The 115,343-nt window shown below is 57.8% G+C and carries 100 protein-coding genes and 2 riboswitches (2 of these 102 running past the window's edge); of the genes, 60 read left to right on the forward strand and 40 right to left on the reverse strand.

Annotation, left to right across the window (positions count from 1 at the left end; all coding sequences use genetic code 11):
* From GSVR_RS02060 to GSVR_RS02170, 23 genes are all read left to right on the forward strand, one after another.
* On the forward strand, positions 1–2,278 hold the 3' portion of the coding sequence (locus GSVR_RS02060) for a cytochrome c3 family protein (RefSeq protein ID WP_173201073.1). Its footprint begins 206 nt before the window's first position; 2,278 of the gene's 2,484 nt are visible here — the last part of the coding sequence; the start codon falls outside the window, past its left edge; the stop codon is at positions 2,276–2,278.
* A gap of 351 nt (positions 2,279–2,629) precedes the next feature.
* On the forward strand, positions 2,630–3,802 hold the full coding sequence (locus GSVR_RS02065) for a hypothetical protein (protein ID WP_173201075.1): 1,173 nt from the start codon (positions 2,630–2,632) through the stop codon (positions 3,800–3,802).
* Positions 3,803–4,639, forward strand: coding sequence for a cytochrome c biogenesis protein CcsA (gene ccsA / locus GSVR_RS02070; RefSeq protein ID WP_173201077.1), 837 nt, complete (start codon positions 3,803–3,805; stop codon positions 4,637–4,639).
* Positions 4,640–4,709: 70 nt separating this feature from the next.
* Positions 4,710–6,062 carry a cytochrome c biogenesis protein ResB gene (locus GSVR_RS02075; protein ID WP_173201079.1) on the forward strand — a complete coding sequence of 451 codons (1,353 nt, stop codon included), beginning with the start codon at positions 4,710–4,712 and terminating at the stop codon, positions 6,060–6,062.
* Positions 6,063–6,146: 84 nt separating this feature from the next.
* Positions 6,147–7,232 carry a WG repeat-containing protein gene (locus GSVR_RS02080; RefSeq protein ID WP_173201081.1) on the forward strand — a complete coding sequence of 362 codons (1,086 nt, stop codon included), beginning with the start codon at positions 6,147–6,149 and terminating at the stop codon, positions 7,230–7,232.
* Between the two features lie 50 nt (positions 7,233–7,282).
* Entirely contained in the window at positions 7,283–8,113 is an 831-nt protein-coding gene (ccsA, locus tag GSVR_RS02085) for a cytochrome c biogenesis protein CcsA (RefSeq protein ID WP_173201082.1), read from the forward strand.
* Between the two features lie 68 nt (positions 8,114–8,181).
* Complete coding sequence (locus GSVR_RS02090) at positions 8,182–8,637, forward strand: hypothetical protein (protein ID WP_173201083.1); 456 nt, start codon at positions 8,182–8,184, stop codon at positions 8,635–8,637.
* A gap of 74 nt (positions 8,638–8,711) precedes the next feature.
* Entirely contained in the window at positions 8,712–9,941 is a 1,230-nt protein-coding gene (locus GSVR_RS02095; protein WP_173201084.1) for an ABC transporter permease, read from the forward strand.
* Positions 9,942–10,009: 68 nt separating this feature from the next.
* On the forward strand, positions 10,010–11,176 hold the full coding sequence (locus GSVR_RS02100; RefSeq protein ID WP_173201085.1) for an ABC transporter permease: 1,167 nt from the start codon (positions 10,010–10,012) through the stop codon (positions 11,174–11,176).
* Between the two features lie 59 nt (positions 11,177–11,235).
* A complete protein-coding gene (locus tag GSVR_RS02105; RefSeq protein WP_254067373.1) occupies positions 11,236–11,907 on the forward strand; it encodes an ABC transporter ATP-binding protein in 672 nt (223 codons plus the stop codon).
* Between the two features lie 119 nt (positions 11,908–12,026).
* Positions 12,027–13,286 (forward strand): DUF2318 domain-containing protein, encoded by a 1,260-nt coding sequence (locus tag GSVR_RS02110; protein WP_239077430.1) that lies wholly within the window; start codon positions 12,027–12,029, stop codon positions 13,284–13,286.
* Entirely contained in the window at positions 13,283–14,515 is a 1,233-nt protein-coding gene (locus GSVR_RS02115; protein WP_173201088.1) for a hypothetical protein, read from the forward strand. The genes GSVR_RS02110 and GSVR_RS02115 overlap by 4 nt, the downstream gene beginning before the upstream one ends.
* Positions 14,516–14,769: 254 nt before the next feature.
* A complete protein-coding gene (locus tag GSVR_RS02120) occupies positions 14,770–15,702 on the forward strand; it encodes a radical SAM protein (RefSeq protein ID WP_239077528.1) in 933 nt (310 codons plus the stop codon).
* 50 nt (positions 15,703–15,752) lie between these two features.
* Positions 15,753–16,487 (forward strand): hypothetical protein, encoded by a 735-nt coding sequence (locus tag GSVR_RS02125; protein ID WP_173201090.1) that lies wholly within the window; start codon positions 15,753–15,755, stop codon positions 16,485–16,487.
* Positions 16,487–17,761 (forward strand): phospholipid carrier-dependent glycosyltransferase, encoded by a 1,275-nt coding sequence (locus tag GSVR_RS02130; RefSeq protein ID WP_173201092.1) that lies wholly within the window; start codon positions 16,487–16,489, stop codon positions 17,759–17,761. Before GSVR_RS02125 ends, GSVR_RS02130 begins: the two co-directional genes overlap by 1 nt.
* Entirely contained in the window at positions 17,751–19,073 is a 1,323-nt protein-coding gene (locus GSVR_RS02135) for an FAD-dependent oxidoreductase (RefSeq protein ID WP_173201094.1), read from the forward strand. The genes GSVR_RS02130 and GSVR_RS02135 overlap by 11 nt, the downstream gene beginning before the upstream one ends.
* Before the next feature lie 78 nt (positions 19,074–19,151).
* A complete protein-coding gene (locus tag GSVR_RS02140; RefSeq protein WP_173201096.1) occupies positions 19,152–20,246 on the forward strand; it encodes a DegT/DnrJ/EryC1/StrS aminotransferase family protein in 1,095 nt (364 codons plus the stop codon).
* The gene (locus GSVR_RS02145) at positions 20,240–21,421 is read left to right on the forward strand and encodes a glycosyltransferase family 4 protein (protein WP_173201098.1); all 1,182 of its coding nucleotides are present in this window, start codon (positions 20,240–20,242) and stop codon (positions 21,419–21,421) included. The genes GSVR_RS02140 and GSVR_RS02145 overlap by 7 nt, the downstream gene beginning before the upstream one ends.
* Complete coding sequence (locus tag GSVR_RS02150) at positions 21,421–22,137, forward strand: bifunctional 2-polyprenyl-6-hydroxyphenol methylase/3-demethylubiquinol 3-O-methyltransferase UbiG (protein WP_173201100.1); 717 nt, start codon at positions 21,421–21,423, stop codon at positions 22,135–22,137. The genes GSVR_RS02145 and GSVR_RS02150 overlap by 1 nt, the downstream gene beginning before the upstream one ends.
* The gene (locus GSVR_RS02155; RefSeq protein WP_255569713.1) at positions 22,121–23,104 is read left to right on the forward strand and encodes a lysylphosphatidylglycerol synthase transmembrane domain-containing protein; all 984 of its coding nucleotides are present in this window, start codon (positions 22,121–22,123) and stop codon (positions 23,102–23,104) included. The genes GSVR_RS02150 and GSVR_RS02155 overlap by 17 nt, the downstream gene beginning before the upstream one ends.
* Positions 23,105–23,247: 143 nt before the next feature.
* Positions 23,248–25,707, forward strand: coding sequence for a hypothetical protein (locus GSVR_RS02160; protein WP_173201104.1), 2,460 nt, complete (start codon positions 23,248–23,250; stop codon positions 25,705–25,707).
* 298 nt (positions 25,708–26,005) lie between these two features.
* Positions 26,006–27,541, forward strand: coding sequence for a glycosyltransferase family 39 protein (locus tag GSVR_RS02165; RefSeq protein ID WP_173201106.1), 1,536 nt, complete (start codon positions 26,006–26,008; stop codon positions 27,539–27,541).
* Between the two features lie 9 nt (positions 27,542–27,550).
* Entirely contained in the window at positions 27,551–29,080 is a 1,530-nt protein-coding gene (locus GSVR_RS02170; RefSeq protein WP_173201108.1) for a hypothetical protein, read from the forward strand.
* 18 nt (positions 29,081–29,098) lie between these two features.
* Here the strand turns inward: GSVR_RS02170 and GSVR_RS02175 are convergent, their stop codons facing one another.
* The 4 genes from GSVR_RS02175 to GSVR_RS02190 are packed head-to-tail and all read right to left on the reverse strand — an operon-like array spanning position 29,099 to position 34,315.
* Positions 29,099–30,055, reverse strand: a complete 957-nt coding sequence (locus GSVR_RS02175; RefSeq protein WP_173201110.1) for a glycosyltransferase family 2 protein — start codon at positions 30,053–30,055, stop codon at positions 29,099–29,101.
* Between the two features lie 22 nt (positions 30,056–30,077).
* On the reverse strand, positions 30,078–31,700 hold the full coding sequence (locus GSVR_RS02180; RefSeq protein WP_173201112.1) for a glycosyltransferase family 39 protein: 1,623 nt from the start codon (positions 31,698–31,700) through the stop codon (positions 30,078–30,080).
* A gap of 9 nt (positions 31,701–31,709) precedes the next feature.
* Positions 31,710–33,509, reverse strand: a complete 1,800-nt coding sequence (locus tag GSVR_RS02185; RefSeq protein WP_173201114.1) for a lipopolysaccharide assembly protein LapB — start codon at positions 33,507–33,509, stop codon at positions 31,710–31,712.
* Positions 33,506–34,315: a glycosyltransferase family 2 protein gene (locus GSVR_RS02190; protein ID WP_173201116.1), complete on the reverse strand. Its 810-nt coding sequence runs from the start codon at positions 34,313–34,315 to the stop codon at positions 33,506–33,508. The genes GSVR_RS02185 and GSVR_RS02190 overlap by 4 nt, the downstream gene beginning before the upstream one ends.
* Positions 34,316–34,672: 357 nt before the next feature.
* Here GSVR_RS02190 and GSVR_RS02195 point away from each other — a divergent pair, with 357 nt between their 5' ends.
* From GSVR_RS02195 to GSVR_RS02215, 5 genes are all read left to right on the forward strand, one after another.
* Positions 34,673–36,085 carry a B12-binding domain-containing radical SAM protein gene (locus GSVR_RS02195; protein ID WP_239077432.1) on the forward strand — a complete coding sequence of 471 codons (1,413 nt, stop codon included), beginning with the start codon at positions 34,673–34,675 and terminating at the stop codon, positions 36,083–36,085.
* A gap of 14 nt (positions 36,086–36,099) precedes the next feature.
* Positions 36,100–36,408, forward strand: coding sequence for a rhodanese-like domain-containing protein (locus GSVR_RS02200; protein WP_173201118.1), 309 nt, complete (start codon positions 36,100–36,102; stop codon positions 36,406–36,408).
* Between the two features lie 13 nt (positions 36,409–36,421).
* Positions 36,422–37,144, forward strand: coding sequence for a response regulator transcription factor (locus GSVR_RS02205; protein WP_173201120.1), 723 nt, complete (start codon positions 36,422–36,424; stop codon positions 37,142–37,144).
* Positions 37,141–38,223: a cell wall metabolism sensor histidine kinase WalK gene (locus GSVR_RS02210; protein WP_173201121.1), complete on the forward strand. Its 1,083-nt coding sequence runs from the start codon at positions 37,141–37,143 to the stop codon at positions 38,221–38,223. The genes GSVR_RS02205 and GSVR_RS02210 overlap by 4 nt, the downstream gene beginning before the upstream one ends.
* A gap of 201 nt (positions 38,224–38,424) precedes the next feature.
* A complete protein-coding gene (locus tag GSVR_RS02215) occupies positions 38,425–39,891 on the forward strand; it encodes a B12-binding domain-containing radical SAM protein (RefSeq protein ID WP_173201123.1) in 1,467 nt (488 codons plus the stop codon).
* Between the two features lie 179 nt (positions 39,892–40,070).
* Here the strand turns inward: GSVR_RS02215 and GSVR_RS02220 are convergent, their stop codons facing one another.
* The 3 genes from GSVR_RS02220 to GSVR_RS02230 form a co-directional block, all read right to left on the reverse strand.
* Complete coding sequence (locus tag GSVR_RS02220) at positions 40,071–42,161, reverse strand: hypothetical protein (RefSeq protein WP_173201125.1); 2,091 nt, start codon at positions 42,159–42,161, stop codon at positions 40,071–40,073.
* A 441-nt stretch (positions 42,162–42,602) separates the two neighbouring features.
* Positions 42,603–42,980 (reverse strand): HsmA family protein, encoded by a 378-nt coding sequence (locus tag GSVR_RS02225; RefSeq protein ID WP_173201127.1) that lies wholly within the window; start codon positions 42,978–42,980, stop codon positions 42,603–42,605.
* A 170-nt stretch (positions 42,981–43,150) separates the two neighbouring features.
* Entirely contained in the window at positions 43,151–44,341 is a 1,191-nt protein-coding gene (locus tag GSVR_RS02230) for a DUF3108 domain-containing protein (protein ID WP_173201129.1), read from the reverse strand.
* A 190-nt stretch (positions 44,342–44,531) separates the two neighbouring features.
* On the opposite strand from GSVR_RS02230, the gene GSVR_RS02235 reads away from it, so the two are divergent.
* The 3 genes from GSVR_RS02235 (at position 44,532) to galU (ending at position 46,658) form a co-directional block, all read left to right on the forward strand.
* Positions 44,532–44,765, forward strand: a complete 234-nt coding sequence (locus tag GSVR_RS02235) for an FmdB family zinc ribbon protein (protein ID WP_173201131.1) — start codon at positions 44,532–44,534, stop codon at positions 44,763–44,765.
* Positions 44,766–44,904: 139 nt separating this feature from the next.
* The gene (gene folD / locus GSVR_RS02240) at positions 44,905–45,756 is read left to right on the forward strand and encodes a bifunctional methylenetetrahydrofolate dehydrogenase/methenyltetrahydrofolate cyclohydrolase FolD (protein WP_173201133.1); all 852 of its coding nucleotides are present in this window, start codon (positions 44,905–44,907) and stop codon (positions 45,754–45,756) included.
* A 38-nt stretch (positions 45,757–45,794) separates the two neighbouring features.
* Positions 45,795–46,658 carry a UTP--glucose-1-phosphate uridylyltransferase GalU gene (galU, locus tag GSVR_RS02245; protein ID WP_173201135.1) on the forward strand — a complete coding sequence of 288 codons (864 nt, stop codon included), beginning with the start codon at positions 45,795–45,797 and terminating at the stop codon, positions 46,656–46,658.
* 112 nt (positions 46,659–46,770) lie between these two features.
* Here galU and GSVR_RS02250 read toward each other — a convergent pair whose 3' ends face one another.
* The 5 genes from GSVR_RS02250 to GSVR_RS02270 form a co-directional block, all read right to left on the reverse strand.
* On the reverse strand, positions 46,771–47,163 hold the full coding sequence (locus GSVR_RS02250) for an exosortase system-associated protein, TIGR04073 family (protein ID WP_173201137.1): 393 nt from the start codon (positions 47,161–47,163) through the stop codon (positions 46,771–46,773).
* A 92-nt stretch (positions 47,164–47,255) separates the two neighbouring features.
* Positions 47,256–49,493, reverse strand: coding sequence for a DNA polymerase domain-containing protein (locus GSVR_RS02255; RefSeq protein WP_239077433.1), 2,238 nt, complete (start codon positions 49,491–49,493; stop codon positions 47,256–47,258).
* A gap of 100 nt (positions 49,494–49,593) precedes the next feature.
* Complete coding sequence (locus tag GSVR_RS02260; RefSeq protein ID WP_173201139.1) at positions 49,594–50,193, reverse strand: peroxiredoxin; 600 nt, start codon at positions 50,191–50,193, stop codon at positions 49,594–49,596.
* Positions 50,194–50,404: 211 nt separating this feature from the next.
* Entirely contained in the window at positions 50,405–51,838 is a 1,434-nt protein-coding gene (gene cls / locus GSVR_RS02265) for a cardiolipin synthase (protein WP_239077434.1), read from the reverse strand.
* A 50-nt stretch (positions 51,839–51,888) separates the two neighbouring features.
* Positions 51,889–52,188 carry a Rieske (2Fe-2S) protein gene (locus GSVR_RS02270; RefSeq protein WP_173201141.1) on the reverse strand — a complete coding sequence of 100 codons (300 nt, stop codon included), beginning with the start codon at positions 52,186–52,188 and terminating at the stop codon, positions 51,889–51,891.
* A gap of 371 nt (positions 52,189–52,559) precedes the next feature.
* Between GSVR_RS02270 and GSVR_RS02275 the strand changes: the two genes are divergently transcribed.
* The 4 genes from GSVR_RS02275 to GSVR_RS02290 all read left to right on the forward strand — a co-directional run bounded on the left by GSVR_RS02275 (position 52,560) and on the right by GSVR_RS02290 (position 56,266).
* A complete protein-coding gene (locus GSVR_RS02275) occupies positions 52,560–53,381 on the forward strand; it encodes a hypothetical protein (protein WP_173201143.1) in 822 nt (273 codons plus the stop codon).
* 92 nt (positions 53,382–53,473) lie between these two features.
* Positions 53,474–53,812 (forward strand): P-II family nitrogen regulator, encoded by a 339-nt coding sequence (locus tag GSVR_RS02280; protein ID WP_173201145.1) that lies wholly within the window; start codon positions 53,474–53,476, stop codon positions 53,810–53,812.
* Between the two features lie 32 nt (positions 53,813–53,844).
* Positions 53,845–55,317, forward strand: coding sequence for an ammonium transporter (locus tag GSVR_RS02285; RefSeq protein ID WP_173201147.1), 1,473 nt, complete (start codon positions 53,845–53,847; stop codon positions 55,315–55,317).
* 118 nt (positions 55,318–55,435) lie between these two features.
* A complete protein-coding gene (locus tag GSVR_RS02290) occupies positions 55,436–56,266 on the forward strand; it encodes a sensor histidine kinase (protein WP_239077435.1) in 831 nt (276 codons plus the stop codon).
* 16 nt (positions 56,267–56,282) lie between these two features.
* Here GSVR_RS02290 and GSVR_RS02295 read toward each other — a convergent pair whose 3' ends face one another.
* The 5 genes from GSVR_RS02295 to GSVR_RS02315 form a co-directional block, all read right to left on the reverse strand.
* On the reverse strand, positions 56,283–56,786 hold the full coding sequence (locus tag GSVR_RS02295) for a septal ring lytic transglycosylase RlpA family protein (RefSeq protein WP_239077436.1): 504 nt from the start codon (positions 56,784–56,786) through the stop codon (positions 56,283–56,285).
* Between the two features lie 185 nt (positions 56,787–56,971).
* Positions 56,972–57,862, reverse strand: a complete 891-nt coding sequence (locus GSVR_RS02300) for a complex I NDUFA9 subunit family protein (protein ID WP_173201149.1) — start codon at positions 57,860–57,862, stop codon at positions 56,972–56,974.
* Positions 57,863–57,984: 122 nt separating this feature from the next.
* On the reverse strand, positions 57,985–58,569 hold the full coding sequence (locus tag GSVR_RS02305; RefSeq protein ID WP_173201151.1) for an ACP phosphodiesterase: 585 nt from the start codon (positions 58,567–58,569) through the stop codon (positions 57,985–57,987).
* Positions 58,570–58,641: 72 nt separating this feature from the next.
* A complete protein-coding gene (recD, locus tag GSVR_RS02310; RefSeq protein ID WP_173201153.1) occupies positions 58,642–60,438 on the reverse strand; it encodes an exodeoxyribonuclease V subunit alpha in 1,797 nt (598 codons plus the stop codon).
* Positions 60,439–60,586: 148 nt separating this feature from the next.
* A complete protein-coding gene (locus GSVR_RS02315) occupies positions 60,587–61,051 on the reverse strand; it encodes a YqaA family protein (protein WP_305040941.1) in 465 nt (154 codons plus the stop codon).
* Between the two features lie 109 nt (positions 61,052–61,160).
* Between GSVR_RS02315 and GSVR_RS02320 the strand changes: the two genes are divergently transcribed.
* The 4 genes from GSVR_RS02320 (at position 61,161) to GSVR_RS02335 (ending at position 64,653) form a co-directional block, all read left to right on the forward strand.
* Positions 61,161–62,201: a YafY family protein gene (locus GSVR_RS02320; protein WP_173201155.1), complete on the forward strand. Its 1,041-nt coding sequence runs from the start codon at positions 61,161–61,163 to the stop codon at positions 62,199–62,201.
* Between the two features lie 146 nt (positions 62,202–62,347).
* Positions 62,348–63,493 (forward strand): class I SAM-dependent methyltransferase, encoded by a 1,146-nt coding sequence (locus tag GSVR_RS02325; protein WP_173201157.1) that lies wholly within the window; start codon positions 62,348–62,350, stop codon positions 63,491–63,493.
* Between the two features lie 2 nt (positions 63,494–63,495).
* Entirely contained in the window at positions 63,496–64,146 is a 651-nt protein-coding gene (locus GSVR_RS02330; RefSeq protein WP_173201159.1) for an HAD family hydrolase, read from the forward strand.
* Positions 64,147–64,194: 48 nt separating this feature from the next.
* The gene (locus tag GSVR_RS02335; RefSeq protein ID WP_173201161.1) at positions 64,195–64,653 is read left to right on the forward strand and encodes a ferritin family protein; all 459 of its coding nucleotides are present in this window, start codon (positions 64,195–64,197) and stop codon (positions 64,651–64,653) included.
* 60 nt (positions 64,654–64,713) lie between these two features.
* Here the strand turns inward: GSVR_RS02335 and dtd are convergent, their stop codons facing one another.
* The 4 genes from dtd to GSVR_RS02355 form a co-directional block, all read right to left on the reverse strand.
* Positions 64,714–65,151 carry a D-aminoacyl-tRNA deacylase gene (gene dtd / locus GSVR_RS02340; protein ID WP_173201163.1) on the reverse strand — a complete coding sequence of 146 codons (438 nt, stop codon included), beginning with the start codon at positions 65,149–65,151 and terminating at the stop codon, positions 64,714–64,716.
* Positions 65,152–65,195: 44 nt separating this feature from the next.
* The gene (locus GSVR_RS02345) at positions 65,196–66,482 is read right to left on the reverse strand and encodes a DUF4403 family protein (RefSeq protein WP_173201165.1); all 1,287 of its coding nucleotides are present in this window, start codon (positions 66,480–66,482) and stop codon (positions 65,196–65,198) included.
* Between the two features lie 78 nt (positions 66,483–66,560).
* A complete protein-coding gene (locus GSVR_RS02350) occupies positions 66,561–67,118 on the reverse strand; it encodes a four helix bundle suffix domain-containing protein (protein WP_173201167.1) in 558 nt (185 codons plus the stop codon).
* Between the two features lie 104 nt (positions 67,119–67,222).
* Positions 67,223–68,326 (reverse strand): DUF362 domain-containing protein, encoded by a 1,104-nt coding sequence (locus GSVR_RS02355; protein ID WP_173201169.1) that lies wholly within the window; start codon positions 68,324–68,326, stop codon positions 67,223–67,225.
* A gap of 219 nt (positions 68,327–68,545) precedes the next feature.
* On the opposite strand from GSVR_RS02355, the gene hcp reads away from it, so the two are divergent.
* The 10 genes from hcp to GSVR_RS02405 all read left to right on the forward strand — a co-directional run bounded on the left by hcp (position 68,546) and on the right by GSVR_RS02405 (position 81,064).
* Entirely contained in the window at positions 68,546–70,141 is a 1,596-nt protein-coding gene (gene hcp, locus GSVR_RS02360; RefSeq protein ID WP_173201171.1) for a hydroxylamine reductase, read from the forward strand.
* A 345-nt stretch (positions 70,142–70,486) separates the two neighbouring features.
* Entirely contained in the window at positions 70,487–71,647 is a 1,161-nt protein-coding gene (locus GSVR_RS02365) for a hydrogenase small subunit (RefSeq protein WP_173201173.1), read from the forward strand.
* Between the two features lie 2 nt (positions 71,648–71,649).
* Positions 71,650–72,666 (forward strand): hydrogenase 2 operon protein HybA, encoded by a 1,017-nt coding sequence (gene hybA, locus GSVR_RS02370; protein ID WP_173201175.1) that lies wholly within the window; start codon positions 71,650–71,652, stop codon positions 72,664–72,666.
* The gene (nrfD, locus tag GSVR_RS02375; RefSeq protein ID WP_173201177.1) at positions 72,659–73,861 is read left to right on the forward strand and encodes an NrfD/PsrC family molybdoenzyme membrane anchor subunit; all 1,203 of its coding nucleotides are present in this window, start codon (positions 72,659–72,661) and stop codon (positions 73,859–73,861) included. Before hybA ends, nrfD begins: the two co-directional genes overlap by 8 nt.
* A 63-nt stretch (positions 73,862–73,924) precedes the next feature.
* On the forward strand, positions 73,925–75,625 hold the full coding sequence (locus GSVR_RS02380; protein WP_173201179.1) for a nickel-dependent hydrogenase large subunit: 1,701 nt from the start codon (positions 73,925–73,927) through the stop codon (positions 75,623–75,625).
* Positions 75,626–75,628: 3 nt separating this feature from the next.
* On the forward strand, positions 75,629–76,123 hold the full coding sequence (locus tag GSVR_RS02385; RefSeq protein ID WP_173201181.1) for a HyaD/HybD family hydrogenase maturation endopeptidase: 495 nt from the start codon (positions 75,629–75,631) through the stop codon (positions 76,121–76,123).
* A 186-nt stretch (positions 76,124–76,309) separates the two neighbouring features.
* Entirely contained in the window at positions 76,310–76,882 is a 573-nt protein-coding gene (locus GSVR_RS02390; RefSeq protein ID WP_173201183.1) for a DUF488 family protein, read from the forward strand.
* A gap of 173 nt (positions 76,883–77,055) precedes the next feature.
* Positions 77,056–78,780, forward strand: a complete 1,725-nt coding sequence (locus tag GSVR_RS02395) for a diguanylate cyclase domain-containing protein (protein ID WP_173201185.1) — start codon at positions 77,056–77,058, stop codon at positions 78,778–78,780.
* 109 nt (positions 78,781–78,889) lie between these two features.
* Positions 78,890–79,969: an aminofutalosine synthase MqnE gene (gene mqnE / locus GSVR_RS02400; RefSeq protein ID WP_173201187.1), complete on the forward strand. Its 1,080-nt coding sequence runs from the start codon at positions 78,890–78,892 to the stop codon at positions 79,967–79,969.
* Positions 79,970–80,017: 48 nt separating this feature from the next.
* On the forward strand, positions 80,018–81,064 hold the full coding sequence (locus GSVR_RS02405; protein ID WP_173201189.1) for a bifunctional 2-polyprenyl-6-hydroxyphenol methylase/3-demethylubiquinol 3-O-methyltransferase UbiG: 1,047 nt from the start codon (positions 80,018–80,020) through the stop codon (positions 81,062–81,064).
* Positions 81,065–81,107: 43 nt separating this feature from the next.
* Here GSVR_RS02405 and GSVR_RS02410 read toward each other — a convergent pair whose 3' ends face one another.
* From GSVR_RS02410 to GSVR_RS02435, 6 genes are all read right to left on the reverse strand, one after another.
* A complete protein-coding gene (locus tag GSVR_RS02410; RefSeq protein ID WP_173201191.1) occupies positions 81,108–81,461 on the reverse strand; it encodes a DUF190 domain-containing protein in 354 nt (117 codons plus the stop codon).
* A gap of 13 nt (positions 81,462–81,474) precedes the next feature.
* Entirely contained in the window at positions 81,475–81,852 is a 378-nt protein-coding gene (gene crcB, locus GSVR_RS02415; RefSeq protein WP_173201193.1) for a fluoride efflux transporter CrcB, read from the reverse strand.
* Positions 81,849–82,568 carry a phosphatase PAP2 family protein gene (locus tag GSVR_RS02420; protein WP_173201195.1) on the reverse strand — a complete coding sequence of 240 codons (720 nt, stop codon included), beginning with the start codon at positions 82,566–82,568 and terminating at the stop codon, positions 81,849–81,851. The genes crcB and GSVR_RS02420 overlap by 4 nt, the downstream gene beginning before the upstream one ends.
* Positions 82,569–82,616: 48 nt before the next feature.
* Positions 82,617–83,087 (reverse strand): HAD family hydrolase, encoded by a 471-nt coding sequence (locus tag GSVR_RS02425; RefSeq protein ID WP_173201197.1) that lies wholly within the window; start codon positions 83,085–83,087, stop codon positions 82,617–82,619.
* A 13-nt stretch (positions 83,088–83,100) separates the two neighbouring features.
* Positions 83,101–84,384, reverse strand: coding sequence for a phosphopyruvate hydratase (gene eno / locus GSVR_RS02430; RefSeq protein ID WP_173201199.1), 1,284 nt, complete (start codon positions 84,382–84,384; stop codon positions 83,101–83,103).
* A gap of 81 nt (positions 84,385–84,465) precedes the next feature.
* A riboswitch (Fluoride riboswitch) is annotated at positions 84,466–84,529 on the reverse strand.
* A 139-nt stretch (positions 84,530–84,668) separates the two neighbouring features.
* Positions 84,669–86,078: a glycosyltransferase gene (locus tag GSVR_RS02435; protein WP_203978772.1), complete on the reverse strand. Its 1,410-nt coding sequence runs from the start codon at positions 86,076–86,078 to the stop codon at positions 84,669–84,671.
* A gap of 458 nt (positions 86,079–86,536) precedes the next feature.
* Between GSVR_RS02435 and GSVR_RS02440 the strand changes: the two genes are divergently transcribed.
* Together GSVR_RS02440 and GSVR_RS02445 are read left to right on the forward strand one after the other, a co-directional pair.
* A complete protein-coding gene (locus tag GSVR_RS02440; RefSeq protein ID WP_173202482.1) occupies positions 86,537–86,836 on the forward strand; it encodes a transposase in 300 nt (99 codons plus the stop codon).
* A complete protein-coding gene (locus tag GSVR_RS02445) occupies positions 86,833–87,666 on the forward strand; it encodes an IS3 family transposase (RefSeq protein WP_203978863.1) in 834 nt (277 codons plus the stop codon). The genes GSVR_RS02440 and GSVR_RS02445 overlap by 4 nt, the downstream gene beginning before the upstream one ends.
* A 165-nt stretch (positions 87,667–87,831) precedes the next feature.
* On the opposite strand, the gene GSVR_RS02450 is transcribed toward GSVR_RS02445, so the two are convergent.
* The 3 genes from GSVR_RS02450 to GSVR_RS02460 form a co-directional block, all read right to left on the reverse strand.
* A complete protein-coding gene (locus tag GSVR_RS02450) occupies positions 87,832–88,815 on the reverse strand; it encodes a beta-ketoacyl-ACP synthase III (protein ID WP_173198497.1) in 984 nt (327 codons plus the stop codon).
* 124 nt (positions 88,816–88,939) lie between these two features.
* Positions 88,940–89,257, reverse strand: coding sequence for a hypothetical protein (locus GSVR_RS02455; protein ID WP_173198495.1), 318 nt, complete (start codon positions 89,255–89,257; stop codon positions 88,940–88,942).
* Positions 89,254–90,054 carry an inositol monophosphatase family protein gene (locus tag GSVR_RS02460; RefSeq protein ID WP_173198493.1) on the reverse strand — a complete coding sequence of 267 codons (801 nt, stop codon included), beginning with the start codon at positions 90,052–90,054 and terminating at the stop codon, positions 89,254–89,256. Before GSVR_RS02460 ends, GSVR_RS02455 begins: the two co-directional genes overlap by 4 nt.
* Before the next feature lie 166 nt (positions 90,055–90,220).
* Here GSVR_RS02460 and GSVR_RS02465 point away from each other — a divergent pair, with 166 nt between their 5' ends.
* The 4 genes from GSVR_RS02465 to GSVR_RS02480 are packed head-to-tail and all read left to right on the forward strand — an operon-like array spanning position 90,221 to position 91,865.
* The gene (locus tag GSVR_RS02465; RefSeq protein ID WP_173198491.1) at positions 90,221–90,547 is read left to right on the forward strand and encodes a YggT family protein; all 327 of its coding nucleotides are present in this window, start codon (positions 90,221–90,223) and stop codon (positions 90,545–90,547) included.
* 6 nt (positions 90,548–90,553) lie between these two features.
* Entirely contained in the window at positions 90,554–91,006 is a 453-nt protein-coding gene (locus GSVR_RS02470; RefSeq protein ID WP_173198489.1) for a DivIVA domain-containing protein, read from the forward strand.
* The gene (locus GSVR_RS02475) at positions 90,993–91,322 is read left to right on the forward strand and encodes a DUF167 domain-containing protein (RefSeq protein WP_173198487.1); all 330 of its coding nucleotides are present in this window, start codon (positions 90,993–90,995) and stop codon (positions 91,320–91,322) included. Before GSVR_RS02470 ends, GSVR_RS02475 begins: the two co-directional genes overlap by 14 nt.
* Positions 91,323–91,379: 57 nt before the next feature.
* Positions 91,380–91,865 carry a peptidylprolyl isomerase gene (locus GSVR_RS02480; protein ID WP_173198485.1) on the forward strand — a complete coding sequence of 162 codons (486 nt, stop codon included), beginning with the start codon at positions 91,380–91,382 and terminating at the stop codon, positions 91,863–91,865.
* A gap of 96 nt (positions 91,866–91,961) precedes the next feature.
* On the opposite strand, the gene GSVR_RS02485 is transcribed toward GSVR_RS02480, so the two are convergent.
* Both GSVR_RS02485 and GSVR_RS02490 read right to left on the reverse strand, forming a co-directional pair.
* Positions 91,962–93,398 carry a DUF3426 domain-containing protein gene (locus tag GSVR_RS02485; protein ID WP_173198483.1) on the reverse strand — a complete coding sequence of 479 codons (1,437 nt, stop codon included), beginning with the start codon at positions 93,396–93,398 and terminating at the stop codon, positions 91,962–91,964.
* Between the two features lie 150 nt (positions 93,399–93,548).
* Positions 93,549–94,400: a TIGR02757 family protein gene (locus GSVR_RS02490; RefSeq protein WP_173198524.1), complete on the reverse strand. Its 852-nt coding sequence runs from the start codon at positions 94,398–94,400 to the stop codon at positions 93,549–93,551.
* Positions 94,401–94,839: 439 nt separating this feature from the next.
* On the opposite strand from GSVR_RS02490, the gene GSVR_RS02495 reads away from it, so the two are divergent.
* The 3 genes from GSVR_RS02495 to GSVR_RS02505 are packed head-to-tail and all read left to right on the forward strand — an operon-like array spanning position 94,840 to position 98,979.
* Positions 94,840–96,516, forward strand: coding sequence for a FecR domain-containing protein (locus tag GSVR_RS02495; protein WP_173198481.1), 1,677 nt, complete (start codon positions 94,840–94,842; stop codon positions 96,514–96,516).
* A 25-nt stretch (positions 96,517–96,541) separates the two neighbouring features.
* Positions 96,542–98,563, forward strand: a complete 2,022-nt coding sequence (locus GSVR_RS02500; RefSeq protein WP_173198479.1) for a CHASE2 domain-containing protein — start codon at positions 96,542–96,544, stop codon at positions 98,561–98,563.
* Positions 98,560–98,979: a response regulator transcription factor gene (locus GSVR_RS02505; protein ID WP_173198477.1), complete on the forward strand. Its 420-nt coding sequence runs from the start codon at positions 98,560–98,562 to the stop codon at positions 98,977–98,979. Before GSVR_RS02500 ends, GSVR_RS02505 begins: the two co-directional genes overlap by 4 nt.
* Positions 98,980–99,030: 51 nt before the next feature.
* On the opposite strand, the gene GSVR_RS02510 is transcribed toward GSVR_RS02505, so the two are convergent.
* The 8 genes from GSVR_RS02510 to GSVR_RS02545 all read right to left on the reverse strand — a co-directional run bounded on the left by GSVR_RS02510 (position 99,031) and on the right by GSVR_RS02545 (position 111,175).
* A complete protein-coding gene (locus GSVR_RS02510; RefSeq protein ID WP_173198475.1) occupies positions 99,031–99,651 on the reverse strand; it encodes an SIMPL domain-containing protein in 621 nt (206 codons plus the stop codon).
* Positions 99,652–99,779: 128 nt separating this feature from the next.
* On the reverse strand, positions 99,780–100,805 hold the full coding sequence (gene galT / locus GSVR_RS02515; RefSeq protein ID WP_173198473.1) for a galactose-1-phosphate uridylyltransferase: 1,026 nt from the start codon (positions 100,803–100,805) through the stop codon (positions 99,780–99,782).
* An 88-nt stretch (positions 100,806–100,893) separates the two neighbouring features.
* Positions 100,894–103,086: a glycoside hydrolase family 57 protein gene (locus GSVR_RS02520; RefSeq protein WP_173198471.1), complete on the reverse strand. Its 2,193-nt coding sequence runs from the start codon at positions 103,084–103,086 to the stop codon at positions 100,894–100,896.
* Between the two features lie 124 nt (positions 103,087–103,210).
* Positions 103,211–105,718, reverse strand: a complete 2,508-nt coding sequence (locus tag GSVR_RS02525) for a mannose-1-phosphate guanyltransferase (protein ID WP_173198469.1) — start codon at positions 105,716–105,718, stop codon at positions 103,211–103,213.
* A gap of 71 nt (positions 105,719–105,789) precedes the next feature.
* Positions 105,790–106,170 carry a response regulator gene (locus tag GSVR_RS02530; protein WP_173198467.1) on the reverse strand — a complete coding sequence of 127 codons (381 nt, stop codon included), beginning with the start codon at positions 106,168–106,170 and terminating at the stop codon, positions 105,790–105,792.
* A complete protein-coding gene (locus GSVR_RS02535) occupies positions 106,167–107,789 on the reverse strand; it encodes an ATP-binding protein (RefSeq protein WP_173198465.1) in 1,623 nt (540 codons plus the stop codon). The genes GSVR_RS02530 and GSVR_RS02535 overlap by 4 nt, the downstream gene beginning before the upstream one ends.
* A gap of 291 nt (positions 107,790–108,080) precedes the next feature.
* A complete protein-coding gene (cysS, locus tag GSVR_RS02540) occupies positions 108,081–109,562 on the reverse strand; it encodes a cysteine--tRNA ligase (protein WP_173198463.1) in 1,482 nt (493 codons plus the stop codon).
* Between the two features lie 350 nt (positions 109,563–109,912).
* On the reverse strand, positions 109,913–111,175 hold the full coding sequence (locus GSVR_RS02545) for an MFS transporter (protein WP_173198461.1): 1,263 nt from the start codon (positions 111,173–111,175) through the stop codon (positions 109,913–109,915).
* A 219-nt stretch (positions 111,176–111,394) separates the two neighbouring features.
* Positions 111,395–111,471, forward strand: a riboswitch (cyclic di-GMP riboswitch).
* 91 nt (positions 111,472–111,562) lie between these two features.
* On the opposite strand from GSVR_RS02545, the gene GSVR_RS02550 reads away from it, so the two are divergent.
* Positions 111,563–113,146: a fibronectin type III domain-containing protein gene (locus tag GSVR_RS02550; protein ID WP_239077438.1), complete on the forward strand. Its 1,584-nt coding sequence runs from the start codon at positions 111,563–111,565 to the stop codon at positions 113,144–113,146.
* A gap of 314 nt (positions 113,147–113,460) precedes the next feature.
* Positions 113,461–115,343, forward strand: partial view of an ATP-binding protein gene (locus GSVR_RS02555; protein WP_173198459.1) — the 5' portion only. Its footprint extends 547 nt past the window's final position; 1,883 of the gene's 2,430 nt are visible here — the first part of the coding sequence; it begins with the start codon at positions 113,461–113,463; the stop codon falls past the right edge of the window.

Genomic DNA, 115,343 nt, shown 5'->3' on the forward strand with positions numbered 1-115,343 from the left:
CGGTTCCGGGAGCAACGGCCCCCTGCCGGTCGTGAAGAAGTCCTTCGCTGCCTCGGCCACATCAGGCCAGGTTGACGGCATTTATCCCGGCACGGTTGCGGTTGCCGTGTATGCCAAGGACGCCAGCGGCAACACCCTGCTCGAAGGCTTTGCCCTCAACGCCACCGTAGCCTCCGGCGCCACCACCGATGTGGGTGCAATCAAGATGTCTCCGGTCGTTACGAAAGCTCAGGACACCCCCTGTATCGGCTGCCACGAAACCACCCTGGACAAAACCGGGCAGAGTGTCGTTGCGCTCTACAAGCAGTCAGGCCACTACACGAACAGTAACCAGGTTCCCCTGACCAGCGGCGGGACGAAGCAGCCCGGCTGCGCCGGCTGCCACGATTCTTCGCATAACAACCCGACACCCGACGCCAGCGGTCGGTGCGGTGACTGCCACAGCTCCGTCAACGCGAACCATGAAGGTAATACTGTCTACGTTCAGGATGTGAATGGCGGCGTCAGGAATAACTGCGGCACTTGCCACCAGCCGCACAACCCCCTCGGCCCGATCGTGGGCGGCAGCTGCGTGAAGTGCCATGCCGTCGGTCAGAATAAGTTCAACGGCGGCGTCGCCGGTCTTGTCAACGACAACAACGGCGTGCGCGCCATTGTCCCTGAATTCGGCAAGAATTCTCACCACGTCAGTGGTCGTACTGTAACCGACGCTGACTGCGCGGTCTGTCACTTGGAAGGCAAGGTCGTCAATGGCGCCATTGCGGTGGATACGAACTTCCACATGAAAGACAGCAAGATCTATCTGCGCGATGGCGGCGGTGTTACCAGCTTCGCCAGCGAGATCGGCGGAGACAAGCGCAGCACCTACACCGGCAACCTCAAAGGCTTTGTCTGGGATCCGGCCAACCCGGACCACAACCTGATGGACCAGTTCTGCTTCTCGTGCCACAACAGCAACGGTGCACTGTCCGCCGTCGGCATCGCTTCCGGCAACAGCGCAACCAATCCGTTCAACAGTGGCCTGACCAATGCTTATGACCAGTTGAAGCGTCCGGCTGTCGTGGCTGTCTACGATCAGTTCAGCCCCAGCAATCCCTCGCATCACGCCGTCCGCGGCAAGAAGTATCAAACCAGCAAGAAACGTATCGAAATGACATCCGCTGAAAATGCGGCTTTCACCACCTACTCCGGCAACACCGCCGTAGACGGCGTTACCGCCGCCAACGGCCAGTGGAAGTACCCCGGCACCAAGCGCAAGACCATCTATGAAGCCGGTCGTTTCGCAGCCGGCTACAGCCCGCTCGGTACCACCACCTCGGTGCGTGACGACTCGACACTCCACTGCGGCGATTGCCACACTGTCGGACAGTGGAAAGCCGGCACCGTTCCGGTCGTCAAGGCCGACGGCACCGTCGACACCACCGCCAGCGCATCCGTTGCCATCGGCGCCCACGGCTCGGCCAACGAGTACATGCTGCGCAACCGCCTCGGCACCGACGCGCTGCACAACATCACCAGCAACACTGCCGGCACCTATGTCTGCTTCATCTGCCATAACCTGAGCACCTACTACGGTAGCACGCACTTCCAGGGCAACAACTCCTGCAACAGCGGCAACGCCAACTCGGCCGGCATGACCGGCTACGGCGGCGGCTTTGTTGCCAGCACCGGGCCCCGCGTGCCCAACATGGTCGGTTCTTCCGGCTACGGCAACGTGTTCGGCTACACCTGTGCCCACTGCCACAACGGTGGCACCGGACAGCAAGGCGGTTCCTTCGGCGCCATCCACGGCGTAGCCGCCACCACCACGTACGGCACCTACAGCACCAACAACAACACCGCTGCCAGTGCTGCTGGCGAATTCAACATTGTGGCCAAGAAGTCCTATCGCTTCATGGGCGGTCTCTCCAATAAGTACCAGGGCGGCGGCAGCGACAGCAGGTGGGAGGCAACTCTGACCGCCAACCGCTTCGAAGGGTGCTACAACCATGACACGGCCGAAACGACCACTCCCAAGACTCTCTGGGGCTACAAGGCCGGCACCGGCACCGCCGGCGTTACCAAAACCGGCCCGCAGACCAGCACCAACGGTGTTGTTGACGAGGCAGCCGAAAATCCTGCTACCTCCGGCTCAGCACCGTATGTTTCCGGCAGCGGTATGACCGGCTCTTGGGGCGCATGCAGCCACCACAAAGGCACCTCGACCTCCGGCGCGCCGACTGCGCCCGCACGGCAGTCAACCAGTTCCGGCGTGTTGCAGCGGCCGCTCAACTACTAACCTCCAGCCCGCCGGAAGGGATCAGTCCCTTCCGGCGGCATTTGCTATGTTGTGACGATTAACGCCGGCGCCTCGTGCGCCGGTTTTTTTTGGTGAGAGAGGCATACCGAAGGCTGAACTGCCACAAAGAACACAAAATACGCAAAAAGCTGAAGTTGCCTCATGCACGAAATATCCTCCGAAATATTTGCGGTCATCGAGTGTCGTCTTGAATGTTTTGCTTCGCCTTTAGTCTTCGGCCTTCAATCCTGTTTTTCGGTTCCAATTCCAAGGCCATTTTGCTATTATTTCACATTTGAATACAGACAACTACTCAGACACCAAGCCGTGGTTAATGGAGGGGTGGCCCGCATGCCGCATAATAGCAACGAATCGTCGCTGAAGAGACTTTTGACAGTATCCCCTTGGTTCCCGCTGGTCTTTTTCGTCCTTCCTGCCTTGGTTGTGCTGTTCAACTATTTTCCACGGCTGCGGGTAATCCCGTTCGGGCCGAATCTTCTCCTGCTCAATAACGTTGCCTTTCTGGCGCTGATGTTACTCAGGCTGGTCCGTGCCCTGGCGCTGCTGAAGACGCCCATGCCCCACGCCGGTGCCCCACGCCCGGAAGGGGAAGGAGACATGCGTCCCGGCCCCGCCGGCGCCGTAAGGAAAGAGCTGTCCGCCGCCGGATATTGTTTTGACGAGTCCGGTTCCTTCGGTGAAAAACGGAACGCCGCCACCATGGCAACTGCGATCCTCTACGCCGGGCTGACGCTCGCCTTTCTGGTAGGGTTTGTGGATTATTCCCGGCAGTATTCCAACGTAGTGCTCCTGGGAGTGGGCAACCCGATGAAGCTGAGTGAGGACGAGGAAGGTGTCATGATCGGCCAGGGATTTTTCTCCAGCACCCGCGGATTGCCGCAGCTACAGGTGATGAGGCAGATTCTGCCGAGCAGGGAGTGGCCCAAGGGAGCGACCGAAATCGTTCTGTGTGACAACAGTAACAAAGAGGTGGCCCGGAAGATCGTGGCCTGGGAGGGGCAACCGCTCGTCTACGGCGGATTCGAATTCCATATGGGGCGTTTTCTTCATGACATCAATCTGGTCATCACAACCGTCGATCGCGACAAGCTCGAGTTTGATAATTTCATAAAACTCCTGCCGATGCCCTCGCCGGAACCGCCGTATACCCACTGGCAACGTTTTACCGGTTATCGCGGTACGTGGCTCGTACGCTACGATCCGGTCGGCAAGGCCATTCGCTTGACCATGAAGAACAAAGAAGGCGCCACCCTGGCAGACGGCGTCACTATCTTTCAAAAGGACCAACAAAAGACCATAGGACCTTTTGTGGTCAAGATCGGTACCATGGGCGACTGGTCGGAACTGCATGTCGTGCGCCATCGGCATATGACGCTGGTGTTTGCCGGTGTGACCCTGGCCTTCATAGGGCTGGTGCTCAGGCTCCTCTTCCGGCCGCAGCTCGTCTGGCTGCAGGAGACGGTGGAGGGGACGAGGGTGTGGACAGCGGGGAAAGGATTATAAATGGCTTACTGGGAAACGATTTTCTTCTGGGTTACGCTGGTACTGTTCTCTTTGGCAACCGGTGGCTACATCTATTCCATCGTTTTCAAGAATCCGGCGTTCATGCCCAAGATGACCTGGCTGGTTGCACTGGGTCTCGTGGCACTGACGGTTGCTATCGGCGCCCGCTTCCAGGCCACTGGGCATCTGCCTTGGTCCGGAGATTACGAGAGCAGTCTCATGGGAGGATGGTTTATAATTGGCGGAGCTTTGTTGGTGGGGTGGCGAAACCCGAAGCTACAGGGATTTTCCATGGCGACAACGCCTCTGGTGATCTTTCTCATGGCCTATGGCTACATGCAGAGCCCGGAACTTACCCCCATGGCGGCCAGTCTGAAGACTATCTGGCTCTATATTCATGTTTACTTCGCCTGGCTCGCCTTTGGCGCCTATGCCCTGGCCATGGCGGCCGGTGTACTCTTTCTGCTGAAGAAACGCGATGCCGCACGGCCAATACAAAACCCGGCCTATGACCGTTTTCCTTCCCTGGCCAGTCTGGACGAACTGATTTTTCGCTATGTAGTGTTCGGCTTCATCACTGATACGATCATGATCGCTGCCGGCGCGGTTTGGGCCAAGGATCTCTGGGGCAGCTACTGGAGCTGGGATCCGGTCGAAACCTGGTCGCTGGTTTCCTGGCTGATCTACGGCATCGCCATCCATCTGCGCGTCACGTTCGGCTGGCGGGAGAACCGGCTGGCCTGGTTAGTCATCTCGGCACTATCGACCGTAATCATTACCTTCTTCGGTATCAATCTGGTGGTAAGCTCCAGTTTACACGCGTTCAAGGTGCGGTGAGAAAGGCATAAACAGACTGGAGACTAAGGGTGAAAATTTAACTCTTCAGTTTTCAGCTGATTCTAAAGACATGCTCAAAAAAGTGACGAAATTCCTCAGTTCTCTCAAGTTTACCATCTGGCTAATCAGTCTGCTGAGTTTCATGTTCCTGCTAGGTCTCTGGATACCGCAGAAACGGCTGGTCAGAGAGATGTATGTTCAATGGCACACCAATGCGCCCAACTTAGTAACGTTCCTCGATACCCTCCAGTTGACGGACATTTACGCATCTCCGATCATGCTGACCCTCTGGACGCTCTTTTTCATCAACCTGGCGCTGGTCATGTGGCAGCGTCTGCCATTGATCAAAAGCCGTATTGCCATTTCCGACAGTAAAATCGCCGACCCAGAGATGGCGCCCGGCTATCCTTTTCGGGCCTGCTATTCTTTGCCGGAGCAACTGCTCGATACTGCCATCACGGAGCGCCTCCGTAAGCGAAGGTATACAATTCTGGGTGACTCCTCAGGATTCTACGGGGTCAAGAACCGCTTGTCGCCAATAGCGTTCGGCTTGTTTCACTTGAGTTTTTTTCTGATACTTCTGGGGGGGCTTACCAGCATCTACACCGAGTTCATCGGCTATTTGGAACTGGCTGAGGGAGAGGAGTTTCACGGTGATATCGATCGCTACGTTCAGCGCCCGGTTCCCAAGATGCCGAAGCTCGGCACCCCACCGCAAGTGGCTTTTGCAATCAAAAGCATTGTGCCGACAGCGTCCGGGTTTACCGAGACGGGACTCAAGGTGCAGATAGCGGATGCAAAAGGTGAAACGCACAAACTCGATATAAACAAGCCCTACAATGTTGACAGCAGCAGTTTTGTGCTCAAGTACCTGGGAGTGGCGCCGCTGTTTGTCCTCAAGGACGCATCAGGCAAGGAACTCCAAGGCGCCTATCTGAAACTGGATGTGCTCAAGGGGAAAAAGGGCACCTTTTACATGGGAGGGTATGAGTTCCAGACCCTTTTTTACCCCGACTACGTGGTGAGCAACGGTGAACATACGACCAAGTCATCGGAGTTCAAAAATCCCACCTTTAGAATTGCTGCAGGGAAAGATGGAAAGCTGATTGCCGAGGGGGTGGTTTCGGTAGGAGGGGAACTGCAGTTTGACGGTCAGCGCCTTGAGCTGCGGGAACTTCCCTTCTGGGTTCGTTTTTTCGTCACCAAGGATCAAGGGATTCCGATCATTTATACCGGGCTTTTTATTGCTTCACTGGCGATAGTCTGGCGTTTTCTGTTCTTTAAGCGGGAGCTGGTTGGCGCCGTGAGAGTGCGGGACGGCCAACGGTTACTTCTGGTCGCGTGCCGGTCGGAATTTTACAAAAGTTTGGCGGAAGAAGAATTCGAGAAACTGTTTGGAGAACTGCTCAAGGCCGAAGGCTGAAGAAACGGGCTGAAGCCGGAAGACTGGCGATAAGGCTGGAACATCAGCCTCCAGGCGTCAAGGTAATACAAAGGAGCTAACTGCATGAAATATTCAATGATAATTGTACTGATGTTGTTGGCAATCTGTGCCGGCTGCCAGAGAAGTAACACCAGCGTGGTCAATTCGAAGGACACCTCCCGTTTGCTAGTCAAACAGAATGGAAAATTCGGTTATTGCGATCGCAACGGAAACATGGTGATTCAGGCCCAATTTGAAAGCGCCTCGATCTTTTCCGAAGGGCTGGCAGCAGTGAGCCAGAACGGCAAGACCGGCTTTATCGATACCAGCGGCAAGATGGTCATCGAACCTCGATTCGACGGAGCTTCATTCTTTCGAGAAGGAAAAGCGGCGGTGCAGTTTGGCGATCGTTGGGGGTATATAGATAAAACCGGAAAAAACGTCAGCGAGTATAATTTCATTGCTACATCGGCTTTTTTTGAAAAACTGGCGTCCGTGGTTGTAATATCCGATCCCAAGGTAGGTGAAGCCAAGGCAGGATTCATCAACGAACAGAACAAATTAACCATCACACCGCAATTTGACGACGCCACCTATTTTTCGGAAGGGCTGGCCGCTGTGAAGCTAGGCGGCAAATACGGCTATGTGGATGCAACTGGAAAGACAGCAATTCCTGTAGCTTTTGACGAGGCCGGTCCGTTTCGGGACAAGCGGGCAAGGGTGAAAATCAATGGGAAATATGGGATCGTCGGTTTCATCGATCGCGATGGGAAAATTGCCATCACACCTCAGTATGGTGAAGCCACAGACTTCCATGAGGGGATTGCCGCAGTGCGCAATCGAGGTGCCCGGGAAGACAAATGGCTGCTGATCGATACGACAGGTGCCAAGGCCGTAGACCAGGAGTTCGACGCACCGACCATATTCAGCGAGGGGTTGGCACCATTTGTCGAGAATAAAAAAGTCGGCTACTTGGATAAGACCGGAAAAGTCGTGATCAAGCCTCAGTTCGAGGCAGGCTCGATCTTCTTCGAGGGGGTGGCTCCAGTCAGGCAGGATGGCAAGCTCGGATTCATCGATAAAAGCGGTGCCATGGTCATCAAACCGGTTTTCGAGTGGGATCAGCGCACCATCGACATGTACCTGACCTATTATGCAATGATAAAATAGACAAAATTTAATCGAAAATAGATGCGAGATGAGGAGTGAATGAGGTAGCAATGGCACAAGGCGAGACCGTATGTTTTTGGATTACTTTGACATGTTACGCGATAGCAAGTGGTGGGTACATCCAGTCGTTTGTCTTAAATAGCCAACGTTTGCTGCCGAAGTTGACCGTTCTGGTGGCAGTCGGTCTGGTTATCCACAGCTGCGCCATCGGGTTCCGCTATTTGAACACCGGGCATCTCCCGTGGGCAGGAGACTATGAGAACGCGCTCATGGGTGGATGGTTCATTATTGTCGGCACCCTGTTCGCCACTTTGCGCAATCGATCCCTGCAAGGATTGGGGGCTAGCACCATGCCACTGGTTATCATTATGATGTTGTACGGATTCGTGCGCCATCCGGTGATGACGCCGATGGCGGAAAATCTTAAGAGCTACTGGCTGTACGTGCATGTCTACTTCGCGTGGCTGGCCTTCGGGTCATATGCTCTGGCAATGGCGACCGGCGTTATTTATCTGCTCAAAAAGAAAGATGGCGGCTGTAATCAGTTCTATGGGCGCTTCCCTTCACTCGAGCGTCTGGATGAGCTAATTTTCCGGTACATGGTATTCGGATTTGTCACAGATTCGATTATGATCACGTCCGGAGCGTTCTGGGCCAAGGATATCTGGGGCAGCTATTGGAGCTGGGATCCAGTGGAAACGTGGTCACTTATTGCCTGGTTGACCTACGGCAGTTGCATCCACATGCGAGTTATCTTTGGCTGGCGGAATGCGCGCCAGGCATGGATGGCGGTCGCCGCACTAAGTACCGTCATTATCGCCTTCTTTGGCGTCAGTCTTATGGCTGGGAGTCAACACGTATTCAATCAGCCGATGAGATGAGTAAATAGAAAGAGAAAGAGCGAGAGTCCTCGTTTTTTCCCGTCTGTATTTAGAAAGGTTCGAATGCAATGGATTCATTCAATCAGTATCTGACCCATCTACTGTTGCAGTCGCCAGGGTTGGGCGTAGCCGTAATGATGAACAACTATTTTCACGACGTGGCCACGGCACTAATGATCGGAAGCGCATGTGCCCTTCATGCGATTATCAGGATACAGACATCAATGAATACCCCGATAGGAACTCTGTTTTTTCTCAAAACATACAAACAGATGGTGAAGCTTTTCCGGTTCTCATTTTGGTGGATCATCATCGGTGGCGTGCCACGCACCATTTTCTATGCCAGTTTCGAATGGAATCACTTTGCCGACAAGCAGCAGGTTCCGGCACTGATGGTGAAGCACATCCTCATGGCTGCTGCTGTCATCTATGGCATCATTGCCTGGAGACGGCTGAAGGTGAAGGTGGCGGTGTTGCAGGAATCGCTACCGATGGAAATGCAGAAAAATTTTGTTGAGGGCTAAGCATTGAGGGTTGAGAAAACCTATCATCATGCAGTTCTTATCTCTCAACCTCTAACCCCCAACGGTTTTTAAAGATGTTACTCCGTATTCTCAAAAATTCCTTCCTCAAACGCCCTAAGGCGGTCTTTCTGGTACTCCTCTCCATAACGATGGGGGCAGCCGTTGCGACGGCCTTCCTCGGCATAGCCGGCGAGGTATCCCACAAAATGGCGCTGGAACTGCGCAGCTACGGTGCCAATATTCTGTTGGAGCCTGCAGCGGCTGATGGCGGCGGTTCTCTGCGTGAGGGTGATCTGCCCAAGATTAAGACCGTTTTCTGGAAATACAACATCACTGGTTTTACTCCCTACCTGTTCGGGGTGGTTGACCTTTCGTCCGACCAAAAGCACGAGCGGGGGGTGATCTCCGGTACCTGGTTCAGCAAACAGCTTGAGGTGGAGGGAGAGGATTCGAGCGTACAAGGGGTCAAGATCATTGCTCCTTGGTGGGAGGTACAGGGGACATGGCCATCCGCTCCCGATGAGGCGATCATAGGTGCCGGATTGGCGCGCCGGCTCGGTGCCGGCCTTGGTCAGGATGTTTCGGCATCCGCTCATGGGCGAACACAGCGATTTCATGTAGTGGGAATCGTTACAACCGGCGGCTTTGAAGAAGAGCAGCTTTTTGCGCCATTAATCACCGTCCAGGAACTCCTGCAGAAGCCCGGCCAGATCTCCCGGGTTCTGGTGAGCGCGCTTACGGTGCCCATGGACGACTTTGGCCGTAAAGACCCGGCCACCATGACCAAAGACGAGTTCGAGAAATGGTATTGCACCGCCTATGTGACCTCCGTAGCCAAGAATGTGGAGGAGGTCATGGCCGGCAGCCGGGCCAAGCCGATCTGGCAAATCGCCAGCGCCGAGGGGGAATTGCTGAAGAAGCTGAACGGCGTGATGATCTTCCTGACAATCTTGGCCCTTGGCGCAGCCGCCACTGCTGTTTCTACCAGCCTAATGGCATCCATGGCCGAGCGCGGCCCGGAAATCGCTCTGATGAAGGCAGTGGGGGCCGACCGATTCCAGATCAGCGCCATCTTTTTGGGAGAAATACTGGCAATATCCCTGGTTGGCGGTTTAGTTGGGTATCTTATTGGTGACCGGCTTGGGGCACTTATCAGCCACACGGTCTTCAATTCCACGATAGTGTCTCCACTCTGGCTCTTCCCTACTGCCATAGTCTCGGCCTTGGTTGTGGCTATTATCGGCAGCATAGCCCCTCTGCGGCATGCCCTGCTGATCGAGCCGGTGAAGGTGTTGAAAGGCTGAAGTTAGCTAGGCAGAATGTTTTAATTCTTCTTCTTTAGCTCTTAGTCAGTCTCCCGAAAAGGTTTTGCATGAACAAACGTCGCTGGCTCGTACATATCGTCGCACGTGCCCTGGCCCATCGCAAAGGGCGTACGATCCTGCTACTGGCCGTCCTTACCATGGCATCCAGCCTGGCCACGGCCCTGGGGATCGTCTCATCCTCCATGGGCAAGAGGGTGGCGGAAGAGGTGCGAAAATACGGTGCCAATCTGGTTATCGTCCCCGAAATGGCACGTCTGAACGTGGGAAGCGGCGGGCTCAATTTCGGAGAGATCAGCGAACCGGAATACCTGGAGCAACATAAGGTGGAGAATGCTCTGGCCAAAAGCGGCCTAAAAGCCGGCCGTTCATTCCACCTTCGTGGTGCATTGCATTTCAGGAAGGGTGACGTCATGGTGGAAGGGATCAATTTTGCCGATATCCGCCAGTTGTTCCCCTGGTGGCAGATCAGGGGGCAATGGCCGACTGTGGGCGAAGCTGTGGTGGGACATGACGTTGCTGACCGCTATGGCATGAAAACCGGAGAAACGGTGGAACTGACCGGACCGGAGCAGACTGTACGACTGCGTATCTCGGGTATCGTCTCAACGGGTGGCGAGGAAGACGACCTGCTTTTCCTGGCCTTGCCGGAGCTCCAACGGGTATTGGGGCTTGAGGATCGCTTGACCTCCGTGCGTCTGCTGGTCACCGCAGAGGGGGACAGCCACAGTCTTGGCTCGAGGGCGGCGGCGCTTCAGAGCCTCTATTCCGGAGCCAGGGTTACGGAGGTGCGCCAGATTGCCCGTACCAGTGAAGGACTGTTGGTCAAGGTTAAGCTGCTGATGTTGCTGGTTACCGCCGTGGTGTTGATATCGGCAGGCAGCAGTGTGACCGGGACCATGAGCACTACGGTACTGGAGAGGAGCAAGGAAATCGGACTGATGAAGGCCATGGGGGGCACTCGTTGGGGTGTGATGCTCATATTTTGCAGTGAAGCGGCCATGCTGGGCATCCTCGGAGGCATTGCCGGTTATTTTTTCGGCAGCGTCATAGCACAGTTCATCACCCGCACAGTTTTTTCGGCGCCTGCTGAATTCGCTCCGTGGTTCGCTGGCATTTCCCTGCTGGTTAGCCTGTTCCTGGCGCTGCTGGGGAGTCTGGGGCCGATGGTTTCGGTGTTCAGGTTGGATCCGGTAAGAAGTCTCAGGGGCGAATAAAACGGATTGCACCGCACGATTTTGCGGTTCAGATGGAAAGGGTTCCCGTGATATCCAACATGATAGAAACCAAGGGCTTGACGCGCAGCTACGGTGACATTTGCGCCCTTAAGCCACTTGACCTACAGGTGTCTGAAGGGGAATGGCTGTCGGTCATGGGGCATTCCGGTTCAGGCAAGAGTACCTTCATGAACCTGATCGGCGGGCTTGACCGGCCCAGCGGCGGCTCGCTGAGAGTTGGCGGGGAAGACATGCTGAGCCTCAACGAGGACGGCCTGGCCCGTTTCCGCCGCGAGTTTGTCGGCATCATCTTTCAGCAACATCACTTGATACCTTATCTGACTGCAGTCGAAAACGTCATGATGGCACAGTACTTCCACAGTGTCCCCGACGAATCTGAGGCCGTCACCGCCCTGGAGCGCGTTGGACTGGGACACCGGCTGAAGAACCGGCCAGGCGAGCTTTCCGGGGGGGAACAGCAGCGGGTCTGCATCGCACGGGCGATCATCAACAGTCCCAAGCTGCTCCTTGGGGACGAACCGACCGGAAACCTCGATCACAAGAGCACGATCATGGTTATGGAACTGCTCAGGGAATTGCGGGCCGAGGAGCGTTTCACTGTCATCATGGTCACTCACAATCAGGAGGTTGCCGGTTGGGGGGATCGCACCATCTATCTGGATGATGGGGTGCTGGTGCGTGAAGAAAAGTCGAAAGTTTCTGACTCCTGACTTTTGGATTCTGAATTCCTTTCCTCATAGGTCTTACAATGGCACTTATATACAAACTGATACCCAACCTGTTGGCATTCGGAGGAGTTATACTCCTGCTGATGAGGGGCTGCGCTGGGATGCGCAAGAGGGTGGCAATTGCCGGATGTGCCAGTTTTATTGCTGCCATGGCAGCGACATTTCCCTTTGTGCGGATGGCGGGTGAGACTGCCGTATTCAACCTGGTGAAAATGTCCTTGGGAGTGAGCTTTCTGTGGTTGTGGGGGGTGGCAGCTGTGACGCTCTATAGTGCTACCTCCCGCAGCCTTCAGAGGAGGCTGGGCGAGCGGATTGCCGCTACTGCCGCAGGGGCGATAACCGGAGCATTGATTGCCGGAACACTGGCCGGCATCATCAGCGGCCTTCGCCTGGTGGGAGCCGAAAAAGCGCCGACGGTGTTCGCACTGGCTACCAGCGCTGCCATTGCGATAACGCTCCTGCTTCTGGTATTTGAACAGATGATTCCGCGACCTCTTGTCGTGTCTCCGGCTTCTCTGGTGGCGTCTGTGTTGGGGCTATTGTTCTTCAACTCTTCAGCCATGCTCCGCCTTGATCTATTTGCGCCACTGACCATGAGGGTGATGAAGTTCGCTCATGATTTCGTGCACCAGTTTTTCGAATCCATGTTGATCCCAGATCATCTCTTTTTCAGCACTACGCTCTGGAATTACATTGGATTCTTGTTCGGCAACGAGGTTGGCTTCTGGGGGGCTTTGATTATCTGGCTGACTCCTCCTCTTCTGATCCTTGCTGCTCATGCCTTCGATCCCCTACCATCGGTTGCCCATATCCGTCAGGGCGCCCGTCGACGCAGGCTGATTGCAGATGCCATCGCCATGCGCCGGCTCCGCATGATTGTACCGGGCCTGGCGCTGGTCATGTTCGCCGGCGCGATCTATCAAAGCCGTTTTCCCACGGTCGAATACTGGGATCCGAAACCACTAGCGATTTCGGCAAGCCCTTCCGGCGAGATCATCATCCCCATCAAAGGGGATACGGATCTGGAGGATGGCAAGCTTCACAAATACATCTACTCGCAAGGGGGTAGGACGGCGCGTTTTTTTGTCCTGGTGAAGCCAAACGGGGAGTGGACGGTGGACCTCGATGCCTGCGCCATCTGCAAACCGGACGGCTATGGTCAGGCAGAAGGGACAGTGATCTGCTACTACTGCAAGACGCTGATACCTCTTGACACGGTCGGCAAGCCCGGGGGCTGCAATCCGGTTCCGATGCGGTTTACAGCCAAGGAGGACGGCATCCATATCGATGCGCTGGCGCTCATCAACAGTTGGGATAATACGGTGCAGGCGACAACGCGGGGCCAGGAGGGTGGCAAATGAAACGTTATTCCGACGCCATCTGGAGGCTTCTTTCGTCACGCCTGCTGACTCCGCTGGTGATCGGCCTGTTTCTGCTGTTGTATATCGCCATCGCATTCAGAACCGAGGATGCCTTGATGGCCCTGATCACGGTTACCCGCTCCACCCCCTTGCTGATTGCCCTGTTCGCCCTGATCCCGCTCAACAGGTTGTTGCGCCTGATACAAGAGATCCGTGACCATTTTGCCTTGCAGCGTCTTATACGGGGTATAAGCTCGGATTTCCGCCCCGAACTGTTTGACGAAGCAGTGGAGATGGAAGGCTCGGCAGTTCCGTTTGCTGATGTCGGTCGCCGCTTGACCGCGTCCGGATACACAATCTCCGAAAAAGGAACCATTCTATCCGCATGGAGAGGGATCGGCATTTTTCCTGCCCGCTTCATGTTTCTCGGCGCCACCGCGCTGCTCTTCTGCGGTATCCTCTTGAGCCTTGGCGGACGGATGTCATACCGGGCAACGCTTATCGAAGGCGAACCGCTGCCAGTAAAAGAAGGAGAGCCGGCGGGCGGGCTTGTGGGGATAATCCTTACAGAAGAAAATGGTCTGTTTCTGGGGAAAAAGTTGGCAATAGAAGTTTCTCCTCAAGGTGACAGACAAGCGAAACGTATTTTCGGTCTCTATCCTCCAGCCCGTTGGCGGGGATCGTTCGTCTATCCGCGCTATCTGGGGATCGGTCTGTATTATCGTCTCTCAGCACCGGATCTGCCGGATGCCTATGGAGCACACGATGTCCTCAGCATTCATCCGGCGGGCAAGGAGGACAGCAGGCAGGTGCCAGGAACTCTTTACCGTCTGGTCTTCAGCCTAGCCCAGCCGGATGACGGCAGTGATCCATACGTGACCGGGCGCATGACGGTCCGCTTCAAGCTGCTGAAAGGAGCGGAGCTTCTGTTTGAGGGTTCGGCGCCTAGGGGCGGAAGCTTTTCCCGCGATGGATACCACCTGGAGTTCCCTGATATACGGCGTTTGGTAATAACTGACTTCATTCATGACCACGGGGTGATGCTCATCTGGTCGGCGATGGCACTTTATACGGCTGCCCTTCTGTTCTGGCTTTTTGTGTGCCTGGCCTGTCCCCGGCGCGAGATCGTTTTTGTCCGCGACGGCGACAAAGTGTTGACCGCCTCACGTGCCGAGGGGCGCAGAAGAAAGCATGTGGGAGTATTCCATGAAGCGCTGGACATGCTGTAGTCGGGATTCAATCCCGGATATGACAGAGTGGTTTCCGGCGTGATACGCCGGTTCCGGAAGTCGATGTACTTACAATTCCGGTGGCAACGCGATGGTGCTGTTAATGGAGCTTTGTGGGGTTCCAACGATACATGGCATAGGCATAATTGTAGCATTGGGAGGTCCTAGCTGACGTGAAATACTCGCAACTTCTGAAAATCGGCGCCGCAACGGTCAGGTCAAACATTACGGGGGCTCGAATTCCGCTTAACGTGATGATCTCCGTTACCAATCGCTGCCCTGCCCGATGCAGCTACTGCAATATACCGAACAGGCCTCAGCGTGAGATGAGCACTGAGGAACTTATTTCTCTTTTTGATCAGTTAAAGCACCTTGGGACGCAACGGATTGCGCTCTGGGGGGGAGAGCCTCTTGTCAGGGACGACATCGGTTTCCTGATCGACTATGCCAGAAACCGATGCGGTTTTTTCGTAAGTATCGACAGTAACGGGTATCTACTGAAAAAGAAATGGGAAGCTGTCCGGAATCTCGACGTACTCGTCATGAGTTTTGACGGACCCCGGGAGGTCCAGGACCGTAACCGTGAACCGGGAAGTTTTGACAAGGTAATGGAATCATTGGAATGGGCTTCCCCCCTGATGCGTGTATTCACCATTACCGTTCTCACCAGGGAGAACCTGGGCCACATTGATTTCATCCTTGAACAGGCAAGACGCTGTGGTTTCTTCACGTCGTTCCAGTTGCTCCATCACACGAAATCACTCGCATCCGATGAAGAGGATACGCTGCTGCCTTCCAACACCGAATATCAGGAGGCAATTCGCCTGCTGATCGAGCGAAAGCGGCAGGGATACCCTATTGTCTCGACGATTCCGTATCTCAGATATCTCCTGAAATGGGACGACTACTCCCGGCCCACATCATCAGTAGGAAAGGGACTGATCTGCCGGGCTGCGCAACTCTACTGCAATGTCGATACGGACGGATCCGTCTATCCCTGTTCATGTCTGGTTGAGCAGGTGCCGGCTAAAAATTTTCTCGACGTGGGATTTGAAGAAGCCTTTCGCTTTTCATCCCGTGGCGGGTGCCAGGCCTGTATCGCCTCCTGCTTCAACGAATACAACCTTATGCATTCGTTGAATATGCAGGTTATCTGGAGTTGGTTTCAGCACACGAAAAAGACGTAGAAAGGCTCTATTGCAATGCGCCTCTCGGCTCTTGGGAGGTCAGGAGACATATGAAACAACCGTTTATCGCCGCAATAGTTCTTGCAGCTTGCGCACTTGCCGCGCTTGCCGTCCATGTCGCCAGTCGCCAGGCCCGCAATTACGGCCCTGTGTCCTCTTTTGTCGCCGGCAAGGGGAGCATCGCGATGGTTCAGACGACTACCGCCCTGTATCGCCTGTGGGAAACGAAAGCTGTTCGTGGCAGGACAGTTGTGCACCTGGGGAAATTTCTCCACTATATGGGTGATGACTCGTCAAGCGGTTATGCCGTTTCTCAGGCTGCTCCGCCTGCCCCGTATCCTCTGAAGGTGACGAAATCCACGCCCCTCGGAGGCGAAGAGATAACATACCGCAATTTTTTGCGGGCAACCATGGCGGGGGGGATAGCGCGAAAAATCATTAACGTGCTGCCTCCGGAGGAGTTCCGGAAACGGTTTGGGGCAAAAGCCGATCTTGCTCCGGAAGTGTTCGAGTACGAGTATGTGTCGCCGCGAATTGTTGCCATGCGCATCGCCCCCCAGCACGAGCCGGTACTCCTGAACATCGATGCATCGTTCTTTGCGGACGAGACTGTTCCCGCCGTGATCGAAATGTTGCGGAGATCGGGGGTGACTGCCGATGTGGTTACGGTCTGCCTGGCGGAAGATTCCCCCGATGTGACCGAAAGCAGCCGGGAAAAAGCGCGAGAATTCATGCAAACGATTAAGGCAGCCGGCTGGAGCGTTGCAGGAGAGGGAGCACATTGATGAATCGTGAATTCTCGGGATGGTATGAAATCGATAATGACCGGTTTCTGCTGGGGCTGGCGATTATTACCGCAGTTGCCGTGGTGTTGCGCAGTTATGGGATCGGAGCGGCTCCTATGACCTCGGATGATGTCGGGGCGGTTGCTTCCGCCTTCGATTTCGTGCGAGACGGACGTTACGGTCCGACCATGTGGCAGCACCCGAAGCTGCGCGACATTCTCAATTTTATCTTCCTGAACCTTTTAGGTGGAGGCGCAGGGGGGGTCAAGGGGGCGAGCATCGTCCTTGGGACGCTGTCGGTGCCTCTCATCGGGACGGTGACCAGCCGTCTCTCCGGCTCACACATCATGGGGTTGCTGGCAGCGTTGTTTCTCGCCGTTGATTCCGTCCACATTGATTTCTCCCGCCAAGCTATCCAGGAGGTTCACCTTCCGTTTTTTGTCCTGTCCGCGCTTTTGGTCATGCTTATCTATCGCAGTAACCGAAAGTCCCATCTGTTGGTTATATCGGGAATTCTCTTCGGCCTGGCTCTTGCCGTAAAGTGGTCTGCCCTCTTTCCTCTTGCTGCAACAGCAGCCTTTCTTCTTTTTGAGTGTGCGAAAGATGACCTGCCGTTTCATGATAAATGCAGTGACATAGCTTTCATTGTGGTGTCGTTGGTTGTTCTTCCAGCAGCGGTATACTTTCTCACCTATGTCCCATGGTTTGTGCGGGGTGGGCATGATCTGTGGGACTGGCTGGCAGCCCAACGTCTCATGGCCAGGGAAAATGTGATCCATCAAGGATTTCAGGCGTATACCAATGAACTGACGTCATATCCGGTACTCTGGTTTCTCAAACCGGTAAACTGGGCCGACTTCACCTTCTTTGCAGGGCATCCGGTAGTGTTCGTTGCCATTTCCAATCCGTTGGTCTGGATGCTGACCCTCCCTGCATTTGCCCTTCTTCTGTACAACGGCATCAAGGAGAAGGCGCCGAATCTCCTCTTTCTTTCATTGCTCTTCTGGGGTGCATATCTTCCTCTTGCTCTCGCACGCAGACACATCTGGCTCAACAGCTCCTTTGCCGTAACCCCCTTTGCATTCATGGGAGTCGCCTATTTCATCATTACTTGGCTCAAGCGGATACCATACCGGAATCTTCTCTGCTCCCTCTACCTGGCTGCAATGCTGCTTACTGCCGTGCCACTATATTTTCTCGCCATAGGTAAAGGATACGGCAACCCGATCCTGCATCCCGTCGTGGAACTCTTCAGGCCTGCCAATGAGCGGTAAGCACATCGTCATCGTCGGCGCCGGCATCACCGGTTTGTCGCTGGCCTATCATCTCAGCAGAGATGGTCATCAAGTTGTGCTGGTGGAAAAAGAGAACAGCGTGGGGGGACTGGCGAGAAGCTTCTCCTACGACGGTTTTGTTTTCGACATCGGGCCGCACCGTTTCCATACCGATATCCCGGAGATCAACAGCTTTATCGAAGAGGTGCTGGACGTACATTTACGCCGCGTTCTCAGGAAGAGCGGCGTTTACATGTTCGGAACCTATTTCGACTGGCCCTTGGCACTCCGGTCCATGATCGGGCTTCCCCTCGGGGTGCTGATTCGGGTTGCGGGAGACTTTTTCAGGAAGCGTAACCGGGAGAGCGGTAATTTCGAGGACTATATCGTTGGCAGGTACGGGCGGACCCTCTACGAGATCTTTTTTCGCCCCTACACTGAGAAGTTTCTCCTGATGGCGTGCCGCGATATCTCGCGCGACTGGGCCATCACCGGCATAGATCGGGCGGTGATCGACAAGAAGGCGCAGTTCAACGATCTGCTGTCGCTGGCGAAAAGTCTGCTCGGGAAAAAAACGCCCATGCGCTTCATCTATCCGACCGGGGGGGGGATTCAGGTTTTTTGCGACATTTTGCGCGAAAAATTTGTTTCATTCAGAGGTAGGGTAATAACAGGTGCCACCATCGGACAGATACACCGCTCCGGAAGCGCTGTTAGCGGCGTATCGATTGGGGGCGAGATCTTGCCGTGCGACGACTTGGTCTGGACTGGCGGCTTGAACGATCTTCTTTTTCTTCTGGATGAGCCGTCGTCGAATCTCCGGTATCTGGATATGGTAGTCTACAATTTTCGCTTGAAGAGTTCACCGTTGCTCGATTATCAGTGGTGTTATTACGGCGCCGACGATATTCCGTTCAACAGGATTTCCCTGCCGACTCTTTTCGATCCTTCCCTGGCTCCGCCCGGGCATGGAGGGTTGTGCGTCGAGGTAACCTGCCGGGAGGGGGATGACGTCTGGACCCAGCCGCAGAAGCGGGAGAGTGCCATCCGGGATTATTTGGTTCGCACGGGGGGTGTCGCTTGTGAAAGCGACTTCGTCGGGTGCGGTATCGAAAGGATCGAAAAGGCGTATCCGGTTTATTCCAGTGGTTACCGGGCAGAACTCGAACAGGTGCGGTCGAGAATCAATCGCTACGAAAACGTTAGGCTGCTGGGCCGAACCGGCGCTTTCTGGTACAACAACATGGATCATTCCATCGAGGCCGCCTTGGCCTGCCACCGGGAAATGGCGGACAAGTACGGGAAGAACTAGGGACAAATACGAACAGTACGTCATGAACCCTCATTTGTCATTGATGCAGTATTAATTTCAACATAATCGAGTACAAGTATGATTCCACTTTTCAAGGTGCATATGCCGCATTCCGTAACAGAGCCTCTCAATGAGACCATTCTGTGCGGTTTTATCGGTGAAGGTCCTAAAGTTAAAACGTTTGAGGAAGCGCTTGGCAGTTATTTCGAAAACACCTTCACACTAACGTTGAACAGCTGCACGTCGGCCATTCATCTAGCTTTGAGGCTCGCTGGCGTGGGATGGGGTGACGAGGTGATAACAACGGCCATGACCTGTACGGCAACAAATGAACCGATCCTGGCCAACGGGGCAAAAATTGTTTGGGCCGATATCGATCCGAAAACGGGTAATATGGATCCGGCTTCACTCAAGCGCAAAATTACAGAGAAAACCAAGGCTGTCATTGTTGTGCATTGGGGGGGGCTACCCGTTGATCTTGATGAAATAAACGCCATCGCGAAGGCAGCCGATATCAAGGTTATCGAAGATGCAGCCCATGCCTGCGGGGCCGAGTACAAAGAGCAGAGGCTCGGCCGACATTCGGATTTCGTTTGTTTTTCCTTTCAGGCCATCAAGCATATCACCACAGTCGATGGCGGCGCCCTACTCTGTAAGTCCGAAGAAGATTATCAGCGCGGAAAGCTGCTCCGCTGGTACGGCATCGACCGTGAACAGCCCCGTGCCGATTTTCGTTGCGAGGCGGACATCGTAGAATGGGGCTACAAATTTCATATGAACGATGTTGCGGCGACGATCGGCCTTGTCCAACTACCGCACCTCGATTCCATATTGAAACAAAGGCGCCAGTTAGCCGGGTTTTACGACACGAACCTGTGCGATGTGCCGGGGGTAAGACTTTGTCATTGGCCCCAGGACCGACTCTCGGCATTTTGGCTTTACACGCTGTTTGTGGAAAAACGTGAGTCATTCATGCAAGCGCTCAAGGAACGTGGAGTATCCACCTCTCAGGTTCATGCCAGAAATGACAGCCATACTATGTTCCGCGAGTTCCGTACCCCCTTGCCCGGTGTTGATGAGTTTACCCGAGATATGATCTGCATCCCGATGGGGTACTGGGTCGGTGAGGCGGAGCGGCAACAGATAGTAGAGGCGATTCGTCGCGGATGGTGACTGCAGACCTGATTGGGACGAAATCGAACCTCCCTGGGCGTTTGGCCATCATCACCCATGAATATTTTCCGGTCTTGAGCGGTGGTACGATCATGGCGGAAAAGCTTGCGATGGAACTCACCCGTATGGGATGGGAAGTGGATATTCTCACCACACGGATTGGAGAAGAGTATCCACGACACCAGCAGTGCGGCGGCTTCCAGGTGTATCGTTTTCCAACAGCGCGACAATCGAGAGGTGACGCAACCTTTTTCGAGCATGCAAGCTATTTCGGTATGGGGTTGCCGCAGATGCTGGCCCATGCCCGGAAGCGGCGTTACACGCTATTGTTTCCCATTTTTGCCATTCCATCCGGGCTGATCGGCATCATTATGTCGAGACTGCTCCGCATTCCATCTGTCGTATTTGTTGACGCAGCGGACACACCGGGTCTCGAATCGGCAATGAAGACCTATGTGCAATATCTGGCCCCGGTCTTCCGCACGGTGGTCAATCGTTCACACGCAGTCGTCGTCTGCGAGGGGCTGGAGGACCTGGTCGAACCATTCCTCAACCACCGGCGTTTTGTCGCGATTCCCAATGGCACTACGCTGCCAACGGTACAGGCGCACCCGAACCGGAACGGTTCCCCTCTCCAGTTGCTTTCTATCGGCAGGCTCGTGCTCCGCAAGGGGTTTCAGGAGATCATCAAGGCGCTCGGCATGGTGCGGCGAGAGCGCGATGACTTCCACCTGCGGATTGTCGGCTATGGCCGGGCCGAAGATGAAATACGCCAGGTTCTGGAAGAGCATGACATTGGCGACAATGTGTCGCTGCTGGGGCGGGTTGAATATGGGCAACTCGGCGAATATTTCCTCAACTCGGACGCATATCTGTTCTACGGGGACCGGGAAGGCTCTTCGCTCGCAATGATCGAGGCCGGCGCATACGGATTGCCGGTCATAGCCAGCGACCACCCGGGCAACCGCACCTACGTGAAACATGGCGAGAGCGGTTTTCTGGTCGAGTACCGAAACCCGGAAGCCTTGGCGCGGTCCATCCTTTTCATGCTTGAACACCGGGATGCATTACCCGGCATGGGGCGATGCAGTCGCGCCATTGCCGAAACATACACATGGGCCAACGTTGCACGGCGCTACGATCTGGTCCTGCGCGACGTCCTGCGGGGGCCGTGATGCTCCCGCCTCGCTATCTCCTGCGTGAGGATGTGGTACTGCGCCGGATCGACCACTCAGGAAACAGCTCAATCGCCGACATCGGCTGTGGCGGTGCCGAGATCCTCATTCCTTTGTCCCGTCTGGGCCACCATGGCATTGGATATGACCCTTCTCCCGTTGCCCGTGCATGTGCGCGACAACGTCTTGCGGAAACTGAAGCGAAGGGGTTTACGATCATTGACGCCTGGCCTTCAGGCATGCGCTTCGAGGTTGTGTTGCTTCTGGAGGTGCTTGGCTATGCGGATGACCAGGTTGAGCTGCTGTCGGCATGCCGGAAGCTACTCGTGCCGGGTGGAACGCTATTTGTCTCCTTCGTACGCACCGGGGCGGGATATGACCCATTGGTAGTACAGCAGATGAGGTGCTTTTCATCCGTGGAAGTGAGAACTTTTCTTAAAGATGCCGGTTTCCGAGATATCGAGATAGTAAATTATGGTTATCCGCTTGCAAACACCATGGTGGGTATTATGAACGCTCTCCATGGATTCAGTGTCCGCCGCACCCAAAGCCGGGGAGGGCGGGTAGAAACAGGGCTCTTTCACCGTTCGAAATGGCTTGCCCCACTCGGCATCATAAGCAATCGTTGGACCATCAAACCTTTTGTGTTGCTGCAACGCTTGTTCGCGCATACGGAGCAGGGGAACGGCTTTGTTGTCCGTGCAAAAGTCGGATAGCCATGGGGGAGCCTCCTCGAACCAGCGAGGGGTAGCATATTGGAAACCGATACGTCGGTTTCTTGCTCTGTGTGCAACAGTGCTCTGTCTTGCGTATTTCGGAGTGGAAGCGGCGCGCTACTCCGATGCGGTCATGAAGCTCCGCTGGACATGGTTGCTTGTCGCGACGATGTCGGGTGCATTGCTTATGCAGATCGGTTGTGCATTGCTGGACGCCTGGTCGTGGAGATGGCTGCTGAAACTTTTTGAAGTGCCGACTACTCTGCGGCAATCGCTGGCGGTTTTCAGCATGGCGCAGGCAGCGAAGTATCTTCCCGGCAACATTGCGCAACATGTCGGACGTGTTGTGCTCGCAAGGCAGGCGGGGTGGCATTCCGAGCGGGTTATTCTTTCCGTCTTGATCGAAAATTTGTTTGCCCTTGGCGCCGGGGGGGTGCTGTCAGTCTCCGGACTGATGATCTCAACCGGGCCTATTGACGACAGTCGGCGGCTCATTGTCGCGGCAGCAGTCATGACGTTGGGGTGGCTGGTGATGGCGATTCTCTTCCGTCGTACGCTTGCCGATCCTCCAATGTTTCTGCGCAAGTGTCTCACCCTCGATGCTCCCTTGCCGATCAGCCACCGTGATCTTGTGCTCTATCTCGGCATCCACCTAGTCAGCTTCATTTTCATGGGATGCAGTCTGATACTTCTTCTGTGGGGGCTTGCAGGCAATTGCCCCCCTGCCATCTGGCTTGTGCCATGCGGTGTGGCCGTGGCATGGATTGCCGGATTCGTCATCCCCGGTGCTCCTGCCGGGCTTGGAATTCGTGAGGCGGTGCTCACGCTGTTTTTAAGTCCGCACATTGAAATCGGGGTCGTCATATCAGCAGCCCTGCTTTGGCGGGTCATTTCCCTCGTGGCGGATGCGTTTCTGGCGGGTGTCGGCTTTTCACTGAGCCGTACCCCGGGTGATACGCCGGCCTGACAACAAGACCGGAAAAGACATTCGCAAGTAGTTTCGTCAGCCGAACTATAGTCTGTGAAACTATTTGCCATATCCTGATAGCGTGGTTACTCAAGTCGCCAGGATAGATTCTGTTAACTTCTACCAAGCGGTGTGATTCCAGCATGACCTTACTAAAACTTCTACCGGCTTTTTGGGGCCTTGTTCTACTCGTTTCATTCATTGGCTATGGTGCATTGCTGCGACGGCTCCTGTTTACCGCCGATGACTGCGGATGGGCAAATCAGGCAGCCTGGGGCATGGCATGTGTCGTTGTGGCTGGCGGAGTTTTTAACCTTCTCAATGCGATTTCACGCCCTCTCCTTCTTATACTTGTTACCTGCGGCGTCGTAATGACTGTTCTTGATCTCCTTGTACGGCGCACCTCTGTAACAGACCGGTTCAGCTCGTTTCGAGCATACATGCGGGAACATCCTATCGCATGTGCCCTGAAGCTGGCTTGCCATGGCGCTATCATAGCCCTGGCTGCCATCCAGTATCTGGCTTCGACCGACCTGATCCCCGTTGCTGAACATTCCGGAACGTATAATTTGATGGATAATCTTGAGGGATATTTCATCTTCCCCAAGCAGATGTTGGACGCAGGCGGCATAACCCCCGATCCCTTCAATAATCTGCGCCTGCAAAACGGGCTCGGCGGTCAAAGCATACTGCATGCGCTTGTTCTCGCGTTGTTCGATTTCAAGAACATCGATATTGTAGACGGCGGAGTGGCCCTGATCATCGGTCTCGGGTTGATTTGGCGCATTGCGAAGGAACGAGGACTTGTCTTTCCATGGCAATGCCTGCTCGCACTTTTTTTCCTCTGTGTCCCGTACTATCCGGAACTGCGTATCAACAGCTCCAGCTTCACGACGGGTATGGTGATGTTTCTGGCGCTGTTTGCCTTTCTCGACCAGGATGGAATCCATGATGACAAGCCTGCCGGTAACGCTGCGCTGGTCGGCTTGCTTGCTGCCTGTGCGTTTGCTCTTAAAACAAATCTGGTCCCTCCATGCGTGCTGATCATTTTTTTCTCGTATCTCTGGTACCTGATTGATTCCCGTGGAAAGAAAGAAGCGATACTTGAAGCGGCACTCGTACCGCTTAGTGTCTTTCTGCTGCTGCTGCCCTGGATGCTTTCTCTCCTGCGGACTTCGGGAACCATGCTCTACCCGATTCTGGGAAGGGGTTTTGACGAATACGCCTACGGAAATTTTCCTTCCGAAGACTTCGCCGACGGATTGACGCTCGGGCGTGAGCTGGTGATCATCATAAGCTGGATATGTTCTGACTCTCTTAGCGTTCTCTTTGTTCTGGCAGGGGGTGTTGCGCTCGGGATCGCACGGATGAAGCGCCGCGCAACGGTTCAGTCATTCGTGCTGGGCAGTATCATATCGGTCTTCATTATCATGCTTAAATCAGATTTAAGCAATCTCGGCCCATTTAAGCGATACCTTTTTGTTTGTATCTTTATTTCACTCATTACTGTGCTTGCCTCGCTCCTGGAGAAATTGTCTCTCATTGGAGCAACCACCCGTACCCTAAAGCAGTATGTCGCAGAGATATTTAGTGACACAAACACGGCCATTGGTGCAGCCTGCGTTTCCGCTGCGTGCCTCGTGCTGCTGGTCTTTAACGCCGACTCTGCCCTATCGATGTATAGGGGGATGATCCACAGTATTACCGATGCTGATGATTGGGGAGGAGGGGCAAGTGCAGGACTTATTGAACGCCATAAGAAGGCTCAGGCTACCGTGCCACCAGGTGAAAAGATCCTGTCGCGCGATGATGATACGCTTCGTTTCGATTTCAGCAGGAACAGGATCTGTTTCATAAACGATCCGGGCGGCTGCAGCCCTCCGCCAGGTATGCCTTACTTCCAAGGACCTGAAGCGGTCGCCGCCTACCTGCTCTCCCATGATATACGCTATGTTGCCTACGATTATAAAGACCAGGCCGGATTTCCGGTAATCCAGAACCTCTGGCGGCATAAGCCGTCCCGGCCCTATTATCACCGAATCACAGAAAGGGCTAAAGTTGCCCTTGATCGCGTTTTCGGAGAACTTGGCGCGACGAGAAAACGGATTTTCGACGACGGTTCGCTGTTTGTTCTCGATTTGAAGACTTCGGCAGAGACCGCCAGCGAATACCACGAACCGAATTATTTTCAGATCGGCAAAATCCTGACGCCGGCGTGGGCGGATACGCGAGGATTCGACAGAAACAAAGTCTGGACAGATGGCCACGGAGTTATCGAGAATATTAACTATCAGCCCGAGCCGCGTGATAACATGCTCATTCTCAACACGTTCGGTTTTCACCCCTGGGAAGGGGACATGCAAAAACTGAAACTTGTTGTTTCTGCCAATGGCATACCGCTTAGATTTTTAAAACATTCGCGGAAATCGTATTTTTTTTCTCTTGAGTCGGTTCGCTCTCCAATCACGAGCATTGCCATAGATTCTGCGACATTTGTGGCGCGTAACGAGAACGTCCATATCGGCAAGGCCGACGACCGGGTTGCACGTGGAATCGACTTCGATACCATCGAGATTTCAAATAGCGAGGAGTATGTTCCGTAGCTGCTCGGAAAATGATGGGATGGGTCGACGCAAGTATGTCTCATGTAATTTAGAAATGAACTAATAACAGGTCTTTGAGGAGGGGGGCCTCGTTATTCACTCTATTCACCTTCCGTATTAGGGTGTAATTGTCGTAATCAGTAGCATCCAAGCAGCGCTTCAGACTCAGAGATATTTGCCGCCGAATGTTTTCCAGGGGGGACTACTTTGCTGATATATGCTACAAATAGCGCGAGATAGCGGCTGATAAATGAAGGAAAGACATACCAATGTCTATAAGTGCATTTGAGAGAGTCCGATGAAGCGTTCGCTAGTTCATTTTCTGGATGGTGGCGATGCCTGTGAGTGTAAACTTGTCTTCACATTCTGTCTTGCCGCCATGCTCAGGGTTTTTCTTTTTTGCGCTGCATTTCCAGTTTTTAATCCCGTGGATGAACTGCAGCACTTCGATGCGGTTGTCAAGTACGCCAACGGTTCAATTTACCAACATGACAACAAGAGTTCCCGCCTGGAGCTGCGGACTGCCAAGTCGCTGGTGCTTTACGGTTCACCCGAGTATCTGGAGCGAGTCCCGAAAGATGCGCTACCACCTTTCAGGGAAATGGTTGGTCCTCAGTTCGATCCAATGGTAAATAAGATTTCATCGATGGCAGCTGAAAGCTACGCAAACCATGAAATGCATTCACCGCCGCTCTATTATTTTGTTGCAGGGAAGTGGCTTGAGCTCGGCGATATGCTCAAGATGAGCGAAGGCTTACTGCCGTATTGGGTTAGATTTCTGAATGTGCCGTTGTACGGCGTCATGGTATGGCTTGCCTATCTGTTCTGCAAAAGCCTGTTCACCACAGATCGCGTCTTGCGTATTGGCGTTCCCCTAGTACTGTCCGCATTTCCAAACGATATATTTTACTCCATAAACAACGATGTTTTCTCCCCGCTGGCCTGCCTGGTCGCCTTTTACCTATTGCATCAGGTGCATGCTCATGACAAGTCGCCAGGATATTATATTCTGACGGGGATCGGGGTGTCGTTCACTCTGCTTGTCAAGCTGACAAACATGCCAGTGTTCCTGCTATGCGGAGCTTTTGTAATCATTCTGTTATACCGCAAGGTTGCATCCCGCCAGCCCCTCTCGGCATTTGTGCCCCATTTTACGCTACTATGCCTGTGCAGTATTGCGCCGCTCCTCTTATGGATGGCGTGGAATTATCACGAATTGGGCGACCTCACCGGTGCCTCTGAAAAATTACGAATTCTCGGGTGGACGAGAAAACCTTTCTGGGAGTGGTTCTCCCATCCCATGTTCACCGTGGCCGGCTTGGACAACCTGATCGGAAATCTCAGGCTGCTTGGGGCGACCTTCTGGCGGGGTGAACTGGTAGTATGGCAAGGCGTCAATGATTCTCCCTTTCTGGCGGACCTCTTGTATACCATCTCGTCAGTGCTGTTTGTTGCCGCCGGGATTGCCGGTTTGTGGTCCAGCAGGCAAGAGGGGCTTTCAACTCCGTTTGTGGCTAAATCTGCCATTTTATTGCTGCTACTTCTTTTTCTTTGTTTTTTGGCTATCTTGTCGATTCAGTTCGATTTTGGAGATTGCCCCACGCCGTCACGGGAAAATCCCTATTTCAATAAAGGAAGACTTATCCTTGGTGGCCTAGTACCGTTTGTCATTTTTTATGTCGATGGATTGCGCCGCCTGCTCTCCATGATAAACCCGAAGGCAAACCCGTTGTATGCAACGGGTGCTCTCAGCGTACTCATCTTGCTGATCTCAACCATTTCGTCATCCCGGGTGTTCGGAAGTGAATGGAACTGGTTTCGACTGCTACATTGAGGAGATTGCATGGTCCGTAACGAGTCTTCAGATGAAGTTCAGTCACTTGCCGAAACCGTCAAGACCGTTGCGCCGGCCAGCGCGGCGCCAGACCCGTTTTCCGGCGAGCGGGTGAGGTCCTGGATAGCAGTTGCCATTCTGGTCTATTTCGGCTTTCGACTTTTCTACTACGCCACAAGCATCTCCCCTTACGTGCCCCCCGACGAGATAACCCATCTCGGAAAATGCAGGATTTTCTCCACGTTCCTTTTCCTTGCGGAAAACTCATCCGAATCCTATCAGTACGGGCTGGTGACCAATACCCCCTGGCTCTACTACTGGATCATGGGTAAACTCCTGCACCTCAATTTCTTTGGGCTCTCCGACCTGGTGTTTCTGCGCCTTATGAACATCCCGTTAGCGTTCGGGACGGTTTACTATGTCTGGCGACTGTTGAAGTTGTTGACGGACGACCGCCTGGCACAGGTGCTGCTGCTGACGGCAATGACCAACACTATGATGTTCACCTTCCTCTCGGCGTCGGTTTCCTATGACAACCTGGCAAATCTGCTGGCGGCCATGTCCATCTACTATGCGTGCGTTTTCGTCAGGACGCGCTTGGGGGATGCGCTGGCGATGTCTCTCGTTTGCCAGTTGGCGGGGTGTTTGACAAAAAATGCCCTGCTGCCTTTTGTGCTGATTCTGAACATCCTCGTTCTTGCATATGGGATAAAAGATATCAATAAACTGCCGGTCGCTTTGAGAGATTGGTTCAAGGGATCGGGGAAGCGTGCCATTGTCCTGTGTATGGCGCTGGCAATCGGGCTGGTACTGAACGCCCAGTTGTATGGCGGCAACTATCTTCGCTATGGAAAGCTCGATCCGGAGACGTTCGATGTGCTCCCGCTTGAACAGGCGCTTCAGTATCGTCTGGCCGCCCGGACGCACATCTTTGACCGATTCCGCGAAGGGCGTCTCTCTCTCGAGCAGGCCTTTGCCATGGCCAACCGGATCGAACACCCCGGCGATCGGGCGGACACGGTATATTTGATTGAAAATTATGTGGAGATGAAAAATCGAGGCATCCCCCTTATGGGACTAGGAGAATATCTGCCACTCTGGATCAGTCAAATGGCCGCAGGTACTTTCGGTATTTTTGGTCATCTGCAAATACCCAACTATTGGCCATTCATTGCGCCGTTTTTTCTGCTGGCACTGCTGGCCGTCATTGCTTTCGTCATGCGCTGGCGGCCGCGCGACGGGGGCAGGATTGCAGCTGGCCTAATCATAGTTGTTTTGGCCTATTCCTTCATCCTCCTGTATTTCGTAAATTACAGAACCTACCGTGAGACCGGTGCATTTGGCATGGCGCTGCAGGGACGCTACATTTTTCCGGTAATCGGCCCCGTCTATGTACTTGCAAGCTGCTATCTGATGCGATTGTCTCAGGGGCGGAGAGCACGGCTGGGGCTGTTGGGGCTGGCGGTGTTCATTTTCGTGATAAGTGATTTTCCATTTTTTCGGGTCGCCTCGACCCCTGAGTGGTTTATCCGACCCTAAGTACTGCTGGCATCAGGTTCACGAGCCGAAGTCACGCCCACTGATCTCCAGTTTTTTCACCCGGTACTGCACATCCTCCATCAGGCGTCTGTTTACCGCCAGCAGGTCCGCCAGGAACGCGGTCAGCATGGTCTGGAAGCCTATACCCAGAAGAATCGCCGCCAGAATCAGTGACTGGACGTGCCCTCTCCCTTCTCCCGCCAGCAGGTAATGCAGGTAGCGGCACCCGATCAGAAATCCGACCCCGGCGCAACAGAGCCCGATCGACATGAAAAAGCGGAAGGCCTTGTAGACGACGAAGATGCGGGCCATGGTGATGCACGATTTCCGTATGTACGACGGGATGCCTTTCAGCAGCCGGGAGGGGCGTAACTCACCGTTGACGCGCACCGGCACCGAGGTGATGGCGATGTTCTTCTGCCCGGCCTGGATAATGGTTTCCAGGGTGTAGGTATAATCGTTGAACACGTTGAAGCGCAGGGCCGCCTCACGACTCATGGCGCGGAAGCCACTCGGGGCGTCCGGGATGGAGGTGCTGCTGACGAGTCTCACAACGGCGCTGCCCGCCTTCTGGAGCAGTTTCTTGATGCCGGAAAAGGAGTCTATCGTACCGATGGGGCGGGCTCCCACCACCACGTCGGCCTTGCCCTCCAGAATCGGGACGACGAGCAGCGGAATGTCGGCTGCCACGTATTGGTTGTCGGCATCAGTATTGACGATCACGTCCGCGCCCAGCTTGACGGCGGCATCGAGCCCCGCTAGAAAGGCCCTGGCTAGCCCCTGGTTATTGGTGAAGCTGACTAAGTGATCCACCCCGTGCTTGCGAGCAATTTCCACCGTGTTGTCCGTGCTGCCGTCGTTGATGACCAGCCATTCGACGGTCTCGAAACCCGGAAGTTGGCGCGGCAGGTCCGCCAGGGTTATGGGGAGGATTTCTGCCTCATTGAGACAGGGTATCTGAATTATGAGTTTCATTGTTATCCAATATTAGAGTTTTTTACATTCCAAATCTTCGACGGTAGACGGTGATGAACGATTCGGACACGGGGGTGTAGCCAGTCGCCTGAGCACCCCAGTAATAGCGCGACGCTCCTCCAGTGTCGGAGATTTCGGTGATGCCGGTTCGTTCATAGAATTCCCTGATGTATTGCCCCCCCCATTCGATGACAGCCCGTTGCGAGTCCGGCCTTACCAGCCACGAATAGTCCACGTTGACCGCCACGATGTATCTCGGCCGCACGGCTTCGATCTCTCTGACCATAGCTTGCTGCATCGCTTCGGCATTACGGTGATTTTCCATCAGGCCATACATGTATATATGACCAGTGGCTGACATGCGCCCGGCATAGAAGCATATCTCGGGCTCTGAACCCAGGACCGCAATCCTATCCTCCGGTGAGGTATGTTCCCTGAGGTAGTGTGCAATGACCGGTGCCTCCGGGAAGGGGTTAACACCATATGTAGCACGACTCACCTCTTCAGGGGAGAGAATGAAAAAATGCGAACGTTCGCTGAAAAGCCCATAGGCGATTGCCAGGAAAAAAAGGATAGCCGGGCCGTATGGCACTAGCCGTCCTTGCAGATCAGGGGGCATGACGTGCGGAACGGAGGTCAGCGCATATCCGATCAGGATCGAAACTGCGGGTAGCGTCATGACAAAATAATGCTCGCGAAAATGCAGACCTGGACAGACCGCTAGAATGGAGCTGATGACGAGACCAATAACAAATGGACGCAGATTGCGGTTTCCTCTCTTTGAGACCAGAAAAACGAAACCGGCGATGGCCATGAGCCAGAGCGGAAGTTGGACCATGAATTTGACTAACGCCGTCATCAGGTTGTAGATCGCCGTATCAAGCGGTACACCGGCAGCGTAGGTACTCGCGTAGGTGACGGTCCAAAACCAGAATTTTTCGAGTGCCCCGACTTGTGACAGCCAGAAAACTATGAGGACGAATGGCAGGACCAGGCCGGCTAGGAAGAGCAAGCAGCTGCGTGTCAACGCTGTCGGCGAAACGGATGGGTTCAATCTGCCGTGCCGGATAAGGAGGACAAGCCCGAAAATCGCCAAGAAAGCAGCATGCTGCTTTGTCGCGAATGCGAGCCCGAAACAGAGTCCGCTCACGAACAAAATGGGAGAGCGGGGGCATTCAAGACTGCGCAGCAGCAGGACTAAACCGGCTAGGGAAAAGAAAACGACAAGGTGAGTGGCATGGGCAAAGGCACCCAGAACAGATTGGCTGAGGGAGAGGAGTGCATAACTTGCACAGGCGATGAGTGCGGCGTTATTGTCCAGCAATCGCCGAGTCAGGAGATATACAAGAAAAATGTTGAGAACATTGACCAGTAACAAACCTGCGTGAATGCCCGAAGCTGTCTGGCCGAAAATCGTCATGAACAGGGCATACATTAGCCCTGCACCGGGCAACTTCATGGTGTAGACACTGGCATAGGGAGGGATGCCCTTGAGCAGAAGCTGCCCCATATAGGCGTATTCCCCCTCGTCCCGCTCAAGCGGGACCGGCAGGAGGCGAATGCGGACATAGGCGACCACAGCGAGAACAACCAGCAGCAGAATCACATATGGGTATGTCGAAGCGCTTTTCGCTCCATCTCTCATCCTCATTCCTCACCGATTTTTCTTCATTCTCCGGTATTCCCGTTCTTCCTTTTCCGCATCCGCCTGTCTGTTCATCATCTTGTACAGAAGCGCCAGATTGTAGGGTATGGCGGGATTGCCGGATTCCAGAGAGCGGGCTTTTTCGAAATAGGTGAGGGCGCCATTCAGATTTCCCTTTTCAGCCATAATGCCTCCCAAGTCGATCAGAGCCGGCACAAAGGTGGGTTCCATGCGCAAGGCCGCCCGGAAGAGCCGTTCCGCGCCGGCCAGATCCCCCCTGGCGGTCAGCTCTTCTCCCTGACGGCAGAGAGCAAGCGCCCGTTCCGTAAGCATACTGAAAACCAGTGGGTTGATAGCCAGCGCCCTGTTACGGAAGCTCTGCGCCATTGCTTGATCCCCCATCTCCTCGCGAATCTTTGCGGACATGACCAGAGCTTCGAGGTTGGCTGGTTCCTGTTCCAGTTTCCTGGCTAGGAAGGGCAGGGCTTTGGCCGGCTTTCCCATGTCGATGAACATGGATGCAGATCCCATCAGCATCTCGACGTTTAAGTCCTTTTTGCCCGCGGCTTCCATCAGGTATGGTTCGGCAGCAGCAAATTCCCCCCGGTCGAAATGAAAAATACCGAGCCTCTGGAAACCGATGCTCATTGCCGGAGCATCCGCAACCATCCGGCTGAACAAAGTCTGCTCATTGCGCCAGTAGCCGTTCCTGTGGATGTCGAGCGCACCGTAGGTAATGAGCAGCAGGCCGAGCAGGGCAAGGGCCACTTTTCGTGGAGTGGAGCAGATGGCCCAGGCAAGCGCCAGACTGAAGCCGAAGGAAGCGAAGTAGGCATAGCGGTCAGCCATTTTGGTGATGCCGAGGGGCAGAATGGTGGATACCGGCAGGAGAAAGAGGAAAAAGACGATGGCAGCGTAGAGAAGCTCGCGTTTTCCTCGAAAACGATAAACCGCACCAGCAATGAGCGCGAGCAGACCAATGTCGCTCAGCAGCGACAGTATGCCCGGTCTATCGGCAACATCGTACATGACCTTGATGTTGAACGGGTTGAGCATGTTCCAGAGATATGAGACGTATACCTGAGGGGCTGTCCAGACTGCACCGGTCAGATCGAGCCTGTTCACGATCCCCGCGCTCTGGACAGTAAACGCCCGCAACGAAAGGTAAACGCAGATCGCGGCCCCATAGGGTGCATATGTTCGCCACCCTGGTTTGTCCGAGGAGATGACCCGATCGTGCATGATGAAGATCACCGGCAGAAGGAGCGCGAATTCCTTGGAGAATATGGCTGGGACAAAGCACGCCAGAGCCGGCAGGTAGCGTTTGTTGACATGAAACAGCAGTGACAGTAATGCAAAGCAGGCGCAGAGCAGAGTATTGCGGCCCCCTGCGTGAAAATTGACAGTTTCGCCCGCTATCGGATGTAGCGCAAAGAGCAGCGCGGCGGCAAGCGCCAAGTCCTCCCGCGAAAACAGGCGCGCAACGACCCGGTAAAACAGCAAGGCCGTTGCGATATGCAGAAGGATATTGGTCAGAGTGAATCCGATGGGATTGAGCCCCCAAACTGCCCGGTCAATTGTAAAGGAAACATAGGTCAAAGGCCGGTAATACCCCGTGGGGCCGTCGGACATGTCTTCGGAGACGAAGAATTTTGGAATGTTGGCAAGACTGGACGTAAGCGGATTATTGGCAATGATGTCGAAATCATCCCAGACGAAACCATGCCCGAGAATGCTGCCGTATACCGCCGCAACCAGGATTGTGATGATACCCAGGGCATAGATGCGGCGTTGCGGAAAGTCGATCATGATCTCATATCCTTTTGTGTGAATGATTGCATGGTGGAGTCAGGATAACGAAGGGGGCCCACGTTGCGCTTCGGTCTATATCGCACCGACGACATCACCCCCCACCTGTTCAGCCTGAACTGCAGTGCCGTCCCCAGTACCCCCAGCCCATAGATTACGCTGCGCCGGAAGTTGATGGAGGATGCTTCCCCGAAGTATTTGGTGGGGCAGGAGAGTTCACCGACCTTGAAATCGAACCAGACCATCTGGGCAATCATCTGGTTATCAAAGACAAAGTCATCCGAATTCACGTCCAGCGGCAGTTTTTCCAGCACATCCCGTGAAAAGGCCCGATAACCGGTGTGATACTCCGAGAATTTCTGGCCTAAGAGGATGTTTTCAACACAGGTAAGAAAGCGGTTGGCGATGTATTTGTAGAGCGGCATGCCCCCCTTGAGCGCTCCAGTCCCAAGAATGCGGGAAGCGAGTACAGCGTCGAACTCCCCGTAGGCGATCATGGCAGCCATGGCAGTGACGAGCCGCGGTGTATACTGGTAGTCGGGGTGAACCATGACCACAATGTCGGCCCCTCTTTCCAGAGCGGTGCGGTAGCAGGTCTTCTGGTTGCCGCCATAACCGGTATTGTTTTTATGGATTATCGTGGTAATTCCCAGCTTTTGCGCCAGTTCAGCCGTTTTATCCCGGCTGCAGTCGTCCACCAGCACAATGTCATCGACCTCGGGAGGAATTTCCCGCCACGTATTCTCCAGGGTTTTCTCCGCATTATAGGCCGGCAGCACCACAACTATCTTTTTCCCGTTAATCATCCACATGCTCCTGGACATCCATCGTTCCGGCGGTTACGCACATCTATTCCGTCCATCGGTTCAATGGCTTTCGCACAACGTCTTCATCTATAACTCAAAATTGCGTCTCAAGGTAGCATGGTTCCCGTACGGACGGCAAGGACTACTGGATGGAGGCGGGATACGTCCCCCTGCTGGCCGGAGGGATGAATGTATTGAAAATATCGGGAGTTTAGGGCTATAGTATAGCCGTGTGCACATGGAAAAAGGATTCATTGCAGCCAGTGCGTCCTTAAAGGGTTTAAAAGGGAGATCCTCATAGAAACAGCCGCCAGACCCAGGAAAGTCCTGTTTGTAACTCCCCCTTACCATAGTGGTGTGGATGAAATTGCTGGTCGCTGGATTCCCCTCGGCCTGCTCTATCTGGCCGGTGCCGTTCGCCAGGCTAATCTGGAGGCGGAAATCTACGATGCCATGGCCAAAGGGCACGGCTATCCGGAGATTGAAGGCCGTTTGCGTGCCTCCAGGGCGGATTACGTAGCCTCCACCGCGATCACCGCCACCATTAACGAAGCCGTCAAAACTCTCGAACTGGCAAAAAGGATCAAGCCGGATACCGTCACCATCCTGGGAGGGATACACCCGACCTTCATGTACGAGGAGGTGCTTTCGGGCTCTGCCGCCGTGGATTACGTCGTCATCGGCGAGGGGGAGGCGACGCTCCGCCACTTGCTGGAGGTACTGGAGGGTGGCGGAGACCCGGCAACGGTTCCCGGCGTCGCCTTCCGGCGGAGGGGCGAGCTCGTCGCCACCGGCCGGCGCCCGTTGATCGAGGCTATCGATGACCTGCCGGTTGCCTGGGATCTTCTCGATTGGGACAATTATCCGAGCCTGGTGATCCCCGGTGCGCGCATGGGAGCAATCAGCACCTCACGCGGCTGCGGCCACGGCTGCCGATTCTGCTCGCAACAGATGTTCTGGGAGAAGTCCTGGCGCGCGCGCGATCCCCGCACGGTGGCTGACGAACTGGAACACCTGTACGGAACGTACCGGCTGAACGTTTTTCTGATTACCGATGAATACCCCACCAGCAGCCGGGAACGATGGGAAGCACTCCTCGACGAGATCATCGCCAGGGACCTGCCGGTCCATCTGCTGATGGAAACCCGGGCCGCTGACATAATCCGGGACAGGGATATCATCGGGAAGTACCGAAAAGCGGGAGTCATCTATATTTCTCTGGGTATCGAAACAGCGGACCAGTCCGTTCTCGATGGGCTTGGAAAAGAGCAGACAGTGGAGGAAGCGCGGCAGGCATTCGATATCCTCCGCCAGCAGGAGATCGTGTCCGAGGCATCCTTTATGGTCGGCTTTCCCGGCGAAACCTCCGACAGCATCAAAAGGACCATGCAGCTGGCCCAGGATTTCAACCCGGACATCGCCAACTTTTTCACCTATATCCCCTGGCCCTATGCGGATGGATACGACGAGCTCAAGCCGCTCATCCGGGTGCACGAGTACGGAAAATACAACATGGTCGATCCGGTCATCGAACCGAGCGCCATGAGCATGCTTCAGGTGGAAGTCGCCATAGCGGACGGCTATCGCCGTTTTTACATGGGCAAGATCATGGAATACATGACCATGAAGGCGACCTTCAAGCGGGATTACCTGATGCGCATCACCAAGCTGTTCATGGGCAGCTCGTTCGTCATGAGGAAGCTTGGAATCGGCATGCTCGGCAAGATCCCGGCCAAGGTGGCGGAAGTGAAAAGGAAATTCCGGGAGTGAGATGAGGGGGAATCGTGCGGCCGCTTGAACTTGCTGATAAGATTGACCAGGGACAGTCTCCCGTAGTGGTTGATGTCCGTACCGGCTTCGAGTACCGCTCCGGTCATATTCCCGGGGCGATCAGCGCGCCGATATGGAAAATCCTGTTGCGGCTCGCCCCGCTTCCGCGGGACAGAAACGTTGAGCTGGTCGTGTTGTGCGAGCTCGGCCCGCGTGCCTGGATGGGAAAGATCCTGCTCGGTTTCCTCGGCTTTCGCACGATCACACTGCTTGAAGGGCACATGGCCGGCTGGCGGCGCGCAAAACTACCTTTGGCCATGTGATCGGAGATATCGGATGTTCCCACCAACCGGAAACCAGGGTACCGTGCTGATCGTGGAAGACGATCGCAATACGGCCGCTCTGGTTGCAACATATCTCGAACGTGAGGGATTCTCCACGGTGGTTGTCCACGATGGCGGCCGGGCTCTGCAGGCTGCCGGCCAATGCAACCCGATTTTCGTGATTCTGGACGTCATGCTGCCCACCATGGACGGCTGGGAGATCTGCCGGGCCCTGCGCAGGAATTCCGATGTGCCGGTGCTTATGCTGACGGCTCGGGAAGAGGAGATCGACCGGGTCACGGGGCTGGCGATGGGTGCCGACGATTACGTGGTCAAACCCTTCAGCCCCCGTGAACTGGTGGAACGGGTCAAGGCGATCCTGCGCCGCAGCAGGCCGGCCATCCCGCGTCCGGCCGCCACTCTTTCCTTCGGCGGTTTGGAGCTCGATTCCGAGAAACACAAGGTAACCCGCGACGGCCGCCCGATTATGCTGACTTCATCGGAGTTCAAGATCCTGAGGGCGCTGATGGGATCGCCGGGAAAGGCCTTCTCCCGGGAGGAACTGCTGGATCAGTGCTACCGTCAGGGGGAAGCGGTCATCGACCGGGTCATCGACGTCCATATCGGCAAGCTCCGGCAGAAGATCGAGGACGACCCTTCCCAGCCCCGTTTCATCCAGACGGTGCGGGGACACGGATACAGGTTCAGCGAAGAAGAGGGGGAGCGGGAAGCATGAGGCAGCGCCTGCTCTGGAAGTTGCTGGTCGGACACATCGTCCCTGTCTTTGCGATCTTCGGCGTGGTGGTCTGGCATGCCATTGACCGCAGGGCAGCCGACTATTACCGGGTGCTTGTGGAGCGCCAGGATGTCGCGTCGGCCGAGGCGCACCGCGCCTTCCTTTCCGGCATTCACCACGACCTGGTCTGGGGCATTCTTGCCACCCTGGCCATTACCCTGCTTCTGACGTCCCTCCTGACCAGATGGGTCTTGCGCCCGCTGTTGCAGATCACCGCCATCACCAAAAAGGTTGCCGACGGCGACTATTCCGGCCGGGTAAACGCGGCGTCACGCTATGAAGGGGGGCAACTCGCCGATGCCTTCAACCATATGGCCGACAACCTGGAGGCGATCGAACGGCTGCGCAAGACCATGGTGGCCGACATCGCTCACGAACTGCGGACTCCCCTCACCAATCTGCGCGGTTATCTCGAAGGCTTGAGCGACTCCGTCATCCCCCCCACCCCCGAAACCTTTCGAATGCTGGAACAGGAGGTCCTGCGGCTGGTGAATCTGGTGGAGGATCTCCAGCAGTTGGCCAGGGCGGATGCAGCCAGGGCTTTTCTGGACCGCCGCAAGCTGTCCCTCCATGAACTGCTCGGCCAGATCATGGATCTGTACCGGCCGAACTTCCAGGAGAAGCAGATCGTGGTGCAATGGCAACTCGAACCGGGGAGCGATGCGGTGACGGCAGACCGTGACAAGCTGCTGCAGGCGATCCGCAATCTGACCGACAATGCCTGGAAATATACGCCGCGCCAGGGGACCGTTGCGATTTCAACCCTGCGAACCGAAGGCGGCATCAAGACCGTCTTTACCAACAGCGGCTCGGTAATCGCGGCACATGACATCCCCTTCCTGTTTGAGCGTTTCTTCCGGGCGGATCGTTCGCGTTCCCGGGATGCGGGAGGGGCCGGTATCGGGCTGGCGATCGTCAAGGAGCTGATCGAGGCGCATGGAGGCACGGTGGGTGTCGAAAGCGATGAAAACGGCACCCGTGTATGGTTCACACTCCCTGTCCAGGATGAACCGGCCTAGCCGGAGGTCGGCCTTCGGGAGGCGACAAGCCATAGTAGCTTGCCAGCGGGACATTTTTCCCTCCTCTTTACCGAATCTTTACAATTCCATTACTCTGCCTTTACCCTGATTTGTTATTATCGCGATGGATTTGAGAACCGTTTTCGAAAACGCTCGGGCCGTGTCATACCGCCCGGCAGCACAACCAGAATGGGAGAAAGAATGAGCAAGATCCTCTTTATAACAGCTCCGTACCACTGCTGGGGAGTACAGGTTGTCGGCAACTGGCCCCCTCTTCATATGGCCTATCTGGCCGGTGCCGCACTCGACGCGGGACATGAAGCCGGGATTTTCGACGCCATGAACAAGGGGCTCGGGTTTGACGATATCCGCGAGGAGATCGAACGGGTTCAGCCCGATTATGTCATGTCCCTGGACTATCTGCCGGTCACCGGCGCCATCAGCACCGCCACGGTCCCCGACTCCCTCAGGATTCTGGATATTGCCAAAGAGGTAAACCCCGCCATCGTCACCCTGCTGGGGGGGCCCCATCCCACCTTCATGTTCGGTGAGATCCTCGAATACGAGAAGAACCACGTGGATTTTATCATCAAAGGGGAGCCGGAGCACATCCTGAAGCAGCTGTTGGCGGCCATTCCGGAAGGAACGGGGAAAAGCGTCAAGGGGATTGCCTACCGCGAAGGGTCGGAGATCGTCAGTACCGAAAACCAGCACCACATCGTCGAACTGGACTCCCTGAATCCGGCCTGGCACCTGTTGGATTGGGACGACTATCACTATCGCGTCGAGCCGGAGGGCAGGATGGCTTCCATCCTCACGTCCCGCGGCTGCGACATGGGCTGTGCGTTCTGCAGCCAGCGGATGTTCTGGCGGGAGGACTGGCGCTGCCGCAAGCCGGAGAACGTCATCGAGGAGATGGCCCATCTGATCGAAACCTACCAGATCGACTATTTCACCCTGATCGATGCCTATCCTACCAAACACCGGGACCGCTGGGAGCTGTTTCTGGATCTTCTGATCGAGCGGAATTTCGGAGTCCGTCTGCTCATCGAGACCCGCGTGGAAGACATCATCCGTGATGCGGATATCCTGCACAAATACCGGGATGCCGGCATCATCCACATCTATATCGGCGCGGAGAGCGCCGACAAGGACACCCTGAACAGCCTCAACAAAGGGACCAGTTTCGAGCAGAACAAGCAGGCCCTGGACCTGTGCCGCGAGGCGGGCATCATCACCGAGGCGTCGTTCATGATCGGCTTCACCAATGAAACCTGGGACTCCATCGAGAACACCATCGATTCGGCCAAGTACTTGAATCCCGACATCGCCGTATTCCCGGTGGTGACCCCCATGCCCTTTACACCGCTCTTCAAGGATATGAAGGATCGCATCCGAGTGTGGGACTACTCGAAATACAATCTGGTAACACCCATCGTTGAGCCGCTTGAAATGACCATGGATGAGATCACCCAGGCCCTGGGCACCTGCTACATGCGTTTCTACAGCGACAAGGTGCAGGAGATCGTGGCGCTGGAGGATGGATTCAAGCGCCGCTACATGCTGAGCGCATTCAAGCTCATGATGAAAGACCACGGCAAGCACTTCGATTTCGCCGGTTCTGAAATGCCGATGCACTTTTCGACGGATGTTTTCAAGAGCTACTGATAAATAAACCCATATAGTAACAACAACGGCCCGACGAGCAATTTCGTCGGGCCGTTGCTTTACATGGTGTCTGGCAGTTGACCTATCTCAGATCCATTTCCAGTTTTGGTCATGCAAAAAAATGCCCCCGCTTCTTGCGAAGCGGGGGCGGAATTTCAAATGTTGCTTATACAATACAACTACGGACGTTCAGGATTGTTCCACGCGCCAGTGGTGCGGTTCCATCCCAGGAGGTACAGCATGGCTTCGGATGTACCGGTATAGGGGGTGGTGATGGCGCTACCAGTTGAGTTATAGGCATTGGTGCCTTTGGTGAACAGCGGGTTGTTGTTGGCATCTTTCATGCCGGAATTAACGGCAGTGACACCAACAGACAGATTGATCATGCCGTCATCCAGGAAGTCGATGGTATCGTACACAAGCCTGCGGGAGTAGCTACGACCGTGGGCGTATGCGGCGCTGTCCTTGGTGAGCAGCTGGATATTGAAGCAGGCGCCCATGAGCTTTTTGCCCAAGGCTTGATTGCCGGTGCCGTTAGTCCAGTTTTTGACCGCATTGGCAGAGGTGTGAGCCAGGCCGCCTTTGAAGAAGTAGGGATAGGCATTGGCGTCATACTCGATGTTCCATCTGTCCTTGAGAAGCTTGACGGCAAGCGCCAGTGAGTTCTGGAACGCCTCAGCCTGCGGTTCGATGAAATAGGCCTTAAAGTTCGCGCCGGTCAGCGGAACAGTGTTTTCCGAGCCGTGGCAGTTGGTACATACTTGGTTGTAGGCGTTCTCGTCGATGGCCAGCGTGTGGCCGTGGGCCTTCCTGGTGCCGGCAGGAGCGCCGTTAGCGTTCATGTGGCAGGTCACACAGGGGCCATTGGCATCGAATTTACCGGCAACGAAGACCGCAGTGTTATGGCTGTCGCCATTGATGGCAGGAGTGCCCAGCTTACGATGAGTGCTGGTTACACCGCCGGCAATGCCGTAGCCGGGAACGGAGGCGTTGTCCGGCATAAGTGTCTTGCCGTAGGTGGTGGTGCCGATGGTCGCGTTGGCGGAGGTGAAATTGATGAAGCCGGAAGACATGTACATGATCGCAGCAGCCGGCAGGTAATGGGAGTTCTTGAATGATGCGTTGGTGAAGTCGGCGACGGCATCTACGCCATTCTCGCGGGCCGAGTGGCAGGCAATACAGAGATTGCTTTCACCCGCATTCGGGAAGGTGACGGTTGTGGTATTGCCGATCTTGTACTGGGCCGTGAATGCGCCCGGAACACGAACAGTGAAGTTGTTGTCGCTGTGGCAGGCGTCGCACGCAAGGACCTCGCGTGCCTGATCCTCGGCACTTGCAATTGAGGCGGTCGGGAAGGTTGTAAAATTGCTGTTGACGAACATTTTGAAGCCGGTAGCGGTATGGCAGCGTTGGCAGGCCTGCTGTGAAGGCTGCTGCATGTCCTCGGTGGCCCAGGCTGCGCCATTGACATCCCCATGCGCCGATTTGGCCCAGGCTTTACGCTCTGCCTGACCAACCGTGGTATCGTGGGGCTGGTGGCAGGCGTTGCACTGTCCCTGGTAGTTGGTGGCCACGTACATGGCAGGACGGGCAGCCGCACCTGTGTTGGGGCTAGGGTTGCTGTGGACGTTCACTTTGTCCTGATGGCAGTCGAAGCACCTGCCGGCCGTGTAAGGATTGGGGATATTGTGCGCGGAGCCGTGGCACCCGGCGCACCCGGCGGCTACACCGTTCGCATCCATGAATGAGCCGTTGGCGTAGTGTCCGGACTGTTTGAAATCGGCGACCAGATTCTGACCGGTTGTGTCGATGGTGTTTTCATGGCAGCCGACACACGAGGCATCCGCCGGTTTTACGAGGGGGCGGCTCATTGTGATGGTGCCGACATCGCTGGTCTGTCCTGCAGTAATGGTTACGTTCAGGGCCGCACCTTCGTAGACAGTGGCGCCTGCGCTGTCGAGAGCGAGTATAACGAGACTGACCTTGCCGGGGACGATGCCGCTGATCTGCCCTTGGGTGGATGTGCCACCTGTCACGGCGATTTCATTTCTAACCACCGGCACGTTGGCGCCCGAGACGGTCATACGGATCTTGGCCACCTCCAGTGGAAGCGAAGCAACCGTTTTGGCCGTTGCGTTCTCCGCCCATGTCATAGATGCGTTAATCGCGCCCTTTCCGACAGTGGAGCTGCTCGCCTGGTTGTTTGCACCGCAGCCCGTCATTACCAGCAATAACAGAGCAGAAAGCAGGTACTGAAGATGTTTTTGCATGTTTTCTTTTCTCCTTTACTTAAGTTTCCGAACCGAGGTTCTGTTGGCCTCCAGAATGAAGCTGGGCGGCTTGGTTGGCGAGGTGATACGGCCAACCGTTGTTACGATCCCCCTTTCTTTGTGTGGGTTAAAACCAGCATACGAAAGCAGCTTGTATCGCGATTCGGCGATAACACATATGCTGTTGAGTTATTTCGCGGAAAGTCACTCTGATGGACGTCGCTACAAACGCCGCATGTACTTGCATGAGCTCGATATTATCGGGCTAACCTTGAATGAATGTGCAATTTCAAAGCCAAAGATTAGAGCGTGGGCTCGATCTATTCGCAACATGAATTTCAGCTGTGGATGAGCAGGGACGATGAAAGGTGGGGAGAGGTCAGTATCGATGACTGAATGCGTGCAGCTTTTGAAGGAGATGGGACAGATGCCCGGAGCAGGTTATTTCATGCGCATCATGCCGGAGATGGCGCCGCTGAAGAAAGCAATCAGCCAGCAAGTGTAGATGCTCAGGCTGACACGATGAAAGACGCGGTTGACAGCCTCGGCCCTGTTGGCCAGGGAAGCAGTCAGCGCCAGCAGAAAGTGGAAGGCCATACCACCCAGGGAGGCGATACCGGTGATGTTGTGCCATTCAGGGGCCTTACCGTAGGCCTGGGCAAACAGGTTCATCTGGTGAGTGCCGAGGTAATCGCACAAAAGACCGATGCCGAAAATGATCAGGTGCTTGCGGTGTAATCCCTGTTTGCGCCCACTGAAAACGGCCCACGTGTAGAAAATCAGCGCCAAATTCATCCATATTACAGCTTGCAACAGCATTTAATACGTTCTCCCTCTCGATAATGACTTCGGCATGCATAAACTTCATTTGTATCAGTCCATGGCCTTAGCGGTCATGGAAGAATTTCTATATGAGGTCGTGTTTTTTCCTGGATTTTGAAGTTGCCGCAGGATCAGTTTTACGTCGTATCGTGGAGTACGCCGGTTTACTAGTGCATGTGTGAACGAATGGTGGCATCGATAACGCTCGGTGGTGAGCCGGTTGGATTTTGATCGTAAGGCTGATATTCGGCAGAGAGCAGTTCGGCCGTTATCTTGCCAATCGGAATGGATGTCACAATTTTTACCGGTACTTTCTTGTTGTCGTCCGTCAACCAGATCATGACTTCGCCGGTTCGTCTGAAAATCCCGGCGGTTTTCTGGAGCGGGCGTATCACTAGGGTGTTAACTTTTGTGAGGTTAGATAGTTGTAACTTTTCTCTCCGTAAGACCTCGACCGGCACGTCGGCGTAAGTTTCACTGTCATAGATGTGGAGGATTTCGGTTTTGCCGACCTCCAGTTGGCGGTTCCTTAAGTAATAAATTCCGGACAAGGTATCGACTGCCTCATCGGTAGGGAGCATCACTTTTTGGCTATGGCCTCTGATGTTGTCAAACCAGAAAACCCTTTTTTTACTACGATTTATGCTGAATCCTTCATCTCCCCTGAAAGAGCCTTCCCGTTGTCTGATTTTTGTCAGGATGAACCTGCCGTTGATATGGCGGGTTTCAACAACATCGTCTACAGGATAAATGCTGGAAATGGCAGTATTGGACCTGACTTTAAGCGTGATCGAGATTTCGCCCTCATTATTTGCTGACTCAAGTTCGGCGCTTCCTACCGGGAGACCGAGCATCTTTATCTGGTAGGTAAGTCTTTCATTTTTCGATGCCAGAAACATGCTGCCTTGGGAAGGCGGTATAACAGGGCTTGCAGCAACTGGTCTTGGTAGCTCCGCAATCGAAGCGGCAGTAATGGTCTCACTGGCCCGGCTTCTGAATGCTTGCTCCTCCTCATAGAGAACAGCTTTCTCCTCGAGTACTGGCGCAGATTCGCGGGATTCAAAGGCAGCGACCGGAGTGTTGAGTTCATGTGCCGCCACCGGAGTATCATTCATGGTAGCCTCATCTTCCGGAGACTCAGGTATTTCGTTATTGTCATTACTTTTCTGTTCCGTCACAGCAGGAGGAGCATTTGGCTCGTCCGCCAGATCAACCAGGATGGTTTGTGATACATCGACAGGTGTGCCGAAATTGTAGGTTTCGAAAACCCTCATTGCATACATGAAGAGGAAGTGCACCAGGATGGAGAGTATCAGACAGGATGTAAGCGGATGTTGTTTATAGTACTGAGTAAACATACGGTGATCTTGAGCAGTGGAATCGAAATCTATCCTCACGATATTAGAATATTCGGTCCTTTTTTACAACAAAACACCTCAATGCTGAAGACAATGATCAGAGCCCGTTCCGGGAGCCGCCATTGACAAATCTGCCGCTCTGTCATTATATTTAAGACATCAATCTAATTACTCCGAGGAGAAACCCGATATGCCGATGTACGAGTACCGTTGCCAAAGCTGTGAGCACCAGTTCGAATTGCGCCAGAAGTTTTCCGATCCGCCGGCCAGTGAATGCCCGGAATGCGGCGCAGAAGTGAAAAAAATGATTTCCTCCACCGCCTTCAGCCTGAAGGGGGACGGCTGGTTCAACACCGGCTACTGCCCCAAAACCGAAGCGCCCAAGCCGGTCGCCTGCGCGGGTGGTGGCTGCTGCGCGGGGTGATCGAAGGGGTGTGTCCGGACGGATTCGGGCCTCCGAAGTGTAAAGCTTCGGGGGCCTTCTTTTTTGGTGTAAACCGGCTTTACAAAGTGGTGAGTAAGACAGTATGATGCCAGGACTTTATGGGCCAAGGAGGCAGACAATGGCAAGAATCATCGACGGCAAGGCGATTGCCGCAAAAATACGGACCGAGATTGCGGCGGGCGTACAGGAACTGAAACAGCAGGGTGTTACGCCGGGGTTGGCGGTGGTGCTGGTAGGCGACGACCCGGCCAGTCGCGTGTATGTCAGCATGAAGGAGAAGGCGTGCCACGAGGCAGGCATCTTCTCCGACGAGTACAAGCTGCCCGCCGAAACCAGCGAGGCCGAACTCCTGACGTTGGTGGACAAGCTCAATAACGACCCGCGCATTCATGGCATTCTGGTGCAGTTGCCGCTGCCGCCGCAGATCAACACCGAAAAGGTGCTGGAGGCCATCTCCCCACTCAAGGATGCTGATGGATTCCATCCCTACAACGTCGGCCGTCTGTCGGTCGGCAAACCCCTTTTTCAACCCTGTACCCCGTACGGCGTTTTGGTGATGCTGAAGGAGGAGGGGGTCGACCTGAACGGCAAGGAAGTGGTGGTGATCGGCCGTTCCAATATCGTCGGCAAGCCGGTGGCCATGATGTGCCTGGCCCAGAACGCCACGGTCACGGTATGCCATTCGCGTACCCGCGATCTGGCTGACGTGGTCCGCAGGGCCGATGTCGTTATCGCTGCGGTCGGCCGTCCGGAGATGGTCAAGGGTGATTGGATCAAGCCGGGCGCCGTGGTCATCGATGTCGGGGTGAACCGCGTGGGTGAAAAGAAGCTGGTGGGCGACGTCGATTATGCGGCTGCCAGCGAGCGGGCCGCGGCAATTACCCCGGTTCCGGGCGGAGTCGGACCGATGACAATCACCATGCTGCTGTACAATACGCTGGAGTCGGCACGCCGCGTCGCCGGGGCATAAACGGCTCGCTAATTTCCGATGTGCCTGAGGTGCTGACCATGAAAGTCAAAAAAGCTGTTTTCCCGGTTGCCGGTCTGGGTACCCGTTTTCTGCCGGCCACAAAAGCGTCACCCAAGGAAATGCTGCCGCTGATCGACAAACCGCTGGTGCAGTACGTGGTGGAGGAGGCAGTGGCTTCAGGCATCGAGCAGATCCTGTTCGTTACCGGGCGGGGCAAGCGCTCCATCGAGGACCATTTCGACATCTCCGTCGAACTGGAAGCGCACCTCTACGACAAAGGCAAGGACATCGAACTCTCGCGGGTGCGGGAGATTGCCGAGATGGTCGATATCTTCTACGTGCGGCAGCGGCAGGCTCTCGGGCTCGGCCATGCCATCCAGTGCGCCAAAGATTTCGTCGGCAACGAGCCCTTTGCCGTGCTGCTGGGAGACGACATCATCGACAGCGCGCGCCCCTGTCTGCGGCAACTGCTGGATGTCCATGACGTCTATGGCCGCTCGGTACTGGCCCTCGAGAAGGTGCCGCTGGAAAATATCTCCTCCTACGGCTGTGTCCGTGCCGATGAGGTATCCGAACGGGTTTACGATGTGATCGACATGGTGGAGAAGCCGAAGCGTGCGGAGGCCCCCTCGGACATGGCCATTATCGGGCGCTATGTCCTGACTCCGCGTATATTCGACATTCTTGAGCAGCAGGAGCCGGGCAAGGGGGGGGAAATTCAGTTGACCGATGCCATCCTGACCCTTTCAAAGGAGGAGAAAGTCTACGGATGCCTGTTCGAAGGCCTGCGCCACGACTGCGGTGATAAGCTGGGATTTCTCAAGGCGACTGTCGATATGGCACTGAAGCGCGAAGAATTCCGGGGCGAATTTGAAACGTATTTACGGGAGCGGCTGTGTTAGAAGAAGAGGCTGTGTGACGTGCAGTCAGGACCGACAGGTATGAACAGCACGAAAAAAGGCGGGACCCACGCGGGGTCGCGCCTTTTTTTGTGGGGAAAGTCGCGGAATCGTATTATTTTTGCTCTCCCATGGAGTAGGTGGTTTCCCGCTTCGGGTCCCACCCCTCCCATACATAGGGAGGATCGATCATGGGGTCGTAGTAGCCCGGCTGCGGCACCAGGAAAAAGGCGGTTTCGGTGACGCCGATGAAACTGCGGTACAGCATCATGCCGATACCCTTCAGCGGGCCGATCACATAGCCCGGCCCCCCCATATCGCGCACCGTCAGCATGCTCTGCTTGGGCAGTTCTGCAACACTGGTCACGATATTGGTCAGTCCGCGGGTGAATTTGATGGTCATCTTTTCCACGATCATTTCGGGCTGCTGCTCGGCCAGGGCTACAACCGGCGCAGTGGTCACGGCCACAAACATCAATGCGGACAACAGCAGTGTGCGTTTTCTCATGTCGCCTCCCAAAGCCGTTCTCGCTGCCGGAACAGCTTCGAGTCTCATATCACAAAGGGTATCCAGTTGCAAGGATCACGGAGCTCCGGCGGCTAGTCGAACAGCGTCGGCTGCTGAGGCAGGAATGGGTCGAACCGCTTTCTCAGCTGCCACAGTTTTTCCAGGTAATAGGGGGTGTTGACGTCGGGCCGGACGGGGTTGAAGGCGCTGATCGGGCGGCAGTGCTCATAGGCTACGGCATCTTTGCCAGAACCGCTGATATAGTAGCTGATCTGGTCGCCGGCACGATAGGGGCGATCGGCAGCCAAGGCGAGTTCGAAAGCAGCCGAGGGGCTGCGTTTGCCGGCCTGCAATTTCGCCTGATAGGTGGCAGGAGATTCATTGAGCGTCTCGGTTCTGGCCACCCAGCCGATGTCGAGATCCCGTGCCGTCAATCGGGCAGCATAGCGCTGATACAGGCGCTCGATGCAGCCGGTTCCCGTGGTGAGCAGCAGTTCGACCGCTTCCCGCAGAAATTCCCGCAGGTAAGGTTCCATCCCGCGGGACCGCAAACTGCTGCCGCGGACGGTGATGGTGCCGTCGTGCCCCAGCAGGGCGTAATTCTTCGATTTATAGGCGAACATCGAACGATAGAAGCCATCCAGTTCCACCTCGATCCCCTCCGGCAGGCCTGCCGTAAGACGGTCGACCAGCGCCCTCCGCTCCGGCTCGGTTTCGCAGCCGGGCGGCGGTTGAAAGTAGATCCCGTCGGTATCCACCTCTATCGGCCGGGCACCTTCCTGTTGCAGCAGTTCCATCATCGTCCTGATGGTCACCCTCCCCAGGCGCGTCACCTCCGCCGCGACCGCCGGGTCTGAAAAATTGTGCAGTGGAGTTCCCAAATACCCGTAGAAGGAATTGATCAACACCTTGAAAACCTGCTGAAGTGCTTCGAAGTACTGGCGCTCCTGTTCGTTGGCGCTCTCGCGGGCGGCCTTCTTGGCATCCAGCCGGAACGTGCGCAGACCGGCCAGCATCGGCAGGAACAGCTCCAGGCAGTCGTTGGCCGGCTTGAGACGATAGGCCAGCATCAGGGAGGGGTAGAGCGAGGCAACATCACAGTGCACGATCGGGCCATGCACTCCGCTTTCCAGCAATTCGGTATAGCCCCCCTCGAAAGGTGTGGCCGTGGCTGCGCGGGTCGGAATCGACTGCCCGCGATGCAGGTATTCCCTCAAAAACAGCGAGTTGATGCGGGTGGCATTGCCGCGCAGAGGGCAGTTCTGGAACGAGTAGGGAAAGATGCGCGTCTGCAGAAACCAGGGATAGGCCAGGATGCGAAAAACGGCTTCCGTTTCGCGTACATCGTCCAGATTGTAGCGGTAGAGCACTTCCGGGTCCCGGTGGAATTGCCCGGCGATATGGTTACCCTCCAGGTAGACCCGGTCCGGGGCGGCCAGACCGAAGTGCAGCGCGACCTGCTTCAATCCGTGACTTTCCAACCCGCGGTGTGCCAGATCGTAATGCTGTACCAGAAAATAGGTATCGATGATCTGGCGGCCGTAGATATCCCAGCGGGGGTAATCGATGGCTCGCTCGGCCAGGTTCCAGCGCGAATGGGGTGTGACATGTGGGGCAGAACCGTTGCGCCCCCAGCCGAGGCGTATGCCGTGCAGTCCGGCGCGTTTGCCGATATAGTCCAGGTCAAAGCGGAAGATATTGTGGCCGATGATCACATCCGGATCACAGCTCGAAACGATGCCGTTCAGCGCCAGCAGCATCTCCGGTTCGCTCATGCGGTCTCCCCGCAGGACGGTTTCGATGCCGTGGGAATCCTTGCAGGCAATGGAAATGATCCGGTCTTCGGGCCGCGACGGGTTGGGGAATCCGTAGCCCTTGGCGCAGTAGGTCTCGATGTCCAGAGTGAGGGTGCGCAGATCGCGGAAATCGAGCCCCTTGAAGAGGGTGGTTCCGCTGGCGAGCAGGTACTGGTGGGACAGATCCGAGAGGAAAAGGTAGGGCGCCTCGGCTGCCGCGTGCGACGCGCCGGTTGAGGCTGCCAGAAAATCACGGGCTTTCAGGCAGTCGTTCCAGGAGTCGAACAACAGCTGGTAGCGGAAGAACGCTTCACCGGCGAGCTGGCGCACCGAACAGGGAACCGGGCAACCGTTTGTCACGGCCGGATCGTCGATCAGGATGAAAGGCCGGAAGTGCTGATCCTGGAACTGAACGCCGTTGGGTGTTCGGTAGAAGAGGCGTACAAAATGTCCGGCCGGTTCAACCGCCACGATCCCGGTCCGCTGATCGCGGCCGAACAGAAGTGGTGTATGTTCTATCCTATGAATATCCACGGTTAAACTCTACGACAGTCACGGGCGGGTGGCAATTGAAAAGGGCGCTGCCCCGAAAGGCAGCGCCCTGACAATGCGACGGTTTCCGCTGAATGCGGTACTACTTTTTGGAATGCTTGGCCAGATATGCGGCCACCCCTTCAGCGGTAGGTTTCATGGCCTCTTCACCCTCCTGCCAGTTGGCCGGACATACTTCTCCATGGGTGTCGGAGAACTGAACCGCGTCAACCATGCGGAGCGCCTCGACCACGCTTCTGCCCAGCGGCAGATCGTTGATGACGCAATGGCGAATCTTGCCGGTCGGGTCGATCAGGAACAGGCCGCGCAGTGCTACGCTGCCATTGAACAGAATACCGTAGGCTTTGGCGATCTCCTTGTTCAGATCCTGCACGAGCGGGTACTGAACATTGCCGATGCCGCCGTTTTCGACCGGGGTGTTTTTCCAGGCCAGGTGAGTGAATTTCGAGTCGACCGATACGCCGATAACTTCGCAGTTCCTCTTCTTAAATTCGCCGATGGTCTTGTCGAAGGCCAGGATCTCCGACGGGCAGACAAAGGTGAAGTCCAGCGGGTAGAAGAAGAGCAGGACATATTTGCCTTTGTAATTGGAAAGCGTGATGGATCCGAAAGTATTGTCCGGAAGAACCGCCTCTGCAGTGAAGTCAGGGGCAGCTTGCGTCACCAGGGTCGTCAGGCACATGGCATATCTCCTTTTTTTTGGATTAATGAATTTAATGGTCAATTAATACCAGTCAATCCATCGGTTGTCAATAGGATAAAAATTATCTTTTTAGGCTTTTTGAAAAGACGCACCCTTCGGCATGCCAGCACGGCACCTGAAGTGCAGCGCGAGGCAAACTTTGCATATCCGGCCATGGATGCTTCGCCGCAGTGCATGCGGGAAGGCAACATCAGAGATATGGGGACAGCAGGCGGGCGAAATTATCCCTGAGCTGGACCGGCAGGCCGCGGGATTGGAGTTCTGCCGGAGTGATCTCCCGGGAGGCGTCCAAACAGGTCTCGAAATGTCGCCTGATAAGGGAGGCAAATGCGCTGTCGTAGATGCTGAGGTCCAGTTCGAAGTTCAGACGCAGACTGCGCGCGTCCAGGTTGGAGGACCCGATCAGGGTATAGGTGTCGTCGACCAGGAAGAGTTTGGTATGCGCAAACGGGGGCGGCTGGTAATAGAGCCTGATGCCGTTGGCGATCAGCTCTGCCTGCAGGGCCCGATTGGCCCAGTGCATGAAAGGGAGATTATTTTTCTCGGGCAGCAGGACCCGTACGTCGACTCCACGCAGGGCAGCGGTGATCATGGCCGACGTCATCGGCCGGTCGGGAATGAAATAGGGGCTCATGATCAGGATCGATTGCCCGGCGCAGGACATGGCTCCCATCAGTATCTGTTCGAGTTTGCGGTATTCCTTGTCGGGACCGTCGCTGATGCAGCGTGCCAGCATGCTCCCCTGGCACTGCGGAGGCGGGAAGAACAGCGGATCATCCAGCCGTTTTCCGGTAACGAAATGCCAGTCTTCCAGAAAGGTGCTCTGCAGGTCGTTGACCACCGGGCCCTGTACGTGGAAGTGCATGTCGCTGACCGCATCCTGGATCGGCGTTTGTGAGGTTACATGGCGGCTGCGGATGTTCATCCCGCCGGTGAAGGCTTCGATCCCGTCGATGGTCAGCAGCTTGCGGTGATTGCGCAGGTTGATGTAGGCCCCGTGACGCAAGGGGAGATAACGTTCGAGATGGACCCCTGATCCCGCCAGTGCAGTTCGGGGAGACAGCCGGCTGTACTTCTCTCCCAGCGCGTCGATGATGACCCTGACCTGGACTCCCCGCTGTGCCGCCTCTTTCAGATGCCGGATGAATTCCGCGCCGACACCGTCAGCGTCGAAAATATAGCTGCACAGATTGATGCTGGACCGCGCCCGGCCGATGGCCTCAAGCATGGCAGGATAGGCTTGCTCGCCATTGATCAGCGGAGTGATCAGGTTTCCCGGGCGCAGCGGTGTTTTTACCAACCGGTCTGCAATCCTGCGCAGGTCGCGCAGGTGGTAAGCGGAGGGGGGCAGAGGGGGCGGTTCAGCGGTACCCTGATCGGCCGTCCGGATGGCAATCCCGCTGATTCGGCGGCCACTTTTTTTCCAGATATGGGCTCGCCGGGAGATGCGGTTGATGCCGAGGCACCAGTACAGGAGTGGCCCCACATAGGGCAGGGTCAGGCACAGGCTCATCCAGCCCAGGGCCGAGCGCGAATCGCGCTTGTGGAGCAGGGCGTGTCCGGCTCCCAGAAGTGAAAGTATACCGTAGCCGAATAGGAAAAAGGTGGTCAGGAGATGATCCAAGGGGCACTCCGTGCGTCCCTGAATGGGACTGGGGCGAAGGGGCCGCCGGTTTACTCCAGATCGACGAGAATGTCGTCTCCACTGATCTGAACAGGATAGATCCTGAGGGTGAAATCGGGGTGATCTCCGCAGCTGCCGTCAAGAAGGTTGAAACGGTAACCGTGGCGCGGGCAGGAGATGGTGCCTTCCTTGACAATACCGGCAGTCATCTGGCTCCCCTGGTGCGGGCACTCGTTCTCGCAGGCATGGATGGTCCCTTTGATGTTGACCAGAAGGATCTCCCGGCCGGACACGGAAACCACTTTCTTGCCGAAATTGGGGACTTCGCCGATCTTTGCCACAGGTGTCATGTGTGCCTCCTGAACGCAGTTTTGGGTGCGAAAGTATAGAAGAAATTACCGAAAAAAAAGGCGCAGTCAATTGTTTTTGCTGTTTTGCCTATTTTTTGTACAGAAGTGGCAGGGGATGTCTGACTAATTTGTATGCAGAAAATCGGTTAGAACAATGAGTGACGTTGAATCAGTGACGTCATGAAATGGTAAGTTGTTATAAAACCAACAAAAATAAACATGGCACGCAACGTGCTAATTAAGGGTCAGGAGGCTTGCCACTCACATTGTGGCCGATACAAATCATACACTCTGCAGAACGTGCAGTGATGAAACCAAGGACGCTTTCATCCCAACACCGTTCAAAATCAACGATGAAAAGGAGAGGAAAGATGAACTTGGGAAGGATCATGGCAGCAGCATCGGCAATTGTAGCATTGATGAGCGGCATGGCGATGGCAACGCCCTCAACACAGATCTGGATTCCATCACCCGACGTGAAGGGCTTTAAGGACATCCACATCGATGTCGACAATTACATGCGTTTCTCGTCCAAGTCGGATGCGGGCCCCAACTATTACAATCTCGGGGTGAGCGCCGGCGTGCTCCCCTCGGAAAACGTCAAGCTCGAGATAGGGGCTGACATGCTCATGAGCAGCCTACAAAACGACAACACGGCCGACAACCACCCCTTCTACCTCAATGCGAAGCTGGGGACTCCGGAGGATGCATTCGGCATCAAAGGACTTCCGGCATTCGCAATCGGTGCCTACAACCTCGGGTTGTACGATAAGCCCGAACGTGCCGCTGCCGTTGCCGGCGATGTCCTTTCCACCCGCCAGAACATCGTCTACGGCCTGGTGGGCAAGACCCTGCCAGTGATCGGGCGCCTCTCGGCCGGCGGGTACTACGGTTCCGAACGAGCCCTTTCCACCTCCGGCAATCCGAAGAATAACAACTACGGCGTCATGGCCTCCTGGGACCGCAGCATGCCTGAAATCTCCGATAAGCTCTGGCTGGCCGTAGACTACATGAGCGGCAACAATGCCAACGGCGAGGTATCGGTTGGCGGCTCCTGGACCTTTTCAAAACAGATATCCCTGCTGGTGGGAGCGGTCTTCTTCAATCCCTTCTACAACGTTTCCGCCGGTGACGGCGGTGCTCTGCCCGGCGGCAAACCGGCCCTGACGACGCAGCTCGATATATCATTCTAGGCAATTCCTCTCCTTCAATCCGGGGAAGGGGGAGCCCCCTCTCCGATTTTTCAAGGAGTCGTCCTCATACGCGCACAAAGGAGGTAGGTGCAATGAAACTCATCGAAGCAATCATAAAACCGTTCAAAATGGATGAAGTGAAGGATGCCCTGAACGAGATCGGCATCGAAGGCATCACCGTCAGCGAGGTCAAGGGGTTCGGGCGGCAGAAAGGGCATACGGAACTGTACCGTGGCGCCGAATATGTGGTCGATTTTATCCCCAAAATCAAGATGGAAATCGCGGTCAGCGACGAACTGGTCACCAAGGTGGTTGAAACCATCCAGAATACTGCCAAAACCGGCAGGATCGGTGACGGCAAGATCTTCATCATCCCGCTCGAAGAAGCGGTCAGGATCAGGACAGGTGAAAAAGGCTCCGACGCGATCTAGCGAGACGCCAATCAATTCAAACGGAGGATATCATGAAACTTAAGCACTATCTTGCCACAATACTGTTCGTCATTCTGGCCGGTCTGGTCCCCGTCGCTGCCATGGCGGAAGAGAAGAAAGATGCCGCTCCGGCCGCCGCTGCCACCGCAGCTCCGGCTGCCGATGCTGCCGCAAAACCGGCCGACGCCGCTGCCGCGGCGCCGGCTACCCCTCCCGATGTCAAGCCGGTACTCAATACCGGCGATACGGCCTGGATGCTGGTTTCCGCGGCACTGGTCCTGCTGATGATTCCCGGGTTGGCACTGTTCTACGGCGGCATGGTCCGGCAGAAGAACGTGCTCTCCACCATGATGCATTCGCTGGTTGCCATGGGTATTGTCGGGGTGCAGTGGACACTGATCGGCTATTCGCTGGCCTTTGGCGGTGATGTGGCCAAGATGGGCCTGATCGGCGACCTGAGCAAGGCCATGCTGAACGGCCTGATCATCATGAAGGATGCGGCCAGCGGCACGGTCGAATGGACCCTGTTCCAGAACTACGCCAAAGAACCGGGCGCGATTCCCGAACTCGTCTTTGCCATGTACCAGGCCATGTTCGCCATGATCACCGTTGCCCTGGTCTCGGGCGCCATGGCGGAACGCGTCAAATTTTCCGCCTACTGTGCATTCGTTCTGCTCTGGACCACGCTGGTATACGATCCCCTTGCCCACTGGGTGTGGATGACCGACGGCTGGCTCTTCAAAAAAGGCGCCTTGGATTTTGCCGGTGGTACGGTCGTTCATCTCTCGTCCGGTATCTCGGCCCTGGCCTTCCTGGTTTTTCTCGGCAAACGTCACGGTTTTCCGACCGAGCGCATGGCACCCCATAATCTCCCCTTCACTCTGCTGGGGGTCGGCCTGCTCTGGTTCGGCTGGTTCGGGTTCAACGCCGGTTCCGCCGTGGTGGGTGCCAATACATCGGATGCGGCCGGTGGCCTGGCTGCCCTGGCTTTTGCCACCACCACCATCGCTCCGGCAGCAGCAGGCCTGTCCTGGATGATCGCCGAGTGGATCCACTCCGGCAAACCGAGCGCGTTGGGCTTCGGTTCCGGTGTCGTGGCCGGTCTGGTGGTAATCACCCCCGCCGCTGGTTTCGTTCAGCCGGGCGCGGCCCTGCTGATGGGTCTTGCCGCCGGCGTCGTCTGCTACGGCGGTGTGCTGCTGAAGGCCAAACTCAAGTATGACGACTCGCTGGATGCCTTCGGCGTTCACGGCATCGGCGGCACCTTCGGCGCCATCCTCACCGGTGTTTTTGCGACTGTCGGCGCCACCGGGCTCTTGGCGGGCAATGCCAAACAGCTGATGACCCAGCTGATTGCGGTTGTGGCGGCCGGCGCCTATGCTTTCATCGTCACCCTGATTATCTCCTTCGTGCTCGACAAGACCATCGGTCTGCGTGTCGAGAAAGAAGACGAAATCATGGGTCTCGACCAGACCCAGCACTCGGAGTCAGGTTACAACATGTAGTAATCCCGGCTTCACTCCCCTTTCTGGATGGGGGTGAATACAACTCCACGCTCTGCATACACGAAGCCGCCCCTTCTGGGGCGGCTTTCGTGCCGTAGCACGAGATTTCGGAGCGCCCATGAAAAAAACGCCAGCCTGGCATATCGCAGGAGACATCAACGGAGATCTCCGGACGCCCACAGACGAGGCAGGTGCGTCAATGGATTCGTTTTTTGCCGGAAATGGGCAAAAGCCGAGCGCGGACTTGTTAAAACAGTTGGCCCACAATGAAAAAATGGCCGAACTGGGTAGAATCTCTGCTGGTGTCGTACATGAACTCAATGCTCCCCTCTCCGTGATCTCCTCCGCTTCACAGATGATTTTGCGGGAAGAAGGGGTGCCGGAGTCGGTACGTGAAATGGTCGCACGAATCGACAGCGAGGCCCAGCGTCTCTCCCAATTGGCCCGTGGATTGCTGAATTTCAGCAGCCGTCAGGAGACGTCCAGCGAGGTGGACGTCAACCTGACGATCGGTTTTCTGCTCGATTTCCTGCGGTACGAGGCGTCCAGGCGCGGCGTCGTCGTCAGGCGCGAGCTGGACTTCAGCCTGCCGGCCATCAAGCTCGACGGCAACCTCCTGAAACAGATCCTGCTCAATATCATCATGAATGCCCTGCAAGCGATGGAGGACCAGGGGGGGGAACTGCTGCTGCGGACCATGGTTTCCGGAGCCGACCGGCTCTGTGTCATCATCCGTGACAACGGTCCCGGTATTCCGCCAGAGGTGCTGGAAAATATCTTCACACCTTATTTTACTACCAAGGAAATAGGGGAAGGTACCGGGCTTGGACTCTTCGTCAGTCGTCAACTGGTGGAGGAACTGGGGGGGCGGATCGAGGTGTCGAGCAGTGTGGGAAAGGGCGCCGAGTTTACCGTAACGCTTCCCCTGCAGGAAAAACCGGAAGAATGATGCTGATGCCGTAACGCTAGGCCGGTTCGTCCGGCGCTCCTTCCGGCAGCGGAATGATGACCACCCGCATTTTCCCCTTGCCGTACAGACCGATCTTTTTGGCAGCCGCCTGGGAGAGGTCTATGAACGGAAATGATTTTTTGGCACAGCGGTCGTTGACCGTGACCTGAACAGCCTGGCTGGTAGCCGGATTGACAACCCGCACCACTGTTCCCAGCGGCAGGCTGGCATGGGCAGCAGTCATCTTCCCGGGATGGTAGCGCTGGCCCGATGTGGTCCTTCTCCCCGAAAAGCGATTGGCGTAATAGGAGGCGAAGCCATGCCGTGCTTCTCGCGGGCCGCTCTTGGCGACGAGTTCTTCCAGCGGGCTGAGGGAGCTTTCCGACAGCTCGCTCAGGACAGCATCATTGTCGGTCGGTGGTATTTCGGCCCATCCGCAAACAGCCGCACAAAGAAGGGCCGCGCATAGCAGCAGGGACCGACGCAGATGTCCTGATCCGAGGGGTATGCGCATTTTCATGGCATGCTTATATCGTACTAATGCATGCCGGTCAAGTTTTGGAAGACGGTTTCTTGAAAATAGTGTTTAAAATCAGTAGTCTATGTCTGGTTTGTAAAGTGGTCTTGCGGGTGTTGTACAATTCGCTGCAGGGGAGCATCTATTAGCTTGAAATCAGGAACATTTCAGGTTCTCTGGTGGCCTGCTCAGGAGGAGTGCTGCAGATATTCGCGTATCCCCTGGCGGAACTGGCGTGGCTCGAACCCGAAGGTCAGCTTCCAGGCGCCGTCGCAGGTATTTCCCTCCAGCAGCATCTGGAGCTGGTCCATGGTGATCGGGAATTGCGGTATACGCTGCAGGGTGGGAATCATCAGCTTCATCAATCCGACCGGCAGGCGGGGCTTAACGGGAGGGCGCGTCCCCGTGGCTTCGGCCACACTGTCCAGCAGTTCCAGGTAGGTAAGCCGCTCGTTGCCGCACAGTTCGAAGCAGTGTCCGATGGTTTGGGGCAGTTCCAGTGCAAGGGCGAAACAGCGGGCCACGTCGTCGGCATGGATCGGCTGGAGGCGGTAGTGTCCATCCCCGATGACCGGCATGACCGGTGCCAGGCGCAATTGCGCCGCCAGCATATTGACGAAGGCATCCCTGGGACCGAAGATCAGCGACGGACGCAGGATGGTCCACTCCAGCCCGCTGTGGCGTACCAGTTCCTCGGCCCGAAATTTGGTGCGGTGATAATCGGAAACAGCAGCGGGGCGGGTGCCCAGGGCCGACATCTGCAGAAAGCGCCTGATGCCGCACTGTCTGGTCATGGCCAGCATGTTGCCTGTGGCCTGCACATGCAGCTTTTCGAAGGTGATGCCCCGGCCGGGGTATTCCCGGATGATCCCTACCAAGTTGATGACGGCCTGACATCCCTCTGCTGCCCGTTCGAGGCTCTCCTGGCGGGTAACATCCCCCTCGATCTGCTCCACGTCCGGTGCGATATCCGCTGAACGACGATGGATCAACAGGCGCAGACTATGTCCCCGCCGCAACAGCTCGCGCTGGAGGTGGCTTCCCACGAAACCGGTTCCACCGGCAATGAAGATCTTCATGGTCCCCTCCTGCCCATCAGCGTTCTCGGCAGCCGCGGCATCGGGATGCTTCCGGAGGATGCAAAGAAACCGTGCCCGTCCCATCTACATCTATTGTAGCATCAAACCGGCGAGCCAGGCTCTTACTCGGCGCCGTTCGCGAAGTGGCGGACGAACCGGCGTACCTGCGGCATGAAACTGTGAAAGTCGTCCCGCAGGTCCTGGTAATGCTCCACCAGTTCCTGTTGGCCGCCGGCCAGCGGGTTCGGCCGCCTGACCCGTTGCGCCATGCGTTCCAGTGCCCTGCCGATGCCTGAAATCTCCCGATAGGAGGGGAGCAGTTCCTCGAAGATGATCGGTACGAGCGACTGGAGGTTCGGCGGCAGCCACTCCCGGTTGCGCTCGACCATCGAGCGCGCCCGGACCAGGTAACTTTCGAAGCTCTCCGGCGACCATTCGATCCACTCCACCACCAGGAAATGATCGTAGAACAGATCGACCAGCACGCCGCGGTACAGGCCGTAGTGCGGGGAAAGCATCTGCCGGCTGTGCCGGAACGGGAGTGACCGTTCGGCAAAGGCGTCGATGCCGCGATGGAGCCTGAGCCCCTGCTCGATTCCCTCCGGATAACTCTTCACCAGGGGACCCTTGACGAAATCCCCCATGAAGTTGCCGGTCAATAGGTCTCCATCGTCCCCGGACAGCAGCAGGTGGAAAAGAAAATTCATCGCGCCCTCCCGAAAGGTGGCGAATCGAAGAGAAGCCGGGCGCGCATGGCGGTTGCGACAGGCGACATCAGGTCAGATCCACAGTCTGTCACGCAGGCCGGAATTCCGCACGATACGGCGCTCCACGGCAAACCGGAGGGCCTCTTCCGTTCCCCAGATCTCGATCCGGCTGCGGGCCCTGGTGACGGCGGTATAGAGCAGCTCGCGGCTGAGCGCCTCGGAAATGCGGTCCGGAAGTATCAGCAATACCCGATCGAATTCGGAGCCCTGGCTTTTGTGGACTGTCAAGGCAAAGGCAGGTTCCCAGGGAGGCAGACGCAGCGGTGAGAGGGACCTGAGTCCACCGTGGGGATCGGAAAAAAATGCGGTCATGCGGTCGTTGTCTTCGGCCTTCATCAGCACGGCGGTATCACCGTTGAAGAGCCCCAATTCATAGCTGTTGCCGGTTACCATTACCGCCAGACCACTGCAGGTTTGCCCTTCCGGGCGGCGCAGCCCCAGGGCGTGTTCCGCCAGCCGGTTCAGGTGTCGCACTCCGCCGAGGCCTTCGCGGTAGGGCGAAAGCACCCGGAAACGCTCCAACTGCTCCAGTCCCGCTTCCGGGCTCGTGGCTGCGGCGTAAGGGGCGTACCCTTCCGTTACGGCTGCCGCAAAAGCCTCCTCGAAAGCCGCCCCCTCGGGGATCTGCCGCCACAGCAGATCAGCATGGCTGCCCGATTGCAGCAGATCGAACGCCTTGCCAGCCTCGCCCGCATTGATCAGACGGCTCACGGTGCCGATGGCGCTGGCATCGCCGAAACGGTAACTGGTACGCAGTTGGACTACAGCATCGGCCAGAGGTGCATGAGCGCTCCCTGAGGCGGGTTCCGCGTCAGGGAGCGGAGTGCCGGTATCTCTCAGCAGTGAGCGGAAGGCTTCAGAAAAGGGTACCTGTCGGCCATGGTTGCAGATATCGGCCAGCACGGCACCCGCCTCGACCGAAGCGAGCTGGTCCCGGTCCCCCAGCAGGATCACCCGGGCAGAGAGCGGAAGCGCGTCGAGCAGTCTGGCCATCAGCGGCAGATCGACCATCGAGACCTCATCCACAACCAGCAGATCGCATTCCAGCGGGTGGCTGCGGTTATGGCGGAAGCCGGTGGAGCCGGACACCCCCAGCAGGCGGTGGATGGTCTGCACGTCGTCCGGTATGCGCTCCCGGACCTCATCGCTCAGCTCCAGCCGCTCGATGGCCTGCAGGATTGACTGGCGCAGGCGCATGGCAGCCTTGCCGGTGGGGGCGGTCAGGGCAATACGCAGGTCGCGCGCACCGGCCTGTTCGATCAGCAGGGCCAGTATTCGTGCGACGGTAGTGGTCTTGCCGGTGCCGGGCCCGCCGGAGACCACCGTGAAGCCTCTGGTTACGGCCGCCGTTGCGGCCACGCGCTGCCAGTCGGTCTGACCGTCTCCGGACGGAAAATAACGGTCCAGCCCCTTCTGCAGCAGCTCCCGGTCGAACGTCACGGCTGCCGAGCGGGCCAGGATGCCCTCGGCTATCAGGCATTCATGATTCCAAGAGCGATGCAGGTAGAGCCGTCCGGCTCCATCCAGCACCAATGGGGTGTAGTCTCCCGGCTGCCCCACCGTGCTGCAGGCTGCCAGGACCTGCTGCCACGGTTCAGTCTGCGGCGTCAGCAGCCTTTCTCCCGGTTGGAACGGTAGCACGCCCTGCCCGCTTCCCTCTGCCAGGTCCAGGCAGGCATGTCCGCGGGAGGCTGCCGCGCTGGTCAGAGCCGCAGCCAGCCATAGTTCTCTGCCCGGACTGTCGTCGATCCCGTTGATGAAGTCAGCGAAATGGTGATCGAGAACGCTCAGTTGAATGGGATCGTTCATCGTGGATATTCCTCGTTGCGGCACGCCATCCCGTTATCCTTCCGCCGGATCGACCCGGGAAGGCCAAAAAGCCGTCGGGTCACCGATTTTTCCCGTGGGGCCGCGTTTCCGTGATACCTCTGTCGGGAGCTCGTCTGGCACCTGTTGCTCAGGCGATGGTTCTGAGGGTTATCCAGGCCGTGACGATGTAGCGCAGCAATTTGCCCGAGGCGACCAGCAGCGCGAAGAGCCAGAAGTTGATGCGCATCATGCCCCCCACCAGGCAGAGCGGGTCGCCGATCAGCGGCACCCAGGAAAAAAAGAGCGAGAACGTGCCGTACCTCTGGTAATAGGCCCGGGCTCGCTCCTGCTGTTCTTTTGAGACGCGGAACACACGTTCGATCAGCCAGGTGCCACCGTAGACGCCGGCCAGGTAGGTGGTGACCGCTCCCAGGCAGTTGCCGGCGGTGGCGACCGTGATCGTGGCCGGAACGGAATAGCCCTTGACCAGCATCAGAACCAGCAGCCATTCGGATCCGATCGGCACCAGCGTGGATGCCAGCAGGCTCATCGTGAAAAGTGAGCCGTAGCCGGGCTGGCTGAGCCAGTCGTGCAGTACGACAGGATACGTCAATACTATATTGTCAAAATTGCCCAATTCGTTACAATACCCTTGCCTTCAGGTCCCCATGGAGAAATGGCTCCCATTGTAACGGGAATTTCTTTTTCGGCAAGGAGTGAATATGCAAAAGGGCAAACCGGCGAAGAAATATTCACAGGCGGGGCGGCTGCATACCATCATCCGCCTGCTGGAGGCGCGGCGCGGCATGACTCTCGATGATCTGGCCGAGGAATGCGGCGTTGACCGGCGTACGATCCACCGTGATTTGAACGCCGTGGAGGAGGCTGGCTACACCCTGACCTCCGAGTGGCAGGAGGGCAGGAAGGTTTACGGCTTCCTGACCCGCTCACGCAACATCCCGCCGATCACCTTTACGCTGCAGCAGTTGATGTCGCTCTACCTGCTGCGCTCGCTGGGCGCCCACCTGGGCGGCACCCCTTTTCAGGCCGGCATCGATGAGCTGTTCCGCTCGATCACCTCGGTTCTGCCCGACCGCTACGTGGCCCACCTGGAGCGGATAGCCCGCGTGTCGCTGCCGCTTCTGCACGGCGCCCGCGACTATTCGGCCGCTGCCGGGCATGTGGAGGAGCTGCAGCGGGCCCTGCTGCACCAGTACCGCATCCGGCTCGACTATGCAAAGAAAGGGCGGGGCCGGGCCGAATCCTACGAGCTGGACCCCTATACCCTGGTCTTTCACAAGGGGGGCATCTACCTGCTGGGGCTGGCGCACAACCGCAAGGGTGTGCGGTTGTTCGCCCTGGAGCGCATCCGCGGGATCGAGGTCACCCGCCAGCGCTTTGAAATGCCGGAGGGCTACCGGCCGGAGAATCACTTCACCAAGGCCTTCGGACTGGTGAATGAACAGCCGGTGAACGTGAAGGCGCGCTTCTCGGCCGAGGTGGCCCATACGGTCATGGGCCGCCTCTGGATGCCTGGCCAGAGCGTAGCCAGCGACAGGGAGGGGCGGGTCACGATCGCCTTTGAGGCAGCGGGCAAGATGGAGTTGATCTCGTGGATCCTCTCCTATGGTGTGCACGCCGAACTGCTGGAGCCCCCCGAGTGGCGGCGCGAGATCAAGCAGCAGCTCCGCGGAATGCGGGAATTCTATCGCAAGAAAGAGAAAAAGGCGGGCATCGGGGCGACCGATTTTCCTGGCACGTGACACTGTGATGCAGAGGCTCCGGGGCCTGCACGACTCTGGTGGAAGTGCGGGCGCAGGCGGAGAATCTCCAGGCTCCATTGTTTGACAATGCCGGTACAGTGATTTATAAATGATGCCCCTCTTTTATTTTCAGGAATGAAGACATCATGACAGATACGACACAGCTCACCGACATCATTACCGCCCGTATTGCCGACCAGGGACGCATTACCTTTGCCGCCTTCATGGAGGCGTGTCTCTATGAACCGGGCCTGGGCTACTATACCTCTCCCGGCCGCAAGGTCGGTGCCGAAGGGGATTTCTACACCAGCATCTCGGTGCATGCCGCCTTCGGCCGGGTCATTGCGCGGGAGATCGCCCAAATGTGGCGCAGCATGGGCACCCCGGAGGAATTCACCCTGGTGGAATGCGGGGCCGGCAACGGCCGGCTGGCCTGCGACATCATGGGTTACCTGGCCGAACGAGAATCGGACCTGTACCGGGTTCTCAACTTGGTGCTGGTGGAGCGGGAACCATCGCTGGAGGCGGCCCAGGCCGGGCTCCTGGAAGCGCACCGCCAACGGGTCAGCTGGCTGACGCCCGAAGCTCTCACCAGTGGCTCCTTCACCTTCAGCGGCTGCCTCTACTCCAATGAACTGATCGATGCCATGCCGGTCCATCGGGTCGTGATGACCGAAGAGGGGCTGCAGGAGATCTATGTCGCCATGAGGGAGGGTATGCTGGCCGAGGAGGCGGGGCCGCTGTCGACCCCGGAGATTGCCGGCTACCTGGAGAGGATCGGCATAGAACTTCACCCCGGCAAGGAGGCCGAGATCAACCTGGCGGGGCTTGGCTGGCTGGCAACCGCTGCACGGGCGTTGCGACAGGGTTTCATTCTGACCGTCGATTACGGGTTCCCGGCCAAGGAGCTCTTCGCTCCCCATCGCAACCGCGGCACGCTGTTGTGCTACCATCGTCACACGATCGAGGACAATCCCTATATCCGCCTGGGACAGCAGGACATCACCTCGCACGTCGATTTCACCAGCCTGATCCGGCGCGGCGAAGAGCTGGGGCTGCAGGAGGTCTGGTTCGGCGAGCAGTACCGTTTCCTGATTTCAAGCGGCATCATTGAAGAGCTGGAGGACCTGGAGCGTTCCGACCGCTCCGAAGAGGAAAAACTGCGGGTCAGGTTGGCGCTCAAGAAGCTGATCATGCCCGAAGGGGGCATGGGCGACACCTTCCGGGTGCTGATCCAGTCCAAAGGGGTCGAGACTCCCCGGTTGCGCTGCCAGCGCGGGATCGGGGGCTGAGGATGCCGTTGAACGGTTCCCACGATATCCGCTCGATCGTGTTCGATCTGGATGGCACCCTGTATGTCTCGGACGCCTTTGCCGCCACCATTCAGGATGAGGCGGCCGCCTATATGGCAGACCTGAAGGGGCTTTCCCGGGATGAGATGCGCCGGCTGATGGCCGCCACCCGTGTGCGCCTGGCCGAGGCAACCGGGGCGGTCCAGACGTTGAGTGCGGTCTGCACCGAGCTGGGGGGCAGCATCCCGGCGCTGCATGCCCACTTCGAGAGGCACTTGCGGCCCGAATCGTTTCTGATGCGGGACAACCGGGTGATAGCGCTTCTGGAGCGCCTGCACCGGCGTTTTTCGCTGTATATCTACACCAACAACAACCAGGCGGTGGCAACCCGCATCATCGATTACCTGGGGTTCAGCGCCAGCGTGGACGGCCTGTTTTCCATCGACGACGGGTGGCGGGCCAAGCCGGACGACATCCGGCTGGAGCAGATTCTGGCTGCGGTCGGGTCGAAGCCGGCCGAAGTGCTGTTTGTCGGCGACCGCTACGAGGTCGATCTGAGGCTTCCGGAACAGAAGGGCTGTCCGATTTTTCTCAGTCAGAGCGTCGAACAGTTGCTGCGGCTGGACGAATTGCTGGCCAACGGAAAATGCTGAATCGGATTAGGTGCAAAGCCGGGTTTATATCTCTAAAGGAGAATGTGTATGAGCGAGAACAAGGAGTTGCTGGACGCAGTCATGCGGGCCATCGAGCTGGAGAAGGAAACCTTCGATTTTTACACCAAGGCTGAGCACACCACCTTCAACACGGCGGGCAAGCGCATTTTCAAATGGCTGGCCAAGACCGAGGAGGCCCATTACCTGAAGCTTTCCGACCTGTACAATTCGCTGCATGAAAGCGGGCGGTGGGTATTTTACGGCGGCTCCGACTTCGCGCTGGCCCCGGCCGGCGCCGATGAGCAGAAGGTCAGCTTCGACACCGACGATATCGTTGCGCTGGAGATCGCCCAGGGCATCGAGAAACGGGGCATCGAACACTACGAAGCTTTGATCGCCCGTGCCGGTGACCCGGAGGGCAAGGCCATGCTGGAGACTCTCAGAAACGAGGAAATCGAGCATCTGCGGGTGATTACCGAGAAGCTGGCGGAAGTGAAGAAAAGCTAGGCTGAGGTTAGAGGTTGAGGTTAAGGAAAAGCTTTTACTCAACCTTAACCTCAACCTGTTTCATCTCTGAAGTATGAAGGTTACCGGTCCGTCGTTGACCAGCGACACCTGCATGTCGGCCTGGAAAATGCCGGTGGCGACCGGCAGTCCCAGTCGTCGGGCCGCCTCGACGAAATAGTCGTACAGCCGTTTTCCCTCTTCCGGCGGGGCGGCCGTATCGAAGGAGGGGCGGCGCCCCTTGGCGCAGTTGCCCGCTAGAGTGAACTGCGATACTGCCAGCAGCTCTCCGCAGATGTCCAGCAGCGACAGGTTCATCTTGCCGGCCTCGTCTTCGAAGATCCGCAGGGTGACGATCTTCTCCGCCAGCCAGTCGGCCTGCTCCTCTCGATCCCCTTTTTCAATCCCCAGCAGCACCAGGATGCCCCGGCCGATTCGGCCGACGATCTCCCCATTGACAGCAACCGACGCCGATGTAACGCGTTGAATGACTGCTTTCATTGCCGAATCTTCCTTTTTACCACTTCGCCCGCTTATCCATGTCGTTATTTCAGGCTGACCCGCGACTCACCCTGGGCAATGACCTGAACCGACAAGCGATCGTCCTTGACGGTTGCATCGCCAAGAGCCAAGGATCTGACTGCACCGCTCATTTTTACATGCTCGGCTATTTGCGTTGAGGACAATGCCGAGGAGGCTTTGAGCCTGGCCTGCTCCAACTGTTCCACGACCGAGGCGTCAAGCTTGGTCTTGATCGTGTCGCGAATGGTGCTGCTGAAGAGCCAGCTTCCGACGCTGATCAGCCACCCGGCGTTCTTGGTGTCGAAGTCGACCTCCTCGAAGGTCAGCGTATTGTTCTGGACGTTGTGCACTGGCTTGGCAAACAGCGTCAACTGCCCGTCAAAATCTCCGGTGGTGGTCAGAACGACCACCAGCCGTCCGTTTTCACCCTTCAGGCTGAAGCTCTTTATGGTGATCTTCTTGTCCTCGCCAAAGGTCTTGTCCAGCAGCACGGGGTTCAGCGAATTCACCAGATCGGCGAAGAAGATGTCGGTGGCCAGCTGGATATGAAAACTTTTGTCGAAGGATGACAATTGCTGTACGGGAGGCAGCGGCCTGGCGGAAGCTGCAGCCGGCCTCGGGCCTACCGTTACCTCGGCACCGGTAATGACGCCGAGCGACAGCTGAATCTGATTGTTTGCCGCCAGGAGCGGACTCATGACGATCTTTTCAGGGGTAAGCTTCAGCCAGGCGCTGAATTCCTTGCTGACCAGGATCGGGGAAAAAGCATTCTGCCACAAGGGGGCGACCCGCGATCTGAGCTGGACGGCATCGTTGATCTTCGTGTCGATGACAGGGGTGAGGAGTTTCTGCACCGGCTGGGAGACCGCCTCGACCATGCTTTTGGGTTTCAGGGACAAGGGGCCGAGCTTGAGCGTATCGGCCAGATTGTCCGACAGGCCGGTATAGTACAGTTCGGTCTTGAGACGCCAGTCCGGGGTGACGTTCACCTTGGCCTTGAAACGCAGCCCTGCCCGAAGGGGATAGCTTTCGTACAGGGCATAGCTGAAGGTCAGCTGCACCGGCAGGGTGAGATAGACGTAATTGTCGGCCGCCGTAACGACCGCCGGGCCGGTGCGCAGCACGGTGACCGATGTCCCCAGGCCCCCCTGGCCTTTGTAAAGTTGCTGGGGGAGCGACTGGTTGATGATGGCGGCCAGATCGCTGGCAGAGGCATCCACGCTCAGGTTGATGGAGGAGGGTGGCACAGCGGCGAAGGCGCAGGTTGTGCTCAGTAACAGCAATATGAATGGGATTACGATTCGGTACACAATAAAGGGCCTCCTGAAATATTTTTATGGCTGCCGACGGTGAGAGCAGCGGCACTACAGGTCAATGGCGTTTTCGACTCATCCACCTCGTTTTCTCGTTTCAAGCCTCGCTCTAGTCATCCGCTCCCGCAAGCCGCCTTCCTTGAGAAAAGCCTGTTCCAGAGACTTCAACTGTTTGTCCAGCAGAAAACTGGTAACCCTGATAAGCCCGATAATCACATTGGCAGAAATTGCCGGATCATTGTGCTCAATTCCCCTTCTGAATGTCTCGTAGGTAGAGTTCGGTGTCCGGTTAAGTTGCCGCAGTCGTTGTGCATAGGGGTGATTTTTATCCCATTCCGCCAATCCGCGGGTTCTCAAAAAATCCCGATAGTCAGCTAGTAACTCTTCCAGACTCGCTCTTGCAACGTTAGTCAGCTTGATCTCCATCTCTTTGGAGGTGCCGGAGGCCATGCTCCCTTCGATGATGTTCTGTTTGCCCGAACGCGCCGCCTGAATCATCTGGTCATGGGTACGACTACGCCGGTCAATGAAGCGGTCACAAAAATAAGCCGTAGCGTCATAGACGATCTCTGCCTTCTGGTAGGAAAGCAGCTTGTGATAGCCGCCATGAGGCGGGATGAAGCTTTCGGGCATTGCAAAGCTCCATGGAAAGGGACATAAAGGACTCAGAGGACAGCAAGGACAAAATTCGTCATTGTTGTCCTTGTGGTCCCTTAAGTCCTTTGGCCATTGTTAATTTAAATCTTCACCAGCTCATACCGCCTGCTCCCCAGCCCGATCTTCTCGCCGTGCTCCAACTGGACCTCCCAGGGAATCTCCGGATACACGCCGCGGAACTTGTCTCCCTTGGGCTCATGGCCGCTCTTCAGGGCCGAGCCCTCATTGCCGCGGGCCGCGTTGACCAGGTCGGCGCAGGCTTGGTCGATGGCCACCGGATCCAGCGAGGCGCAGATGCCGATGTCATTGACGATCGGGGCGTCGGCGTGGCCGTAGCAGTCGCAGGCCGGGGAGACCTGGGTGATGAAGTTGAGATACACCATCCGCTCTTCCTTGCCGCTGACCGACGCCTTGGCATACTCGGCCATCTTCTTCATGACCAGGTCGGCCGCCTCGTTCCACTGGATGTTGACCGCCTTGATCGGGCAGACCGTGATGCAGCGGCTGCAGCCGGCGCACAGCTCCTGATCGATGGTTGCCTTGGACTCGATGATGCGGATCGCGTCGTGGGCGCAGGCCTTGAGGCACAGCCCGCAGCCGGTGCAGTATTTTTCCGCCACTCGGGGCGCCACGGTGGAGTGCTGGATCAGCTTGCCCTTGCGGCTGGCGCAGCCCATGCCGAGGTTCTTGATGGCGCCGCCGAAGCCGGTCAACTCATGGCACTTGAAATGGGACAGGCACACCAGGGCATCGGCCTCGACGATCTCGGTGCCGATGAAGGCCGACTTCAGCAACTCTCCCTCCACGGCCACCTCGGTTTCGGTCACCCCCCGCAGACCATCGCTGATGATCAGCGGTGCCCCGACGCAGGCGTAGGCAAAGCCGTTTTCGATGCCGCACACCAGGGCCGAGACCGCTTCCTTGCGTTCTCCGGGATAAAGGGTGGATGAATCGGTCAGAAACGGTTTGGCGCCGGTCTTTTTGATCTCCTCCACCACCTTGCGGGCAAAGACCGGGCGAATATAGGCATGATTGCCCTTCTCCCCGAAGTGGATCTTGACCGCGGTCAGGTCCCCCTCGCCGGCGCGCTGATCCAGGCCGCACAGCGCGAGCAGCCTGCCGATCTTGTCGAACAGGTTTTCCTTGTGCCCGGCCCGCATATCAGCGAAATACACTTTTGACATATTGACCTCCTGGGGAATTATTGATACATGCCCTGTTGAGTTAAATCCGGATCATGATCATAAATTAGTCTTACCACTTGATCCCGCCCAAAAAAGTGAATAAAATTTGACCCTCGTCAAACTATCAGCCTGTAGTTTGCAGTAGTGTTCATACCACATAAACGCACCAAACAGGTAACCATCTTTGCACCATCAAAACTCAACGGGAGGAGAAACAACATGTTTTGTAACCAATGCGAACAAGCGGCAAATGGAACGGGATGCAACATCTCCGGCGTGTGCGGTAAGAAACCGGACGTTGCTGCCCTGCAAGATCACCTCGTCTACGGTCTGAAAAGCCTGGCGCTGTATGCCGACAAAATCGGCCGCAATGCCGAGATCGATCGTTTCACCATTGAAGGGCTCTTTACCACCGTCACCAACGTCGACTTCGAGCCTGCCCGTATCGGTGGCATGATCAAGCAGTGCTACGAGCTGAAGGAAAAGGCCAAGGCAGCCTACGGCTCCGCCGTCGCCAATCCGGCGGCCGACTGGAAACCGGCCGAAGATCTGGCCGGCATGGTGGCCCAGGGCGAGGCCCACGGCATCAATACCCAGCACGCCAACGAAGACATCCGTTCCGTGATCGAGATCCTGATGTATGGCCTCAAAGGTATGGCTGCCTATATGGATCATGCCATGATCCTGGGTAAAACCGACGATCAGGTAATGGCTTTCTTCCAGCGTGCCCTGGCAGCCACCACCGACGCCAACCTCGGGCTGATGGACTTCGTCGGCCTCGCCATGGAGTGCGGCCAGCACAACCTGACCGTGATGGGGCTCCTGAACACCGCCCACACTGACACCTACGGCCACCCGGTACCGACCCCGGTCCAGCTCGGCACCAAGGCCGGCAAGGGTATTCTCGTTTCCGGCCATGACCTGAAGATGCTGGAAGAACTGCTCAAGCAGACCGAAGGCAAAGGCATCAACATCTATACCCACGGCGAAATGCTGCCGGCCCACGGCTATCCCGGCCTGAAGAAGTACAGCCACCTGGTGGGCAACTTCGGGGGCGCATGGCAGGATCAGGCCAAGGAATTCCCCACTTTCCCCGGTGCGATCATCTTCAACACCAACTGCATCCAGCGTCCGGCCGATTCCTATACCGACCGGCTCTTCACCTGGGGCCTGGTGGCCTGGCCCGGCATCAAGCACATCGACGGCTGGGACTTCTCCGCCGTAATCGAAAAAGCCCTGGAGTCCCCGTCGCTGCCCGAGAATCCGGGCCAGGAAATCCTGACCGGCTTCGGCCACAACGCCGTGCTGGGAGTGGCAGACAAGGTCATCGCCGCGGTCAAGTCCGGCGACATCAAGCACTTCTTCCTGGTCGGCGGCTGCGACGGCGCCAAGTCGGGCCGTAACTACTACACCGAGTTCGCCGAAAAGGCCCCCAAGGACACCGTCATCCTGACCCTGGCCTGCGGCAAGTACCGTTTCAACAAACTCGATTTCGGCGACATCGGCGGCATTCCGCGCCTGCTGGATATCGGCCAGTGCAACGACGCCTACTCGGCCATCCAGATTGCCGTGGCCCTGGCAGGTGCCTTCAACTGCGGCGTGAACGATCTGCCGCTCTCGATGGTGCTCTCCTGGTACGAGCAGAAAGCGGTCGTCATCCTGCTGACCCTGCTGCACCTGGGCATCAAGAACATCAAGATCGGCCCCTCGCTGCCAGCTTTCATCACGCCGAACGTGCTCAACTTCCTGGTGGAGAACTTCAATATCGGCCCCATCACCACAGCGGATGCGGATCTGAAAGCCATTCTGGGGTAGGCGACGGAACACCGGCAGCATCCGGCTTTGTCCTCCAAAACAACGTAACATTGTAAAAAAAATGGCCTCCCGATCGTTTCGGGGGGTCATTTTTTTTAGGAAAAAAACGGGCGCTGCGGAGTGACTTTTGATGGTTTCGCTGTTGAAAATGGGTCGGATGCCATCAAAAATCAGTAAAAATGGATAAAAAGAGGCTGCGCACGAACTGGCATTCTGTAAACAATATGATAAAATACTTATTAAAATAAAAAAGAAAGGGGGATGCAGCCTACCTGATGGTCATGTTTTTACTTCAGATCGGCCTCATTTCGATACCATCACTTGGCGGATTCATCGGAGGTAAACATGAAAACGGAAGATCTTTTATTCAGTAAAAAGGTATCTGGCGGTGTCTCCCGAAGGGATTTTCTGAAGTTTTGTTCGATCATGGCCGTGGGCATGGGGCTGCCGCTCAGTGCGGGCGCGAAGATCGCGGAGGCGGTCGCCGACCCCCGGCGTCCACCGGTAATCTGGCTCTCATTCCAGGAATGTACCGGCTGCGTCGAATCCTTGCTCCGTTCCACTCACCCCACCCTGGAGCATCTGCTGCTCGACCTCATCTCGCTCGATTATTCCGAAACCTTGAGCGCTGCGGCGGGTCATCAGGCAGAGGCGGCCAAACACGCCTCGATCTCCGAAAACAAAGGCAAGTTCATCCTGGTGGTGGACGGCGCCATCCCCACCCGGGATAAAGGCATCTACTGCAAGATCGCCGGCAAGAGCGCCCTGGAGATCCTGCACGAAACAGCTCCCCATGCCGGCGCCATCGTGGCCATGGGGTCGTGCGCCTCGTGGGGGGGCATCGCCGCCGCAGGACCGAATCCCACCCAGGCCAAGGGGGTGCCGGAGATCCTGGCCAACCGCCCCGTGGTTTCGATTCCCGGCTGTCCGCCAAATCCCTATAACCTGCTTTCGACCGTGCTGCATTTCATTACCTACAGCAAGCTCCCCGAGCTGGATCAGAAAGGTCGCCCCAAATTCGCCTACAGCCGGCTGATCCATGAAAACTGCGAGCGACGGCCCCATTTCGATGCCGGCAGATTCGCCGGGCAATTCGGCGACGCTCAGCACAGGAGTGGAGCCTGTCTGTACAAACTTGGCTGCAAGGGGCCGGAAACCTACGCCAACTGTCCCTCGGTGCTGTTCGGCGAAACCGGTGCCGGCACCTGGCCGGTGGGGATCGGACATCCATGCTTCGGGTGCTCGGAAAAGGGGGTCGGTTTTTCAACGCCGCTGCATCAGATGGCAAACCTGAAGGACCTGACCCCTCCGGTATTCTTTAGCGAGGCCTTCCCGAACACCCCGGGTGTCTCCCCGAATATCAAGTCTCTGGCGGCCGGGTCTGCCGGGCTGGTGGCCGGTGCTGCCGGCGCAGCCATGGTGACCGGACTCGGCAAAAAGGGGGACCGACATCGGGACAATCAGTCCGGAAACAGCGAGGTGAACACCCCGCACAAGGAGGGGTAGCCATGACGATCAGCAGACGAAGATTCATGAAAAGCGTCGCTGGCGGAGGTGGTGCACTCCTGGCTTCCCGCATACCCTGCGCCCAGGCGACTATGTCGACGGAGCTGCCGTCGCAGGCGGTCGGCATCCTCTACGACGCGACACTCTGTGTCGGCTGTAAATCCTGCATGGTCAACTGCAAGAAGACGAACAGCGTACCCGGTGGGGCGCTTTACAACAAGGGAATGACCGCTCCCCCGTATGAGAGCGGGGAGTTATCCGGCAAAGGGGATATGTGGGACGCCCCCCAGGAGCTTTCTGGCAAGACCCTCAACATCATCAAGGTCTACAAAAACGGCACGGCTGCCACAAAAGACACCGCCGTCAACGGCTATGCCTTTTTCAAGCAGCAGTGCCTGCACTGCATCTCCCCGGCTTGTGCCTCGGTATGTCCGGCGGGAGCCTTCAGGAAGGACCCTGAAAACGGGGCGGTCTATTATCTGGCCAGCAAGTGCATAGGCTGCCGCTACTGCCAGCTCGCCTGCCCCTTCGGCGTTCCGCGCTACGAATGGGACTCGGCCTGGCCGGAGGTAAGGAAGTGCCAGCTCTGCAATCACCGCTACAAGGAGGGGAAATACGCTGCCTGTGCCGAATACTGCCCCACCGGGGCCACCGTTTTCGGCAAGGTGCGCGATCTGCGTGCAGAAGCTCGGCAAAGGCTCGCCCTCAAGCCCGGCCAGGAATATGAGTTTCCGCTCCAGACGGTCAACAGCCGGGAACGGACCCGCCGGGAGATGGCCCACTATATCAATCACGTCTATGGACTGACCGAGGCGGGAGGGACGCAAAACCTCATGCTTTCAGGGGTGCCATTCGATCTGCTCGGGTTCAGGAAAAACATCGCCAACTTCGATTTACCCTCCCTCACCTGGGCTTACATCGCCAAAATTCCCTGGGTCTTTGCAGGCGTTTTCCTGGGGGGCACGGCCCTGTACAAGCTGACACACCGCAAGGACAAGGAGGGCTCGAGCCATGATTGACTTTACCAAGCGCTTAGGTCCCAAGTACGGTGACATGCTCAACAAGATGCTGGACGATTCCCACAGCGCCCACCTGGGGATCAGGATGAATACTCCCTTTACCCTGCTGCTGGTGCTCCTGATGGCCGGGGCTGCCGTGGCGGCGGTCTACCGGTTGATTTTCGGAATCGGGGCGGCCAGCAACCTGAACGATCTCTGGCCTTGGGGGTTGTGGATCGCCTTTGACGTTCTGGGGGGGGTGGCCATGGCGGCCGGCGGATTCCTGATCGCCGCAGCGGTGTACATTCTTAACTGGAAAAAATACAAGTGCATCGCCCGGGCCTCGATCCTGAATGCCTTTTTCGGTTATCTCCTGGCAGCCATCTCGATCTGCCTCGACATTGGCCGCTCCTTTGTCATCTGGCATCCGATGGTGATGTGGCAGGTCAACTCGATCATGTTCATCGTCGCCATCCACGTCGTGCTCTACACCTCCACCCTGGCTACCGAATCCAGTCCGATGGTGTTTGAAAAGCTCGGCTGGAAGCGGGCCCTGGAGCGGGTCAACCGCTGCATGGTCGGCATTGTCCTGTTCGGAGTGCTGCTGTCGCTTCTGCACCAGTCCTCCCTGGGCGCGGTCTACCTGATCGCTCCGGGCAAGCTCTCGGCGCTGTGGTACAGCAAATACCTGCCCTACATGTTCCTCATATCCGCGGTCATGATGGGGATCTCCATGGTCAGTTTCGAAACCATCCTGACCGGCAAGGTCTTCAACCATACGGTGCCCTCGGAGGTGATTACCGGTCTGGCCCGGGGGGTGATGATCAGCGGAACTTTGTACCTGGCCATGAAGATCGGCCACCTGGTGACGGGTCCCGGCATCGGAGCCGTGCTGAACGGAAGCTTTCTGGGAAACCTGTGGCTGCTGGAAATGGCGGTGGGGGTTGTACTGCCGCTGGCCCTGCTCTCGCTGCGTTCCGTGCGCCATGATCCGCAACGGATCTTCGCAGTCAACATCATGGTCATTCTGGGGGTGTTGCTGAACCGGCTGAATGTGGGCATTTTCGGGGTTTCGGAGTTTGCCACCCGTTCCGGCGGCGACTACATGCCCTCGATCATGGAATTCATGCTGACGGCCGGCATGGTGGCCTTCGCGATCCTGGGGTTCAAGGTCTGCGCCAAGTACCTGAACCTGTTCCCGGAGACGCACCACTGATGTCGCAACACGAACCGGCAACCGAACTTTCTGCACATCCAATGAACGCACGGGGAGGACGATATGGCCACGCGAATCACTATTGACCCGGTAACGCGGATTGAAGGACACCTGAGAGTAGACTGCGAAATAAATAACGGCAAAGTCAGCAAGGCATGGTCGTCGGGGCAGATGTGGCGCGGAATCGAGCTGATACTCAAGGACAGGGACCCGCGCGAGGCCTGGCTGTATACTCAGAGGATATGCGGTGTCTGCACTACCGTGCATGCCATTGCTTCGGTTAGATCGGTGGAAAATGCCCTCAACCTGGAGATTCCGCTCAACGCGCAATACATCAGGAACATGATGATAGCGGCCCATGCCGTCCAGGATCATATCGTGCATTTTTACCACCTTTCGGCGCTGGACTGGGTCGATGTCACCTCTGCCCTGAAGGCGGATCCCCAGAAGACGGCGGCAATGGCCCAGAATATGTCAACCTGGCCCCTGAACAGTACCCAGGTTTTCAAGGATGCCCAGGCGAAACTGAAGAATTTCGTGAGCAGCGGCCAGTTGGGCATCTTCGCCAACGGCTACTGGGGGCATCCGGCCATGAAGCTCACTCCGGAAGTGAACCTGCTGGCCGCAACCCATTACCTGCAGGCGCTGGAAGTCCAGCGCAAAGCGAATATGATCGTCTCCATCCTGGGGGGCAAGACTCCTCATATCCAGAATCTCGCGGTGGGGGGAGTGGCCAATCCGATCAACACCGACAGCCCCTCCACCCTTACCATGGAGCGGCTCTATTACGTCAAGACCCTCATGGACGAACTGGGCAGCTTCGTCAATCAGGTCTACTTCCAGGATGTCTGCGCCATTGCCGCTGCCTACACGGATTGGACCAGGTACGGCGCCGGCGTGACTAACTACCTGTCCGTACCCGATTTTCCAATGGATACCAAGGGAACGGCGTTCGCCCTGCCGGGTGGCTATATCGCCAATGCCGACCTGGCCGGCTTCCAGCCCATCAAGAGCTTCCAGGACGAGTCCATCAAGAAGGGGGTCAAGGAAAGCATCAAGCATTCCTGGTACAATGGCGCCTGGACCCGCCACCCTTGGGAGGAGGAAACCGAACCGCACTACACCGACTTCCAGGATGACGGCAAGTATTCCTGGGTCAAGTCCCCTACCTTCAACGGCTTGCCCGCCCAGGTCGGCCCGCTTGCCCATGTGCTCGGCATGTATGCTGCCGGCCACGCCCCCACCAGAAAGCAGACCGAAAAGGCGTTGAGCCTGATCAGCAGTCTGTCGGGCCAACAGGTAACGGCCGCCGCGCTTCATTCGACCCTCGGCCGCCATGCGGCCCGTGCCGTGCGGGCGGCGGTTCTGAACGATGTCCTCCAGAATCAGTGGCAGGCGCTGATGGAAAATATCGGCAAGGGTGATACCACCACCTTCAATCCCCCTGCATTTCCAAAAGGGGAAATCAGGGGAGTGGGACTGCATGAGGCTCCCCGGGGTGTGCTTTCCCACTGGGTGGTCATCAAAAATGGCAAGATCAAGAATTACCAGGCCGTGGTGCCCTCCACCTGGAATTCCGGACCGCGCAATGCCCAGGACAGCCCCGGCCCCTATGAAGCCTCGCTGGTGGGCAATCCCGTGGCTGATCCCCAAAAGCCGCTGGAGGTGCTGAGAACGGTGCATTCCTTCGATCCCTGCCTGGCCTGCGCCATTCATGTGGTGGACAAGGAGCGCAATCAGGCGGTCACGGTCAGGGCGTTGTAGCTTATGGAGCCCAAAGCGAACATTCTGGTGCTCGGCGTCGGCAACCTGCTCCTTCAGGACGAGGGGGCAGGTGTGCGGGCGTTGGAAGTCTTTGCCCGGACCTATACTGTTCCGGATGGAGTGGAGCTCCTGGACGGGGGCACGAGCGGACTCGACCTGCTGCACCATATCGAGGGGCGGGACTGTCTGGTCATCCTGGATGTGGTCAAGAGCGGGAAACCGGCCGGGACCCTTGTCAGGCTGGAAGCGGAGCAGGTGCCGGCCCTGCTTGACCGGAAAATTTCGCCCCATCAGCTGGGGCTTTCCGACCTGCTTGCCATTGCACGCCTGACCGATACCATGCCGGAGAAGCTGGTGCTGCTGGGGGTCGAACCGAAATCATTCGACACGGGGCTGGAAATGTCGGAGGAGGTCGGCGGGTGTCTGGAGGGATTGGCCGCCATGCTGGCCGGGGAGCTCGGGGCCCTCGGAGTGGAAGTACAGAAGTTGCCCGAGTAGCCCCACGCTGCCGGCCGGACCTCACCGACCGGTAATGACGTCCGAGGCCAGGGCCGGCCGGATGGATGAAAAGAGAGCAGCCCTGCATTCCGATGCAGGGCTTTTGCTGTTACAAGGGAATCACGCAGCTTCGTGGCGTGGCGGCTTCAGCCATACTGCGGCCGCGCTGCCGGAACGGGAGAGATCATGACGGTGCGGGAGCGGAAGGAAGAGATAGCGGCGGACAAGCTGGTGATCTACACCATTGGACACTCGACCCGTTCGCTGGATGACTTCCTCGAACTGCTGCGTCATCATGGCGTCGCGCGCCTGGTGGACGTGCGCACCATTCCTCGTTCCCGGCACAATCCGCAGTTCAACGGCGAAACCCTGGCTGCCTTCCTCCGCCATCATCGCATCGGGTACCGGCACATGAAGGAACTCGGGGGGCTGCGTCATGCCCGGGCCGATTCGGTCAATACCGGCTGGCATAACCTGTCGTTCCGCGGCTTTGCGGATTACATGCAGACAGCGGAGTTTGCCGCGGCCCTGGCAGAGCTGCTGGAACTGGCCCATGAACGACCGACCGCCATCATGTGCGCCGAAGCGGTGCCGTGGCGGTGTCACCGTTCGCTGATCGCGGATTCTCTGACCGTACGCGGGGTAGAGGTCAGGGATATCCTGAGCATCACCGGCATAAAACCTCATCAGGTGACCCGCATGGCACAGGTGGACGGAATCCATGTGACGTATCCTGCCGGGCCGGATGGAGAGGGATAGCCGGGATGCGGCATGCTCCTCCGCTGCCTGGGCACCGTCGGAAAGGAGCCCGGCCTGCATCGCAAGAAAGTAGCTGTTTATGAGTCCCAAAATGTGCTATGTACATATCGTTCCAGCACCTGGATTACTAATGGACGCACCCGAGGATGCGTGGGGACAGGTTGTAAGCAGCTATGAACAAGACCAAGACCAAGATCAACCAGATTATTTCGCGCCGGGTCATCAGCGTTGCTCCGGAAACGCTGCTGTCCGAGGCGGTCGCCACCATGGCCGATGCCAGGATCAGTTGCCTGGTGGTCACGGAGAACGACCGGCCGGTGGGCATCTTTACCGAACGTGACCTGGTCAGGCTTGCCCACCGCCAGACCCTGCTCGGGCGTCCGATCCGGGAGGAGATGACCAGCCCGGTGGTTACCATTCCCGGCGCCCTCAGTATCTATGAAGCCTACAGTCTGATGCTCACCAACAAGATCCGCCATCATGTGGTGGTGGACCACAGCGGCAAGCTGCTGGGGCTGATGACCCAGTCCGACCTGATCAATCATCTCGGTCACGAATATTTCCTGGAACTGCGCAAAATCGAACAGATCATGACTGCCGGCGTGACAACCGTCACCGCCGATCAGTCGGTCGGCAGGGCCCTGTCCACCATGGCCGGAGCAGGCATCAGTTGCCTGGTCGTAGAGCATCAGGGGCGGCCGCTCGGCATCCTGACCGAACGGGACGTGGTCCGGCTGGTGGCAGAGGGGGCCGATCTGGCGGGCATCACGGTCGGCGATGCCATGAGCCAGCCGGTATTGACCGTCAAAGCCGGGACCACGGTTCACAGAGCCACCATGCTGATGAAAAAGGAGCGCATTCGCCGGGTGGTGGTGGTCGATGGCGAAGGGCGCATCGGTGGTATCATCACCCAGTCCGATATCGTCAAGGGGCTGGAAGGAAAGTACATCGAACTCCTGAAGGAGATTATCCGGGAGAAAGAGGATGTCTTCCAGCAGACCGCCCGCGAGCTCCTGGACAAGACCATCTACCTGGATAATATCCTCAACTCTTCCATCAACATGGCAATTGTCGCCACCGATGACACCTTTGGGATCAAGTATTTCAATCCTGCGGCGGAAAAGGTGTTCGGCTGCGCCGTTGCCAAAGCCATCGGTTGTTGTGCAACGGATTTGCTTGTCCTGGAAGACATCGCTCCCTACAGCCTGTACCAGGCCCGCGAGATTGTGGAGCAGGAGGGCAAGTGCCTTTTTCCGGCAGAGTTCAGGCGGGATGGCACGACCCTGTACTACGACGGCAGTCTGTCAGGCATCCTGGACAGGCAGGGCAGGTTGGCGGGATTCGTGCTCATGCTCAACGACATTACCGAGCGCAGGCGGTACGAGGAGACGATACATCACCTGGCCTACCACGACGCCCTTACCGGGCTGCCGAACCGCATTCTGCTCAACGACCGTCTCGGCCAGGCCCTGGCCTCGGCCAACCGTACCAAGACGAAAGGGGCATTGATGATCCTGGACCTCGACCGGTTCAAGGATGTCAACGACACCCTCGGCCACAGCATGGGGGATCTGCTGCTCAAGGCGGTCGGCGAGCGCTTGAAGGGGCTGCTGCGGAAGAGTGATACCGTGTCCAGGATGGGGGGGGATGAATTCGTGCTGCTGCTCCCCTCCATAACGTCGGCGGAAAGTGCGGCCGTGACTGCTGCCAAGATAGTCACCGCCTTCCGGGAGCCGTTCGTCTGCAACGGCCATACCCTCAACGTGACCGCCAGTATCGGCATCGCCGATTTTCCCGACGACGGGCAAGATGCTGAGACGCTCCTGAAAAATGCCGATATAGCCCTCTATCGGGTCAAGGATCAGGGGCGCAATAACTTCCAGCGCTTCGGCTGTTGACGGAACGATCGTGCCGGCTGGCCCGGTTCTTCCATATTTCCCACCGGTCAGGGATCAAAGCTGCGTCAAATTCCTTGAACCGCCGCAGTGTTTCCCGTAAACTCACGAAATGCCAACGTTCAACTCCGTAGCCGAAAAAGTCCGCGCCAATCAGCGTATCTCCACCGAAGAGGCCCTGTTTCTGTTCGCATCCAACGACCTGCTGGCCATCGGCGAGCTGGCTGCACTGGCCAACGAGCGCAAGAATGGCAGGCAGGTCTTCTTCAACGTCAACCGCCACATCAATCCCACCAATATCTGCGTCAATCGCTGCGCCTTCTGCGCCTTCTCGCGCACGACCGGGGAAGCGGGGGCCTACACCCTGGAGCTGGACGAGATCTGCCGCCGGGCAGTGGAAGCCGAAGGGGACGGTGCCACCGAGGTGCACATGGTCGGCGGCCTGCACCCCGACCTGCCCTTCGAGTTCTACGAAGAGGCGCTGTCCGCCCTGCGCCGTGCGGCTCCATCCCTGCACATCAAGGCTTTCACCGCGGTCGAGATCGACTATTTTGCACGCATCTCCGGGCTGAGCATCGAGCAGGTTTTCCAGCGGTTGATGGCGGCCGGGCTCGGCTCCATGCCGGGCGGCGGAGCGGAGATCCTGGTGGAGGAGGTGCGTCAAAAGATCTGCCCGGAAAAGATCAGCGGCCAACGCTGGCTCGATATCATCCGACTGGCGCACCGTGCCGGGTTGAAGACCAATGCCACCATGCTTTACGGTCATCTGGAGGATGCCGCGGACCGGGTGGCGCATATGGCGATGCTGCGCGATCTGCAGGATGAGACCGGCGGTTTCCAGGCTTTCATTCCGCTAGCCTTCCAGCCCGAGAATTCCGACCTGAAACTCGGCACCCGCGGCACCTCAGGGCTGGACGACCTGAAAACCCTGGCCATCAGCCGTATTTTTCTGGACAACTTCGACCACATCAAGGCCTACTGGATCATGCTGGGGGAGAAGATCGCCCAGGTGGCGCTGGCCTTCGGCGTCAACGACCTGGACGGCACGGTGGTCGAGGAGCGCATCGGCCACGACGCCGGCGCGCGGAGCCCGCAATCGCTGACCATGGCGGGCATTGTCCGCCTGATCACCCTGGCTGACAGGGTGCCGGTGGAGAGGGATACCCTCTACCGGCCGCTGCGCAGTTTCTAGCCGCTCAACCACTGCCCGGGATCCGGTATCGCCCGCCAGACTCGTCAGATGTTCAGTTTCTCGCCATCCCTGGACCCTGCCCGCGCCTCAGCAGCGCTTGCCACACTCCTGAAGCACCCGGACCCGGACCTGTTTCGCGCCGATGCGCGCCGTCTGCGGCAGGCTTTCGCCCTCTTTTCGTCCTACTGTCCACCCCCCTGGCCTGCCCCGGGCCTGATCGTCCCCCCGGAAGTACACTATCTGAGCGAAGTGTGGCTGCCGCTTGCCCTCATCAGGCCATCTTTCGAGCGCTTGTACCGCGCCGCGCTGACTTTTCCTCCGGTCCTCTCCAGTACCCCTTTTGCCAGTGCCGCGAGCTGGGCGGCGCTGGTGGCCGCCATGCCCGACCGGCTGTGCCGCGGAGGCAATCCCGCGCTCCTGATGGAGCGGCTGTTGCACGATCCTGTCCTGCTCGCCGATTTCCTGTTCTGGTCATTCATGCCCCAGCGTTTTTACGGAGGAGGGGCGATACGTTATCCGCAGCAGGCGCTCTTTCTGGAGGATCTGATCGGATGTTTCCCTGCAGACAGGCCGCTGCGCTGCCTGGACGCAGCCTGCGGCGACGGCTCCGACAGCTATCGCCTGACAGGGATGCTGCTGGACAGCGGCCGGTCCGCTGACCGTTTCACCGTCGAAGGGTGGACTCTGGATCCGCTGGAGGTATGGGCCGCCGCCCATGCTGCGGTCCCGCTTGACGGTGCGCATCAGGCCGTCTTGCGGGAACTGGCGCAGCCGGTCTTCGACCGGCGGGGGAACGGTTCGATGCTGTTCCGGCAGGCCGACCTGCGTGAGCCCCCCGGGCAGAGGGAACGGTTCGACCTTGTCGTCTGCAATGGACTTCTGGGGGGACCGATCCTGCATCGGGCCGGGCAGATAGAAACGGTTGCGCGGAACCTGGCGTCGCTGCTTCGTCCGGGAGGAATGCTGCTGGCTGCGGACAGGTTTCACGGGGGCTGGAAAAAACAGGTTCCCAGGGAATGTCTCGGGAACCTGTTGCAGGGGTGCGGGCTGGCCGTATGGGAGGCCGGCGAGGGGTTGGCGGCAGTGAAACAGTGATGAGAATCAAGGGCCGGGTTGCTTGTGATCCGGCCTCTGGTGACTACTTTTCGGGTTTTCTCGGATCATGGCTGTACCGGATAACCGTAGCCTTTTCCAGGGTGATCATGCCGCCACCCATCATCTCATCGATGCGGGGCATGATGGCATCGATCCGCTCCTGACTATCCACTACCTCGACCACCAGGGGGAGATCGGCGGACAGGTCCAGCAGCTTTTGGGTATGAAAGACGCTGTGCGCACCGAAACCGCACACACCCCGCAGCACCGTAGCGCCTGCAAAACCCTCCTTGCGCAGGAGTTCCACCAGGGCCTCGTAGAGCGGCCGGTGTCCGCAGCGGTCGGCCTCTCCGATGAAGATCCGCATCAATACGTTTTCGCCAATCAGTTTCGTCATTGCTGTCCTCCTGTCATGTGAGCGTGCGAACCGTGACAATACCCAGCCAGGTGAGCAGCAGACAGACTGCCACGCTCGCCAGAATATTGGTGAAGGCGACAAAAAACTGGCCCTCCTCAAGCAGCCTGAAAGTCTCATAGCTGAAGGTCGAAAAGGTCGTGAGCCCGCCCATGAGGCCGACGGTCAGACCGATGCGCAGAGTATCGGAGATGGCGGTACTGCGCAGGCCCAGCTCCATAATCAGGCCGATAAAGTAGGCACCGATGATGTTGACGGCAAAGGTGCCGTAGGGAAAGACCCGGCCCAGTTGGCTGTAGACCCAGCCCGAAAGGTGGTAGCGGGTCAGCCCCCCCACGACGCTGAACAGGGCGATTGTCACGGCTGTTTTCATCGGAAGTTCTCTCCTTGTAAACATTGTATCCCGCCTGAGGGCGGCTGCTTCCGGATGTGCGGTCGCATCGTTGCGGCAAGGATCAGGCCGGCCAGAGTAACCACGCCACAACTCCAGAGTACATCACTGACAAAGTGTCCTCCCTGAGCGATCCGTTCGATTCCCATGAGTGTTCCGTAGACGATGCCGAGGGACAACCAGGCACGTGCCTGTCGCCGGTTTGCGCGGCGTAGCACGAAATAGGGTGCCATCAGGTAGAACGCCGCCGAGGCATGACCGCAGGGAAACGACTTGCAGTCGGTGCGGTTGCCGTTCTGCCACGGCTGATGAAATGGGTTGCTGCCGCCGAATTCCGCCACCTGTCTGGGGCGCGGCCTGCCCCAATGGTCCTTGAAAACGGTGTTGACCAGCAGGCCGGGGCCGAGAGCCAACAGCAGGACGATAAACAGGGCAGGCCTGCGATGCCTCCTCAGTCCGGGCAGGAAAAAACCGGCGCTGAAGACCAACAATGAGACACCGGCCAGGAGATATGCCGGCCACACGCCGTACCGGTACAGCGAGTATCCGGGTTGCAGGTCGCCGTAGGGGAAGCCGGTCCCGGGGACGTAAAAGAGTTGTGCAGCCTTCATGTCCAGGCCGGTGACGGCGATGAGTGCCGTAGCGGTCAGCAATACCATGGTAACGGCGATAAATTCAACAGTAGCGGATTTCCTCATCGCATCTCCATCCGATGCCGTCTCCGTTCGTCCCGGTAGACAAGACATCTAACGTCTCAACGTGGCCACCAGTCTCTGAGGGGTGCGCAGCAGCTTCAGGGCATCGTGGATGCTTCGTGCCACGATATCGGCATTCCGCAGCGCATCGACGGCGCATCCCTCGCCTTCGATGACGGCGATCCCGATCCGGGCCGCCTTGAGCATCAACCGGTCATTGGCCCCGTTGCCGATGGCAATGACCTGTTCCGGGCCGAGATCCCTGACATAGCGCTCCTTTTGCCGGTCGAGACCGGCGCCGGACAGGACCGTCAGGCTGCACTCGATCCCTTCGAGGGCTGCACGGGACGTCCGGAAGGTGTCGGCTGTCAGCACGTGCAGGTTCAGCACATGGCCGACTTCCACCAGCAGTTCCCTGACACCGGGGAGCAGCACACCGTCCACGGAAAGAGTGCCGGTAAAATCGGACACCACATGTCGGACAATGACAGTGCCGAAGCCGGGGATCTCTATCGACAGCATGGAGCGCCCCCTCTCATCTCCGGGAAAAGACATCCCTTCCTCTGAACAGGGCGCATGCCCCCAACTCCTCCTCGATGCGCAACAGCCGGTTGTACTTGCTGATCCGCTCGGTGCGGCAGAGCGACCCGGTCTTGACCTGGCCGGCGTTGACAGCCACGGCCAGGTCGGCCAGGGTAGTGTCCTCGGTCTCGCCCGAGCGGTGGGAGATCACGGTGGTGTAGCCGGCACGTCCGGCCAGTTCGATGGTGTCGAGAGTCTCGGTCAGGGTGCCGATCTGGTTGAGCTTGATCAGGATCGAATTGGCGATCCCCTGGGCGACCCCCTCCCTGAAGATCTTCGCGTTGGTGACGTAGATGTCGTCTCCGACCAGTTGTATCCGGCTTCCCAGGTGGTTGGTTATCTTCTTCCAGCCTTCCCAGTCGTTCTCGGCCATGCCGTCCTCGATGGAGATGATCGGGTAGCGTTCGACAAGATGCGCATAAAAGTCGATGATCTGGTCGGCGGATTTGCGCGGCTGATGCTCCGCCTTCATCAGGTACCGGCCCTCCTCGTAGAATTCGGAGGCGGCCGGGTCGAGGGCCAGGAATACATCCTCGCCCGGCTTGTAGCCGGCCTTGATGATCCCCTCCATGATGACTTCCAACGCTTCTTCATTGGACCTCAGGTCCGGGGCAAAGCCACCCTCGTCGCCGACTGCGGTGTTGTATCCGCGCGCCTTCAGCACCCCCTTGAGGGCATGAAAGACCTCGGCCCCCATGCGCAGGGCTTCCGAGAATCGTGGTGCACCGGCCGGCACGATCATGAACTCCTGGATGTCCACGTTGTTGTCGGCATGGGCTCCGCCGTTCAGGACGTTCATCATCGGCACCGGTAGCTCCCGCGCGTTGGTGCCGCCGATGTAGCGGTACAGCGGCAGCCCCGCCTCCTGGGCGGCTGCTCTGGCAACCGCCAGGGAGACCCCCAGGATGGCGTTGGCCCCCAGCCTGCTCTTGGTCTCGGTCCCGTCCAGCTCGATCATCTTCCGGTCAAGCCCCGCTTGGTCGCCGGCCTCCATGCCGGTCACGGCGGCAGCCAGTTCTCCCGTGACGTTGGCGACCACCTTCAGTACCCCCTTGCCGTTGTAGCGGGACTTGTCGCCATCGCGCAGTTCCAGGGCCTCCCGTTCGCCGGTCGACGCGCCGGAGGGCACGATGGCCCGCCCTTCGGCCCCTGATCCGAGGCGTACCTCCACCTCGATGGTGGGATTGCCCCGTGAATCGAGTATTTCCCGTGCATGAACTCTCTGAATGCCGCTCATCGTTGTCCCCCTTCTCATGGTGGTTGCGTCTCCCCGATGGTCTGCCCATGCCCAAAAATGAAAAAACTCCTGCCCTCGGTTTCAAGAGCAGGAGTCATCAGCTTGCGGGCAAGCGGTTATGGCGAACTCCATCGCCGTTGGTTTTTAAGCAAAGATAGACAAGGATGCCGGTTATGTCAACGGTATGTTTTTTCGTCGTTGCCCCGGCCACGGTAAAGCCGTAAGGGCCGGGCGCGTCAATGGTGCAATCGTACCCCGTTCACGTCAACCCAAGCGGATGGACCTCAATCCAAGATTTTTACCTCGTGCAAAAAGATCTTGCTTCCGGAATAGAGCGGTTCTGTCCGGCCAATCGTGGGAGTGGAACTGACCTGCCGTGTCAGCCATCCCGACCTGTGGAACGTCACCAGTGCATAGGGTCCGATCCATGACAGGGCGAGAAAGGAATAAAATCCGTAGACAAAGGCCCACAGGGAGTCGAATGTCCCGAATTTCCAGGCGTATATGACCGCCGCCAGGCTGGCGGCGAGTATTACGCCAAGTACCGTGCCAAACCCGAAGGTTGCCAGGTGCAAGGTGAGCGCTACGCCGGTGACCAGGGTGAATACCGGGACCTTGATGATCGCGATCCAGTTGAAAAGCAGATTGAGCCGGGTGCCGATCATCGATTCCCTGCGGAAGTCAGTGAATATGAAGCGTGTCATGGCAAGGATTTCTCGGACGTCGCTGCGTGCCCATCTCAGGTACATCTTGCAGAGATTGGCATAGGTTACCGGAACCTCGGTGTATACCAGAGAATTCTGCTGAAAGAGAACGTGGTGCCCCTCTCTGATGATCAGGTTGGTCAAGGCGCGGTCTTCCCCGATGTTGGCGGGCTGGCCGCAGAAGGTCTGATGCAGCCACTCCTGCAGTACGGCCGCTACCGCGTTTGTGCGGTAGGCCGCCAATGCTCCGGGGGTGCACATGACCGAGCCGACCATGCTCTGGCTGGCGCGAATAAAGTCGAAACTGTAGACAAAGGCTACGTCGAGCATGCGGGGGATGATCCCCTTGTCCCGGTTGAGCACTCTGACATTGCCTGCAACGGCACCCACCCTGTGATCCATCACAAAGGGGGAGACGAGATTTCTCAGGGTATCGGCAGTCACGATCGAGTCGCTGTCAACGGTCACCAGAATATCTCCCGCGCTCTGCCGGAATCCGGCATAGAGGGCGTGGCGCTTACCCCTGTTATGGGGTTGCCTGATGATGGTGAGCCGGTCTCCCAGATGTTCCTTGGCCTTTTGAATCCAGAGCCAGGTATCGTCCACGCTGCCGTCGTCCACCGCTATCAGTCTGAGTTTGTCGTGCGGATAGTCGCTGGCGGCGAGGCTCTGCAGTGTCACATACACCTGTCTGCCCTCGTTGTAGGCCGGAACGACCACGGTGCAGGCAGGGAGAAGCTCGTCTGCGCAGCCGGGAATGGGGCGGTACCCGAGTGCCAGCAGTGCCCGCCAGATGAGTTCCGCTCCGAAAAGTGCCACGGAAACCAGGGTGAACAGCAGGAGCGTGGTTCCGAGGAGGCCCTGCCTGAACAGGTCGGCCGTTTCCCGGGCGCAGGCGATGCCGCCGAGCAATGCACAGGCGCCGAGCACCGCGCAAAGGATGACCGGAGACCTGCGTTTACTGGTCGAATGTGCTGGAAATGTCATCATGTCCGCCTTTGGGTTTTTTGCCCTGAAAAAACAGGTGTTGCAGAGGAGGTTGAGGAGCAGGGAGAAATCGTTGACAATCGGAACGTTTCACGGGCCGGCCGTCGACTTGTTTCTCAAAAACCGGCGTTTATGTGCGGATTCGCGCTCTCAGCATTCCGGGCCTGAGATAGCAAGGAGGATGCCAGTCTACCGGTGACTCGGTATGTCACTGATTTTGTGCAGTTAATTGCGGTATTCGTCGTGTGAGGCGTTGTGCCGTGGTGGCGGACTGAAGGGTTTTTCCTGCACGCCAAATGTTCATGCTGTGGAAAAGGGAAAATAACCGGTTGTACTACGGCACGTTGGGCGATTGTATGGTTTTGCCTACAGGGAGCTGGTGGGGGGAATTTCCTGGATTTGTGAGCTATCTTCACATTTGAGGACACACCTTATATCCTAACGGACCAGGAGGGTGTGTCATGAGAATGAACCGAAAATACGATGCCGAGTTTAAAGCTGAAGCGGTGAAGCTGGTTTTGGAAGACAACCGCACCATTCGCGAAGTTGAAAGCAGTCTCGGGATCACGCATGGAGTCTTAAAAGGATGGATCCGGAAACACCGTGACCAGCAGGATCCGGCTATAGCCAGTCAAATATCTGCCGAAGCAGAGCTTAAGCAACTCCGCAAAGAGAACGAGCAACTCCGTCGGGAGCGTGAAATCCTAAAAAAAGCTGTGGCCATCTTCTCAACGGATCCGCATCGTTATTCGGGTTCATAACCGAGCACCGCTCCGAATTCGGAGTGAAGGAGATGTGCCGAGTTCTGGGAGTGACTCGGAGTTGGTACTACGCCCATGCGGCCGGCCGAGTAACGAATCGGCAGCGCGAAGACCAGGCGTTGTTGCCAACGATCAAATCAGCCTTCGAAGAGAGCGACAAAACATATGGCGCGAAACGGATTACCCATAACCTACGGCAGTTAGGGCGGCGCGTCGGTAAAAACCGCATCTGGCGCCTGATGCGAGAAAACGGCCTTAAAGTCAAGACGACGCGGAAGTTCAAGGTTACAACGAATTCAGATCACAAGCGTCCTGTAGCGGACAATCTGGTGAAGCGTCAATTCTCCGCTGACGCTCCCAATCGGCTCTGGACCGGCGACATAACGTACATTGAAACGGTCCAGGGCTGGCTGTACTTGGCAGTGGTCCTCGATGTATTCTCCCGCCGGATCGTGGGCTGGAGCATGAACAAACGCATGACGGATGATCTTGTTATAGCTGCCCTTACCAATGCGATAGTCAGGCGTCGGCCGTCACCAGGATTCATCTTTCACACGGATCGTGGTTCGCAATATTGCAGCAAACGGTTTCGTGCCGTGGTCGGGAAAGCAGCTGGTATCCAAAGCATGAGCGGAACCGGATGCTGCTATGACAATGCAATTACGGAGACCTTTTTCTCCACATTGAAGAGAGAACTGATTTACCACTGCTCCTTCACGACCCGGCAAGGTTACATCGAAGGTTTCTACAACCGCAAGAGGATTCACTCTGCGATTGGCTATCTCACTCCTGAACAGTTTGAGCAGCAGGAGCTAAAGATGGCAGCATAGAATTTTGAGTGTGTCCTCTATTGCGAAGACAGGTCATTGCAGGAATCGTGGGGCGTTTCCGATCAGAGTACCGTCAGGCGATGGAGGGGGTGCGGATAAAAAAACTCCCGCTCCGGAAACCGGAAGCGGGAGTTTGCAATGAGAGATTCGTTTCCTACGCGGTCATCAAAAGCGGATCAGCAACCCGCCCCATGACAGTCCGCCGCCGAAGCCCATGGTCAGCACCAGGTCGCCCGGCTTGATCGTGCCGTTGTGCATGTTTTCGGCCATGACCAGCGCCACCGATGCGGCCGAGGTGTTGCCACAGCGGTCCAGGTTGAGCAGGAAGCGCTCCTTGGGGTAGCCGAACTTCTTGGCGATGAAGTCGATCATCCGCACGTTGGCCTGATGCGGAATGATGTAGGTCAGGTCGGAAGGGGTGATGCCGGCTTTCTTGCACAGCTCCACGATGATCTCGGGGATTACTTCGGTGGCAAAGATGTAGACCTGTTTGCCGGCCATTTTGAAGGTGTTCTCCCTGAGGGCGATGGTCTCGGCGGTAATCGGTTTGCGGGAACCGGAGGAGGGTACCCGGATCAGGGGCCAGCCGTTCCCGTCGCTGCGCATGTAGGTGCAGAGGACACCCTTGTCGGCCTCTTCGGTGGCGCGCAGGACTGCTGCACCGGCTCCATCACCGAACAACGGACAGGTGGACTGGTCCTGGAAGTCGAGAATCTTGGAGTAGGTGTCGGCGCCGATGGCCAGTACGGTCTTGTATTTGCCGCAGGTGATGAAGTTGTCCGCCACCTCCATCGCATAGACGAAGCTGCTGCAGACGGCATTGATGTCAAAAGCGAAGGCATTCTTGGCGCCGATGTTTTTCTGGACAATACAGGCGGTGGCAGGCAGGCACATGTCCGGGGTGGAAGTGCCCAGTACGATGCAGTCGATTTCTTCGGCTGAGATGCCCGCGCTTTTCAGCGCCTCCTGGGCTGCGATGGTCGCCAGATCGGAGGTGGCCTGATCCTCCCGCGCGAAACGGCGCTCGCGGATACCGGTGCGGGAAAAGATCCACTCGTCGGCATTTTCCACAAGGTTCTCGAAAAACGCGTTGGTCACCACCCGTTCCGGTGAGCATGCCCCACTGCCAATTACCTGCGCACGAATCATATGTTCTTAACTCCGGATTTGCTAATGTTAATGCGGCTTTGGACGAAAAAAGCACTTCACTATCACACAGGATAACAGTGTTTGTCAATCTGAATGCTGGCGGCCGCGGCCGGGCAGAAGGGGGTCATGATCCATCGCGGAAGCGGATGATATCAACCAGGGCATATGCCCATACCGCCACGAAGCCCCCTAGCAGCGCTTTGCCGAAACCTCCGATATTCTCCAGCGCAGCCAGCACGTCGTCCGGTTTGACCACGCTGGAAGCGATCTTGGCGGCAATGACCGGAGTCAATCCCTTGAGCACCACGAACACCGCCAGCAGCAGCAACAGGTTGACCAGCATCAGCAGCGCCGCTCCAATCAGCTTGCGCCCCAGGTAGAGTTGGCCAAGGCCCGGCAGTACCAGGGCGTTGAGCAGCACTGCAACCGTTTTTCTGTTCATCGGGCACTCCCGTGGGCCGACAGTGCCAGCAGTGCCACCATCTCGTCATGAATCAGCCCATTGCTGGCGAGGATGCGGTTATTGTCCACGGTAAAGGGCGAGCCGTCGAAGGTCGTTACGCAGCCGCCCGCCTCCCGTACCATCAGCACTCCGGCCGCCACATCCCACGGCTTGAGTTTCAGCTCCCAGTATCCGTCGAGGCGTCCGGCCGCCACGCTGGCCAGATCGAGGGCCGCTGCCCCGGCCCGACGGATGCCGCGCGCCTTCTTCTGAAAGGCGATAAAGCTGTCGAAGTTGTTGGCCGGATCACTGGCGCAGTCATAGGGAAAGCCGGTGCCCAGCAGGGTGTCCTTCAGGGGAGCGTGGTCGGAAACCCGCAGTCTGCGTCCGTTCAGGAAGGCGCCGCTTCCCTTGACGGCCGTGAACAGCTCGTCGTAGATAGGGTTGTAGATCACTCCGGCCACCAGCTCGCCTTCCGCCTCCAGGGCGATGGAGCTGCAGAACCAGGGAAAGCCGTGGGCATAATTGGTGGTGCCGTCTACCGGATCGATGATCCAGCGGAAGGACGACCGCCCCTGGAGGTTATCCCCCTCTTCGGCCAGTATGCCGTGATCCGGAAAGCAGCCCAGCAGATGGGAAACGATCAGCCGCTCGGACTCGCGGTCCACCTCGGTGACCAGGTCCTTGTCTCCCTTCATGTCCACGTCGAGCGGGGACGCGAAGCGATACCGCTGGTAACTGCCGGCCATGCGAGCCGCCTCGACGGCGGCATCAAGATAGGTCTGCCATGCGTTCATATCTGATCCTCATAAAAGAAGGCGGCCAAAAATGCCGCCTAGTAGGACAAACATGATAGCAGAGCACCGCGGGGAAGGCAAGCGCGGCTGTCATTCGGGCTTTGACATTGATTGCGCTTTAGGGCATATTTAATTATCCAACTCATAGAACAGGCGGGGCGTAACAGTGGTACTTTTCGGTAATATCTTTCTGGCACTGGCAAAGATCGTCGAACTGGCCGATGGCCTGCTGACGATCTACAAATATGTCCTTCTGGCCAGCGTGATCATCTCCTGGGTGCATGCCGATCCCTACAACCCGATCGTCAATTTCATCTACCGCATCACTGAACCGCTGCTGCGCCGCATCAGGCGGTACATGCCGGATACCGGCATGCTCGACCTTTCGCCGCTGGTGGCCTTTGCCTTGATCTACGTGGTACAGATCATCGTCTTCAACACGGCCTATCACTACCTGATGAGCGCCAGCATGTCACTCAAGATGAGAGGTTGACCAGGCATGAAGATCACCCCGATCGATATTCAGCAGCAGCAGTTCAAGGGCAAGATGCTGGGCGGACTCGACCCGAACGACGTGGATGCATTTCTGCAGTCCGTGGCGGGTGAGATGGAGAGTCTGGTCCGTGAGAACAATGAACTCAAGGAACAGCAGATCCGTCACAACCGGGAAATGACGGACATGGCGGAGAAAGAGCGCCAGCTGCGCGAGACACTCCTCTCTGCCCAGCGGGTGATCGAAGAGATGAAAGCCAATGCCCACAAGGAGGCGGCACTGATCGTCTCCGAAGCTGAGCTCAAGGCAGAGCGGATTGTGGCGGATGCGGAACGGCAACTGGGTGAACTCAAGGCCCGGATTGAGGAGATCCGCCGGCAGAAGGTGCAGTTCGAGGTAAGCCTCAAGTCACTGCTGGATTCCCACGCCCGCATGCTGACAGGCGATGACCAGAAGTGAACATTCTCTCTGCAGCGTAACGGCGCAGGGCATCATTCTCAATCTGCATGTGCAGCCGCGGGCATCGAAGAACGAGGTGTGCGGCGTGCAGGATACATCGCTCAAGGTCAGGCTGACCTCGCCACCGGTGGACGGGGCGGCCAACAAGCTGTGTCGCGAATTCCTGTCCGAACTGTTGGGAGTGCCGAAATCGGCGGTGGAAATCATTGCCGGAGAAACCTCCCGGCATAAACGGGTGCGGATCGCATGCGCCGACCCGGAACGGCTCCGCCGGGTTGTCGACGACATCGTCAGGCATCATTGCAGCACATCCTGACCGGCCTTCGGAAGCCACCCCCATCAAGGTCGGAAAAATCCCAGAGAGGAAAGAGACATGGCACAGGCAAAAAACGGTGATAAAGTCCGGGTACACTATATCGGCACGCTGGATGACGGCAGCATTTTCGATGCATCGGAAAACACGGAGGCGTGTGCGGATGACAGCTGTAGCGACGACGCCTGCGGATGCGGCACCGGTTCTGGTCCGCTGGAGTTCGTGATCGGGCAGGGCACGCTGATTCCCAAGTTCGAACAGGCGGTGATCGGGCTCGAACCGGGACAATCGGTCAAGGTGAAGATCGCCGCGGACGACGCTTATGGCCAACGTGCCGAGGAAATGGTGGCAGTGGTTCAGCGCAGCGAGATTCCGGCCGATATCAATCCCAAGCCGGGCGACCAGATGGAGGTGATCCTGGAAGATGGCAGCCCCATGCCGGTCCTGGTAACCGAAACCAGCGATACCACCATCACCCTGGATGCCAATCATCCTTTGGCCGGACTGGATCTGAACTTCGAGATCAGGCTGGTGGAAATCCTGTAATCGCCCTCATCAATTCAGGGCATGAAACAAAAGGCCGCTGACAGTCGTCAGCGGCCTTTTGTTTTGCCTCACGGTCAGGCAGCACCCCGACGCGTGCTACTGTTTCCCGGTTGCCACGGTCGAGCCGGCCGGCTCGACGCCGTAATCTTTCGCATCGGCTGCGGGTTTGGGAATGACGATCGTAAAAGGGATCGCCTTGCCGGGGGCAACCTCAAGGTTGGCCAGCGAATCGCCGAACTGGTTGGCCATGGCCGCCTCCAGCTTATCCATCGGCTGGGTGGTCAGTTGCTCCTTGTTCAGCGCGTTGCCGGCATAGGCATTCCTGCTGGTCAGCACCTGGCCGGCGGCGCCGTAGATCATGGCCTTCAGCTGTATGGCCGCCCTCGGTTCCTTGAAATTATTGACCGCTTCGCCGGTGATCACCAGCAGTTCGCCGGATTCCTTGTTCGTTACGAACGAGGCGTCGACGGAGCGTATGGTGATCCGACCGGTATCGGTTGCGGCCTGACTCTTAGCCTTGACGTCGGGCAGTGCAAAACTGAAGAAGCAGACTGCCGCCACGGTCACCACGCCGAGCAGGCCGAGCAGCACCGCCAGCAGCGGGCTCCGTTTGCGCCGCGAAGATATCGACAGAGGGGGCAGCTCGTCTTCTTCCGGAGCGGGACCGGATGCGAGCGGAACGGGGAGGGTTTTGTCTGCCGTTGCAGATGGAGCAAAGGGTATCTGATGGGCGTGTTCCACAGCCTCAGGAGTCACCTGCGCTTCCGCCTCCGGTTCCGGCTTTCCGGAATCGTCCGGTGCGGCGTCGACGGTATTCCCGGCCTGGCCAGTTGCAGGCGGTGTCATCTCGTCCAGCCTGAATTCGTCGAAGGTGAACATGCCGGCCGGTTCCACCCCTGCCGGAGTCGTGGGTGTCTCTTTGCCAAAAAGGTTCTCGTCGTCGAAATCAAAAAAGGAATTGTCCGGTTCCGTTGGCGGAGTCTCCTGAGGGCCCGACAGGTCAGGATCCGGGAAGGGCGTAGCTGTTGTCGGGGGGGTACCGGCATCTGCAGCCGGACTTCCGAAATCGAAGCTGCCGAAATCGAAAGTGTCTCCGGAAGGTGACTGCTCCTCCCGCTCCGCGGAGAGGGCCTTACTCTCCTGGGGGGAAAAGTCGAAGTCGTCATTGCCGGGAAAGGGGAAACGTTCTTCCCCACCAGGCTCAAAGGATTCGGTTTCGGCCCGGAGGGCTTCCGAGGATGCTTCCTGTTCGAAAGGGTCTGAATCGAAGGGGGAATCGAAGAAAGGTCCGGTGGATTGTTCCCGGTCCTCAGGCGCGGCATCGGGTGCGGATGCAGCGGAGAACGGCTCCTGGGGAGCGGAAGCTGCTTCCAGCATCGTCCCGAAATCGGCTTGACCGGTATCCTCAGGTTGTTCCTTGGTTACGGAGAATATGTGCCGGCATCTGGCGCAACGGACCTTGACCCCTTTGTCCGTGACCTTGGAGTCATCGAGCCTGAACTTTGTGTTGCACCGTTCACACTGGATTATCATCTGTTACTCCCGCTCAAACATGGTGACAATATGGCTTGTAATGGCGTAACTGCTTGAAACAACGTGTTCTATAGCAGAAAGGGGCAGGGGTGTCAAACGAATAGCACAGGCCCTTTGCCCCCTTTCACGAGCGTATCCCGCTGGCCCCCTTCAGGCGGCGGCAGGATTTTGCGGGCATATTTCCGCAATGCCGCAGGTCAGACAGATGTCGCGATCGACGCCGTTGCATTTCTCGGAGATGCCCAGATGAGCGAGGGAGAAGTCATACTTGACCGGGTCGTCCGGGTCGAGCACGCCCAACGCTGCGGTGATTTCGCGAGCCATGCGCCAGTCTGCGTTTTTGCGGCGGGTAAAGTCGAGATAGCTGCTGATACGCTGAATGTGCGTGTCAACCGGGATAACCAGTTGGGACGGAGCGATGCCGTGCCACAGGCCGAGATCGATGCCGTCGGCCGGTCGTACAACCCATCGCAGAAACATGCACAGGCGTTTGCAGGCGCTGCCGGAGGCGGGAGCAGGAAAGAAAAACGGAAAGTACGAATCGCCCGGCAACGTGTCACGTCCGAAGACCGGACGGTAATCGAGCCCCAGTACTTCCGCACTGTAAGTGTTCAGGGCTGCGGTCACATCCCCGGCAGCGCTGTCGTGGCCGGCCAGGAAAAAGGCGCCGATACTGCCGCGCTGCTCGATCATCAGCCGGATGGCCCACAGGAGCGCGCACAGATCCCGGCTGTCGTTGAAGCGGTGCTTGAACCCGCTGAAGGCGGCCAGGCCTTGTTTGGGCTCGAAGCACTCCGCATATCGCCGCGGTGATGGGCCGAGCGCCGCAAAGATCGACTCCAGTGTGCGCAGGATGATCAGGACGTTTCCGTAGGCGAAGGATGAGGCGATCACGGCCGCCACCTCGCGGTCGGCGGGATCAGGGTAGCGGTGGCAGAATGAGAGCGGGTCGTTGGCCAGGTGCCGGGGGGAGCGGGTGGCATAGAGGCGGTCAAGGACCATTTTTATGTCGGGTGCCGGCACCCATGGTGCTGGTCGGACGGCTCCGGAAAGATCGGCCCGGGCAGGGATCTTTCCGCCCGCCAAGCGTTGTGTGTCGAGATTCTTTGCCCTCCTGCCCATTCCGCGCTCCTTCCTTGGCAGCGTATACTTTCCCCCCGTTCTTTGCAATGGCTTTTGGGCCGGCCGCCGTGACTTGCCCTACCCCCTTCTTCTGTTACTATTGATTTTGAATCCGTTTTCCGGGCTCCGTGTGTCCACATGCCTGCCTGCCGGGCTTTCCACGGCTTTTATCGCTGCCGGAGGCCCATCCGGCAAGACGTTTCCACTGCACAGCAGGGACGTATCCGTCCCTTGCGGGCATCCCGGCATTGCTGCGTTCCGGATCAACCATCACGATGCGATCTTCAGCGCCGGGGGCTCAGGCGGCGGGAGGGGAGCCATGAGGCAGGCGAGATACGCAAGAGCACTGATCAGTCACGCCCTGATCTGGATGGTACCTCTGCTTCCAGCTTTATCTCATCCCGCATCGGCAGCCTCGAAATGGTTGGAGAAAAAGGTGGACCTGACCGTGGTACAGGGGGACACCCTGTTGGGCGTCTGCGGGAAATACCTGGAGGCGAAAAAAAACTGCCATAAGCTCGCCAGGATCAACCGCCTGAAGAATCCCGACAGGATCTATGCCGGCCAGAAGCTGGCGATCCCGATAAGCTTCCTCAAGGGAATTCCCATGGAAGGCCGGGTGACTTTCATCAAGGGGGATGCCTGGACCCGGGAGAACAAAAGTGCAGAATGGGCAGCGCTGCACCCGGGCGATCACGTGCGTGAGGGGAACAGCCTCAAAACCGGTGCGGGAAGCACGATTGAAATCACCTTCGAAGACGGTTCCTCCATTTTTCAGAATCCCGACACTGCACTGGAATATTCGACTACCCGGCAAGGACCGCTCCATCTCCTGCGCGAGCTGTTCCTGCTGGGAGGGCATACCATTACCCGGGTTAAAGGCGCCACCGGTAAGGAACAGCGCTTTATCATCCGCACCCCGTCAGCCCTGGCGTCAGTGCGCGGCACTGAATTCAGGCTTTCCATCGACGGGGCCGAGACGACCCGCTCCGAAGTCATGAACGGTATCATGGATGTGGGGGCAATGGGCCGGGATGTTGCGGTCCGGGAAAACGAAGGGACGGTGGTACAAAAAGGCCTTCCCCCGATCGCTCCGAGAGAGCTCCTTCCCCCGCCCCAGGTCATACTGCGGCCCCCTTTCGATACGCTCCCGCTGAACGTCGGATTTACCGCCATCTCCGGGGCGACCGCCTACCGGGTGCAACTGACCAGGGACCGCGACGGCAAGGATATCGTCAGTGAGCAAACGATTGAGCCCGAGTCGCCGTTCACGATCAACGAGATCGAAGACGGGGCCTACTATGTCCGGGGTATGAGCATCGACGATGCCGGACTGGCCGGAATGTCATCCGAACCGGTGCCCATCACGGTACGGGTGAATCCGTCTCCCCCGCTGCCCGTCTCCCCCGCGGAAGGGGCCGAACTCCGTTCCGATGTGGTGGAAATGAACTGGCAGACGGTACAGGAGGCAGTCGGATATCATCTGCAGATAGCGACGGACAGGACCTTTTCGAAGACCGTGGTCGATATGGCCCCCGGGGATGCCAGGTATGCGGCCACTGTGCCCGAACCGGGGCACTATTTTTACCGTATCCGTTCCAGAGCCGCAGACGGTTACGAGGGGGCTTGGTCGGCAACCCGCAGCTTTATCGTCGTACCGCCACCACCGGTGCCGTCACTTGAAAAGCCTGCGGTGGAGGGCAAGGAAATCCGGATCAGGTGGCATGATCTCGGCGCCGCATACACCTATCACTGCCAGGTGTCCCGGGACAGCAGCTTCAGGGAGGTGATGGTCGACCGGAAAACGGACGGTCCGGAGCTGGTCATCCAGAAGCCGGAAATGCCGGGAACCTATTATGTGCGGACAAGTGCCATCGATTCCAAGGGCTATGAAGGGAACTTCTCGCCGCCGCAGAGCTTTGAGGTTGAGTCCCGGTTTCCCTATGCCCTGCTTGGCTTTGTTCCGCTCGGAATGCTACTGTTGCTGCTGTTCTAACCGCGTTTAGAAACGGTGATACGACTTGGGAATAGAGTGGAGGAAAATCCATGGCCTACTGATTGTCTGCGCCGGTTTACTGCTTCTCTTCATAGACTTCCTGGGACTCTTCGAAGGCATAAACTCTTTTCTTTTCGATCTGTCCTTCAGGATCAGGGGGGGGCGGCCCACCGACAGCAGGATCGTCATTGCCGCCATCGATGAAAGGAGCCTGGAGACCCTGGGGAGATGGCCGATACGGCGGAGTTGGTACGCCGATTTGCTGGACCGTACAAGAAAGGCCGCAGTGGTCGGGTTCGACATCATCATGGCCGAACCGACTGCTGACGATGCCCTTCTGGCCGAAGCCATCAGGCGGCATACCCGGGTCGTGCTCCCCGTCTACGTATCCGCCGGCAGGTTGGCGGTCATTCATCCGGCCGGGGCGTTCGCTCCGGCCGGAACGGGACATGTGCATATCGAGCCGGGCATCGACGGCATCGTCAGGAAGCTGTTCCACTCTCTCTACTTCGACAATGCCTCGCTCCCTTCCCTGGCTTCGGTCATGTACGAATTGGCACGGAGCACGAAGGACGGTTGGCGGCCCCACTATCCGGGGCGCGGTCTGCCTGCGCCGGCTGGCACCATCGTCCAGGGCGATCCGATGGGGATCAATTATTACGGAGGGCCGCACAGTTTCCGGTACGTTTCATTGGCGGATGTCGTGGCAGGCGCATACCCACAGAGCTTTTTCAGGGATAAAATAGTACTGGTGGGGGTCACGGCCGCAGGGCTGAAGGATGAAGTGCTGACCCCCTTTTCCCGTCAGAGGAACCGCATGCCATCCGTCGAGCTCCAGGCCACCGTTTTGAACAACCTCCTGGATGGCAACGGCATCCGGGACATTCCCGGCTGGATAAATGCCGTGCTTGCCATGGCGCTCTTCGGCATCTGTTTCGCGCTGACCGGGGGCGAGACTGACCGGCGCATCATCTCCCTCTGGTTGGGGGGACTCGTATTGGTGACGTTGGCTTTTTTCTGCTCGTTTTCGTTGTGGGACCTTCGGGGGGCGCCGGCACTGTCCTATGCCTCGGTCACCGTGGCCTGCCTTATGTCATACCTGTTCAGGCTCGACGTACTGGCCAGGAAACTCGACCGGGAATATGCGGTGGTCGCCTCCCATCTCAACGTGAGCCCGGTCTCAACCGGCCGTCCCGTGCCGCAGACCGGACTTCCGGGGTGTATTTCGCCCAAAGGCCTCAATGAAAAGATCGAGATGCTGGTGATGCTCGTCGAAGAGCTGCTGAAAACGCATAGCAGGCTGGACAGGGAAACCACCGAGCGCATCGAGGCGATGGGGGAACTCCGGCAGAAAGAGCAGATGCTGATTCAGCAGAGCCGTATGGCCGCCATGGGAGAGATGCTCAACAACATTGCCCATCAGTGGCGTCAGCCGCTGAATGTGCTGGGACTCGCGCTCCAGCAGGTGGGGCTGTTCTATGAGTATGGCAAGCTGGATAAAGAGCTGCTCGACGCCAACATCGCCAAGGCAATGAAGATTCTGCTGCACCTGTCCCAGACCATTGACGATTTCCGGAACTTCTCCACCCCGGATAAGGAGAAGAGCCTGTTCAGGGTGGATCAGGTCATTGCGAGAACCGTCTCGCTCATCGAAGAAAGTTTCAGGAACCAGAACATCACCATCGAAATGCGCGTTATCGGTGAGCCCTGCATCAACGGTTATCCCAACGAGTTCGGCCAGGTGATCCTCAACATTCTGATGAATGCCCGCGACGCATTTCTGGAGCGGGGTACGCGCAATGCGCGGGTGGAGGTCTGCTCCCGGACCGAGCACGGTAAAACCGTGGTGACCATCGCCGACAACGCCGGCGGGATCAGCGAAGAGATCATGGGAAGCATTTTCGACGCCTATTTCACCACCAAGGAACTGGGCAAGGGAACCGGCGTGGGGCTGTTCATGTCGAAGACAATTATCGAGAAAAACATCGGGGGCCGTCTTACGGCACGAAATACAGGAGAGGGTGTCGAATTCAGGATAGAGGCATGAGGATGAAACCATCACCTGCGCAGGCACATCCCTCGCGTTCTCTGCTTGTCGTAGAGGACGACAAAGCGTCACGGGACCTGCTCGGTCTCATGATAGCCACCAAGTTCCCGGAGGTCACGATCCATTATGCCGAGGACGGCAGGGCGGGACTGGAGCTGTTCAAGCGGCATACCCCCTTTGTCGTCATCACCGACGTCAATCTGCCGGAGATGGACGGCATCCAGATGGCCACGGAGATCAGGGTGCTCAAGGCAGACACCAAGCTCATCGTGATCACCGCCTACAGCGACAGGGACTATCTGGAGAAGTTCAACCGGATAGGTTTCGATGCCTATATTCTCAAGCCCATTGTTTTCAGCAAGCTGTTCAATGCCGTTGAGGACTGCTTTGCGGAGGCGGGGATGGAGCCGCATTGACCGGAGGCGCCGCGTATTCCGTGGCGGGTTGCCTCCTGTCAATCGGGCTGTCTACTGCATCTGATAGACGACATTGACCGTTGCGGTAATCTCGATGGTTCCCAGCAGGAACGATGCTTCGCTGCTCCTGAGAGCTCCGGCTGCAACGGGGAACGGCTGCGCCTGACCTTTGTAGTCGTACTCGATCTGCCGGGCCGGTCCCAGCCCGCACCCGAATTTTTTCGCGAGAAATTCGGCTTTCCTGTGTGCATCATCCGACGCTTTTTCCAGTGCCGTTGCCTTGAGCTTCTCAATATCGCCGGAAAGGAACCGGATACCCTGGATACTGTTCGCACCGAGTTTGAGTGCGTTGTCCAGTATGACATCCAGCCGGGCAAGGTCATGGATTTCTGAAACGATATCCCTGCTGACCCGGTACCCTTCCGGGCTGGCGACGTTGCCCCCCTCCCGATGGAATTGCCCGCCTCTTTCTTCGTACACACCAAGGCTGGAAGTGTTTATGTCATCCGGCTTTACGCCGGAATCCAGCAGCATCTCCTGTATTTTCGCGACGTTTTCGTCAACAGCTTTTTTAGCGGAAACGATATTCCTGTCCACCCGTGAAACCTGCACATAGATGGTGGCCATGTCAGGTTTTACGGTAACAATGCCGGTTCCGGATACTTTGATCACCTTGTCTTCCTGCGCACTTGCAGGGGAACAGAGGCAATAAAGCCAGAAAAAGACCAGAAGGAGTTTCAGGCGGTTCATTTCTATCCTCGCATGATGTTCTGAAAACCGGAGCAGCAGTAGTCGGCCTGCTAGAGATCCGCTTCACGCAGGAAACGGGCAGCGTCCTCGGGGGAGGTGGGGTTGATGTAGAAACCGGTACCCCATTCGAAGCCTGCCACCTGGGTCAGGCGCGGCACCAGTTCGATGTGCCAGTGGTAGTCGTACTCCAGCGAACTCCAGTGGTTAGGTTTTCCGGTGCGGCGGTGCATCGGAGGTGCGGTATGCAGGATGAAATTGTAGGGTGCGTCTTTCAGCACGGTCTTGACCCTCAACAGCATGTCCTTCATTGCCACTGCCAGTTCGGCCAACTGGGCGTCGTTCATCAGGGCGAAGTCGTGACTGTGCCGTTTGGGGTAGAGCCGAAGTTCGAACGGCGAACTGGAGGCATAGGGGGTCAGGATCACGTAGTTGGAGAATTCGCGCACCACCCGCTCCCCCTCGCGCAGCTCGAAATTGATCAGGTCGCAGTAGATGCAGCGTTCCTTTTCGGAGAAATACTTGCGGGAAACCCTCAGCGCGGTGGTGGCCACCGGCGGCAGGAGCGGAACGGCGATCAACTGGCTGTGAGAGTGGTGCAGGGTGGCACCGGCCCGGCTGCCGTGGTTCTTGAACAGTACCATGTAGCGGAAACGGGAATCCCGGCGCAGGTCGAGATAGCGGGCACGGTAAGCGGTCAGCACGCCGCTGATCTCGTGGTGCGTCAGGTCGGCCAGGGTGCGGTCGTGATCCGGGGTTTCGATGATCACCTCGTGGGCGCCGATGCCGTTCATCACGTCGTACAGGCCGTAGCCGCGGTTGTTGAGCTCACCTTCGACCCGCAGCGCCGGATACTTGTTGGGTATCACCCGTACGCGCCAGTTGGCCGTATTGGGTGCGCCGCCGGGGCGGATGGCATAGATCTCGGGCGGGGTCTTGTCCTCGTTGCCGTAGCAGAAGGGGCAGGCCAGCATGCCGTCTCCTTCCGGTTCGACCTGAAAATCACGCGGCCGGCGGCCGCGTTCAGTGGCAATGATTACCCAATGCAGTTTGATCGGGTCCCAGCGTAGTTCGGACATACAGTCTCCATTCAGTGATTGGTGATTGGGGACTGGGGATTGGTAACGGCTTTTACCAGTCCCCGATCACCGGTCCCCAGTCACCGGTTTAAATCAGCCAGTTATCCAGCTCGATCTCCGGTCCGGCGTAGTACAGCATCAACGGCGCATCCGAAGGCCAGCGGCCGATCTCCTCGTTGTCGCGCACCAGGCTGACGGAGGCGAACAGCTTGCTCCTGGGGGCCAGTTTGATGCAGTCCAGCGGGATGGCCACCTCGCACACCTTGGAGATGTTCCAGCGGCAGTGACCGCGGGTCGGTATCCAGATGTTGCTGTCCTTGACCTGCAGCAGGGATTCTTCGCTGCGCATCTGCATCGGGAGGCGGTATTCCCGGTCGCTGATCAGGTGCAGGTTGAGGATGTCGATGTCGCGCAGCAGCCGGGAGAGGTCCTGAATGCCGTCGATGCGGAAGAAGAGCGTGGTGCGGTTGAAGCCGTAGTAGAAGCTCTGCAGCATGCGGTCGGAGGAATGCATGGCCGAGCCCTGGCGGGTCAGGTCGTACAGCCCGGCAGCCAGCCATTCGAAGTAGTCGCTGATCCGGCCGTCGATCTCCGGTTCGATGAAGGCGGCCGGTTCGCGCACCAGGCCGGCCGGACTCTTTTTTTTGATCGGTTCCAGCAATTCGCGGGGCGGGTCCTGCTGCAGCAGTCGATAGACGTTCATCAGGTGCAGGCGGAACAGCCGGTCGAAGCGGTCGCTGTGGGGTGAAAAATGGTCGTCGCCATACCACCAGAACCAGTCGCTCCCTTCGGCGGCATACAGCGATCGGCAGATCCGCTCGGCAGTTTCGTCGAAAGGCCCGGAAGGCTCGCCCGCCAGCAGGGCAGCCACTCCCGGGTGGCCGGTAACAGCCGCTTCGCGAGCCTGCGCCAGCAGATCCCAGCCCAGGTTCTCCTCGGGGTGTCCGATCCAGATGCCGTAGTTGGCGTTGATCCAGGAACCGGGATGGATGCCGTGCAGCCGCCCGTCGAAGCGGGTATGTTCCAGTACCGCCGAGCAGGTGGTCAGGGTGAGTTCAGGTGACGCGGCGATGTTGGCGTACATCTTCTGGAGGAAGTCGTAGGCGTTGTTTTCATAGTATTCCCAGGCGTTTTCACCGTCCAGAATGATCGGGATCACCCGCTGGTCGCCGCCGATATGCGACTTGATGGACAGAAGCCGGTTGCAGAAATCCATGGCAGCCCGGTTGGGGTCCCACTGCGAGTAGGTGAATCCCACCAGGTCGGAGAGCTGGTGGTCGCGGAAAAAGGCCCCCACCTCCCCCTGGGGACCGCTGAAACGCCAGGGGCGGTACAGGCGCTCCTTATGGTTGCCCAGCCCCCCTTCCATGCTCTTGGACAGAATCTCCTCATCGGTGGCGATCCAGCCGATGCCGCTGTCGGCGATGATGGCCAGCGCCTCGTTGCTGACCGAACCTTCCGAAGGCCACATGCCGCGTGGCCTGAAGCCGAAAATTCGCTCGAAGTAGTCAATGCCGCGGCGGATCTGGGCCCGGGCATCCTCCGGGTGCCGGAAGGGGAGTGTGGGCAGCGTGACGCGCGGCATGGCGGTCTGGGCAATGCGATTGTCACACAACAGCGGCAGGATCGGATGGTAGTAGGGAGATACGGCCAGCTCGATCAGCCCCTCCTCGTGGAGCCGCTTATAGAGCGGAACAATGGCCTGCAGCAGCGTGCGCTGGGTGGCGAACAACAGCGCCTTGTCGGACTCGGAGAAATTCTCCCCCTTGGCCAGCAGTTCGCCGAAAGGGGCAAAGCGGCGCCGGGCCGCCTCTCCGGTCCAGGCCAGGAAGAACCACACCTGCAGATCGCGCAGGTCCTGGTCGGAAAAATGCCGCACCCGGTCGCGGGCGCTGCCCGGCTTGCCCTCGCCCGCCATGTAGAGCAGCTCCAGGTAGCGCTGGGCCGGCTCGATCATACGCTGGCGGTTGGCCGAGAAGAAGTTCTCCAGCAGGAAGATGCGATCTTCCTCACCCAGGGTGGCGGGATCGGCCATACCTTTCAGCAGGAACGGGTCCACGGCGTCGCCGGCGGCATATTCCAGCAGCTGCTCGATCAGCGACGGCACCAGGTTGAACACCGCCCGGGCGCCGGGGGTGTCCTCCACGATGGCCGGCATGTCGAAGTAATCCTTGATGCCGTGCAGGTAGGTCCAGGGGAGCGCGTATTCGTTCTTGAGCGGGTCCTTGTAGTACGGCTGGTGCATGTGCCATATGATGACCACGTCGAGGGGGGCTGACATCGGGTATACGACTCCTCCGGAGGCAGGTTAAGGTTAAGGCTAAGGTTAAGGCTAAGGTTAAGGAGGTCAAGGTTTGAGAGTTAAGGATTTTCCTCAACCTCAACCTTGACCTTGACCTGCTCCTCTATTCCAGCTCTTTCTTCCAGTTTTCGACCTTCTTCTGATATTCAGCGAGCAGCCGGTGGGCCGTTTTCTGGTCCTTGGCCTCGGCCACGATGTGCACGCAGGGGAAATACTGGTCCGGCAGCACCAGCACCCACTCGTCGCCGAAATGGACCTTGATGCCGTCGATGAAGGTGGCTTCCTTGTCCAGGCTGTCCTCGCTCATCTTGCGCATGATGCCCCCCTTCATCTCCCAGACGCAGGGCAGGCTGGTCTGCAGGTAGGCCGACGCCGGCGCCTCGACCAGGGCCCGTGAGAGCGGGATACCCACCGAGGCGCCCAGCTCGATCAGCCGGGCAATGGCGAACATGCCGTCAAAGGCGGCCTGGAAGCGGGGCAGGGCGAAGCGTCCGTCGGTGGAGCCGGCCAGGATTACCTCGGTGGAACTGGCCGCTTCCAGCATGGCGCGGTCGCTGCTCTTGGTGCGGGTAACCTGGCAGCGTTTCTGGACCGCCATCTGCTCGATGTTGGAAGGGGCCTGCACCGGCACCGCGATGACCCCTTTCTGGCCGCTTCTGAGCGTCAGGTTGGTCATCAGGGTCAGCAGTTCGATGCCGTCCAGGATGCGGCCGGTCTCGTCCAGGAGAGTGATCGCCTCGGCCGTGGGATCGAGCCAGAAGCCGGCCTGGGCATTCAGCGAATTGACGATCTTGGAGAGCTGTTCCAGGGCGGGCTGCTTCTCCATGGTCCGCTTGACGCCGCGGCCTTCGTCCACATAGGCGTTCAGAGCGATGACATTGCAGCCCAGTTCGTTGAGAATCAGCGGCAGTATCTGGCTGGCAGGTGAGTAGTTGAAATCGATCACCACCGTCCAGGCCGCCTTCTTGAGCACTTCCCGGTCCAGGGCCCGCAGGAATCCCTCGCGATAGAAGTCGGCCACGTTGTTGATGTCGGTGATGGCACCCGGTTCGCTGTGGTGGGCTCGGCGGAAGTTCTCCTTGTAGAAGATACGCTCCGCGTTTTTGGCCATGCTGCTGGAGAAGTCCAGACCGTCGCCGTCCAGAAAGACGATCTCCATGGAGGTCGGATCGTCCTGCCCCTGACGGAAATGAAATCCCCCCACCTCGCCGAAGGTCTTGAGCTTGTAGCGCAGAAGCGGCAGGGAGGTCATCTTCATGTCGCGCACATTGACCCCGGCCGAAAGGATGCCCCCCACAAAGCTGCGCTTGAGCATGCGCGAAGAACGGTTCGAGTCGCGGCCGGCCAGCACGAAGCTCCCCTTGGGAAGGGTGGTGCCATAGGCGCAGCCGAGCTTGGCGCAGAATTCCGGTGTCAGTTCAACATTGGAAAGCCCTTTGATGATGGCTCCTTCGAAGAGCGACTTTTTCCACTTTTCTCCCCAGATCATATTGGAGGTGACGATCGAGCCGGCTTCGATCAGCTTGCGGGGCCAGATCTTGACGTCGGCCTTGATGACCGCCTCGTCCCCGATGGAGGTGTCGTCCGCCACGATGACCCCCTCCTCCAGGTGGGCGCTTTGACCGATGCGCACGTTGGTGCAGACCACGCTGTCGACGATGCGCGCACCCTTTTTGACGTAGGCATTGTCCCAGATCACGCAGCGCGACAGCCGCACCCCGCGCTCGATGGTGCAGTTGCGGCCGATGACCGAATCCTTGATGTGCACCCCTCCCTGAACCTGGGTGTTGTCTCCCACCACCACGGTCCCTTCCAGGCCGGAGGCATCCTCCAGAGTGACGTCGGCGCCGATCCGCAGGTCCTTGCCCACGAAATCCTGCTTGGGCTCGTCGATCTTCAGGTTGACCTTGCCCCGGAAGATGTCGTGATAGGCCTCACGGTAGGAATCGGTATTGCCGATGTCGCGCCAGTAACCCTTGGCCGGGAAGCCGAACAGCGGGTCCTTGTTTTCCAGCATGGACGGGAACAGGTCCTGCGAAAAATCGAAATTCTCCCCGTCGGGAATATAGCGGAAGATATCCGGTTCCAGTACGTAGATGCCGGTATTGATAGTGTCCGAGATGACCTCGCCCCAGCCCGGCTTCTCCAGGAACTGGGTGATGCGCTTGTCCTTGTCGGTAATGACCACCCCGAACTGGAGCGGGTCTTTGACCGAGGTCAGGGTGATGGTGGCCATGGCCTTTTTGTCGTTATGGAAATCGATCACCTTTTTCAGGTTGAAGTCGGTCAAAAGATCGCCGCTGATGACCAGGAAGCGCTCCTTCAGGTATTTCTCGGCCGCCTTGACTGCGCCGGCAGTGCCCATATCCTGCAGCGGCGTCACGTAGGTGATCTTGACGCCGAAATCCGAGCCGTCCCGGAAGAATTTCTTGATCACCTCCGGCTGGTGGTAGAGCAGCATCACCAGGTCGGTGATGTCATGTTTTTTGAGCAGTTCCACGATGTGGAGCATGATCGGGCGGTTGAACAGTGGAATCATCGGTTTGGGAAGGCTGCTGGTGAGTGGCTGGATCCGCGTTCCGAACCCGCCGGCCATGATGACTGCTTTCATAATGCGCGGCTCCTTATTGATTGAATTTCAATACAAAACGCCCGATGCAGCCGGAAGGCAAGGCCCTCCCGTCACTGCCCGCCCCTGGCCCGCTGGGTCTTTTTGGCCAGCACCCGCGCGATTTCCTGCTTCAGCTCGCTCAGGTCGCCGGATTTGACAATATACCCGTCCGCCAGCCAGGCCGAAAAATCGTCCTTGTAGCAGGAAAAGGCGGAGCAGAGCACCACCGGCATGTCGTGCCGTTCCTTCACCAGTTTCTGCAGCAGATCGATGCCGCTCTCGTTTTTAAGTTTTATATCCAGCACTGCCAGATCGAACTCCATCTGCTGGAGTTTTTCGATCGCCTCGGCAGTGCCGGCGGCGGTCACCACTTCATAGCCCTCCTCGGACAGCTCCTCTGCATAAAGAATGCGGATGTTGGCCTCATCGTCGACTACCAGTATCCTGCTCATGACGGCTCCTCCTTGCGTGTGGGAAGTGTGATTGAATAGGTGGTGCCTCCGTCGGGGGATGCCAGGACAACCAGCGGTATGCCCTGCTTCTCCAGCATGGTCTTGCACAGCGCAAGTCCCAGCCCCGATCCCATGTCATGCGTTATGGCAAAAGGGGTCAGAAGCGCCTCCAGTTCCTCCTGGGCAATGTTGTGCCCCTTGTTCTCGATCGTGATGCGGATGGCGCCCTCCACCTCATTGGCCTGCACGGTGATGGTCTCTCCGGCCTGGCCGTCGATGTCGTTGGCGATCAGGGTCCGCACGCAGTAAGAGACCTGCTTGAAATCGATATAGGCCAGCGGCAGGGAGTCACGGCGTTCGAAGCGGCATTCGCAGCCCTTCTCGACCAGCAGGTCGTGCACATCCCGGATGGATGTTTCGATCAGCTGGTTGGCATCCCAGAAATCCTTGGTCGGATAGAGCGAGTCGGAATAATTCAGGATCTCGTCCAGTACCCCCTCAAGCTGGCGGGCCTCACCGACGATGGATTCGATGAAGTCGCGCTTGGGGTCGCTTTCTGGTGTGCTTTTGAGGATCGAGCGGGCGAATCCGCCGATGATCATCAGCGGATTGCGGATGGAATGGGCGATGCTGGAGGTGATACGCCCCACCAGGGCCATTTTTTCCATCCTGACGATCAGCTCCTGCTGGTCCCGCAGTTTGTTGCTGGCCTCGGTGACGCGGCTGAGTTCGACCTGCAGTCGCTCGTAGAGCGAGGCGCGCTCGATCGCAAAGGCCACCGGAAAGGTGAAGGTTTCCAGGGAACGCATGTCCCCTTCGGTAATGGGGCGGTGGGTGATGCAGTTGTCGGCGATGATCATGCCAACCCTGCGGTTGCGGGAAATGAGCGGCATCAGCAGAAAGGTGTCCACGCCTAGCAGATGCGCGATGGCAGGATCGACTTCCGGGTGATTGAAGGCGTTTTCCACCAGCAGCGGGGCCTTGCTGTCGAGGGTCCTGACCATGATGTGGCCGGTATCGTCCAGGGGAATTGTCAGGCGATCCAGAATATACTGGAATTTGAGGCGTTCGGAGGTCAGCTTGTTGCGTCGGAAGGTCTGGGCCAGGGTCTGAAGATCCATGTCGTTGCGTGAGATCTCGTCCCAGGTGCTGTTGGCTTCTTCGGAGTTGAGCGGGCCGATGGCCTGATGCCCTTTGAGGATGCTGCTTTCGCGGTCCACCAGCAGCAGAAAGGCGCGGTTCATGCCGAAACCCTTGCCGGCGGTGATGGCGGTCAGGGCCACCGACAGAACCTCGTCCAGGTCCACGGAACTCTGCAGGACCGATCCGAGCTCGTGCAGGAAACGGACCTGCAGGGTCTTACTGTCGAGAAAGCTGACCAGGGACTGGATCTGGGTTTTCTGGTGCTGGTATTCGCTGTGAACCAGAGAGATTACCGGCGCCAGCGGATGGCCGCTTTCCCGAAAGCAGGCCAGGTCGTGCTTGAACCGGTCGCAGTCGCAGCATTTTTCCAGGATACGGCGCCGCTGGGAAAACAGCAGATCCTCATCCCCTGCATGGATGTTCGGGCATTCGCCCATTGCAACACTGACTCTGTTCCAGCAGCATTCCCAATCCAAGCAGTTTCCCCTGTTTTCAGTAGTAAAGTTTAATTATACCGGAAAACACAGGTGCTTCAATAGCAGGGGCCGGGGGCTCTAAAAGCTTTGAGTGCTTTTGACTTTCCCGGTCCCTGATTCCTGACGAGTCTCTAGCAGATTGTTGACATTCTCAGGTTGTTCAAAAATGGGCAGATCGTCGCACCCGCAGGAGGCCCCGCGGAGGCGTAGCACCCAAGGGTGTAAACAGCGCTACGCCGCACAAGGTGGCTGACGAGGACGGCGGCGAGATGCCCGTTTTTCAACAACCTTCTACTTCACGTTCCAGGTGGTGCCCTGGGGCGAGTCCAGCAGTTGAATCCCCTTGGCCAGCAGCAGGTCCCGGATTTCGTCGCTGCGCTTGAAATCCCTGGCCTTGCGCGCCTCGGCCCGCTCCGCGATCAGGCCTTCTATTTCTGCGGGGGTGATGTCGATTCCGGCGCTCCGGGCACTCCTGATGTTCTCCAGCCAATCCGCCGGACGGCTGCCGAACAGCCCCAGTACGCTGCCGGTCTCGGTGAAGCGCTGGCGTACATGGCTGATCAGAGAGAGTGCTGCCGGTGCGGGTTCCGGGGTTTCAGCCAGAAAACGGTTGGCGGCGCGGACCGTTTCGAACAGCACCCCCAGGGCTTGTGCTGAGTTGAAGTCATCGTCCATTGCCTCAACGAAGCGGGGGACCATCTGCACGGACTTCTCCCGCAGTTCTGCCCCTGCTGCGGAAAACGATGCGGCCGGCGGCAGCTCCCCGGATGCCGGGCGCTCTCCCAGAACGTCGTCCAGGGCCGCCAAACAGGCATAGATCCGTTCCAGGCCGGCCTGGGCCTCGCTCAGGTTCTGGTCGGAGAAATCGATCGGCGAGCGGTAGTGGGCCGAAAGGATGAAAAAGCGCAGCGTCTCGGCATCGAACTTGTCCAGCACCTCGCGGATGGTGAAGAAGTTGCCCAGGGACTTGCTCATTTTTTCGGAATTGATGTTGACGAAGCCGTTGTGCAGCCAGTAGCGCACGAACTGGCAGCCGTTGGCCGCCTCGCTCTGCGCGATCTCGTTTTCGTGGTGCGGGAAGATCAGGTCCTTGCCGCCACCGTGAAAGTCGAAGGTTTTGCCGAGGAACTCCATGCTCATGGCCGAACATTCAATGTGCCAGCCCGGCCGCCCCTCGCCCCAGGGGGACTGCCACCATGGTTCGCCCGGCTTGGAGCCCTTCCACAGGGCAAAGTCCATGGGATTGCGTTTCTTCTCCCCCACCTCGACCCGGGCACCGGCCTGCATCTCCTCCAGGTTGCGCTTGGAGAGCTTGAGATAGTCGGTAAAGGTGTCCACCGCGAAATAGACGTCGCCGTCGGAAGGGTAGGCGTGCCCCCGCGCGATCAGGGCCTCGATGATGGCGATGATGCCGCCGATATGGTCGGTTGCCTTCGGCTCAACCGTCGGCTTGGCCAGTCCGAGGCGCCCCATATCCTCGTCAAAGGCCTCGATGTAGCGGTCGGCGATGGTGCGGTAGTCGACACCCTCCTGGTTGGCGCGTTTGATGATCTTGTCGTCGATGTCGGTGTAGTTGCGGACATAGGTGACATCGTAGCCGGCATACTTCAGGTAGCGGTAGATGATGTCGAAGACGATGTTGGCGCGGGCGTGGCCGATGTGGCAGTAATCGTAGACCGTGACTCCGCAGACGTACAGGCCGGCTTTGCCCGGCACCAGCGGCACGAAATTTTCCTTCTCACCGGTGAGGGTATTGTAGATGCGTAATGCCATGAAGGACTCCTGAGGAAAATTGGGCCATTGTGCCTGTTTTTACGGGGGAAGGCAAGCGGGTACATGAAAGTCTAGCCCGTCATCGGATGCCGGCAAGACAAAAAGTGGGTTGACCGGCGATTTTTCCAGCAGCTGTTGAAATTCTCAGGTTGTTCAAAAATGGGCAGATCGTCGCACCCGCAGGAAGCCACGCGGAGGCCCTCACCCGGCCTTTGGCCACCCTCTCCCAAAGGGAGAGGGAACAGAATGCCCTCCCCCTCTGGGGGAGGGATAGGGAGAGGGCTGCAGCGCTACGCCGCACAAGGTGGCTGACGAGGACGGCGGCGAGATGCCCGTTTTTCAACAACCTTCTAGGAGTAGTCCCGGGCCCGGCGAAACAGCAGGATCGCCGCAGCCAGCCCGGTTACAGGAAACAGGAAGGCGGCATGGAAGGCCTGCGGTGGGGCGGTTGCGCCGATGCGACCGTAGGAACCGATGATCAGGCCCATTGCCTGCTGCGTGACCGCGGCGCCCATCAGCACGAAGAAATTGAGCGAGGTCAGGGCGGTGCCGACGATCTCGATCCTGAACATGGCGCGGATGATGGGATACACCATTACCCCGCTGGAAACCGCCATCCCCGTGGCAAAGAAGAGCACCCCCAGGAGCGGCTGCGGCAGTGATTCCGCCGGTCCCAGGAACGAGGACATCGGGATCAGCAGGAGGAGTTGACCGGCCAGCAGGGTCTTCTTGAGGGAGCGGAAAACGGTGCGGGCGACGGTATCGATCATCATGCTGCCCGAGATGAAGCCCAGCGAGGTGAACATCAGCGTCCGGCCGGCTGCGCTGCGCGAAAGACCCAGCACCTCCATCAGGTACGGGCCTCCCCATAATCCCTGCAGGGCCAGATAGTTGCCGTACCAGAAAAAGGCCACCCCTCCCAGCAACCAAAAATCCCGGTTGCCCAGGATCTCGCCCCAGGCGGAAAACAGCCCCTCCTTTACTCCCCCCGGCGGCGAAGGGGCAGGGTGGCTGGGAGCCGCTCCCGGAGAGGAGGGGGGACGGTCGCGTACTATGGTGTACACCAGCACGGTCACCAGGACCTGGACCACCCCGATCGCCAGGAAGGAGGAACGCCAGCCGACAGCTGCCACGGCCAGTGCCAGCGGTGCCGTTCCGGCCAGGTTTCCCAGGTTGCCGACCGCTACCATGAAGCCGGAGATCCGGCCGAATTCCTGTTTGGAGTACCAGTGGCTGAAGATGGTGAAGGTGCCCATCAGCACGGAGGCGGTGCCGATGCCGATCAGCACCCTTGCCGCCATGGCGGCGGGCAGGGTGTCAGCCTGGGAAAAGAGAATCCCCCCGGTGGCGGTCAGCAAGCCGCTGGCACTGATTACCAGCCGCCCCCCCAGGCGATCGATCATCGGTCCGAGAGGGATCTGCGCCGCGGCATAGACATAGAAGAGAATGCCGGCCAGTGCGCCGAGCTGCTGCGGGCTGAGCCGGAGGTCGCGGGAGATGTCGGCCGCCACCACGGCCAGAGATACGCGGTAGAAATAGACCAGGATGTACATCAGCGCCAGCGCGCCGAAGAGTCTCCAGCGCCGGCGCTGCAGAACGGTGTGATCGACCATGCCCTCTCTCTGTCCTGAATGATGTGGATGCAGCCGCCATCCCGCGTCCGCACCCCCGGAAGATCCGGCGGGTACGAATGCTGGTCAGTGCACAGTCTGATTACCAGAACGTGCGCTCTGAAAGCCACAACTATTTTTTGTGATCTCCGTCACCTCATTTCAGGGGCATTCTCGGCTATAAACGACCAACGCTTACATAGCTGCACAAAAGCCACGCATAGACGACAATACTAAACCATTCGCGAGAATGGGACGGAAAGCCTATTGGGTCTCTTCGAGACAGCCGGGTCGCCGAAATATCAACGATATTCGGCCCCGGCTTTTTTTGTGCCGCAAACCCCACGACGTTTGCCGGAACGGCAATCATTGTCAGAAAAGGAGAAAGAAGTGAGAAAACCATTACAATGCGCATCTATCGTCATCGCCATGCTGTCGCTGATGACTATCGGCCTGATGCTTGCCGGCTGCAGCGGCTCAGGAGGAGGGGTGTCGTCCCAGGTGGTGAGCGGCAACGCCTCGGTCGGGGCGCCCCTGGCCGGGCAGGTAAGCCTGAAGGATTCCTCGGCCCAGCCCCAGGAGAAGACCGCCGTCATCGGCAGTGACGGTTCCTTTGCATTCGATGTCACCGGACTGAAAGCCCCCTTTATCATTCAAGGGGTCGGCAATTCCGCCGGTACGACCTATAAGCTGCACTCCTTTGCGAACGGAACCGGCACGGCCAACGTCAACCCACTTTCCAATGCTCTGGTGGCAAGCGCGGCTGGGGTAAGCGACCCGGGGCAGGTGTTTCAGGCGGCCGACCCGGCCGTGCTCCAGAAGATCAAGGAAGATCTGCCTACAGCTACCAGTGATCTGCTGAACAAGCTGCAGCCCTTGCTCAAGCTTTACGGCGCAGAAGGCAAGGATCCCATTACCGACAGCTACCAGTCCGATCACCAGGGGCTCGACGGTCTGTTCGACAACGTCAGCGTCGCCATTCCCAACGGAGTTATCACGGTCGCCAATGCGAAGACCGGCGAGGTGATCTTCAGCGCGTCGGTCACGGATATCAAAAGCGGAACGTTCAACGACAATCCGTCTACTCTGCCACAGACTCCCGCCCAGACCGATCCTCCTGAGGAAGTGACCCCCACCCCCCCGGTCACCACGCCGCCGACCGTGACCGTTCCGGCTGCACCGGCCAACGTGGTCGCCTCCGGCGGCACCAGGCAGGTGACCCTTTCCTGGAAAGCGGTCAGCAGCGCCACCTCCTACAACGTCTATTACGGGACCGCGTCCGGCATCACCAAGGGCAGCGGCACCAAGCTGACCAATGTTTCCAGCCCGGCCGTGCTGACCGGCCTGAATGACGGTACGACCTACTACTGCATCGTGACCGCCGTGAACAGCGCCGGTGAAAGCGCAGCCTCGGTCCAGGTGGCTGCCGCCACAGTGAGTGCCACCCCCAGCCCGGTCATCCCGCCCGTGCCGGGCTCGGTCACCGCAACCGGGGGCGCAAACCAGGCCACCCTGACCTGGGCTGCCTCTTCCGGAGCCACCTCCTACAATATCTACTGGTCCAGCACTTCCGGAGTCACCAAGGCGAACGGAACGCGGGTCAGCGGCGTGACCAGCCCCTATGTCAAAACCGGCCTCTCCGCGGGCAGCACCTACTACTTCATCGTTACCGCGGTCAACAGCGCCGGAGAAAGCGCCGCCTCGGCCCAGGTTTCGGCATCCACCAACCCGCCCGTGACCAAGCAGCTCAGCCTGGCCTGGGATGGAGTTACCGGAGCCAGCTCCTATAACCTGTACTGGTCGACCTCACCGGGGGTGACTACCTCCAACGGCAAGAAGATCAGCGGCGTCAGCAGCCCCTACACCCATACCGGCCTGGCAGCCGGGACCACCTACTACTACGTGGTCACCGCCAGCGACGGCAGCCAGGAAAGCGCCGCCTCGGCCCAGGCTTCGGGAACGACCGGTCTCTGACGATCCCGTTGCCATAGCATAGCGGTCCCTTGCAAAGGGCTCCCCCAGGGGAGCCCTTTGCCTATGTAGTGTCCCCAAAAGCCGGATCGCTACGTCCTCCGCGGGCCCGGCCGCCGCCGATCATGATATCCGGGAAACCCCGCTCCCCACCTTCCTGTTCCCGGACCTGCCCTCTTCCTCTGCGACAAAAACGATGAAAAGGACCTCTGCGCTTTTACACCGTCGAATCTTTCTTCCGGCAAGGTAAGTGCGTGACTCCGTGAATCTTTTGTGAGATGATCGAGCGCTAATTTGAGCCGGTCAGAGGGTTGCCGATGAGCAGATCCGCTACACCAGATTCCCCACCTCAAGAAGGAGGCACTCCCGTTCCCCTGCGCAGGACAAGCGGTGCCGCCTGGTTTGGTCCGGCCGTCATGCTGGCTGCCTTTCTGCTGTTATTCGGCGCCGTACTCTGGCTCACGCACCAGATCAGCGTCCAATCACAGCGAAAGGAACTTGTCTCCGGTGGGGAATCGTTGGGCGAGACAGTTCGGTTACGGCTGAAAGGAAACGCGGATTATCTGCTGTTGCTGGCCCAGCAGCGCGGTGACGGCACCCTGGACGCCCGCTCGTTTCAGGAACGGGCCTCTCAGTACGTACGCTTTCACCCGGAAATGATCAACATCACCTGGGTGGATGCGGATTTCGTCATTCGCGGGGTGGCCCCGCTCGCCGAGAACCGCCAGATCATGGGGCTGAAGCTGACCCTGCCGGAACCGAAACGGGTCTCCGATCTGGCCATGCGTACCAGGCAACCGGTTTATACCCGTCCCTTCGAGGCCATTCAGGGCAAGCCATCCTTCGAGGTCTGGGTGCCGGTATACCGCGGGGACACGTTCCTGGGGCTGTTCGGCGGCGTGTATTCCTGTGAGCGGATCCTGAAGGAACTGGTTTCGCAGGAGCAGGGCAGGCAATACCAGATCAGCCTGATTGGCGCCGGAGCACTCTTGGCCGAACTTTCCTCGAGGGGGGAGGCTGATGAGGGACTGGTTCACCGTGTGGAGGTGACGCCTGGTGACAGCGGCGTGACGCTGAGGCTCAAAAAGTATCGGCAGGGGGGGCAGGATTGGCGCCTGCTGGTGCTGGAGCTGTCGTGCCTGGCGCTGGTGCTGGCCATGTCGCTTGCCATGTGGAATCTGAAAAGGGAGGTGGCGGCCCGGAAGCGGACCGAGGATGCACTCCGGGCCAGCCAGGCAGGGCTGGTCAGGCAGAAGATGCTGTTGGACAACATCATCGAGGGAACCACCGATGCGGTCTTTGCCAAGGACACTGCCGGGCGTTACCTGATCGTCAACCATGAAGTGGCGAGGATGTACAACCGGCCGGCAGAAGAGATCATCGGCCGTGACGATACCCATTTCCTTCCCGCCGATGAAGTGCAGCTGCAGATGGAGGCCGACCGTGACCTCATCGCACAGCCCGGCACCAGGACGAGGGAGGAATCGTTGACCACCATCGACGGCAGACGGATCTTCCTTGCCACCAAGGGGCCGATCAACGATGAACAGGGCACGGTGATCGGCCTGTTCGGCATCTCCCGGGACATTACCGAACAGCGCCGACTGGAGGAACAGCTGCGCCAGTCCCTCAAGATGGAATCGATCGGGCGTCTGGCAGGCGGGGTCGCCCATGACTTCAACAACAAGCTGACCATCATTCTCGGCTATGCGGAACTTTCCAGACTCGCGGCTCCCGAAGGGAGCAAACTGTGGCACAACCTGAACGGGATAATCACGGCAGCCGGCCACTCCCGTGAAATCACCGCACAATTACTGGCTTTTTCCAGGCAGCAGGCCATATCCCCCAGGCCGTTGAACCTGAACCATGCCCTGGCCGATACCCGGCGGATGCTTCCCCGCCTGATCGGAGAGGATATCGTGCTGACCTTCGACTTGGCCGACGACCTGTGGCAGGTCACGCTGGATTCCACCCAACTTGACCAGATCGTCATGAACCTGGCTGTCAATGCCCGCGATGCCATGCCCGCCGGTGGCCGTCTGACGATATCGACCGCCAACACCGCCGTGGATCGGATCTACTGCAACAACCACCTGGATGCCAAGCCGGGTGATTATGTCCGCCTGACCTTCAGCGATACCGGCCATGGCATCGAACGTGAGCAGTTGAAGCATATCTTCGAGCCTTTTTACACTACCAA

This window comes from Geobacter sp. SVR (genome assembly GCF_016865365.1).
Taxonomy (GTDB): Bacteria; Desulfobacterota; Desulfuromonadia; order Geobacterales; family Pseudopelobacteraceae; genus Pelotalea.

Bases quoted from the DNA above. Each gene is read 5' to 3' on its own strand.
- GSVR_RS02275 (WP_173201143.1), top strand. From the start codon at position 52,560: ATGAACTTGGGAAGGATCATGGCAGCAGCATCGGCAATTGTAGCATTG.
- hybA (WP_173201175.1), top strand. From the start codon at position 71,650: ATGACGATCAGCAGACGAAGATTCATGAAAAGCGTCGCTGGCGGAGGT.
- GSVR_RS02180 (WP_173201112.1), bottom strand. From the start codon at position 31,700: ATGAGAGATGGAGCGAAAAGCGCTTCGACATACCCATATGTGATTCTG.
- GSVR_RS02165 (WP_173201106.1), top strand. From the start codon at position 26,006: ATGAAGCGTTCGCTAGTTCATTTTCTGGATGGTGGCGATGCCTGTGAG.
- GSVR_RS02405 (WP_173201189.1), top strand. From the start codon at position 80,018: ATGTTCAGTTTCTCGCCATCCCTGGACCCTGCCCGCGCCTCAGCAGCG.
- GSVR_RS02230 (WP_173201129.1), bottom strand. From the start codon at position 44,341: ATGTTTACTCAGTACTATAAACAACATCCGCTTACATCCTGTCTGATA.
- GSVR_RS02335 (WP_173201161.1), top strand. From the start codon at position 64,195: ATGAGCGAGAACAAGGAGTTGCTGGACGCAGTCATGCGGGCCATCGAG.
- GSVR_RS02235 (WP_173201131.1), top strand. From the start codon at position 44,532: ATGCCGATGTACGAGTACCGTTGCCAAAGCTGTGAGCACCAGTTCGAA.
- GSVR_RS02330 (WP_173201159.1), top strand. From the start codon at position 63,496: ATGCCGTTGAACGGTTCCCACGATATCCGCTCGATCGTGTTCGATCTG.
- GSVR_RS02150 (WP_173201100.1), top strand. From the start codon at position 21,421: ATGCTCCCGCCTCGCTATCTCCTGCGTGAGGATGTGGTACTGCGCCGG.
- GSVR_RS02350 (WP_173201167.1), bottom strand. From the start codon at position 67,118: ATGCCCGAAAGCTTCATCCCGCCTCATGGCGGCTATCACAAGCTGCTT.
- GSVR_RS02220 (WP_173201125.1), bottom strand. From the start codon at position 42,161: ATGCAAAAACATCTTCAGTACCTGCTTTCTGCTCTGTTATTGCTGGTA.
- GSVR_RS02450 (WP_173198497.1), bottom strand. From the start codon at position 88,815: ATGATTCGTGCGCAGGTAATTGGCAGTGGGGCATGCTCACCGGAACGG.
- GSVR_RS02290 (WP_239077435.1), top strand. From the start codon at position 55,436: ATGAAAAAAACGCCAGCCTGGCATATCGCAGGAGACATCAACGGAGAT.
- GSVR_RS02100 (WP_173201085.1), top strand. From the start codon at position 10,010: ATGAACAAACGTCGCTGGCTCGTACATATCGTCGCACGTGCCCTGGCC.
- GSVR_RS02325 (WP_173201157.1), top strand. From the start codon at position 62,348: ATGACAGATACGACACAGCTCACCGACATCATTACCGCCCGTATTGCC.
- GSVR_RS02395 (WP_173201185.1), top strand. From the start codon at position 77,056: ATGAACAAGACCAAGACCAAGATCAACCAGATTATTTCGCGCCGGGTC.
- hcp (WP_173201171.1), top strand. From the start codon at position 68,546: ATGTTTTGTAACCAATGCGAACAAGCGGCAAATGGAACGGGATGCAAC.
- GSVR_RS02285 (WP_173201147.1), top strand. From the start codon at position 53,845: ATGAAACTTAAGCACTATCTTGCCACAATACTGTTCGTCATTCTGGCC.
- GSVR_RS02295 (WP_239077436.1), bottom strand. From the start codon at position 56,786: ATGAAAATGCGCATACCCCTCGGATCAGGACATCTGCGTCGGTCCCTG.
- GSVR_RS02470 (WP_173198489.1), top strand. From the start codon at position 90,554: ATGAAGATCACCCCGATCGATATTCAGCAGCAGCAGTTCAAGGGCAAG.
- GSVR_RS02260 (WP_173201139.1), bottom strand. From the start codon at position 50,193: ATGTGCCTGACGACCCTGGTGACGCAAGCTGCCCCTGACTTCACTGCA.
- recD (WP_173201153.1), bottom strand. From the start codon at position 60,438: ATGAACGATCCCATTCAACTGAGCGTTCTCGATCACCATTTCGCTGAC.
- GSVR_RS02530 (WP_173198467.1), bottom strand. From the start codon at position 106,170: ATGAGCAGGATACTGGTAGTCGACGATGAGGCCAACATCCGCATTCTT.
- GSVR_RS02440 (WP_173202482.1), top strand. From the start codon at position 86,537: ATGAGAATGAACCGAAAATACGATGCCGAGTTTAAAGCTGAAGCGGTG.
- GSVR_RS02120 (WP_239077528.1), top strand. From the start codon at position 14,770: ATGATCTCCGTTACCAATCGCTGCCCTGCCCGATGCAGCTACTGCAAT.
- GSVR_RS02175 (WP_173201110.1), bottom strand. From the start codon at position 30,055: ATGAAACTCATAATTCAGATACCCTGTCTCAATGAGGCAGAAATCCTC.
- GSVR_RS02305 (WP_173201151.1), bottom strand. From the start codon at position 58,569: ATGAATTTTCTTTTCCACCTGCTGCTGTCCGGGGACGATGGAGACCTA.
- GSVR_RS02170 (WP_173201108.1), top strand. From the start codon at position 27,551: ATGGTCCGTAACGAGTCTTCAGATGAAGTTCAGTCACTTGCCGAAACC.
- GSVR_RS02420 (WP_173201195.1), bottom strand. From the start codon at position 82,568: ATGAGGAAATCCGCTACTGTTGAATTTATCGCCGTTACCATGGTATTG.
- GSVR_RS02115 (WP_173201088.1), top strand. From the start codon at position 13,283: ATGAAACGTTATTCCGACGCCATCTGGAGGCTTCTTTCGTCACGCCTG.
- GSVR_RS02495 (WP_173198481.1), top strand. From the start codon at position 94,840: ATGAGGCAGGCGAGATACGCAAGAGCACTGATCAGTCACGCCCTGATC.
- GSVR_RS02185 (WP_173201114.1), bottom strand. From the start codon at position 33,509: ATGATCGACTTTCCGCAACGCCGCATCTATGCCCTGGGTATCATCACA.
- GSVR_RS02190 (WP_173201116.1), bottom strand. From the start codon at position 34,315: ATGATTAACGGGAAAAAGATAGTTGTGGTGCTGCCGGCCTATAATGCG.
- GSVR_RS02490 (WP_173198524.1), bottom strand. From the start codon at position 94,400: ATGGTCCTTGACCGCCTCTATGCCACCCGCTCCCCCCGGCACCTGGCC.
- GSVR_RS02145 (WP_173201098.1), top strand. From the start codon at position 20,240: ATGGTGACTGCAGACCTGATTGGGACGAAATCGAACCTCCCTGGGCGT.
- cysS (WP_173198463.1), bottom strand. From the start codon at position 109,562: ATGGCATTACGCATCTACAATACCCTCACCGGTGAGAAGGAAAATTTC.
- GSVR_RS02160 (WP_173201104.1), top strand. From the start codon at position 23,248: ATGACCTTACTAAAACTTCTACCGGCTTTTTGGGGCCTTGTTCTACTC.
- GSVR_RS02480 (WP_173198485.1), top strand. From the start codon at position 91,380: ATGGCACAGGCAAAAAACGGTGATAAAGTCCGGGTACACTATATCGGC.
- dtd (WP_173201163.1), bottom strand. From the start codon at position 65,151: ATGAAAGCAGTCATTCAACGCGTTACATCGGCGTCGGTTGCTGTCAAT.
- GSVR_RS02105 (WP_254067373.1), top strand. From the start codon at position 11,236: ATGATAGAAACCAAGGGCTTGACGCGCAGCTACGGTGACATTTGCGCC.
- GSVR_RS02065 (WP_173201075.1), top strand. From the start codon at position 2,630: ATGCCGCATAATAGCAACGAATCGTCGCTGAAGAGACTTTTGACAGTA.
- GSVR_RS02210 (WP_173201121.1), top strand. From the start codon at position 37,141: ATGAGGCAGCGCCTGCTCTGGAAGTTGCTGGTCGGACACATCGTCCCT.
- ccsA (WP_173201082.1), top strand. From the start codon at position 7,283: ATGGCACAAGGCGAGACCGTATGTTTTTGGATTACTTTGACATGTTAC.
- GSVR_RS02525 (WP_173198469.1), bottom strand. From the start codon at position 105,718: ATGAAAGCAGTCATCATGGCCGGCGGGTTCGGAACGCGGATCCAGCCA.
- GSVR_RS02520 (WP_173198471.1), bottom strand. From the start codon at position 103,086: ATGTCAGCCCCCCTCGACGTGGTCATCATATGGCACATGCACCAGCCG.
- GSVR_RS02130 (WP_173201092.1), top strand. From the start codon at position 16,487: ATGAATCGTGAATTCTCGGGATGGTATGAAATCGATAATGACCGGTTT.
- GSVR_RS02435 (WP_203978772.1), bottom strand. From the start codon at position 86,078: ATGATGACATTTCCAGCACATTCGACCAGTAAACGCAGGTCTCCGGTC.
- GSVR_RS02460 (WP_173198493.1), bottom strand. From the start codon at position 90,054: ATGAACGCATGGCAGACCTATCTTGATGCCGCCGTCGAGGCGGCTCGC.
- folD (WP_173201133.1), top strand. From the start codon at position 44,905: ATGGCAAGAATCATCGACGGCAAGGCGATTGCCGCAAAAATACGGACC.
- GSVR_RS02545 (WP_173198461.1), bottom strand. From the start codon at position 111,175: ATGGTCGATCACACCGTTCTGCAGCGCCGGCGCTGGAGACTCTTCGGC.
- GSVR_RS02485 (WP_173198483.1), bottom strand. From the start codon at position 93,398: ATGATAATCCAGTGTGAACGGTGCAACACAAAGTTCAGGCTCGATGAC.
- GSVR_RS02125 (WP_173201090.1), top strand. From the start codon at position 15,753: ATGAAACAACCGTTTATCGCCGCAATAGTTCTTGCAGCTTGCGCACTT.
- GSVR_RS02300 (WP_173201149.1), bottom strand. From the start codon at position 57,862: ATGAAGATCTTCATTGCCGGTGGAACCGGTTTCGTGGGAAGCCACCTC.
- mqnE (WP_173201187.1), top strand. From the start codon at position 78,890: ATGCCAACGTTCAACTCCGTAGCCGAAAAAGTCCGCGCCAATCAGCGT.
- GSVR_RS02075 (WP_173201079.1), top strand. From the start codon at position 4,710: ATGCTCAAAAAAGTGACGAAATTCCTCAGTTCTCTCAAGTTTACCATC.
- GSVR_RS02410 (WP_173201191.1), bottom strand. From the start codon at position 81,461: ATGACGAAACTGATTGGCGAAAACGTATTGATGCGGATCTTCATCGGA.
- GSVR_RS02280 (WP_173201145.1), top strand. From the start codon at position 53,474: ATGAAACTCATCGAAGCAATCATAAAACCGTTCAAAATGGATGAAGTG.
- GSVR_RS02385 (WP_173201181.1), top strand. From the start codon at position 75,629: ATGGAGCCCAAAGCGAACATTCTGGTGCTCGGCGTCGGCAACCTGCTC.
- GSVR_RS02355 (WP_173201169.1), bottom strand. From the start codon at position 68,326: ATGTCAAAAGTGTATTTCGCTGATATGCGGGCCGGGCACAAGGAAAAC.
- GSVR_RS02455 (WP_173198495.1), bottom strand. From the start codon at position 89,257: ATGAACAGAAAAACGGTTGCAGTGCTGCTCAACGCCCTGGTACTGCCG.
- ccsA (WP_173201077.1), top strand. From the start codon at position 3,803: ATGGCTTACTGGGAAACGATTTTCTTCTGGGTTACGCTGGTACTGTTC.
- eno (WP_173201199.1), bottom strand. From the start codon at position 84,384: ATGAGCGGCATTCAGAGAGTTCATGCACGGGAAATACTCGATTCACGG.
- GSVR_RS02425 (WP_173201197.1), bottom strand. From the start codon at position 83,087: ATGCTGTCGATAGAGATCCCCGGCTTCGGCACTGTCATTGTCCGACAT.
- GSVR_RS02205 (WP_173201120.1), top strand. From the start codon at position 36,422: ATGTTCCCACCAACCGGAAACCAGGGTACCGTGCTGATCGTGGAAGAC.
- galU (WP_173201135.1), top strand. From the start codon at position 45,795: ATGAAAGTCAAAAAAGCTGTTTTCCCGGTTGCCGGTCTGGGTACCCGT.
- GSVR_RS02250 (WP_173201137.1), bottom strand. From the start codon at position 47,163: ATGAGAAAACGCACACTGCTGTTGTCCGCATTGATGTTTGTGGCCGTG.
- GSVR_RS02475 (WP_173198487.1), top strand. From the start codon at position 90,993: ATGACCAGAAGTGAACATTCTCTCTGCAGCGTAACGGCGCAGGGCATC.
- GSVR_RS02390 (WP_173201183.1), top strand. From the start codon at position 76,310: ATGACGGTGCGGGAGCGGAAGGAAGAGATAGCGGCGGACAAGCTGGTG.
- GSVR_RS02110 (WP_239077430.1), top strand. From the start codon at position 12,027: ATGCGCAAGAGGGTGGCAATTGCCGGATGTGCCAGTTTTATTGCTGCC.
- nrfD (WP_173201177.1), top strand. From the start codon at position 72,659: ATGATTGACTTTACCAAGCGCTTAGGTCCCAAGTACGGTGACATGCTC.
- GSVR_RS02140 (WP_173201096.1), top strand. From the start codon at position 19,152: ATGATTCCACTTTTCAAGGTGCATATGCCGCATTCCGTAACAGAGCCT.
- GSVR_RS02505 (WP_173198477.1), top strand. From the start codon at position 98,560: ATGAGGATGAAACCATCACCTGCGCAGGCACATCCCTCGCGTTCTCTG.
- GSVR_RS02225 (WP_173201127.1), bottom strand. From the start codon at position 42,980: ATGCTGTTGCAAGCTGTAATATGGATGAATTTGGCGCTGATTTTCTAC.
- GSVR_RS02215 (WP_173201123.1), top strand. From the start codon at position 38,425: ATGAGCAAGATCCTCTTTATAACAGCTCCGTACCACTGCTGGGGAGTA.
- GSVR_RS02270 (WP_173201141.1), bottom strand. From the start codon at position 52,188: ATGACACCTGTGGCAAAGATCGGCGAAGTCCCCAATTTCGGCAAGAAA.
- GSVR_RS02320 (WP_173201155.1), top strand. From the start codon at position 61,161: ATGCAAAAGGGCAAACCGGCGAAGAAATATTCACAGGCGGGGCGGCTG.
- GSVR_RS02095 (WP_173201084.1), top strand. From the start codon at position 8,712: ATGTTACTCCGTATTCTCAAAAATTCCTTCCTCAAACGCCCTAAGGCG.
- GSVR_RS02365 (WP_173201173.1), top strand. From the start codon at position 70,487: ATGAAAACGGAAGATCTTTTATTCAGTAAAAAGGTATCTGGCGGTGTC.
- GSVR_RS02380 (WP_173201179.1), top strand. From the start codon at position 73,925: ATGGCCACGCGAATCACTATTGACCCGGTAACGCGGATTGAAGGACAC.
- GSVR_RS02080 (WP_173201081.1), top strand. From the start codon at position 6,147: ATGAAATATTCAATGATAATTGTACTGATGTTGTTGGCAATCTGTGCC.
- crcB (WP_173201193.1), bottom strand. From the start codon at position 81,852: ATGAAAACAGCCGTGACAATCGCCCTGTTCAGCGTCGTGGGGGGGCTG.
- GSVR_RS02135 (WP_173201094.1), top strand. From the start codon at position 17,751: ATGAGCGGTAAGCACATCGTCATCGTCGGCGCCGGCATCACCGGTTTG.
- galT (WP_173198473.1), bottom strand. From the start codon at position 100,805: ATGTCCGAACTACGCTGGGACCCGATCAAACTGCATTGGGTAATCATT.
- GSVR_RS02090 (WP_173201083.1), top strand. From the start codon at position 8,182: ATGGATTCATTCAATCAGTATCTGACCCATCTACTGTTGCAGTCGCCA.